Annotated in this window: 99 protein-coding genes, 1 pseudogene and 1 riboswitch (2 of these 101 only partly in view); of the genes and pseudogenes, 53 read left to right on the top strand and 47 right to left on the bottom strand. The window is 73.8% G+C overall.

What is annotated here, in order from left to right; translation table 11 throughout:
• The 3 genes from ACGFI1_RS30630 to ACGFI1_RS30620 all read right to left on the bottom strand — a co-directional run.
• Positions 1-361, bottom strand: the 5' portion of a protein-coding gene (locus ACGFI1_RS30630; RefSeq protein ID WP_392790335.1) for a copper chaperone PCu(A)C. Its footprint begins 101 nt before the window's first position; 361 of the gene's 462 nt are visible here — the first part of the coding sequence; its start codon is at positions 359-361; its stop codon lies off the left edge, out of view.
• Entirely contained in the window at positions 358-1,044 is a 687-nt protein-coding gene (locus tag ACGFI1_RS30625) for an SCO family protein (protein ID WP_392790333.1), read from the bottom strand. The genes ACGFI1_RS30630 and ACGFI1_RS30625 overlap by 4 nt, the downstream gene beginning before the upstream one ends.
• 86 nt (positions 1,045-1,130) lie before the next feature.
• Complete coding sequence (locus tag ACGFI1_RS30620; RefSeq protein ID WP_392790331.1) at positions 1,131-1,769, bottom strand: hypothetical protein; 639 nt, start codon at positions 1,767-1,769, stop codon at positions 1,131-1,133.
• Positions 1,770-1,908: 139 nt separating this feature from the next.
• Here ACGFI1_RS30620 and ACGFI1_RS30615 point away from each other — a divergent pair, with 139 nt between their 5' ends.
• The 3 genes from ACGFI1_RS30615 to ACGFI1_RS30605 all read left to right on the top strand — a co-directional run bounded on the left by ACGFI1_RS30615 (position 1,909) and on the right by ACGFI1_RS30605 (position 5,503).
• Complete coding sequence (locus ACGFI1_RS30615; RefSeq protein WP_392790328.1) at positions 1,909-3,735, top strand: rhamnogalacturonan lyase; 1,827 nt, start codon at positions 1,909-1,911, stop codon at positions 3,733-3,735.
• 337 nt (positions 3,736-4,072) lie between these two features.
• Positions 4,073-4,594 carry a lytic polysaccharide monooxygenase auxiliary activity family 9 protein gene (locus ACGFI1_RS30610; RefSeq protein WP_392738836.1) on the top strand — a complete coding sequence of 174 codons (522 nt, stop codon included), beginning with the start codon at positions 4,073-4,075 and terminating at the stop codon, positions 4,592-4,594.
• A gap of 15 nt (positions 4,595-4,609) precedes the next feature.
• Positions 4,610-5,503, top strand: a complete 894-nt coding sequence (locus ACGFI1_RS30605) for a glycoside hydrolase family 19 protein (protein WP_392790325.1) — start codon at positions 4,610-4,612, stop codon at positions 5,501-5,503.
• Positions 5,504-5,570: 67 nt separating this feature from the next.
• On the opposite strand, the gene ACGFI1_RS30600 is transcribed toward ACGFI1_RS30605, so the two are convergent.
• The 4 genes and pseudogenes from ACGFI1_RS30600 to ACGFI1_RS30585 all read right to left on the bottom strand — a co-directional run bounded on the left by ACGFI1_RS30600 (position 5,571) and on the right by ACGFI1_RS30585 (position 8,227).
• On the bottom strand, positions 5,571-6,095 hold the full coding sequence (locus ACGFI1_RS30600; RefSeq protein WP_392790322.1) for a peptidase dimerization domain-containing protein: 525 nt from the start codon (positions 6,093-6,095) through the stop codon (positions 5,571-5,573).
• 67 nt (positions 6,096-6,162) lie between these two features.
• Positions 6,163-6,837 (bottom strand): annotated as a pseudogene (locus tag ACGFI1_RS30595) (amidohydrolase); the annotation flags it as partial.
• Positions 6,834-7,541: a trimeric intracellular cation channel family protein gene (locus ACGFI1_RS30590; protein WP_392790319.1), complete on the bottom strand. Its 708-nt coding sequence runs from the start codon at positions 7,539-7,541 to the stop codon at positions 6,834-6,836. The pseudogene ACGFI1_RS30595 and the gene ACGFI1_RS30590, both read right to left, overlap by 4 nt.
• A 68-nt stretch (positions 7,542-7,609) precedes the next feature.
• Positions 7,610-8,227: a TetR/AcrR family transcriptional regulator gene (locus ACGFI1_RS30585; RefSeq protein WP_392790316.1), complete on the bottom strand. Its 618-nt coding sequence runs from the start codon at positions 8,225-8,227 to the stop codon at positions 7,610-7,612.
• Between the two features lie 86 nt (positions 8,228-8,313).
• Here ACGFI1_RS30585 and ACGFI1_RS30580 point away from each other — a divergent pair, with 86 nt between their 5' ends.
• Both ACGFI1_RS30580 and ACGFI1_RS30575 read left to right on the top strand, forming a co-directional pair.
• Positions 8,314-9,246 (top strand): oxygenase MpaB family protein, encoded by a 933-nt coding sequence (locus ACGFI1_RS30580; protein WP_392790313.1) that lies wholly within the window; start codon positions 8,314-8,316, stop codon positions 9,244-9,246.
• 51 nt (positions 9,247-9,297) lie between these two features.
• A complete protein-coding gene (locus tag ACGFI1_RS30575; protein ID WP_392790310.1) occupies positions 9,298-10,872 on the top strand; it encodes an AMP-binding protein in 1,575 nt (524 codons plus the stop codon).
• On the opposite strand, the gene ACGFI1_RS30570 is transcribed toward ACGFI1_RS30575, so the two are convergent.
• Positions 10,869-11,249, bottom strand: a complete 381-nt coding sequence (locus ACGFI1_RS30570) for a DUF3592 domain-containing protein (RefSeq protein WP_392790307.1) — start codon at positions 11,247-11,249, stop codon at positions 10,869-10,871. The two genes, ACGFI1_RS30575 and ACGFI1_RS30570, sit on opposite strands and share 4 nt — an antisense overlap.
• 124 nt (positions 11,250-11,373) lie before the next feature.
• Entirely contained in the window at positions 11,374-12,681 is a 1,308-nt protein-coding gene (locus tag ACGFI1_RS30565; RefSeq protein WP_392790305.1) for an FAD-binding oxidoreductase, read from the bottom strand.
• Positions 12,682-12,765: 84 nt separating this feature from the next.
• On the opposite strand from ACGFI1_RS30565, the gene ACGFI1_RS30560 reads away from it, so the two are divergent.
• On the top strand, positions 12,766-16,014 hold the full coding sequence (locus ACGFI1_RS30560) for a BTAD domain-containing putative transcriptional regulator (protein ID WP_392790302.1): 3,249 nt from the start codon (positions 12,766-12,768) through the stop codon (positions 16,012-16,014).
• Positions 16,015-16,021: 7 nt separating this feature from the next.
• Here ACGFI1_RS30560 and ACGFI1_RS30555 read toward each other — a convergent pair whose 3' ends face one another.
• The 10 genes from ACGFI1_RS30555 to ACGFI1_RS30510 all read right to left on the bottom strand — a co-directional run bounded on the left by ACGFI1_RS30555 (position 16,022) and on the right by ACGFI1_RS30510 (position 26,089).
• Positions 16,022-16,936 carry a formylglycine-generating enzyme family protein gene (locus ACGFI1_RS30555; protein WP_449202375.1) on the bottom strand — a complete coding sequence of 305 codons (915 nt, stop codon included), beginning with the start codon at positions 16,934-16,936 and terminating at the stop codon, positions 16,022-16,024.
• Between the two features lie 100 nt (positions 16,937-17,036).
• Positions 17,037-19,424: a family 20 glycosylhydrolase gene (locus ACGFI1_RS30550; protein ID WP_392790299.1), complete on the bottom strand. Its 2,388-nt coding sequence runs from the start codon at positions 19,422-19,424 to the stop codon at positions 17,037-17,039.
• 56 nt (positions 19,425-19,480) lie between these two features.
• Positions 19,481-20,473: an aliphatic sulfonate ABC transporter substrate-binding protein gene (locus tag ACGFI1_RS30545; RefSeq protein WP_392790297.1), complete on the bottom strand. Its 993-nt coding sequence runs from the start codon at positions 20,471-20,473 to the stop codon at positions 19,481-19,483.
• Positions 20,470-21,252 carry an ABC transporter ATP-binding protein gene (locus tag ACGFI1_RS30540; protein ID WP_392790294.1) on the bottom strand — a complete coding sequence of 261 codons (783 nt, stop codon included), beginning with the start codon at positions 21,250-21,252 and terminating at the stop codon, positions 20,470-20,472. Before ACGFI1_RS30540 ends, ACGFI1_RS30545 begins: the two co-directional genes overlap by 4 nt.
• Entirely contained in the window at positions 21,249-22,106 is an 858-nt protein-coding gene (locus tag ACGFI1_RS30535; RefSeq protein ID WP_392790291.1) for an ABC transporter permease, read from the bottom strand. Before ACGFI1_RS30535 ends, ACGFI1_RS30540 begins: the two co-directional genes overlap by 4 nt.
• Positions 22,106-23,575: a sulfatase-like hydrolase/transferase gene (locus tag ACGFI1_RS30530; protein WP_392790288.1), complete on the bottom strand. Its 1,470-nt coding sequence runs from the start codon at positions 23,573-23,575 to the stop codon at positions 22,106-22,108. The genes ACGFI1_RS30535 and ACGFI1_RS30530 overlap by 1 nt, the downstream gene beginning before the upstream one ends.
• Positions 23,576-23,651: 76 nt before the next feature.
• Entirely contained in the window at positions 23,652-24,818 is a 1,167-nt protein-coding gene (locus ACGFI1_RS30525; protein WP_392790285.1) for an ROK family transcriptional regulator, read from the bottom strand.
• 62 nt (positions 24,819-24,880) lie between these two features.
• The gene (locus ACGFI1_RS30520) at positions 24,881-25,321 is read right to left on the bottom strand and encodes an acyl-CoA thioesterase (RefSeq protein ID WP_392790282.1); all 441 of its coding nucleotides are present in this window, start codon (positions 25,319-25,321) and stop codon (positions 24,881-24,883) included.
• The gene (locus ACGFI1_RS30515; RefSeq protein WP_392790280.1) at positions 25,311-25,631 is read right to left on the bottom strand and encodes a hypothetical protein; all 321 of its coding nucleotides are present in this window, start codon (positions 25,629-25,631) and stop codon (positions 25,311-25,313) included. Before ACGFI1_RS30515 ends, ACGFI1_RS30520 begins: the two co-directional genes overlap by 11 nt.
• A gap of 98 nt (positions 25,632-25,729) precedes the next feature.
• Positions 25,730-26,089, bottom strand: coding sequence for a hypothetical protein (locus tag ACGFI1_RS30510; protein ID WP_387074580.1), 360 nt, complete (start codon positions 26,087-26,089; stop codon positions 25,730-25,732).
• A gap of 258 nt (positions 26,090-26,347) precedes the next feature.
• On the opposite strand from ACGFI1_RS30510, the gene ACGFI1_RS30505 reads away from it, so the two are divergent.
• The 3 genes from ACGFI1_RS30505 (at position 26,348) to makA (ending at position 29,896) form a co-directional block, all read left to right on the top strand.
• Positions 26,348-27,463, top strand: coding sequence for a winged helix DNA-binding domain-containing protein (locus ACGFI1_RS30505; RefSeq protein WP_392790276.1), 1,116 nt, complete (start codon positions 26,348-26,350; stop codon positions 27,461-27,463).
• Between the two features lie 241 nt (positions 27,464-27,704).
• Positions 27,705-28,769 (top strand): alpha-pore-forming cytotoxin subunit MakB, encoded by a 1,065-nt coding sequence (gene makB, locus ACGFI1_RS30500; protein ID WP_392790274.1) that lies wholly within the window; start codon positions 27,705-27,707, stop codon positions 28,767-28,769.
• Positions 28,766-29,896 carry an alpha-pore-forming cytotoxin MakA gene (makA, locus tag ACGFI1_RS30495; RefSeq protein ID WP_392790271.1) on the top strand — a complete coding sequence of 377 codons (1,131 nt, stop codon included), beginning with the start codon at positions 28,766-28,768 and terminating at the stop codon, positions 29,894-29,896. The genes makB and makA overlap by 4 nt, the downstream gene beginning before the upstream one ends.
• 43 nt (positions 29,897-29,939) lie before the next feature.
• On the opposite strand, the gene ACGFI1_RS30490 is transcribed toward makA, so the two are convergent.
• A complete protein-coding gene (locus ACGFI1_RS30490) occupies positions 29,940-30,734 on the bottom strand; it encodes a hypothetical protein (protein WP_392790268.1) in 795 nt (264 codons plus the stop codon).
• An 80-nt stretch (positions 30,735-30,814) separates the two neighbouring features.
• Here ACGFI1_RS30490 and ACGFI1_RS30485 point away from each other — a divergent pair, with 80 nt between their 5' ends.
• On the top strand, positions 30,815-31,606 hold the full coding sequence (locus ACGFI1_RS30485; RefSeq protein ID WP_386877089.1) for a crotonase/enoyl-CoA hydratase family protein: 792 nt from the start codon (positions 30,815-30,817) through the stop codon (positions 31,604-31,606).
• On the top strand, positions 31,603-33,168 hold the full coding sequence (locus ACGFI1_RS30480) for a class I adenylate-forming enzyme family protein (RefSeq protein ID WP_392790265.1): 1,566 nt from the start codon (positions 31,603-31,605) through the stop codon (positions 33,166-33,168). Before ACGFI1_RS30485 ends, ACGFI1_RS30480 begins: the two co-directional genes overlap by 4 nt.
• 16 nt (positions 33,169-33,184) lie before the next feature.
• Here the strand turns inward: ACGFI1_RS30480 and ACGFI1_RS30475 are convergent, their stop codons facing one another.
• Positions 33,185-34,264 carry a glycerophosphodiester phosphodiesterase family protein gene (locus ACGFI1_RS30475; protein WP_392790263.1) on the bottom strand — a complete coding sequence of 360 codons (1,080 nt, stop codon included), beginning with the start codon at positions 34,262-34,264 and terminating at the stop codon, positions 33,185-33,187.
• A 271-nt stretch (positions 34,265-34,535) separates the two neighbouring features.
• Here ACGFI1_RS30475 and ACGFI1_RS30470 point away from each other — a divergent pair, with 271 nt between their 5' ends.
• From ACGFI1_RS30470 to ACGFI1_RS30450, 5 genes are all read left to right on the top strand, one after another.
• Positions 34,536-35,519, top strand: a complete 984-nt coding sequence (locus ACGFI1_RS30470) for a VOC family protein (RefSeq protein WP_392790261.1) — start codon at positions 34,536-34,538, stop codon at positions 35,517-35,519.
• A gap of 139 nt (positions 35,520-35,658) precedes the next feature.
• Positions 35,659-36,231, top strand: a complete 573-nt coding sequence (locus ACGFI1_RS30465; protein ID WP_138639245.1) for a TerD family protein — start codon at positions 35,659-35,661, stop codon at positions 36,229-36,231.
• Positions 36,232-36,297: 66 nt separating this feature from the next.
• The gene (locus ACGFI1_RS30460; protein WP_138639246.1) at positions 36,298-37,218 is read left to right on the top strand and encodes a cation diffusion facilitator family transporter; all 921 of its coding nucleotides are present in this window, start codon (positions 36,298-36,300) and stop codon (positions 37,216-37,218) included.
• 2 nt (positions 37,219-37,220) lie between these two features.
• Positions 37,221-37,583 carry a BlaI/MecI/CopY family transcriptional regulator gene (locus ACGFI1_RS30455; protein WP_138639247.1) on the top strand — a complete coding sequence of 121 codons (363 nt, stop codon included), beginning with the start codon at positions 37,221-37,223 and terminating at the stop codon, positions 37,581-37,583.
• Entirely contained in the window at positions 37,580-38,473 is an 894-nt protein-coding gene (locus tag ACGFI1_RS30450) for a M56 family metallopeptidase (RefSeq protein WP_386877097.1), read from the top strand. The genes ACGFI1_RS30455 and ACGFI1_RS30450 overlap by 4 nt, the downstream gene beginning before the upstream one ends.
• Positions 38,474-38,491: 18 nt before the next feature.
• On the opposite strand, the gene ACGFI1_RS30445 is transcribed toward ACGFI1_RS30450, so the two are convergent.
• The 4 genes from ACGFI1_RS30445 to ACGFI1_RS30430 form a co-directional block, all read right to left on the bottom strand.
• The gene (locus ACGFI1_RS30445; protein WP_386877098.1) at positions 38,492-38,947 is read right to left on the bottom strand and encodes a tellurite resistance TerB family protein; all 456 of its coding nucleotides are present in this window, start codon (positions 38,945-38,947) and stop codon (positions 38,492-38,494) included.
• A 66-nt stretch (positions 38,948-39,013) separates the two neighbouring features.
• Positions 39,014-40,198 (bottom strand): sporulation protein, encoded by a 1,185-nt coding sequence (locus ACGFI1_RS30440; RefSeq protein WP_392790258.1) that lies wholly within the window; start codon positions 40,196-40,198, stop codon positions 39,014-39,016.
• A 155-nt stretch (positions 40,199-40,353) separates the two neighbouring features.
• Positions 40,354-41,070 carry a response regulator gene (locus ACGFI1_RS30435; protein ID WP_392790255.1) on the bottom strand — a complete coding sequence of 239 codons (717 nt, stop codon included), beginning with the start codon at positions 41,068-41,070 and terminating at the stop codon, positions 40,354-40,356.
• Positions 41,057-42,271: a sensor histidine kinase gene (locus ACGFI1_RS30430; RefSeq protein ID WP_392790253.1), complete on the bottom strand. Its 1,215-nt coding sequence runs from the start codon at positions 42,269-42,271 to the stop codon at positions 41,057-41,059. Before ACGFI1_RS30430 ends, ACGFI1_RS30435 begins: the two co-directional genes overlap by 14 nt.
• A 144-nt stretch (positions 42,272-42,415) precedes the next feature.
• Here ACGFI1_RS30430 and ACGFI1_RS30425 point away from each other — a divergent pair, with 144 nt between their 5' ends.
• The 4 genes from ACGFI1_RS30425 (at position 42,416) to ACGFI1_RS30410 (ending at position 50,132) form a co-directional block, all read left to right on the top strand.
• Positions 42,416-44,527, top strand: a complete 2,112-nt coding sequence (locus tag ACGFI1_RS30425) for an MMPL family transporter (protein ID WP_392790251.1) — start codon at positions 42,416-42,418, stop codon at positions 44,525-44,527.
• A gap of 26 nt (positions 44,528-44,553) precedes the next feature.
• Positions 44,554-45,465, top strand: a complete 912-nt coding sequence (locus ACGFI1_RS30420) for an NAD(P)-dependent oxidoreductase (protein ID WP_392790248.1) — start codon at positions 44,554-44,556, stop codon at positions 45,463-45,465.
• A gap of 204 nt (positions 45,466-45,669) precedes the next feature.
• Entirely contained in the window at positions 45,670-47,976 is a 2,307-nt protein-coding gene (locus ACGFI1_RS30415; protein ID WP_392790246.1) for an outer membrane protein assembly factor BamB family protein, read from the top strand.
• On the top strand, positions 47,976-50,132 hold the full coding sequence (locus tag ACGFI1_RS30410; RefSeq protein WP_392790244.1) for a protein kinase domain-containing protein: 2,157 nt from the start codon (positions 47,976-47,978) through the stop codon (positions 50,130-50,132). Before ACGFI1_RS30415 ends, ACGFI1_RS30410 begins: the two co-directional genes overlap by 1 nt.
• On the opposite strand, the gene ACGFI1_RS30405 is transcribed toward ACGFI1_RS30410, so the two are convergent.
• On the bottom strand, positions 50,122-50,712 hold the full coding sequence (locus tag ACGFI1_RS30405) for a TIGR03086 family metal-binding protein (protein ID WP_392790241.1): 591 nt from the start codon (positions 50,710-50,712) through the stop codon (positions 50,122-50,124). The two genes, ACGFI1_RS30410 and ACGFI1_RS30405, sit on opposite strands and share 11 nt — an antisense overlap.
• Positions 50,713-50,766: 54 nt before the next feature.
• Here ACGFI1_RS30405 and ACGFI1_RS30400 point away from each other — a divergent pair, with 54 nt between their 5' ends.
• Entirely contained in the window at positions 50,767-51,369 is a 603-nt protein-coding gene (locus ACGFI1_RS30400; RefSeq protein ID WP_392790239.1) for a TetR/AcrR family transcriptional regulator, read from the top strand.
• Positions 51,370-51,580: 211 nt separating this feature from the next.
• Positions 51,581-51,967 carry a hypothetical protein gene (locus ACGFI1_RS30395; protein ID WP_392790236.1) on the top strand — a complete coding sequence of 129 codons (387 nt, stop codon included), beginning with the start codon at positions 51,581-51,583 and terminating at the stop codon, positions 51,965-51,967.
• 79 nt (positions 51,968-52,046) lie between these two features.
• Here ACGFI1_RS30395 and ACGFI1_RS30390 read toward each other — a convergent pair whose 3' ends face one another.
• Entirely contained in the window at positions 52,047-53,504 is a 1,458-nt protein-coding gene (locus ACGFI1_RS30390; RefSeq protein ID WP_392790234.1) for an MFS transporter, read from the bottom strand.
• A 121-nt stretch (positions 53,505-53,625) separates the two neighbouring features.
• On the opposite strand from ACGFI1_RS30390, the gene ACGFI1_RS30385 reads away from it, so the two are divergent.
• From ACGFI1_RS30385 to ACGFI1_RS30365, 5 genes are all read left to right on the top strand, one after another.
• The gene (locus ACGFI1_RS30385) at positions 53,626-54,330 is read left to right on the top strand and encodes a DUF4396 domain-containing protein (RefSeq protein WP_392790231.1); all 705 of its coding nucleotides are present in this window, start codon (positions 53,626-53,628) and stop codon (positions 54,328-54,330) included.
• A 50-nt stretch (positions 54,331-54,380) separates the two neighbouring features.
• Positions 54,381-54,761: a BlaI/MecI/CopY family transcriptional regulator gene (locus ACGFI1_RS30380; RefSeq protein WP_301175591.1), complete on the top strand. Its 381-nt coding sequence runs from the start codon at positions 54,381-54,383 to the stop codon at positions 54,759-54,761.
• Positions 54,762-54,765: 4 nt separating this feature from the next.
• Entirely contained in the window at positions 54,766-56,007 is a 1,242-nt protein-coding gene (locus ACGFI1_RS30375; protein ID WP_392790228.1) for a M56 family metallopeptidase, read from the top strand.
• A 102-nt stretch (positions 56,008-56,109) separates the two neighbouring features.
• A riboswitch (cyclic di-AMP (ydaO/yuaA leader) is annotated at positions 56,110-56,257 on the top strand.
• A gap of 5 nt (positions 56,258-56,262) precedes the next feature.
• Positions 56,263-57,312 carry a C40 family peptidase gene (locus ACGFI1_RS30370; RefSeq protein ID WP_301175593.1) on the top strand — a complete coding sequence of 350 codons (1,050 nt, stop codon included), beginning with the start codon at positions 56,263-56,265 and terminating at the stop codon, positions 57,310-57,312.
• Between the two features lie 351 nt (positions 57,313-57,663).
• Positions 57,664-58,248 carry a TMEM165/GDT1 family protein gene (locus ACGFI1_RS30365; protein WP_386877121.1) on the top strand — a complete coding sequence of 195 codons (585 nt, stop codon included), beginning with the start codon at positions 57,664-57,666 and terminating at the stop codon, positions 58,246-58,248.
• A gap of 504 nt (positions 58,249-58,752) precedes the next feature.
• On the opposite strand, the gene ACGFI1_RS30360 is transcribed toward ACGFI1_RS30365, so the two are convergent.
• On the bottom strand, positions 58,753-59,340 hold the full coding sequence (locus tag ACGFI1_RS30360) for a TetR/AcrR family transcriptional regulator (RefSeq protein ID WP_392790225.1): 588 nt from the start codon (positions 59,338-59,340) through the stop codon (positions 58,753-58,755).
• Positions 59,341-59,488: 148 nt separating this feature from the next.
• Between ACGFI1_RS30360 and ACGFI1_RS30355 the strand changes: the two genes are divergently transcribed.
• The 3 genes from ACGFI1_RS30355 (at position 59,489) to ACGFI1_RS30345 (ending at position 62,317) form a co-directional block, all read left to right on the top strand.
• On the top strand, positions 59,489-60,406 hold the full coding sequence (locus ACGFI1_RS30355; RefSeq protein ID WP_392790223.1) for an aldo/keto reductase: 918 nt from the start codon (positions 59,489-59,491) through the stop codon (positions 60,404-60,406).
• A gap of 8 nt (positions 60,407-60,414) precedes the next feature.
• Positions 60,415-61,428, top strand: coding sequence for an NADPH:quinone reductase (locus tag ACGFI1_RS30350; RefSeq protein WP_392790220.1), 1,014 nt, complete (start codon positions 60,415-60,417; stop codon positions 61,426-61,428).
• 139 nt (positions 61,429-61,567) lie between these two features.
• Positions 61,568-62,317 (top strand): IclR family transcriptional regulator, encoded by a 750-nt coding sequence (locus ACGFI1_RS30345; protein WP_392790217.1) that lies wholly within the window; start codon positions 61,568-61,570, stop codon positions 62,315-62,317.
• On the opposite strand, the gene ACGFI1_RS30340 is transcribed toward ACGFI1_RS30345, so the two are convergent.
• Positions 62,271-62,954 (bottom strand): TetR/AcrR family transcriptional regulator, encoded by a 684-nt coding sequence (locus ACGFI1_RS30340; protein ID WP_392790215.1) that lies wholly within the window; start codon positions 62,952-62,954, stop codon positions 62,271-62,273. The two genes, ACGFI1_RS30345 and ACGFI1_RS30340, sit on opposite strands and share 47 nt — an antisense overlap.
• Before the next feature lie 145 nt (positions 62,955-63,099).
• Between ACGFI1_RS30340 and ACGFI1_RS30335 the strand changes: the two genes are divergently transcribed.
• From ACGFI1_RS30335 to ACGFI1_RS30325, 3 genes are read left to right on the top strand one after another with little or no spacing between them, the layout of a single operon-like run.
• A complete protein-coding gene (locus ACGFI1_RS30335; protein ID WP_392790212.1) occupies positions 63,100-64,653 on the top strand; it encodes a bifunctional 3-(3-hydroxy-phenyl)propionate/3-hydroxycinnamic acid hydroxylase in 1,554 nt (517 codons plus the stop codon).
• A gap of 34 nt (positions 64,654-64,687) precedes the next feature.
• On the top strand, positions 64,688-65,605 hold the full coding sequence (locus ACGFI1_RS30330; RefSeq protein ID WP_392790210.1) for a VOC family protein: 918 nt from the start codon (positions 64,688-64,690) through the stop codon (positions 65,603-65,605).
• Complete coding sequence (locus tag ACGFI1_RS30325; protein WP_392790208.1) at positions 65,605-66,453, top strand: alpha/beta fold hydrolase; 849 nt, start codon at positions 65,605-65,607, stop codon at positions 66,451-66,453. The genes ACGFI1_RS30330 and ACGFI1_RS30325 overlap by 1 nt, the downstream gene beginning before the upstream one ends.
• Positions 66,454-66,464: 11 nt before the next feature.
• Here the strand turns inward: ACGFI1_RS30325 and ACGFI1_RS30320 are convergent, their stop codons facing one another.
• The 3 genes from ACGFI1_RS30320 to ACGFI1_RS30310 are packed head-to-tail and all read right to left on the bottom strand — an operon-like array spanning position 66,465 to position 69,678.
• Positions 66,465-67,955 (bottom strand): pyruvate, phosphate dikinase, encoded by a 1,491-nt coding sequence (locus ACGFI1_RS30320; protein ID WP_392790206.1) that lies wholly within the window; start codon positions 67,953-67,955, stop codon positions 66,465-66,467.
• Positions 67,952-68,569, bottom strand: a complete 618-nt coding sequence (locus tag ACGFI1_RS30315) for a transcriptional regulator (RefSeq protein ID WP_392790204.1) — start codon at positions 68,567-68,569, stop codon at positions 67,952-67,954. The genes ACGFI1_RS30320 and ACGFI1_RS30315 overlap by 4 nt, the downstream gene beginning before the upstream one ends.
• Positions 68,566-69,678 (bottom strand): TetR/AcrR family transcriptional regulator, encoded by a 1,113-nt coding sequence (locus ACGFI1_RS30310; RefSeq protein ID WP_392790202.1) that lies wholly within the window; start codon positions 69,676-69,678, stop codon positions 68,566-68,568. Before ACGFI1_RS30310 ends, ACGFI1_RS30315 begins: the two co-directional genes overlap by 4 nt.
• 106 nt (positions 69,679-69,784) lie before the next feature.
• Here ACGFI1_RS30310 and ACGFI1_RS30305 point away from each other — a divergent pair, with 106 nt between their 5' ends.
• Both ACGFI1_RS30305 and ACGFI1_RS30300 read left to right on the top strand, forming a co-directional pair.
• Positions 69,785-70,759, top strand: a complete 975-nt coding sequence (locus ACGFI1_RS30305) for an ATP-binding cassette domain-containing protein (RefSeq protein WP_392790200.1) — start codon at positions 69,785-69,787, stop codon at positions 70,757-70,759.
• Positions 70,759-71,559 carry an ABC transporter permease gene (locus ACGFI1_RS30300; protein ID WP_392790197.1) on the top strand — a complete coding sequence of 267 codons (801 nt, stop codon included), beginning with the start codon at positions 70,759-70,761 and terminating at the stop codon, positions 71,557-71,559. The genes ACGFI1_RS30305 and ACGFI1_RS30300 overlap by 1 nt, the downstream gene beginning before the upstream one ends.
• Positions 71,560-71,620: 61 nt before the next feature.
• Here ACGFI1_RS30300 and ACGFI1_RS30295 read toward each other — a convergent pair whose 3' ends face one another.
• The 6 genes from ACGFI1_RS30295 to ACGFI1_RS30270 all read right to left on the bottom strand — a co-directional run bounded on the left by ACGFI1_RS30295 (position 71,621) and on the right by ACGFI1_RS30270 (position 80,804).
• Entirely contained in the window at positions 71,621-72,913 is a 1,293-nt protein-coding gene (locus tag ACGFI1_RS30295; protein ID WP_392790195.1) for a sensor histidine kinase, read from the bottom strand.
• Positions 72,914-73,022: 109 nt separating this feature from the next.
• Positions 73,023-73,685 carry a response regulator gene (locus ACGFI1_RS30290; RefSeq protein WP_392790192.1) on the bottom strand — a complete coding sequence of 221 codons (663 nt, stop codon included), beginning with the start codon at positions 73,683-73,685 and terminating at the stop codon, positions 73,023-73,025.
• Positions 73,686-74,101: 416 nt separating this feature from the next.
• Positions 74,102-74,764, bottom strand: coding sequence for a response regulator (locus tag ACGFI1_RS30285; RefSeq protein WP_392790190.1), 663 nt, complete (start codon positions 74,762-74,764; stop codon positions 74,102-74,104).
• Between the two features lie 351 nt (positions 74,765-75,115).
• Positions 75,116-77,935 (bottom strand): helix-turn-helix transcriptional regulator, encoded by a 2,820-nt coding sequence (locus ACGFI1_RS30280; RefSeq protein WP_138641290.1) that lies wholly within the window; start codon positions 77,933-77,935, stop codon positions 75,116-75,118.
• 363 nt (positions 77,936-78,298) lie between these two features.
• Complete coding sequence (locus ACGFI1_RS30275) at positions 78,299-79,330, bottom strand: Gfo/Idh/MocA family protein (protein ID WP_392790188.1); 1,032 nt, start codon at positions 79,328-79,330, stop codon at positions 78,299-78,301.
• Positions 79,331-79,355: 25 nt separating this feature from the next.
• Entirely contained in the window at positions 79,356-80,804 is a 1,449-nt protein-coding gene (locus ACGFI1_RS30270) for an NDP-hexose 2,3-dehydratase family protein (protein WP_392790186.1), read from the bottom strand.
• A gap of 177 nt (positions 80,805-80,981) precedes the next feature.
• Between ACGFI1_RS30270 and ACGFI1_RS30265 the strand changes: the two genes are divergently transcribed.
• Both ACGFI1_RS30265 and ACGFI1_RS30260 read left to right on the top strand, forming a co-directional pair.
• Positions 80,982-81,959, top strand: a complete 978-nt coding sequence (locus ACGFI1_RS30265) for an ATP-binding cassette domain-containing protein (RefSeq protein ID WP_392790184.1) — start codon at positions 80,982-80,984, stop codon at positions 81,957-81,959.
• A complete protein-coding gene (locus ACGFI1_RS30260) occupies positions 81,959-82,810 on the top strand; it encodes an ABC transporter permease (protein WP_386876895.1) in 852 nt (283 codons plus the stop codon). Before ACGFI1_RS30265 ends, ACGFI1_RS30260 begins: the two co-directional genes overlap by 1 nt.
• On the opposite strand, the gene ACGFI1_RS30255 is transcribed toward ACGFI1_RS30260, so the two are convergent.
• The gene (locus ACGFI1_RS30255) at positions 82,789-84,072 is read right to left on the bottom strand and encodes a sensor histidine kinase (protein WP_392790181.1); all 1,284 of its coding nucleotides are present in this window, start codon (positions 84,070-84,072) and stop codon (positions 82,789-82,791) included. The genes ACGFI1_RS30260 and ACGFI1_RS30255 overlap by 22 nt on opposite strands.
• Positions 84,073-84,358: 286 nt before the next feature.
• Here ACGFI1_RS30255 and ACGFI1_RS30250 point away from each other — a divergent pair, with 286 nt between their 5' ends.
• From ACGFI1_RS30250 to ACGFI1_RS30205, 10 genes are all read left to right on the top strand, one after another.
• Complete coding sequence (locus ACGFI1_RS30250; protein WP_138634176.1) at positions 84,359-85,141, top strand: ABC transporter ATP-binding protein; 783 nt, start codon at positions 84,359-84,361, stop codon at positions 85,139-85,141.
• Entirely contained in the window at positions 85,141-87,693 is a 2,553-nt protein-coding gene (locus ACGFI1_RS30245) for an ABC transporter permease (RefSeq protein ID WP_386876892.1), read from the top strand. The genes ACGFI1_RS30250 and ACGFI1_RS30245 overlap by 1 nt, the downstream gene beginning before the upstream one ends.
• A gap of 89 nt (positions 87,694-87,782) precedes the next feature.
• Positions 87,783-88,697 (top strand): ATP-binding cassette domain-containing protein, encoded by a 915-nt coding sequence (locus ACGFI1_RS30240; RefSeq protein ID WP_386876890.1) that lies wholly within the window; start codon positions 87,783-87,785, stop codon positions 88,695-88,697.
• The gene (locus tag ACGFI1_RS30235; RefSeq protein WP_392790177.1) at positions 88,697-89,554 is read left to right on the top strand and encodes an ABC transporter permease; all 858 of its coding nucleotides are present in this window, start codon (positions 88,697-88,699) and stop codon (positions 89,552-89,554) included. The genes ACGFI1_RS30240 and ACGFI1_RS30235 overlap by 1 nt, the downstream gene beginning before the upstream one ends.
• A 79-nt stretch (positions 89,555-89,633) precedes the next feature.
• A complete protein-coding gene (locus tag ACGFI1_RS30230) occupies positions 89,634-90,674 on the top strand; it encodes a ketoacyl-ACP synthase III family protein (protein ID WP_138634188.1) in 1,041 nt (346 codons plus the stop codon).
• 92 nt (positions 90,675-90,766) lie between these two features.
• Positions 90,767-96,058 (top strand): type I polyketide synthase, encoded by a 5,292-nt coding sequence (locus ACGFI1_RS30225; protein ID WP_392790175.1) that lies wholly within the window; start codon positions 90,767-90,769, stop codon positions 96,056-96,058.
• 38 nt (positions 96,059-96,096) lie between these two features.
• Entirely contained in the window at positions 96,097-97,155 is a 1,059-nt protein-coding gene (locus ACGFI1_RS30220; RefSeq protein ID WP_392790173.1) for a ketoacyl-ACP synthase III family protein, read from the top strand.
• 32 nt (positions 97,156-97,187) lie between these two features.
• Positions 97,188-97,454, top strand: a complete 267-nt coding sequence (locus tag ACGFI1_RS30215) for an acyl carrier protein (protein ID WP_392790171.1) — start codon at positions 97,188-97,190, stop codon at positions 97,452-97,454.
• 40 nt (positions 97,455-97,494) lie between these two features.
• Complete coding sequence (locus tag ACGFI1_RS30210) at positions 97,495-97,941, top strand: sugar 3,4-ketoisomerase (RefSeq protein WP_138634200.1); 447 nt, start codon at positions 97,495-97,497, stop codon at positions 97,939-97,941.
• Positions 97,938-99,059, top strand: a complete 1,122-nt coding sequence (locus ACGFI1_RS30205) for a DegT/DnrJ/EryC1/StrS family aminotransferase (RefSeq protein ID WP_392790169.1) — start codon at positions 97,938-97,940, stop codon at positions 99,057-99,059. The genes ACGFI1_RS30210 and ACGFI1_RS30205 overlap by 4 nt, the downstream gene beginning before the upstream one ends.
• An 85-nt stretch (positions 99,060-99,144) precedes the next feature.
• On the opposite strand, the gene rfbB is transcribed toward ACGFI1_RS30205, so the two are convergent.
• The 7 genes from rfbB to ACGFI1_RS30170 are packed head-to-tail and all read right to left on the bottom strand — an operon-like array spanning position 99,145 to position 106,971.
• The gene (gene rfbB / locus ACGFI1_RS30200) at positions 99,145-100,155 is read right to left on the bottom strand and encodes a dTDP-glucose 4,6-dehydratase (protein WP_392790167.1); all 1,011 of its coding nucleotides are present in this window, start codon (positions 100,153-100,155) and stop codon (positions 99,145-99,147) included.
• Positions 100,152-101,219 (bottom strand): glucose-1-phosphate thymidylyltransferase, encoded by a 1,068-nt coding sequence (locus ACGFI1_RS30195; RefSeq protein ID WP_387074453.1) that lies wholly within the window; start codon positions 101,217-101,219, stop codon positions 100,152-100,154. Before ACGFI1_RS30195 ends, rfbB begins: the two co-directional genes overlap by 4 nt.
• A gap of 17 nt (positions 101,220-101,236) precedes the next feature.
• Complete coding sequence (locus tag ACGFI1_RS30190; RefSeq protein ID WP_392790164.1) at positions 101,237-102,463, bottom strand: nucleotide disphospho-sugar-binding domain-containing protein; 1,227 nt, start codon at positions 102,461-102,463, stop codon at positions 101,237-101,239.
• A gap of 14 nt (positions 102,464-102,477) precedes the next feature.
• Entirely contained in the window at positions 102,478-103,692 is a 1,215-nt protein-coding gene (locus ACGFI1_RS30185) for a nucleotide disphospho-sugar-binding domain-containing protein (RefSeq protein ID WP_392790161.1), read from the bottom strand.
• A 12-nt stretch (positions 103,693-103,704) separates the two neighbouring features.
• The gene (locus ACGFI1_RS30180; RefSeq protein WP_392790158.1) at positions 103,705-104,895 is read right to left on the bottom strand and encodes a nucleotide disphospho-sugar-binding domain-containing protein; all 1,191 of its coding nucleotides are present in this window, start codon (positions 104,893-104,895) and stop codon (positions 103,705-103,707) included.
• 23 nt (positions 104,896-104,918) lie between these two features.
• Entirely contained in the window at positions 104,919-106,145 is a 1,227-nt protein-coding gene (locus tag ACGFI1_RS30175) for a nucleotide disphospho-sugar-binding domain-containing protein (RefSeq protein ID WP_392790155.1), read from the bottom strand.
• A 10-nt stretch (positions 106,146-106,155) separates the two neighbouring features.
• Entirely contained in the window at positions 106,156-106,971 is an 816-nt protein-coding gene (locus tag ACGFI1_RS30170) for an NAD-dependent epimerase/dehydratase family protein (RefSeq protein WP_392790152.1), read from the bottom strand.
• A 189-nt stretch (positions 106,972-107,160) separates the two neighbouring features.
• On the opposite strand from ACGFI1_RS30170, the gene ACGFI1_RS30165 reads away from it, so the two are divergent.
• The 3 genes from ACGFI1_RS30165 (at position 107,161) to ACGFI1_RS30155 (ending at position 110,301) form a co-directional block, all read left to right on the top strand.
• A complete protein-coding gene (locus ACGFI1_RS30165; protein WP_392790149.1) occupies positions 107,161-108,444 on the top strand; it encodes a class I SAM-dependent methyltransferase in 1,284 nt (427 codons plus the stop codon).
• On the top strand, positions 108,441-109,199 hold the full coding sequence (locus tag ACGFI1_RS30160) for an SDR family NAD(P)-dependent oxidoreductase (protein WP_392790146.1): 759 nt from the start codon (positions 108,441-108,443) through the stop codon (positions 109,197-109,199). The genes ACGFI1_RS30165 and ACGFI1_RS30160 overlap by 4 nt, the downstream gene beginning before the upstream one ends.
• Positions 109,200-109,338: 139 nt before the next feature.
• Positions 109,339-110,301: an SGNH/GDSL hydrolase family protein gene (locus ACGFI1_RS30155; protein WP_392790144.1), complete on the top strand. Its 963-nt coding sequence runs from the start codon at positions 109,339-109,341 to the stop codon at positions 110,299-110,301.
• Between the two features lie 33 nt (positions 110,302-110,334).
• Here ACGFI1_RS30155 and ACGFI1_RS30150 read toward each other — a convergent pair whose 3' ends face one another.
• Positions 110,335-110,535, bottom strand: a complete 201-nt coding sequence (locus ACGFI1_RS30150) for a DUF6059 family protein (protein WP_138634231.1) — start codon at positions 110,533-110,535, stop codon at positions 110,335-110,337.
• 241 nt (positions 110,536-110,776) lie between these two features.
• Here ACGFI1_RS30150 and ACGFI1_RS30145 point away from each other — a divergent pair, with 241 nt between their 5' ends.
• The 3 genes from ACGFI1_RS30145 to ACGFI1_RS30135 form a co-directional block, all read left to right on the top strand.
• A complete protein-coding gene (locus ACGFI1_RS30145; RefSeq protein WP_138634234.1) occupies positions 110,777-110,998 on the top strand; it encodes a DUF5988 family protein in 222 nt (73 codons plus the stop codon).
• Between the two features lie 112 nt (positions 110,999-111,110).
• The gene (locus tag ACGFI1_RS30140) at positions 111,111-111,911 is read left to right on the top strand and encodes a thioesterase II family protein (RefSeq protein ID WP_392790142.1); all 801 of its coding nucleotides are present in this window, start codon (positions 111,111-111,113) and stop codon (positions 111,909-111,911) included.
• Positions 111,908-112,558, top strand: the 5' portion of a protein-coding gene (locus ACGFI1_RS30135; protein ID WP_387074428.1) for an AfsR/SARP family transcriptional regulator. 126 nt of this gene lie beyond the right edge of the window; the window shows 651 of its 777 coding nt (coding positions 1-651); the start codon lies at positions 111,908-111,910; its stop codon lies off the right edge, out of view. Before ACGFI1_RS30140 ends, ACGFI1_RS30135 begins: the two co-directional genes overlap by 4 nt.

Below are 112,558 nucleotides of genomic sequence, written 5' to 3'. Positions count from 1 at the left end.
CCGGCTTGCGGGTCAGCCCGATGAACATCACGTGGTAGCCGCCGGTGCTCAGCACCAGCCGGCCGCCCGCCGGGACGGTCAGCGGACCGGCCTCGGCCATCGCCCCGTTCGGCTTCGTGGTGTGGACGGTGACGTGCTTCGCGAGGTCGCTGGTGACGCCGGTCAGGGTGTCGTCATCCCGTCCGGTATTGGCGATCGTGAAGTAGCCGGCCGCCATGTCGCTCATCGGCGGCTCCTTCACGTACGCGCCGCTCACCGTGAGGCGCGGGCCGTCCGGGGCCTCCTCGGCGTCCGAGGCGCAGGCGGCGGTTCCGGCGGCGGCGAGGGCGAGGGCCGCGAGCGCGGCGGCCGGGCGCCTCATACCGTCCCCCCGATGAGCTTCGGGAGGTCGGCGGCGTACTGCCGCGTCGTCGTCCCGGACGTGTAGACCAGATGGACCTTGTCGTCGGCGGGCGAGAAGGCCAGCACCTGGGCGCCGTGGGTGACCTCGTAGCTCCCGTCGGCGTTCTTCACCGGCTTCTCTACGGCGATGCCGAGGGCCCGCGCCGCCTGCTGGATCTCGGTGAAGTCGCCGCTCAGCCCGATGAAGCGCGCGTCGAACGCGGCGAGCCAGGAGCGCAGCCGCTTCGGGGTGTCGCGGGCCGGGTCGGTGGTCACGAAGACGACCTGGAGCTTGCGCTGGTCGGCCGCCGGCAGCTCCTTCACCGCGTTGGCGATGTCGGCCAGTGTCGTCGGGCAGACGTCGGGGCAGTGGGTGTAGCCGAAGTACAGCAGCACCGGCCTGCCGGCCGTCGCCTTCACCAGGTCGAACGGGCGGCCCCGGTCGTCGGTCAGCGCCAGGGCGGGCTTCGCCAGCGGTCGGTCGAGCTTGATCGCCGTACCGGACGAGGACGGGGACGCGGTCGTCGCGGCGGCCGGACGGCTTTCGGCCGGGGAACCGCCGCACGCGGACACGGCGAGCGAGAGCGCCGAGACCGCCGCGACCGCGGCGGCCATCCGGACGGGCACGGCCGTCCGGGGGGAGGCGTGCAGAAGGGCACGCATGAAGCCTCCAAGGAGAGGGAGTGAGGAGCGTCGGCGACGCATGGGCGAGCACGCAGCGCCTCCGGGCGCGGCGTATCAGGGTCGGCTCAGGCCATCGCCGGGACGGGCGGCCCGCGCCGGACCACGGCGTGGTCGAGCAGCGGGGTCTCGCCCCGTCCGGTCTCGTCCTCGGTGCGGCGGCGCGCCGTGACGCGCACGTCCAGGGGGCGGAGAAGGGGGAGCCGCGCGAAGAGCGCGGTCAGGAGCGCGGCCAGCGGACCGGCGAGGGTGCCGGCCGTCCGCCGCGAGAGCCGCACCATCCGCCAGGCGGCGCGCTCGCCGCGGTGCAGGACCCAGCCGAGCAGGAACGCGGCGGCCAGGTGCAGGGCGAACATGTCCGGGCCGGGCATCAGCTCCACGCTGCCGCCGTGGTGGCCGGGCATCGCCGGGGCGTTCCGCATCGCCCGCTGCTGGCCCGCGCAGAAGACCGCGTGCAGGACCATCTGCCCGCACAGCAGCATCGCGATGATGGCGGGCCGCGACCGCTCCCGCCCGGCCAGCGGAGCCGCCAGGCAGAGCGTGCCCGCCCAGCCGGCCGCGAGCGTCCACCACGGGAGTCCGGTCCCGGAGGCCGCGGCGTGCGCGGACGCCGACACGGCCGTGCACACGCCGGCGAACGCCGCCGACCTCAGCAGCCGCATGCCGCCGTCGGCGCGCTCCCTGTCGCTCGCGGTGTCCGGACCCATGTACTACGAACCGTAGTACATGGGTGGTGGTTGATGGTGAAAGGGGCGTTGACGGGGCGCGCGGGGCGTCCTTACGTTCGACTGAAAGCGCTTTCTGGCGTGTGGAAAGCCCCCCGCCTCACCCCCCGAGGGAGTCGCCGTGAGAGTCACAGGCCGCCTGCTCCTGCTGCCCGCCGTCCTCGCCGGCGCGGTCGCCGCCGCCGTGCCGGGCGCGGTCGCCACCGCGCCCGCGTCGCTCGCCGCCGCCGCCCGCCAGGCCGAGGACCTCGACCGCGGCCTGATCAGCGTCCGCTCCGGCGACGGCAACTACGTCGGATGGCGGCTGCTCGGCACCGACCCGTCCGCCACCGCGTTCGCCCTGTACCGGGGGTCGTCCCGGATCGCGACCGTCACCGGCTCGACGAACTACTGGGACCAGGGCGCGCCCGCGGACGCCTCGTACACCGTCCGGCCGATCGTGAACGGGAGCGAGGGCGCCGCGTCGGAGGCGTCCTTGCGCTTCGGCGACGGGTACCTGGACGTCCCGATCCAGCGGCCGGGCTCCGACTACAGCGCCAACGACGCGAGCGTGGGCGACCTCGACGGCGACGGGCGCCTGGAGATCGTGCTCAAGTGGGACCCCTCCAACTCCAAGGACAACTCCCAGAGCGGCTACACCAGCGACGTCTACATCGACGCGTACCGGCTGAACGGCACCCGCCTCTGGCGGATCGACCTCGGCCGCAACATCCGCGCCGGCCAGCACTACACCCAGTTCCAGGTGTACGACTACGACGGCGACGGCCGCGCCGAGATCGCCATGAAGACGGCGGACGGCACGGTCGACGGCACCGGCAGGGCCATCGGGAACGCCTCCGCCGACCACCGGAACTCCAGTGGCTACATCCTCAGCGGCCCCGAGTTCCTCACCATGTTCGACGGGCGGACGGGCGCCGCGCTGCAGACCGTCGACTACGTGCCCGCGCGCGGCAACGTCGCGTCCTGGGGCGACTCGTACGGCAACCGCGTCGACCGGTTCCTCGCCGGCACCGCCTACCTGGACGGCACCCGGCCCAGCCTGATCATGGCGCGCGGCTACTACACCCGCACGGTGATCGCCGCCTGGGACTGGCGGGACGGGCATTTCACCCGCCGCTGGACGTTCGACACCAACAGCTCCACCAACACCGGGCGCGGCTACGACGGGCAGGGCTCGCACAGCCTGTCCGTCGGTGACATCGACCAGGACGGCCGCGACGAGATCGTCTACGGCGCGATGGCGGTGGACGACAACGGCTACGGCCTGTGGACGACCCGCACCGGCCACGGCGACGCCCAGCACCTCGGGGACTTCGACCCGGCGCGGCCGGGGCTGGAGTACTTCAAGGTCAGCGAGTCGTCGAGCCAGCCGTCGTCGCTCTACATCGACCCGCACAACGGGCAGGTGCTGTGGCAGACGTCAGCGTGCTGCGACAACGGCCGGGGCGTCGCCGGCGACATCTGGACGGGACGGATCGGTGCCGAGTTCTGGTCGTCCTCGGTGTCCGAGCTGCGCAGCGTCACCGGCAACAACGCGGGGCGCAAGCCGTCGTCCGCCAACTTCCTCGCCTGGTGGGACGCCGACCCGGTGCGCGAGCTGCTGGACGGGACGCACATCGACAAGTACGGGTCGTCCGGCGACGCCCGGCTGCTGACCGGGTCGGGCGTGCACTCCAACAACGGCACCAAGGCCGTCCCGTCGCTGAGCGGCGACATCCTCGGCGACTGGCGCGAGGAGGTCGTCTGGCCGTCCAGTGACGACACCCGGCTCCGGATCTACACGACCCGGGACGTCACCGACCGCAAGATCTACACGCTGCTGCACGACACGCAGTACCGGACCGGCCTGGCCTGGCAGAACACCGCCTACAACCAGCCGCCGCACCCGAGTTTCTTCCTCGGGGACCGCATGTCCGCTCCGGCGCAGCCGCAGATCTACGTGCGCTGACGAGGACGCTCCCCCCTTCACCCGGCCGGCCGTCGGCGCGACGGCCGGCTTCCTCGTGCGCGCGTGAAAAGTGCCGAACCCCGGCTCGTCCGTCGGCAGATCCCGCCAATCTTCGGAACGGCGCCGGTCTGGTTCGGTTTCCTGCCTGGGCTGGTCATGCCGCGCCCGGGGCGGCCGTCCCGACGGAGGGTTGAACGCAGGCGGACGGCGGGTTACCGTGCGCCTAACCAATAGGAAAGTTTCCTATCCGATGGAGTCTCCCATGCCCCGCTCCCCTCCATCGCCGGGTGGCAGCCGCGCGTCCATGACCACCCCGCTCACCCAAGGACCCCCCGCCATGAAGAAGCCAGCACGCAGGTTCGCCGCCGTCGCGGCGGGCCTCGGAGTCGCCCCCCTCGTCGCGGTCGTCCTCCCGGCGACCGCCGCCCTCGCCCACGGCTACGTCTCGGCCCCGATGAGCCGGCAGGCCCAGTGCGCGCAGCGCATCGTCCAGTGCGGCTCGATCCAGTGGGAGCCGCAGAGCGTCGAAGGGCCGAAGGGCCTGCGGAGCTGCAGCGGCGGCAACGCCCGCTTCCGCGAGCTCGACGACGACAGCCTGCCGTGGCGTGCCACGACCGTCGGCAACACGGTGACCTTCACCTGGACGTTCACCGCCCGGCACCGCACCCTCAACTACGAGTACTACGTCGGCGGCCGGCGCGTCGCGGTCGTCGACGGCCACGACCAGCAGCCGCCGTCCAGCGTCTCCCACAGCGTCAACCTCGGCGGCGTCAGCGGGCGGCAGAAGGTGCTCGCGGTCTGGAACATCGCCGACACCGCCAACGCCTTCTACGCCTGCGTCGACGTCCAGGTCCAGTGACGGGGGAGTGACGAGGTGCACCGCTTCCTGACGGCGCTCGCCGCCGTGCTGCTCGCGGCCGGGGTGCTGCCGGCCGTCCTGCCCGCCCCGCCCGCCGCCGCCGCGGACTGCGCGGCGGCCTGGAACGCCTCGCCCGCCTACACCGGCGGGGCGACCGTGTCCTACAACGGGCACAACTGGGCGGCGCGGTGGTGGACGCAGAACGAGACCCCCGGCAGCGCCTACGTCTGGACGGACCAGGGGACGTGCGGCGGCGGCTCCACCGAGCCGCCCGATCCGCCCGACCCCTCCGGCTTCGTGGTCAGCGAGGCCCAGTTCGACCAGATGTTCCCGAGCCGCAACTCCTTCTACACCTACCGCGGCCTGACCGCGGCGATGGCGTCGTTCCCCGCCTTCGCCACCACGGGCGGCGACACGGTGAAGAAGCAGGAGGCGGCGGCCTTCCTGGCCAACGTCAATCACGAGACCGGCGGTCTCGTCCACATCGTCGAGCAGAACACCGGCAACTACCCGCACTACTGCGACGCAAGTCAGCCGTACGGGTGCCCGGCCGGTCAGGCGGCCTACTACGGCCGCGGTCCGATCCAGCTGAGCTGGAACTTCAACTACAAGGCGGCGGGCGACGCCCTCGGCATCGACCTGCTGAACAACCCGTGGCTCGTCGAGCGGGACGCGTCCGTGGCCTGGAAGACCGGTCTCTGGTACTGGATGACCCAGAACGGTCCCGGGACCATGACCGGGCACAGCGCCATGGTCAACGGACGCGGCTTCGGCGAGACGATCCGCAGCATCAACGGCGGCCTGGAATGCGACGGCAGGAACCCGGCGCAGGTCCAGAGCCGAGTGAACGCCTACCAGCGGTTCACGCAGATCCTCGGCGTCCCGGCCGGCGGCAACCTGACCTGCTGACGCCCGCGGACGGACGGACGGCCCGCGCCCGGCACCCCGGGCGCGGGCCGTCCCGTGTCAGCGCATGTCAGTGCGTGTCGAGCCATTCGAGGGCGGCGACGGTGAGGGCGGTGACGCCGGTGTCCAGCGTGGGCTGGATGACGGGGGCGAACTGGGGCGAATGGTTCACGGGCACGTCCCGCTGGACGGTGCCCCGCTCGGCGGCCTCGGCGTAGCGGGCGGGGTCGATGCCGCCGATGCCCCAGTAGGCGAACGGCGCGTCCAGCGCCTTGGGGATCTCGCTGAAGTCCTCGCTGGCCGTCTGCAACTCGATCTCGTGGGAGTCGTCGCCGAAGCGGGCGGCGAACGCCCGCGCGAGGCGTCCGGCCACGTCGGCGTCGTTGACGGTCGGCGGGAAGGTGCCGAAGCGTTCGATGTCCGGCTCGCGCGGCGCGCCGGAGGCCGCGGCCTCGGCGCTGACATGGCGTTTCACCGCGTCGAGGACGTGCCGCCGCGTCGCGTCGTCGTAGGTGCGGATGTTCACGAGCAGCACGGCCGTGTCGGGGATGACGTTCGGGCTCGACCCGGCCTGGACGGCGCCCACGGTCACCACGGCCGGGGTGGTGGGGGTCAGCCTCGCGGGACACGATCGTCTGCAGCCGCAGCACGCACATCGCCGCCATGACGACGGGGTCGACGGTCGCCTGCGGCATGGAGCCGTGGCCGCCGCGCCCGTACAGGGTGATGCGCAGGCTGTCGGCGGCGGACAGGAACGGGCCGGGCCGTACGCCGACGTACCCGGCCGGGTAGGGCAGGACGTGCTGCGCGAACGCCACGTCGGGACGCGGGATCCGGTCGGCCAGGCCGTCTTTCACCATGGCGCTCGCACCGGCGGAGTTCTCCTCGGACGGCTGGAACAGCGGGATGACCGTGCCCCGCCAGGCGTCCCGCGCGTCCGCCATGAGGCGGGCGAAGCCGAGCAGGCAGGTGACGTGGACGTCGTGCCCGCAGGCGTGCATCACGGGCTGGGGCCGCCCGTCGTCGCCGGTGACGGTCGCGGTCGAGGCGTAGGGGAGACCGGTGTCCTCCTTGACCGGGAGGGCGTCCATGTCGGCGCGCAGCAGCACGGTCGGGCCGTCGCCGTTGGCGAGGACGCCCACCACGCCGGTGTCGCCCACGCCGTCGGTGACGTCGTACCCCCACGCTCGGAGCCGCTCGGCCACCCGTCCGGCCGTGCGGTGCTCGGCCAGGCCGAGTTCAGGGTGCGCGTGGAGGTCGGTGTAGAAGTCCTCCAGGTGCGGGCGGGCGTCGTCCAGCCCGGCGAGGACGGTGTCGACGGTGTCGGTGGTCGTCATGGCCTCTCCCCCCTTCGCGTTCCGCGCCGCCTCCTGCGCCGGACCCTGCGCAGCGCGGTGGACTGCTCCAGCGCCAGCCCGCCGGGAAGCTGCCAGCCGCGGCGGTGGGCGATCATGCGGAAGGCCAGCCCCAGCGGGATCCCGACGATGATCCCGATCGTCGGCGCCTTCAGGTAGAAGCAGACGGTGTACATGGCGGCGACGGCCACGGCCACGGTCGCGTAGAGCGCGTTGCCGCCGAGCACGCTCGGCACCCGGCCGCGCAGCAGGTCGCGGACCGCGCCGCCCCCGACGGCGGTGATGGTGCCCAGCAGCACCGCGGGCAACCATCCGAGGCCGGCGGCGAGGGTCTTCTGCGCGCCCGCCACCGCCCAGAAGCTGATGACGGCGGCGTCCAGCGGGGTGAAGAGCCGGTCCCACTGCTCCTCGCTGAGGCTGATCAGGAACGCGAGGAACGCGCCCGCGAACGCGGTCGGCAGGTAGGCGGCGTCCGTCAGGGCCACCGGGGTGCCGTGCTGGAGCAGGGTGTCGCGGATGATGCCGCCGCCGAGCCCGGAGATGGTGCCGACGACGAGGTAGCCGAACAGGTCGAGGCCCTCGGCGCGCGCGACCACGCCGCCCAGCAGCCCGCAGGCGAGCACCCCGGCCAGGTCGAGATAGCGCGTGATGGTGTTGAGCGTCTCCGGAGACAGCCACTCGGCCACGTCCGCCCTCCCGATCTTCGGCCCTCCATCATGGACGTGCCCCGAACGGCGCGGGCCATCGCGCCCGGTCAGCCGCGGATGTAGCCGATGACGAGGTCGGCGAGCTCGTCCACCATCCGCTCGTGCGGGATGGGCGGCCGGTCCAGGACGTACTTGATGGACAGCAGCCCGACGGTCTCGGTGATGATCCACAGCGTCGCGTCGATGTCGAGGTCGGGGCGGAACTCGGCCCGGTTGAGCAGCAGGTAGACGCGGACGAGGTCGGTCAGGCGCCGCTGCAGCGCCGCGAGCTTGTCGAACGGGCCGAGCCGCGGCACCTGCTCGACGATGATGCGCAGCAGGTCGGCGTTCTCCTCGAACAGCCGGATCTGGACGTCCAGCAGCGCCCGCCCGGCGTCCTCCCAGGGCAGGCTCATCGTGGTCTCGATCTCGGCGCCGAGCCGGTCGGCGAGACGGTCGGCGAACCGGTCCAGGACGGCGATGACGATCGCGTCCTTGTTGGGGAAGTACTGGTACAGCGACCCGTTGCTGATTCCGGCGGTCTTGGCGATCCGGTTGGTGGACGCGCCGTCGTAGCCGCGCTCGGACAGAACGCGAGTGGCGGCCTCCAGGATGCGTTCGACGGTGCGGCGCGAACGGTCCTGCGAGGGGATCCTGCGGGGCGACAGCCCAGGTGAGGAGGCCATCGGCCGGTCCTCCCGAAACGCGACTTGTAAGCGACTACTTATTCGCGTTTAGCTTAACCCAGTCGCTTCGTCAGGAGGTAGCGCAGATGACGGTGACCGATGGGACGCCCGCGAGCCCGCCCGCCGACCCGGACGGCGGGGCCGAGAGGGAGCGCCCCGGCGAGCCCGTCCCGTTCGGACCTGGGTCGCTGCTGTGGGAGCAGATGGGGCTCTACACGTCGGCGATCGCGGGCAACAGCGTGTTCATCCTGCAGGTCATGCACCCGGCGATCGGGACCGTCGTCGACCGGCGGTCGAGCTTCCGCACCGACCCGCTCGGCCGCGCGGCGCGCAGCTTCGCCTCGGTGCAGACCTGGGTGTACGGCGGCCGCACCGCCATCGAGGAGGGGCGGCGGCTGCGCGAGATGCACAAGACGCTCAGCGCGGTGGACGAGGACGGGCGGCGCCACCACGCGCTGTCGGCCGAGCCGTGGGCGTGGGTGCACCTCACCGGCTTCTACGCCGCCGTCACCGCGTCCAAGTACTTCGCGCCCGCGCCGATGACCCCCGAGGAGGAGCAGCAGATCTTCGACGAGTTCCTCCAGCTCGGCCGCATCCTGCGGGTGCCGGAGCGGATGCTCCCGGCGAGCATCCCCGAGTACTGGGAGTACTTCGACGACATGGTGGCGAACACCCTCGTCCCGCACAAGGTGGCGTACGAGGTGCTCGCGCAGATGAGCCAGGTGCCGCCGAACGTGCCGCGGCCGCTGCGCCCGGCGGTCGCGCCGCTGAGCGAGGCCGGCGGGCGGCTCGGACGGCTGATCACGATCGGCACCCTTCCGGAGGCGGCGCGCGCGAAGCTCGGCCTGTCCTGGACCGCGTCGGACGAGCGCCGGCTGCGGCTCGCCGCGCGCGTCATCGGGCGGAGCACGCCGCTGCTGCCGGAACGCGTCCGGTACATGCCGATCGCCTACCGCGCCCGGCAGGCCGCCCGCGCCCAGGAGCGCCTGGACCGCGCCCTCGCCCACCGTCCCATGTGAGCGCCCGTCCGATGTGACCGTTCGAAGCAGGCGATCAGGAGGCCGATCACCGTGACCGCACCCGCCCAGGACCCGCTCGCCCAGTTCGCCGCCGCCACCCCGGACAAGACCGCGGTCATCGAGGACGACCGGCGCCTCACCTACGCCGAGTTCAACGCGCTCGTGAACCGGTACGCCAACCTGCTGATCGAGCACGGCGTCCGGGCGGGCACCAAGGTCGTGTGGTGCGGCCGCAACAGCACCGAGGTCGTCGCGCTGATCGCGGCGCTGCGCAAGTGCGGGGCCGTGGGCGTCCCGCTGAACTACCGACTCAGCCCGGAGGAGACGACCTACGTCGTCGAGAACGCCGACGCCGCCCTGGTGGTGTTCGACGGAGAGCAGGCCGGCCAGCTGGAGCAGGCGTCCGGCCGGGTCGCGGGCGTCCGCGCCTGGCTGGCCTGGGGCCGCGCGGGCGGGGACGTGCCGGGGTGGGCGTCCCCGCTCGACGCGCTCGCCGCCGCGAGCCCGGACACCGAGCCGGTGCCGCGCGGCGCCGACCCGGCCGCCGGGACCTCGATGTTCTACACGTCCGGGACGACCGGCAAGCCGAAGGGCGTCGTGCGGGCCGAGCCGGACCCGGCGCTCGTCCTCGGGCTGGTCACCGAGATCGGCTTCCAGCCCGGCGACGTGTACCTCACGACCGGGCCGCTCTACCATTCCGGGCCGATGAGCTTCATGCTGATCGTCCAGCTCATGGGCGGGACGGTGGTCGTGATGCGCGACTTCGACCCGGAGCGATGGCTGGACCTCGTCGAGCGGCACCGGGTGACGGCGACGTTCTCCGCGCCGACCCCGATCCGCCGGGTGGTGGACCTGCCGGCGGAGACGGTCCGCGGCCGCGACCTGTCCTCGCTGCGCCGGATGATCGCCAACGCCGCGCCGTGGCCGTTCGAGCTGAAGCGCCGCTACATCGAGCTGATCGGCGACGGGTCGCTGTTCGAGGTGTACGGCTCCACCGAGCTCGGGGTCGACACGATCCTGCGGCCCGAGGACCAGCTCCGCAAGCCGGGCAGCTGCGGCCGGCCCGCCCCCGGCGTCGAGATCGCGCTCTTCGACGCCGACCGGCGGCCCGTCGAGGAGCCGCACGTCCCCGGCGACCTGTACGTGCGCGGCGCCGCGACCTTCAACGACTACTACAAGGCCGGGGGCAAGTTCCGGGACGCGAGCCACGGCGACTGGCTGACGGTCGGCGACATCGCCTACCGCGACGAGGAGGGCTTCTACTACATCTGCGACCGCCGCGCCGACATGATCATCTCCGGCGGGATGAACATCTACCCGGCGGAGATCGAGGCGGTGCTGACCGCGCATCCCGCGGTGGCGGACGCGGCCGTGTTCGGGATCCCGTCCGACGAGTGGGGCGAGTCGGTGCACGCGGCGATCGTCCTGGCCCCGGGCGCCGAGGTCGCGGACGACGAGGTCGCGGACGACGAGCTGCGCGAGTTCTGCCGGGGGCACCTCGCCGCCTACAAGACGCCGCGCGGCTTCGACCGGATCGCCGAGATCCCCCGCAACCCGTCCGGGAAGACGCTGAAGCGCCGCCTGCGCGACCCGTACTGGGCGTCCCGCGACACCAAGATCGGCTAGGTGGCGGGCTTGCCGCGCAGCCGGTACGCGGCGATGCCGAGGACCGCCGAGCCGGCGGCGAGGGGAAGCGCCACGAGCGGCGCCGACTTGACGTCCTGGTACCGCTGCGCCTCCTCGGGGTCGTCGGGGTCGTAGAGGACCTCGATCTTCGCGCCCTTCTCCACGTCCTCGGCGTGCCGCTCGTCCATGACGGTCAGGATCTTCCGGCCGTCGCGGGTGGTGTACCGGATGCTGAGGAACTTCGGGTACTCGTGCGCGTGGACGGACAGCACCTGCGCGGTCACCTTGTGCTTGCCCCACTGATCCAGGGCGGCGGCGACCGCGCCGCCGCCCCAGGTCACCGCCATCAGCCCCAGCGCCACGGCACCGAACGCCAAGCCCACATGAACGCCGCGCCGGAGCCGCGGCCTCGTCCTCACCACACCGGTTCGACGCGGCGCGGCGATCATGTGTTCCGGATTGGGCGGTGATTGGCGCAATGTGTCCGGTTGTCGCGTCGGGTCAGCCGAGGACGGGGAAGTTGCTGCGGAACGTCCCGCGCGGGTCGCGGGCCCGCTTGAGGGTCCGGAGCCGCTCCAAGGCCGGGGCGGTGAAGGCGGCTGCCGCGCGCTCTCCCGGGGCCAGGAAGGTGAACGGCTTGCGGCCCGTGACGTGCGGGGCGAGCGCGTCCGCGATCTCCCGCTGGCGGTCGCGGACGGCGGCGCCGCCGTCCGCGCCGGGGATGCCGAACATGTAGAGGGCGAACGGCTCGTCCAGGTGCCCGGCGGGCGTGCCGGACGGGCGGGCGAGCGCCCCGCCGAGATGCCGGAGCTGGACGCTGAGGAGCGGGGCGATCGGCCGTTCCAGCAGGGCGGCGGCGACCTCGTCGTCCAGGCCGGTGAGGAGTTCGGCGCGGGACAGGCCGGGGCCGGGGTCGGTGGGCTCGGCGGTGATGGAGCCGAGCGCCGCCGGCGGCAGGACGGCGCGGGTGTCGGCGAGGCGACCGGGGATCTTCTCCAGCGGGCGCAGCAGGGCCTCGGCGTCGCCGCCCGCGCCGAGGAAGGTCGCGTCGACCGCGACCATCGGGTCCGCGCCGGGGAAGTGCAGGAGTTCGTACCAGGCGCTCAGCTCGTCCGGTGCGGTCGCGGTGATGTCGCGGTAGGCGTCCAGGACGGCGGGGGCGTGGGCGCCGGGCCACAGCATCCGGCCGCCGTACAGGTGCGGTGCCGGGTGCAGGTCGAACTCGATCGCGGTGACGATGGCGAAGTCGCCGCCACCGCCGCGCAGGGCCCAGAACAGGTCGGGGTCGTCGTCGGCGGTGACTCGGGCGCGCTCCCCGGCGGCGTCGACGACGTCGAAGGCGCGGACGGAGGCGGCGGCGAAGCCGTGCTTGCGGCCGAACCAGCTGAGGCCGCCGCCGAGGGTGTAGCCGGTGACGGTGACGACCGGGCTGCTGCCGGCCAGGCCGGTGAGGCCGTGCGGGCTCGCCGCCTCCAGGACGCGGCCCCACGGGACGCCCGCGCCGGCGCGGGCGGTCCGGCGGGCGGGGTCGATGTGCAGTTCGTCCAGGCGGGCGGTGCGCAGCAGGATCACCTCGCCGGTGTTGCCGGTGGCGCCGTGGCCGCTCGGCTGGGTCGCGATGGTCAGCCCGGCCCGCCGGGCGTACCGGACCAGCGCGGCGACGTCGTCGGCGCCGGCGGCCTCGACCACCGCCCGGACGGGCTGGTCGACGGCGAGGTTCCAGGCGCGCCGCGCCCGCTCGAACCCGTCCTCGCCCGCCGCCGTCACCGTGCCGGTCACCATGGCCCGCAGTTCGTCCCCGATGCTCATCGTTCGTCCTTCCGTCGGTGTGATGGCTTCACTGTCGCGCCCGGCGGTTGGGATCGGGCTGGGGTCGGATTGAGGTGCCGTAATGTGAGCTTTCGAGTGTTCTGGGGGAGGGCTGTGGGGGCGCTGGAGATCCGGCTGTTCGGCCCGCTCGCCGTGGCCGACGGCGAACGGGGAGTCCTCGACCTGGGGACGCGCAAGCAGCGCGCGCTGGTGGCGATGCTCGCGCTCGAACCCGGCCGGGTGGTGTCGCTGGACCGGCTGATCGACGAGCTGTGGGCCGGGGAGCCGCCCGCCGGAGCGACCCCCACCCTGCGCGCCTACATCGCGCACCTGCGGAAGGTGCTGGAGCCGGACCGGCCGCCGCGCACCCCGCCGCGCGTCCTGCTGACCCGCGAACCGGGCTACCTGCTCGCGGTCCCGCCCGAGCGGGTCGACCTGTGGCGGTTCACCGCCCTGGCGGACGAGGGACGGGCGGCACTGTCGCGCGGCGCCCACCGGGAGGCCGTCGAGATCCTGGACAGGGCCTTCGATTTGTGGCGCGGCGATCCCGTGGGCGAGTTCGCCGACCAGGAGTTCGCCCAGCCCGTCGTGAGTCGGCTGGCGGAGGTGCGCGCCGCCGCGCTGGAGGACCGCTTCGACGCCCGCCTCGCGCTCGGGGAGGCCGCCTCCCTGATCCCCGGGCTGGAGGCGCTCGTCGAGGACGGGCCGTACCGGGAGCGCGCCTGGTCCCTGCTCGTGCTGGCGCTCTACCGGGCCGGGCGGCAGGCCGACGCGCTCGCCGCGCTGCGCCGCGTCCGGACGCGGCTCGCCGACGACCTCGGCCTCACCCCTGGGCCCGAGCTGCGGGAACTGGAGCGGGCCGTGTTCGACCAGGCGCCGGAGTTGCGCCGTCCCGCACCGCCCGCCGTGGAAGCGCACGAGGACTCGCTCGTCGCCCGGTCCGCGCAGTTGGCGCGCGTCGCGGCGGTGCTGGACGAGACGGGACGCGGCCGGGGCGGTGCCGTCCTGATCAGCGGTGAGGCCGGGATCGGCAAGACCCGGCTCGCCCGCGCCGCCGCCGACCTGGCCGGGGCGCGCGGCTTCCGCGTCGCCTGGGGCCGCTGCGTGGACGGCACCGCACCGGCCTTCTGGCCATGGACACAGATCCTCCGCGACGCGGGGGCGGGCGCCGAGACCCTCTCCGCCCCGGAACCCGGCCAGGACCCCGGCGACGCGCTGTTCCGGCTGTACGAGCGGGTCGTGGACGCGCTGACCGGCGGAGAAGCGCCGCTGGCGATCGTCCTGGACGACCTGCACTGGGCGGACGCGTCCTCGCTCCGGCTGCTGCGCTTCGTCGCGGAGTCGGCGGCGCGGCACCGGCTGCTCGTCCTCGTCACGTGCCGTCCGGAACCCGGCGACCATCCCGGTGACCTCCGCGACGCGCTGGCGGTGCTGGCGCGGTCCGGGGAGCGGCTTGAACTGCCCCCGTTCACCGCCGGGGACGTGGCGTCCTACCTGCGCGCCCAGAAGATCACCGAGGAGCCGGGCCTGGTCGCCGCGCTCCACGGCAGGACGGGCGGCAACCCCTTCTACCTGGAGGAAGTCCTGCGGCTGCGCGGCGGCGGGGGCGACCTGGCGGCGGTGCCGGCCGGGGTGGGGATCGTGATCGAGCGGCGCGCCGCCCGGCTGCCGGCGGAGACCCGCGCGATGCTCGGGGCCGCCGCCGTCGCCGGCCGGGACGTCGGCGTCGGGCTGCTGGAGGCCGTGGCGGACGCGACGGCCGCCGAGGTCATGGCGGCGCTGGAGCCGGCCGTCGCGGCGGGGCTGCTGGTCGAGCCGCCGTCCGGGCCCGACTACCGGTTCTCGCACGCCCTCGTCCAGGAGGCGCTCTATGCCGGGCTCGACCGGCTGGAGCGGTCGCGGCTGCACCTGCGCGCCGGGGAGGCGCTGGAACCCGTCCTGCCGGACGCCGAGGCCGCGACCCTGGCGCACCACTTCGTGCAGGCGCGCGCGCTCGGCGGCGCGGACAAGGCCGTGAAGTACGCGTCGCGCGCGGCCGGGCACGCGTCCGGCCAGCTCGCCTACACCGAGGCCGCCGACTTCTGGGCGATGGCACTGCGGGCCCTTCCGCACGGGCGGGACGACGAGCGCGCGCGGCTGCTCACCGAACTCGGGCAGGCGCTCCGCAGCGCCGGGAAGCCGCAGGACGCGCGCCGCGCCTGGGAGCAGGCGATCGACCTCGCCCGCAAGACCGGCGACCGGGACACGCTGATCGCGGCCGTCACGGCGATCGGCGGACCGTCCCTGTGGAACTGGCGCCCCTACGGCGTGGTCGACGCCGCCATGGTCACCGCCATCGAAGACCTCCTGGACGGCCCGCTCCCCGACGCCGCCCGCGCCGAGCTCCTCGGCGCCCTCGCCCTGGAGCTGCACTACGGCCCGCGCAGCGCCGAAGGCGAGCGCCACGCCGCCGCGGCCGTCGGCATCGCCCGCGAGACCGGCGAGGCGCCGCTGCTGGCCCGCGCGATGAACAACTACCTGCTCGCCGCGTTCCGGCCCGGCCGCAACGCCGCGCGCCGCGCGGTGGCCGCCGAGCTGGCGGAGCTGCCCGGCCTGCCCGCGAGCGGCGAGGTGATGGCGCGGGTCTTCCTGATGTCCTGCCTGCTGCGCGACGGCGACCTGCCCGGCTGGGACCGGGAGCTGGCCCGGTGCGAGGCGCTGCTGAGCGCGGCTCCGGGGCCCCAGCTGGAGTCGATGGTCCGCATCGCGCAGACCGCGCGCAGCACCCTCGACGCGCGCTGGGACGACGCCGAGGACCTGCTCGCCCGGTACGGCGACATGCGGTTCGGGTCGACGGTCTGGGGCAGCGCCTTCCGCCGCCTCGTCACGACGTTCACGTGCCGCCGGGCTCAGGGCCGCGCCCCGGAGATCCTGGACGAGCTGGTGACCGCAGCCGCCGAGCCGCACCTCGTCCCGCTGCGGCCCGTCGCCGTCCTCGCGGCCGTGGAGGCGGACCGTCCCGCGCTGGCCCGCGAGCTGATCGGCCGGTGGGGGACGGACGTCCCCGACGACTGGGTGGCCGACTTCCTCCTCCCGGTCTGGGGCCTGGTCGCCGCCCGCCTCGGCACCCCCGACCCCCGCGACCTCTACGAGCGCCTCAGCCCGTACGCCGATCAGTTCGTCGTGGCGGGGATGGGCACGTGCTGCTGGGGCTCGACCCGGCTCGTCCTGGCGGAACTGGCCCGGACCCTCGGCGACGAGGACGCCGCCCGCGCGCACGCCCGCGCGGCCCAGCAGGTGCACCGGCGCCTCGGCCTCACCTACTGGGAGTCCCAGAGCGGCGCGTATCTCTAGAGGTGCGTCAGGCGTCGGCTGCGCAGCGGAAGCCGGTGTTGCCGGTGCTGGAGTCGGGGGTGTTGGCGGTGCGGGCGGCGACGCGGTACCGGTTGCAGTAGGAGTCGTGGCACAGGTACGAGCCGCCGCGCATCGCGCGCGCGTCACCGGACGGGGTGAACGGGTCGGCGCACCATTCCCACACGTTGCCGACGGTGTTGTAGAGCCCGTAGGCGTTCGGCTCGAACGAGTCGACGGCGACGGGTCCGGGACGCCCGTCGTGCTGGTCGGGGAAGGCGCCCCGCCAGATGTTGCACCGGATCTCGCCGTCCGGGTCGAGTTCGTCGCCCCAGGGGTAGGTGGCCTGGTCGAGGCCGCCGCGCGCGGCGTACTCCCATTCGGCCTCGGTCGGCAGGCGCTTCCCGGCCCAGGCCGCGTACGCGGACGCGTCGTTCCAGGAGACGTGGACGACCGGATGCGCCGGGCGGCCGCCGATGTCGCTGTCGGGCCCCTCGGGACGGTTCCACGTGGCGCCTTCGATGGCCCGCCACCATGGCGTCCCGGCCGGTGACGGGGCCGCGTCCGCCGCCTCGGGGCTCAGCAGGCCCTTGAAGACGTAGGACCAGCCGAAGTGCTCGGCCTCCGTCCGGTAGCCGGTGGCGTCGACGAACCGGGCGAACTCGGCGTTGGTGACGGTGTGCGGGTCGATCCGGAACGGGCCGACGTGCACGTCCCGGACGGGCCCCTCCCCGTCGTAGGGGTTGGCTTTGGCGTCCTCGTTGCCCATCCGGAAGGTGCCGCCCGGGAGGGCGATCATCTGCGTGGGCGCCGGGGCGGACGGGCGCGGGACGGCGAGCTGCGGCAGCGCCGCCGCCTCCCGCGCGGCGCCGGGTGAGGCGGCGCGGGAGGCGGCGCAGCAGGCCGGGAGGTCGTTGGGGGTCATGGCTCCAGGTCTGGCGTGGGGGGGGGGGGGGGGGGGGGGGGGGGGGGCGGGGCCCCCGCCCCCCCCCCCCCCCCCCCACTGGTCTAGGAGACGGTCAGGGTCAGGAGACGGTCAGGGTCAGCGGCGCTTCCACGGGCGCCTGGCCGGACGGCGGCCGGATCGTGAGGGTCGCGGTGTAGGTCCCGGGCGCGTCGAACGTCCGGTCGGAGACGGCGGTGAAGGCGGCGTTGCCGCGCATGTCCGGGATGCTGGCGGCGCGGGACGTGGTGAGCGTGACGTCCTCCTCGACGCCGTCGCTCCAGCGGACGGTGCCGGTGAGCGTTCCGGCGGCGGGCGCGGTGACCGTCCAGGCCGCACCGGCCGGCGTGCCCGCCGGGACGGTCCGGTCGGCGCCGAGCGCGGCCGCCGGCCACGGCACGTCGGAGGTCGGGAAGAAGTTGACGCCCTGGAGCGTCAGCCGCCCGCCGACCGCGGCCAGCCGCCCGGTGAAGTCGGTGTAGGTCCGCTTGGCCTGCGGCGTCCAGCCGACCTCGGCGGTGGCGACGAGGCGCGGGTAGCTGTAGTACTGCGCCTGCGGGAGCCGCCGGATGAACTCGCCCCACAGCGCCGACTCGACGCCGAGCACGCTCTCCTCGGAGATGCCGGGGATGTAGGTGCCGGGGTCCCAGCCGTAGTGCCGGTCGAGGCCGCACGGCCCGCCGCACGCCCAGGTGCCGCCCTGCGGCTGCCGGGAGTCCTGCTTCTGCGGGACGTAGGTGTTGCCCGCCGGGGACAGGATGACCTTGGCGCCCCTGGACGTGACCGCGTTGGCGACGGCGTTCCGGTTGCCGTTCCAGAACTGGACGACGGCGTTGCCCTGCGGCAGCGACGTCCCGGCGGTCTCGTTCCAGCCGACGACCGTCTTGCCGAGCGCGTCCACCTGGCCGGTGAAGGCGTCGACCATCGTCGTGTAGTCGGCGTGGCTGGTGCTGTGCGACTCGTCCCCGCCGATGTGCAGGTACGGGCCGGGCGTCAGCTCCGCGATCTGGGTGAGGACCTGCTTCGTGAACTCGTACGTCGCCGGGTTCGCGGCGTCGAAGGACGAGTAGCCGACGTTCGGGGTGCCGTTCGCCGGGACGGTCGTCTCGCCGGGCTTCAGCGCGGGCTTGGACCCGGCGCTGTTGAGCTGCGGGATCGCGTGCAGCGCGGCGTTGGTGTGGCCGGGCATGTCGATCTCGGGCACGACGGTCATGCCGCTCGCCCCCGCGTACCGGACGATCTCGCGGTAGTCGGCCTTCGTGTAGAAGCCGGTCACGCCGAGTTCGGTGCCCATCTGCTGGCCGCCGTCGTTGTACGTCATGGCGGTGCGGCCGGACACGGAGGTCAGCTTCGGATAGTCGATGCCGGACGGGTTCTCCGCCGGGGCGTCGAGCGCGATCCGCCAGCCCTGGTCGTCGCTCAGGTGCAGATGCAGCCGGTTGATCTTGAACTGGGCGGCGGCGTCGATGTACTTCTTGACCTCGTCCACCGGGTAGAAGCTGCGGGCGACGTCGAGCATCATGCCGCGGTGCGCGAACCGCGGGTAGTCGGTGATCTCGACCTGCGGCACCGTCCAGTCCGCGCGGACCTTCGCGGGCGACTCGACCCACTGCGGGAAGAGCTGCCGCAGGGTCTGGACGCCGTTGAGCGCGCCGTTCGCGGTGGACGCCTCGATGGTGACCTTCGCCGGGTTCGCCTTGAGGGCGTAGCCCTCCGGCCGCCCGGACGGCCCGAGCCCGGAGCCGACCCTGACGACGATCTGCCCGCGCCCCTTCCGCGCGGTCACGACCGGCAGCTCGTAGCCGGTGGACGGCCGCAGCACCTTCGCCAGGTAGGTGGCGGGCGCCTGCGCGCCGTCCCCGATCGCGGCGATGGACGCGGCCGGGTCGAGCCGGTAGCCGGGCCCGTCGGCCTCGGCGACGGAGACGGGTTTCGGCACGAGCCCGAGCGACCGCGGGGCGGGACGGTCCCAGATCTGGAACTCCGAGATCGAGTAGCCGTACGACGCCCAGCGCTGGAAGCCCTGCATGCGGACGAACTTCGCGGTCGCCCCGACGTCGATCGTGTCGGTGCGGGGGCAGGTGTCGCGTTGCGACCGGGTCACGGTCGTCCAGGCGACGCCGTCGGCGGACGTCTGGAGCGCGAAGTCGCGGGCGCAGGCGTTCGGCCAGACGAGGGTGACGTGGTCGATCTTCGCGGCGGCGGCCAGCTCGACCTGCACCCAGTTGTCGTCGGCGTACTTCGACGACCACCGGGTGCCGGTGTCGCCGTCGTTGACTTGGGACGCCGCGAACGAGTCCCGGTCGAGCTCGACGCTGGACGCGGTCGCCGTCCCGGCCAGTGCCAGGTTGACGGGGTCGGCGTCCGGCGTCTCGGCCGAGGCGGCGAGCGGGGAAAGGACGGTGAGGGTGAGGGCGGCCGCCGCGGCGGTCGCCAAGGTGCGCTTACGTCGAATGGGGGGACGGGGCATGGGGGTGGTGCCTCCTCATCGGCGGTCCGGCCTGCGCGCGCCGGCCGGGGACCGGGTCACTTCCCGGCGGCGGCGTTCGTGTAGAGGTCGGCGGTGTAGTAGGTCGCGGGGTCGGGGGAGGACGGCAGCTTGCCCATCGCGACGAAGATGTCCGACAGGCCCTTGAACCAGCCGTTCACCGTCCCGTCGCCCGAGTACTTGACCAGCTCGGCGGAGGTGAACGTCTTGGTGACGGCGGACGAGCCCTTGAACTGCGCGGGCGGCACCTTGAGGAACTTCGCGGCGGTCTCCTCCGCCTCGGTGGTGTGCCCGTTCACCCAGTCGTTGGCGTCCTGGAGCACCTTCACGACCTTGCGGGCGGTGGCGGAGTCGTCCTTCACGATCTCGTTGCGGGCGACGAACGAGCTGGGGAACGACATGGCCGGGAAGAAGTCGGCGTTCTTCGACAGCTCGACCAGGTCCGGGGTGCGCTTCTTGATCGTGTCGATCAGCGGGTACCAGATCGCGGCGGCGTCCACCTTGCCGGACGAGAACGCCGTCACCACGGTGCTCGGGTCCATCGGCACGCGCTCGACGTCCTTCGGCGCCATGCCCGCCTTCTTCAGCGCGAGCTGGAGCAGCATGTCGCCGGACGTCCCCTCCGGCACCGCGACCTTCTTGCCGCGCAGCCCCGCGATGTCCTTGATGCCCGACTTCGGGGTGGCGAAGATGCGGTCGGCCTGGCCGAGCATGTTCACCGCGACGATCTTGGCCTTGCCGGACGCGGGGAGCCACGTCGCGCCGGGGCCGATGTAGCCGAAGTCGAGGTCGCCCGCGCCGAGCGCCTGGATCTGCAGCGGGCCGTTGGTGAACACCTTCAGCTCCGGCTTCAGCCCGGCCTTCTTCCACAGGTCGAGCCTGTCGGCGGCGGCGAGCGTCGCCGCGCCGGCGAAGTCGGCGGTGTAGCCGAACTTGACGGTCGTCCCGCCGTCGCCGCCGTCGTCCCCGCCGCACGCGGCGGCGAGCGGCACCAGCAGCAGCGACACGGCCAGCAGTCGCAGTGATCTCATCGAGTGGTCCCTTCGGGGGTCGGGGCGGGGGGCTGGGGCTGGTGGTAGACGGCCTTCCAGACCTCGCGGCGGAGCTCGTCGAACTCCGGCGACAGGCGGATCTCCTCGGTGCGGGGGTAGGGCAGGTCGACGTCGATGACCCGGTGCACGCGGCCGGGGCGGGCGGCCATCACGACCACCCGTCCGGCCAGGTAGACGGCCTCGTCCACGTCGTGGGTGATGAACATGACGGTGCGCCGCTCGCGGGTCCAGGTGTCGAGCAGGCCGTCCTGGAGCTGGACGCGGGTGAGCGCGTCGAGCGCGCCGAACGGCTCGTCCATCAGCAGCACCGACGGGTTCACCGCGTAGGCGCGGGCGATCGCGCAGCGCTGCTTCATCCCGCCCGACAGCGTCTTCGGGAGCGCGTCGGCGAAGTCGGCGAGCCCGACGAGGTCGAGGTAGTGCTCGGCGGTGGCGCGGCGCTCCTTCTTCGCCACCCCGGCGATCTTCAGCCCGAACTCGACGTTCTTGCGGGTGCTCATCCAGGGGAACAGCGCGTACTGCTGGAAGATCACGCCGCGCTCGGGGCCGGGGCCCTTGACCCGCTTGCCGTCCACCTCGACGGTGCCGGCGCCGGGTTCGAGCAGGCCCGCGGCGAGGTTGAGCAGCGTGCTCTTCCCGCAGCCGGACGGCCCGACGACCGTCACGAACTCGCCGTCGGCGATGTCGAGCGAGACGTGGTCGAGCGCGGTGAACGTCTCGAACCGGTGGGTGACGTCCCGGAATGCGATCTTGGTCATCGGCGCTCCTGCCATCCGGTGAGCCGCCGCTCGGCGAGGAGCAGCAGCCGGTCCATCACGAGCCCGACGAGCCCGATCACGATCAGCGAGACGAAGATGGTGGGCAGCTCGTAGTAGAGCTGCGCCTGCTGCATCCGGTAGCCGAGCCCGCCCTGCGCGGCGATCAGCTCGGCCGCCACGACCGTCGCCCAGGACGCGCCGAGCCCGATCCGCATGCCGACGAGGATGAACGGGGTCGAGGCCGGCACCACGACGTCGGTGAACAGCGTCCGGTCGCGGGCGCCGAGCACCCGCGCGGCGTTGATCAGCGTCTTGTCCACCGAGATGACGCCCTGGTAGGTCGACACGACCGACGACAGGAACGACGCCAGGAAGATCACGAAGATCTTCGGGGTCTCGTCGATGCCCATCAGCACGACCGCCAGCGGGATGATCGCCAGCGGCGGGATCATCCGGAAGAACTGCAGCCACGGCTCGAACAGGCCGCGCAGCACCGGGTACCAGCCCATCGCGAACCCGACCGGGATCGCGAGCAGGACGCCCAGCACGAACCCGATCAGCACCCGGCGGAGGCTCGCGACCAGATCGCTGAACAGCGTGCCCTGCTCGATCAGCTCCCCGGCGCGCTGGACGACCGACACCGGGCCGGGGAACCCGTCGATGCCGCTCTTGGACAGCCCGACCCACACGCCGATGCCGAGGACGGCGGACGCGGCGGTCAGCCCGGCGGTGCGCGCCCGCGCCTTGCGGGCCTTCGCCTTCGCGGTCTCCGGCGCCCGCACGGCGGCGGGCGCCTTCGCCTCGGTCTTCTCGACGCCTGTCTTCTCGACGCCTGTCTTCTCCACGGCGGCCATCACGCGACCTCGTCGGCGACGCCGTCGACGTCGGGCGCGCGGCCCGTGCCGATGTCGGCCATGTAGCTCATCCAGGTGTAGGCGGGGTCGCCCCGGCGCACCAGCTCCCGGTACAGCCGGACGGTCATGTCCCGGCGCGCGTCCGCGTAGGCGGGCGCCGTGTAGACGTTCCGCAGCTCGTGCGGGTCCTTCTCCAGGTCGTACAGCTCGTGGACGCTCTCGGGGTTGAACACGAACTTGTACCGGCGGTCCCGGATCATGCGCTGCGAGTACGGGAAGTGGTGGCCGTGGAACTCGGCGACCACCTCGGGGCGCGGGTCGTCCTCGCCGTTGATGAGCGGCAGGACGCTGCGGCCGTCGCACGGCTCGCCGGTGGGCAGCCCGGCGAGGTCGAGGATCGTCGCGTGCAGGTCGATGAGCGTGGCGAACTCGTCGACCGTCCGGACCGGCGCGCCCGGCACCCGGATGATCCCGGGGATCCGGTAGATGTCCTCGTACATCGCCGGGCCCTTGTCGTTCAGCCGGTGCGAGCCGGTGAACTCGCCGTGGTCGGCGGTGAACACGATCGCGGTGTCGTCCCAGAGGCCGTGCTCGCGGAGCCGGTCGAGGATCCGCCCGGCCTGCTCGTCGATCATCGTGACGTAGCCCCAGTAGACGGCGATGAGCTTGCGCCAGGCGTCGGCGTCGAAGTGGTCGGCCGACCAGTACTCGGCGTAGCGGCGCTGGACGTCGGGCTTGCCGTCGAAGGTCTCGGCCATCGACGCGGGCAGCGGGACGTCCGCCGGGTCGTAGAGGTCGTAGTAGGCGTCGGGCAGCAGGTAGGGCAGGTGCGGGCCGTACCAGCTGCACGTCAGGACGAACGGCCTGTCCTCGGCGGCGTACCGGTCGATCAGCTCGATCGTCCGGTCCGCGAGGAACGCCTCGATGGTCGCCTCGGCCGGCTGCTCCAGCCGCCCGGCGATCAGGTGGCCGCGCCCGGAGTCGTTGGGCGCCTTGCCGAAGACCGCGTCGCGGACCTTGAACGGCGGGTGCCCGTTCTCCTTGAGCCACGCCTGGTAGGACGGGTGGTGGAACGGGTTCAGCGCGCCCGGCAGGTGCTCGCCGTCCAGGCCGTAGTACTCGGGCCCGCGCTCGCGCCCGATGTGCCACTTGCCGACGTGGCCGACGCTGTAGCCGGCGTCGAGCAGCGGCCGGACGAAGTTGGGGAAGTCGTCGTCCACCTCGTCCTTGGCGCCGCCGTTGCGCTCGGGGTTGACGAGCAGGCCGTGCCGGAACGGGTGCGTGCCGGTGAACAGGGAGGCGCGGGCCGGGGTGCAGATCGCGGTCGGCGTGTAGAACCGGTCGAACCTGGTGCCCTCGGCCGCCACGCCGTCCAGCGCCGGGGTGCTGACCACGGGGTTGCCGTAGCAGCCCAGCGTGTCGACCCGGTGCTGGTCGGTCATGAGGATCAGGACGTTGCGAGAGGACACGACGCTCCGTTCATTAATTCCCAAGGGTTTACAGAAATGGGCGCTATTTATCGGTGACGGTCTCTGGCCGCTGGTCCTAGGCGTCCGCGGTGGTCGGGTCGGGGGATCGTGGGTCCCGGTCGCGCAGCACGAGGGCGATCGCGCCCATCGCCGACGCGGCGGGTCCGAGGTCGGCCGGGACGATGTCGAGGGTGCGCCGCGTGCCGGGCAGGGCGTACTCGCCGATCGCCGCCCTGATCGGGTCGAGGACGAGGCCGCCGAGCTGGGCGAGGTCGCCGCCCACGACGACGCGTTCGGGATCGAGCTGGGCGACCGTGCCGGCGAGGACGCGGCCGAGCGTCCGGGCCGCCTCCACGACGACCCCGGTCACCGCGGGCGTCCGCGCCTGCGCCGCCTCCAGCAGGTCGTCGGTGCCGGTCAGCCGCACGCCCCGCCCGGCCGCCGCGCGCAGCAGCGCCGGCACGCCGATCAGCTCCTCCAGGCAGCCGCGCCCGCCGCAGTGGCAGCGCGGCCCGGCCGGGTCGACCGTCACGTGCCCGAGCTCGCCGGACGCGCCGTGCGCGCCGCGCAGCAGCCGCCCGCCGGAGATGAAGCCGCCGCCGACGCCGACCGACCACCGCACGTACACGACGTCCTCGGTCGAGCGCGCGGCGCCCCAGGTCTGCTCGGCCAGCGCCGCCAGCCGGGCGTTGTTGTCGGCCTCGACGCGGGTGTCGAACGCCGCCGCCAGCCGCTCCGCCGCCCGCCAGCGCCGGTTGGAGGCGTCCATCACGCCGACCAGCCCGACGCCGACCGCCTCCAGGGCGCGCAGCCCGATGTGCCGGTCCTCGCACACCTTGTGGATGAGCGCGACGGCCAGGTCGGCCTGCTCGCTCTCGCCGGCGTCGGAGGCCGAGTCGTCCACGGCGGTCGCGATGACCTGCCGGGCGACGTTGGCGATCGCGACCCGGATGCGGCGGCGGCCGAGGTCGACGCCGATCAGCAGGCCCGCGTCCGGGTTGAGCGACACCCGAGTCGCGGGGCGCCCGCGCCCGCGCGGCCGGCCGTCGTCCTCGGCCCCGGACTCGATCACCGCGCCGCGCGCCATCAGCTCGGAGATGATCGCGAACAGGGTGGTGCGGGACAGGCCGGTGCGCGCGGTGAGCTGCGTGCGGCTCATCGGCCCCTCGCTGCGCAGCGCCGCGAGCACGACCTCCTCATGGGCCTGCCGGAGCCGCTGCAGCGCGTCCGCCCGTCGTTCCATGTCCGGCAGCATGGACGACGCCGGAGATTAATGTCAATGCTCCGGAAAAATATTTCTGGTGGTCAGCCCGGCGCGGAGGCCGCCCCGAGCAGGGCGGGACGGGCGGCGCGGGACAGCCACGCGTGCGCCGGGTCGGGCAGCAGGCGGCGCGTCCCGAAGTCGATCAGACCGCTGACGTGCTCGACCTCGGCGGCCACTTCGCCGTCCATGCGCCGGAAGACGTGCGCGACGCGGTACGTCTTCCCGGTGCCCCATTTCCACTCGCACGAGACATCGACCTCATCGCCCGCGCGCAGTTCCCTGCGGTAGCGGACGACGGTTTCGAGATTGACGGGCCCGAAGCCGTCTTCGAGCATGGCGTCGACCGAGACGCCGGCGGCCCGCGCGCATTCGAAGCGGGAATGGTCCGCGTACTGGATGTAGACGGCGCCGTTGAGGTGCAGTTGCGGATCGACCTCGTAAACGCGCACCCGGACGCGGACGCTGAACGGCTCAGTGGTCATCGTTCGCCTCCTGCCCGTCCAGCCATTCCAGGGAGCGGACGGTGAGGTAGCGCCGCCCGTCGTCGCGGACCTCCAGCCACTCGCCCCGCACCCAGCCCCCGGCCGCCTGCGGCGAGAAGCCGTGCTTGCGGAACAGCCGGCTGGCCTCGTCCCGGGTGAGGCCCCGGCGCCCCCACTCCGCCATGACGGCGAGGTAGCGCTCCTCCTCGGGACGTTCCGCGACGCCGGACAGGGCGTCCGCCAGTGCGGCGAGACCTCGGCTGACCTGCCGGAGCGCCGCCGCCACCTGATCGAGTGCCGGTGAAGTCATGGCGCAAGCATGGCAATCGCTAGCAATCGCCAAGCGATGAAGGTGGCCCTGCCGCGCCGGGACGCCCGCGATCGGGCCGGTCCCGGCGCGGACGCGGGTCATATCGCCCGGATGAAGGTGCCGCCCTGCTGGAACGCGGCGGACAGGACCTGGCCGACCTCGTCGAGCTTCCTGCGCACCTTGGCGACGCCGATGGCGCCGCCGGACATGCCGGTCGTCGCGGGGCCGAGGTCGACGACCACGGTGCCGTCCTGCTGCTGGACGAGCATCACGCGGTACTTGTAGTGCGTGGCGAACGCGCCGAGGAGCAGCGCCTTCGTGCGGCTGCCCTTCTCGATGATCGCCTGCGCCGGGTCCTCCCAGGTGAAGCGGAAGCCCTCGGCCTGCAGGGCCTGCTCCACGACGGCGCGGACCTGGTCCGGCGTGCCGTTCACCTGGAGTTTGACGGAAGTGGACATGGTTCTCCTTGCATCAGGGGGAGGGCGAGACCCGGCCTGCCGATCACCGGCGACGAGATCGTCCGGCAATGGTGAGCGATTCGGTGATTTCGTCCTTCGAACGTCGTGATGCTCCCAGATTCGCAGGGAACGCGCCCAGCACAATTCGAGAAGAACACCGGGAACCTGTCCGCACACGGCCACGGTGAAGCGGTCAGGAAGTGGCCGCTATCGCTGCCAGAGTGGAAAACGTCCGGTAGGCGGAGAGGGGATGCGGCAGTGACGGTTCTGGACGATCGGGCGCTCAACCGGGCCGCGCTCGCCCGGCAGCTGCTGCTCGACCGCGCGGACGTGCCGGTGCTCGACGCCGTCGCCCGGCTCGGCGGGCTGCAGGCGCAGGAGCCGCAGGAACCGTTCGTCGGGCTCTGGTCGCGGTTGCGCGGGTTCGACCCGGCGGAGCTCTCCGGCCTGCTGACCGGCCGCCGCGCGGTGCGCCTGCCGCTCATGCGCCGCACCATCCACCTCGTCGCCGCGGACGACGCCCTGGCCTGGCGTGCGCGCCACGACGCGATGCTGCGCCAGCGTGTCCTCGGCGTCTACCGCCAGGAGCTCGACGGGGTGGACCTGGAGGAGCTTGCGGCGGCAGGCCGGGCGGTGATGGACGATGGGCGGCCCCGCACCATGGCCGAGCTGGTCGAGGCGGTCGCCGACCGCTGGCCCGCGCCGGGTCGGCGCGCGCTGGGCGAGATGCTGGTCTCGGCCCTCCTGCCGATGGTGCAGACGCCGCCGCGCGGGCTGTGGCGCGCCAAGGGCGGTGTCCGCAACGCGCTGCTCTCGTCCTGGCTCGGACGTGAGATCGACCCGCTGCCGTCGGACGACTCCGACCCGGTCGGGCAGGCGCTTGTGCGGCGGTACCTCGCCGCGTTCGGCCCGGCGACGTCGTCCGACCTGCGGGCCTGGTGCGGTCTCGCCGGGCTGCCCGCCGCCGTCGCCGCGCTGCGGGACGAGCTGGTCGTCTTCCGCGACGAGCGTGGTCGCAAGCTGCTCGACCTCCCCGACGCCCCGCGCCCCGATCCGGACACCCCCGCTCCGGTGCTCTTCCTGCCGGCGTTCGACAACGCGATCCTCGGTTACCAGGACCGGCGCCGCATCATCGACGACGCCCACCGGGGCCTCTCGGTCGCCGGCGAGCGCGTCGTCCTGGTGGACGGCCGTGTCGCCGCGACCTGGACCGTGAGGGCGGACACCGTCACCGTCTCTCCGCTGCGTCCCCTCGCCAAGAGCGACCAGATCGCCGTCGACGAGGAGGCGGACCGCCTCGCGTCCTTCCTCGCGCGCGAGTCCGCCGGAGAGCGGCCCGTATCCCCTCCGCCGCGCGGCCGTCAAGGGTGCTGACGGATTATGTGATTTCGCCACGCGCTTTTACGACCTTCTGTTCGGCTGTGCGTGCGCCGGGTGTCTGCATTTCGCGATAATTCCGGCGGCCGGCAAAGTAATCACCGCTTTGCGAGTGCGTGTCGGAGGATCTGGTTTCGCGGTCGCCGCCCGGTGGGTACCGGTGATACTGGCTCTGGAAAATGCGGCGGGCCGACCGCCGGGACCATTCAGTGAACGCACCGTCCGGAGAGGAGATTCTTTGCTGTGCCCCGACGTCAACAATATCTGCGATGATCTCGCCGAAGCGTATTCGGCAATTGTGCGGGTGGACGCCTTCGCCCATGCCGGCCGGCACGTGTCCATCGGTTATCTGAGCCCGGACCCGGGGTGGGCCCAGCCGGTTCGCGACGAGCTCGGCCTGCTGGGCGGTGCCGGGGGAAAGTGGCAGCTCGACAGGCCGGACATCTGGTCCGGGATCCTGGCGCCGTTCCGGCACTACCGCGCGCTCTTCGCCGGCGCGGCCGAGGCCGCCCCGGGGCTGGGCGGCGACACCGAGAACTGGCTGCGCCTGCTGGACGGACTGCACAGCGCCCTTGCCGGATACCGGACGGCGACCACGATCGCCGAGTACCGGTTCGACGATCACATGAAGACCCTGGCCAACGTGCAGTCCATTCTCCACGGAAGGCTGGAGCCGGTCTGGGAGGAACTGCAGAGGACAGAAGCGGGAATGCTGGCGCTGGCGGCCGAGATCACGCGGCTGCAGGACCGGATCGACCAGTTGCAGGCGAACATCGACTCGATCGCCCTGTGGCAGAACTGGGATTTCACCAAGAGCGCTATGTCGATCAGTTACACGCTCGCATCGGCCGGCGGTGGAATTCCGTTTCTCTCGATCGGCGGAATGCTCTACACCGTCGGCAAGACCGCCTACGACGTGGTCAAGAACGACGCGGAGATCGATGCGGCGATCGCCGCCATCGTGCGCCGGCGCGGCGAGATGGCGCAGGAGGTGCAGGCGGCCGCGATGACCAAGGCCGTCCTGCGGCTCATCTACCACTTCGACGCGGCGGTGGCCCGGATCCGCGCCGGCCTGCCGAAGCTCGACCGGATGTGGGCCGCCGAGGCCGGCAAGGTCGCCCAGGTCGCGACGGCGCTGCGGGCGGGGGCCCGGCCCGGCGAGCTGACCGAGCTGGCCGCCCTGCGTCCCGCGCTGGCCACCTGGGCCCAGCTCGCGGAGTTCACCGACCGGATCGACCGGACCGAGAAGACCGGGAAACCGGTGACGATCAGCACCGAAGCACACACCTTGGAGACGGCATGACCGTGACGACGACGATGGAGCAGCAGGCGGCCGCGATGGACGGTTCCGCCCACCAGAAGGCGAAGCGCACCAACGACAAGACCGCCTCCAGCGTGGCCGCCCTGAGCGCCATCACCGCCAGTTGCCACGCGGTGGTGAACACCCAGCTGACGGTTCCGACGAAGAAACCCACCTGGTTCGATGACCTCAACTCCGAGCTCAACGACGCGAAGGTGTGCGCCAACGTCTGGATCAACGACATCGCCACGAAGCTGACCGGCTCCATTCCGGGGCACGTCATCACCTACGCCACGACCTACCAGGCGCTCAGCAACGAGATGGTGAGCATCCTGTCGCGCTATCCCGATGCCCGCGGCAGCACGGACCCGCACGTCAGGGAGGTCTTCGACCTCCTCAACGGGCTGCGCGGCCAGGTACGGGAGATCATCTCGGAAGTGGACGAGTCGGCGCGGCGCATGAAGGAGTGGGGCGCCGGCCTGCAGGCCGCCCATGACCGGCTGATGTCCGGGACCACGAGCATCCAGCGGGCCGAGGCGGCCCTGCGCACCGACATCGACAACATGAACACCGCGATCCAGGGGTTGAAGGACCAGATCGCGGCGGAGAACAAGCAGATCTGCTACGCCGCCGGAACCATCGGCGTGGGGCTGTTCGTGGGGGTGGTGGGCCTCGCGCTGGCGCCCGTCACGGGCGGCTGGTCCCTCGTCGTGGCGGCGGGCGGCCTGCTGGCGGTCGCGGGCGGGGCCGCCTGGTGGGCGGTCATGCAGTCCAAGATCAACACGCAGTTCGGCAAGATCGCCGCGGACACCCAGCAGAAGGACGACGACCAGCGGCAGATCATCGCGCTGGACGGACTGTCACTGGCGACCCACAGCGCCGGCACGTCGATGGAGGTCGCGGAGCAGACCCTCTCCGACGTCCGCGCGATGTGGGCCACCTTCGACGACGAGCTCACCGGGACGCTCGACAAGCTCGACAAGGCGGACGAGAACCTGGCGGCGATCGTGAACAAGGCGTGGATCCTAGGTGCTCAGGAGGAATGGGCCGAGGCCCTGCAGTTCGCTCGCACGCTCAGCGGGTACCAGCCGCCCCTCGAGCACCAGGTCCTGCACCCCTCGGCGGTCTGAACGGCGGTCGGACGGCCGGCGGCGCGCGCCGCCGGCCGGTCCGTCATCCCCGGGCGTCGAGGTCGAGGAGGCGGGCCCAGACTTTCTGGGCGGTGTCCTGGTAGGTCTTGGTCAGCGCGACCAGCCGCCGGTGGGGGGCCGGGTCGCACAGTTCCTCGGGGAGCAGTGGGTCGTGCAAGATCGTCGCGATCGCGCGGCTGCCGAGCAGCAGGGACTCGCGGGCGAACTCCTCGGGGCTGAGGGTGGTCAGGCGGTCGCGGCTGCGGGTCAGCTCGTCGGCGGTGCGGGTGAGGGCGCCGGTGAGGGCCTCGGTGTCCCAGAGGCCGCGCAGCTCCCGGTCGGTGTCGGGGGCGAGTTCGCCGACCGCGAAGACGACGGCGCCGGGGGCCATGCCGGTGCCGGCGAGCGTCTCGCGCAACCCCGCCACGCCGCCGCGGAGGTTGTCCGGGCGGACGTGCAGCGCGCCGCGCCAGGCGTGGAAGCCGAGGAGCTGCAGGGCGCGGTCGTGGTGGCGCAGGGCGGCGCGGTCGCTGCGCGCGGTGGCGGAGTTCTCGACCGCGGCCCAGCGTCCCGTCCACGGGACGCGGGTGCCGTCGCGGGCCGTCCAGTGCTCGACGTGGGGGTAGGTGCGCAGCCGCTCGGGGCGCGGGAGGTAGACGCCGCGGCCGGTGCGCTCCAGCACGCCCTCCTCGTTCAGCCGCTTCGCCGCCATCCGGACGCTCGGCGCGCTCAGCCCGACGATCTCCCCGGCCCGGCACAGCGCCGCGATCGAGAACCGGGTGCGCGGGCTGGCCGTCACCAGGTCCAGGACGAGCTTGCGGGCGGTCGGCTCGAGCATTTGCAACACCTTCTAGACTGTTCTTGCCAAAATGCGTTATAAGTGGGGCGGTCGTTTCACTGTAGGACCGGGAGGTGGCGATGGCGGACGTGCGCGTCGAGGTGGCGGGCACCACCACCACGATCTGGATGGACCGTCCCGACCGGCGCAACGCCGTCGACGGGCCCATGGCAGCCGAGCTGCGGGAGGCGTTCGCGGCGTTCGAGGCCGACCCGGGCCAGCGCGTCGCGGTGCTCGCCGGCAGCGGCGGGACGTTCTGCGCCGGCGCCGACCTGACCGCGGTGAGCGACCCCGACCGCCACCATGATCTCGATCCCGACGGCGGCGGCAGCGGCCCGATGGGGCCGACGCGGATGGCGCTGAGCAAGCCGCTCATCGCGGCCGTCAGCGGGTACGCGGTGGCGGGCGGGATGGAGCTCGCGCTCCTCGCCGACCTGCGGATCGTCGAGCGCGACGCCGTGTTCGGCGTCTTCTGCCGCCGCTGGGGCGTGCCGCTCATCGACGGCGGCACCGTCCGGCTGCCCCGCATCGTCGGCCTCGGCCGCGCGCTCGACCTGATCATGACCGGCCGCCCCGTCGAGGCGGACGAGGCCCTCGCGATCGGCCTCGCCAACCGGGTCGTCGAACCCGGGGAGGCGGTCGACGCCGCCCGCGAGCTCGCCGACCAGATCGCGGCGTTCCCGTTCGAATGCGTGCTGGCCGACCGCGCCTCGACCTACGCCGGCCTCGACCTGCCCCTCGCCGAGGCGCTGCGCGGCGAGGGCGCCGCCGGCGTCCCCGTCGTGGCGCGCGAGGGCGTGAGCGGCGCCGCCCGCTTCGTCGCCGGCGCCGGCCGGCACGGGCGCTTCGCCGGAGAGGAGACCACCCCGTGAGCCCCACCACCCGTGAACTGATCGTCCGCGGCGCGCGGCAGCACACCGACCGGACCGCCGTCGTGTTCGGCGACCGGGAGCTGACGTTCGGCCAGGTCGACGAGCTGAGCAACCGGCTCGCGCACGCGCTGGCGCGGGAGGGCGCCGGGCACCGCCGGCGCGTCGGCCTGCTGGTGAACAACGGCCTGCTCAGCGTGCCGCTCGACTTCGCCTGCGTGAAGGCCGGGATCAACCGCGTCCCGCTCAACGCGCGGCTGTCGGTGGCCGAGCACGTCACGATGCTCACCGAGACCCGCTGCGAGCTGGTCGTGTTCGGCGCCGACCTGACCGACCGCGCCCGCGACCTGGCCGCCGCCCTGCCGGACGTGCGCTTCCTCGGCCTGGAGACCGCGCTGGACGGCGAGGCGCCGCTCATGGAGCGGGCCGACAGCGCCCCTGCGACCCTGCCCGAGGTCGAGGTGGCCGCCGACGACGTCATCCTCACGCTGTTCACGTCCGGGACGACCGGCACGCTGAAGGCCGCGCAGCACACCCAGGCGTCCTTCGCGGGGATCTGCCGGAACGTGCTGCTCAACCTGTTCCCGGCCACGGCCGACGACGTCATGCTGCACGCGGCGAGCCTCATCCACGCCAGCGGGGTGTTCGTGCTGCCGCTGTGGCTGCGCGGCGGCCGCACCGTCATCCTGCCGGGCTTCGCGCCGGAGCCGTTCCTGGACGCGATCGGCCGCTACGGGGCCACGGCGGTCAACCTGGTGCCGACCATGATCCAGATGCTGGTCGAGCACCCGGCCTTCGCCGCGGCGGACGTCTCCACGCTGCGCCGCGTCATCTACGGCGCCTCGCCGATGCCGCGCCCCGTCATCGAGCGCGCCATGCGCGCGTGGGGCCGGGAGCGGTTCTGGCAGTACTACGGGCAGACCGAGATCCCGCTGTGCATCGCGGTGCTGCGTCCTGAGGACCACACCGGCGACCGGCTCGCCGCCTGCGGGCAGATCGCCGTCGACATCGAGCTGCGGCTGCTGGACGAGGACGGCCGCGAGGCCGCCCCGGGCGAGCCGGGCGAGATCGTGGTGCGCGGGCCGTCCGCCACCGCCGGGTACTTCGACGCCCCGGAGCTGACCGCGCAGACCTTCCGGGACGGCTGGGTGCACACCCGCGACGTCGGCGTCCTCGACGGCGACGGCTTCCTGTTCCTCAAGGACCGGACGTCCGACATGATCATCAGCGGCGGCTACAACGTCTACCCGCGCGAGGTCGAGGACGTCCTGCTGGAGCACCCGGCGGTGCGCGAGGCCGCGGTCGTCGGCACGCCCGACGAGCGGTGGGTGGAGGCGGTCACCGCCGTCGTCGTCCTCGCCGAGGGAGCCGAGCCGGACGACGGGCTCAGCGACCGGCTGGTCGAGCACGTGACCGAGCGGGTCGCCTCCTACAAGAAGCCGCGCAAGATCATCTTCGCGGACGCCATCCCGAAGACCGCCGTCGGCAAGCTCGACCGCAAGACCCTGCGCGCCCGCTTCGCCGCCGGACCGGAGGCCCAGGCCCCCGACCCGGCGGCCCGGTGAGCCGGCGGGCCGGGCGTCAGCGCGGCTGGTACGCCTTGGGCAGCCGCATGCCGCGCTCCGCCATGATCCGGCGGACCCGGTTCGGGTAGTCGGTGATGACGCCGTCCACGCCCATGTCCATGAGCGCCTCGACGGTGGCGGGGTCGTCGCACGTCCACGGGACGACCCTCAGGCCGCGGGCGTGCGCGTCGGCGACCATCTTCGTCGAGACGTAGAAGCGGAAGCCGGGGTCCCCGACCGTGCCGTTCTGCGGGAAGCCGTAGACGGGCGACAGCGCCCGCACGCCGGGGATCGCGGCGGCGGCCCGGACGAAATCGCCGCCGTAGTCGTCGGCGTCGATGCCGCCGAGCCACGGCGACGCGCCGGGCTTGCCCACCTGCAGGAAGTCGTAGTTGGTGAGCGCCACCAGCGGGTAGGACGGCGCGAGCCGGTGCATCGCCTTCAACGCGCCCCAGTCGAACGACTGGATGGTGACCTGCCGCTCGATGCCGGACGCGTGGATCTCCTCGTACACCCGGCGGACGAACAGCTCGCGCGGCGCCGTCTCGTCGGGGGCGCCCGCCTCGACCTTGGTCTCGACGTTCAGCTTCACCTGCTTGGCGCGGTAGCTCTTGACCAGGTTCAGGACGTCCTTGAGCTCCACCATCCGGAAGCCCTTGACCTGCTCCTGCTCCGGGAAGCCGGGGAGCTGCTGGTAGCCGCAGTCCATCGTCTTGACCTGGGCGAGGGTCAGATCCTTGATGTACTTGCCGACGTAGGGGTACAACGGGTCGCCGGGCGTCGCGGGCGCGGTGTCGCGGCACTTCTGCGCGCTGACCCGCCGGTCGTGGGTGACGACGACCTTCTGGTCCTTGGTGATCTGGGTGTCCAGTTCGAGCGTGGTGACGCCCAGGCGCATCGCCTTGCCGAAGCCCTCCAGCGACTCCTCGGTCGTCATGCCGATGCCGCCGCGGTGCGCCTGCAAGTCGAAGTGGGTCTTCTGCGGAAGGACGCCGTGCCCGCCGCCCGGCGATGCGTGCGGGGACGCGTGCGCGGCCGCGGGCCAGGCGAGCACGGACACGACGGCGGTGCCGGCCAGCACATGTCGTAGCGACATAACAACCTCGGTTTCGGAGCGTGTGTTGCCCCGCGAAGCTAGGGCCGGGGCCCGTCCCGCGTCCCGAACCGGGTGTGAGGGGACGGTGAAGCTCTGCGGAACACCCGCTCCGGCGCCGGTGCGCGTCGCGAGCGTTGACAGGGCCCCAACCGCCCTTCTAGGTTCTGAAACAGCATTCCGTGTACCGAAACGAGGGCCAGCCGGCGAGATCAGCGGCTCGGGCACCCGGAGGCAGGCCGCGCGCCCGTCCAGCGACGAGAGAAGAGGCCACGTGAGCACCGACCCCGCGCCGCTCGTCACCGGCATCACCGCCGTGTTGATCGGCGTCACCGACTTCCGTCCCCACCTGGACCTGCTCTGCGGCGAACTGGGCTTCGAGGTGGCCGCTGAAGGCGTCGTCCGGGCGGCGGACGCGGCCCGACTCTGGGGTGCCGAGGCCGGGCGCCGCGACGTCGAGGCCATGATGCTGACCGCCGCTGGAGCGTCCACGGGCCGCATCCACCTGCTGAAGGTCGACGACCCGGTGGCGTCAGCGGCGCACCCCCACACCCTGGACCTCGGCCTGGCCGCCGTCGATATCTACACCAAGGACCTGGCCGCCACCCATGCCCGCCTGACAGCGGCCGGATACCCGTGCGGCACGCCGTCCACGTTCGAGGTGCCGGTGGGCGACATCACGGTGTCCGTCACGGAGGGCTTCTGCTTCGGGCCGGACGGGACCGACCTCGTCTTCGTCCAGCCGGCCAGCGCGCGCGCCACCGCCGCCTGGGACGCCGACCCGGAGCGGCACTACACCGAGGTCTCGTCGGTCGTGTGCCATGCCCCCGACTTCGAGGCCGAACTCGGCTTCTGGGCAGCGCTCGGCATGGCGGCCGGATACGACGTCACCTTCGGCTCGCCCGGGTTTGAGGTGATGGCCGACCTCCCGCCGGGCACGCGGGCGCGGATGGCCTTCGTCGTCGGCGCGGGCGGCGGCACCGCGCGCGTCGAGCTGCTTCAGGTGCCCGACAACCCCGGCGGCGTCGACCGGCGGGCGGTGCAGCGTCCCGGACGCGGGCTCGGTCACACCGGCTGGTCAGCGGTGACCCGCGACCTCGACGCCGCCGTGGGCGCCGCCGAGAGTGCGGGAGGGCGAGTCCAGTGCCGTCCCTTCGCCGCCGCCACGCCCCTGCACGGGGACGCGCGGCTGGCCGTGGTCGACACCCCGAACGGGGTCAGCGTAGAGCTGTGGCAGCCACGGCATTCGTTCCATTAGCGGGAATCTCGTTCCGATCTCTGGGCGGCTGGGGTCTCGAAGGTCAAGACGCGGGCGCGGCGTGCTGCTACACGTGTAGTTTTATGACCGCGCGCCGGGACCGGCGTGCTGCGGATCGGGACGAGGGGAGGCATCGGCCGTGGCGGTGTCGATGGTCAAGGGGCAGCGGATCTCGCTGGAGAAGCCGGGCGGGACGCTGAGCAGGGTCCGGATGGGCCTGGGCTGGGACGCGGTGAAGAAGAAGGGCCTGTTCGGCAAGCAGCGCGAGCAGGACATCGACCTGGACGCCTCGTGCGTGCTGCTCGCCGACGGCGGCGTGGCGGACGTCATCTACTTCGGCAAGCTGGCGAGCGACGACGGGTCCGTCCGGCACACCGGGGACAACCTCACCGGCGCGGGCGACGGCGACGACGAGTCGGTGATCGTGGACCTGTCCCGCGTCCCGGCCCCGGTGACGTCGCTGGTGTTCACGGTCAGCTCGTTCTCCGGGCAGACCTTCGACGAGGTCGAGAACGCCTTCTGCCGGCTCGTCGACGAGACCACCGGCGAGGAGCTGGCGCGGTACACCCTCAGCGGCGGCGGACGCCACACCGCGATGGTCATGGCGAGCGTGTACCGGCAGGACGGCGGGTGGAAGATGAACGCCATCGGCGAACCCGGCCAGGGCCGGACCCTGCAGGACATGCTCCCGGCCATCACTGCCTACGCTTGACCGCACGTCCATCAGGGAAGCCGGCCGGACGGGAACAGGGGAGCACGTGAGCGCCGAGGAAAGCACGTGAGCGCCGAGGGAAGCACGAAGGCGGTCGTCACCGCGCTGGGCGCGAACCTGGGGATCGCGGTCACCAAGTTCGTGGCGTTCGCGCTGACGGGGTCGTCCTCGATGCTGGCCGAGGGGATCCACTCGGTCGCCGACTCCAGCAACCAGGCGCTGCTGCTGATCGGCGGGAAGCGGGCGGAGCGCCGCGCGACCGAGGAGCACCCGTTCGGGTACGGGCGCGAGCGCTACATCTACGCGTTCCTGGTGGCGATCGTGCTGTTCAGCCTGGGCGGGCTGTTCGCGCTGTACGAGGCGTGGCACAAGATCTCCGACCCGCACCCGATCGAGGAATGGCAGTGGGTGCCGATCGTCGTGCTGCTGATCGCGATCGTCCTGGAGGGGACGGCGCTGCGCACGGCGGTCAAGGAGTCCAACCGCAGCCGGGGCCGGGCGAGCTGGGTGCAGTTCGTCCGGCGGTCGAAGTCGCCGGAGCTGCCGGTGATCCTGCTGGAGGACACCGGCGCGCTGGCCGGCCTGGTCTTCGCGCTCGCCGGCGTCAGCCTGACCCTCGCCACCGGCAACGGCGTCTGGGACGGCATCGGCACCGCCGCGATCGGCCTGCTGCTCGCGGCGATCGCGATCGTGCTGGGCACCGAGGTGAAGAGCCTGCTCATCGGCGAGTCCGCGACCGCCGAGCAGGTCCGGGAGATCCGGCGGGCGATCGTGGCGAGCCCCGACGTCCCGCAGCTGATCCACATGCGCACCATGCACCTCGGGCCGGACGAGCTGCTCGTCGCGGCCAAGATCGCCGTGGACCTGCAGGACGACGCCCGCGAGGTCGCCGACGCCATCAACGACGCGGAGGCCCGCATCCGCGCGGCCGTGCCCATCGCCCGGCTCATCTACCTGGAGCCGGACGTGCTGCGGAAGGGAGGCTGAAGATGACGCGCAGGCCGCTCGGGCAGCTGGAGGCGGAGGTGCTCGCCGCGCTGGCCGGGCTCGGCGGCTCGGCCAGCACCGCCGAGCTGGTGGAGCGCCTCGACGGCGAGCCGGCGTACACGACGGTGAACACGATCCTGCACCGGCTCCACGAGAAGCGGCTCGTCTCGCGCACCCGCGCGGGGCGGCACTACCGGTACCGGCTCGCGGTGGACGAGTCGGAGCTGGTCGCCGGGCGCATGCACGACCACCTGCGGCACGCCAGCGACCCGGGCACCGTGCTGAGCCGGTTCGCGCGCTCGCTCAGCGCCGAGGAGGCGCGGAAGCTGCGCGAGGTCCTCGACGGTCCGGACGGCGGCAGGTGAACTGGTTCACCTTCCTGCCGCTGGCCATCATGGTCACGCTGAGCCTCGTGCTCGGACTCGCCGCCCCGTTACGGCTGCACCCGTCCTGGTCGGCGCGGCTGCTCGCGACGACCGGGGCGATGACGGCCGTGGCGGCGCTCGGCACCGGCGTCTTCGTGGCGATCAACTACGCGGCGACGCTGGCCCCGGCCGCCGCCGCGCACGTCCCCGAATGGGCGCTCTTCGGCGACGACAGCCCCGTCCCGCACGCGGTCGGGATCCCCGCGGCGGTGCTGGCCGCCGCCGGGTTCGCGGTCGCGGGCCGGACGGTCGCGGCCTGGTCGCGGGAGCTGCGCGCCGCGCGGCGCGACACGGGCGGGCCGCTGGAGACCGACACCCCGATCGCCGTCGCGGTCCCGGGCCGGCACGGCGGGGTGCTGCTGTCCCGCGGCCTCCTGCGCGACCTGACCGCCGCGGAGCTGCACGTCGTGCTGGAGCACGAGACGTCCCATCTCCGGCACCGCCACCACCGCTACCTGGCGGCCGGCGCGCTCGCCGCGGCGGTGCTGCCGCCCGTCCGGGCGCTGGACGAGGCGCTGCGGCTGGCGGTGGAGCGGTGGGCGGACGAGGACGCCGCCGAGGCGGCGGGCGACCGCGCCCTGGTCGCCCGGACGCTGGCGAAGGTCGCGCTCGCCCAGCCCCCCGCCGCCGGACCGGTCACCGCGTTCGCCGACTCGGGGGTCGTGCAGCGCGTCGAGGCGCTGATGGGCACGCCCCCGGCCAAGAACGCGGTCACCGGCCCGCTGCTGCTCCTCGGCAACGGGGTCTTCACCGGCTCGCTGACGGCCGCGACCCTCCAGCTGGACCACGTGATCGCGCCGGTCCTGCTGTCGCTGCTCGCGTTCCGGTGACGGCGGGCCCCGGCCGGCTCAGAGCTCGAACTCGGCGGGGTCCAGGCCGACGGCGAAGCACGCCTCGCGGACGATCGCCTTCTCCTGGTCGTCGAAGTGGCCGTCCGCGCCGCCGATGACGATGCCGATCTGGATGACGGCGCGCGCCTCGGCGGGCTTCTTCTTGGTCTTGCCGATGTCCTGGAGGACGGAGACCTTCCCGAAGTCGAAGTCGGCCGTCAGCTTGGACACGTAGTCGTTGAAGCGGCGCTGCAGGTCGTCCGCCGGGAAGTTCTGCAGCACCTCGTTGGAGGCGATCAGGGACGCGGTGCGCTGCCGCTCGGACGGGTCGACGCTGCCGTCGGCCGCCGCGACGAGCGCGCACATCGCCATGCTCGCGTCCCGGAACGCTCCGCTCTTGAGTTCGTTCTTCTTACTGAGCAGCTGCGTCTGCATGGTCTGGGTCGACTCCCGCAGCTTGTCCCAGAAGGCCATCGGATCCTCCTCCACTCGCTGTTCGTCTCACCCTGCTGCTACAAGTGTAGTAGCAAGTGCCGCGGGTCAGTCCTCGCCCTCGAAGTCCTCCGATGCGTCCTCGTACGCCTCTTCGTACGCCTCCTCGTAAGCGTCTTCATACGCGTTCTCGTAGGCGTCCTCGACGGCCTGCTCGAACGCGGCCTGCTGGTAGGCGTTCTGCACGGCCTGCTCGCTCATCTGCGCGAAGGCGTCGCCGACCGACGGCTCCTCCTGCTCGTCCTCGTCGTCGCCGAGCATCTGGTCGACGACGGCGCCCGCGACGAGCCCGGCCGCCAGACCGCCCGCCGCGCCCGCGGCGACGCCGCCCCAGCCGGGCCCGCGGCCGTGCTGCTCGCCGTGGTGGTGGGAGTCATGGGCGAAACCGGGGCTGGCGTAGCCGTTCCCGGTGTATCCGTGACCGGCGTATCCGTGGCCGGCGTGCCCGTGGCCGGTGTGCCCGTGGCCGGCGACGGCCCGCAGCCAGTTCTCCAGCTCGTGCTCCCAGGACATGTGCAGGGCGTCCTCGTGGGAGACGTGGTAGCGGCCGAAGACGTCGTCGCCCTCGGTGAACGCGGTGCCGCGCCGGTCGGCCTCCAGGATCACCGCCAGCCCGTGCGGGTCGGCCACGAACGTCAGCTCGACCTCGTTGATCTGCCCGGCGTACTCGGACGGGGCGTAGAACTCGATCTCCTGGTAGAACGGCAGCTCCTGGTGGAGGCCGGCGATGTGCCCCTCCTCCACGTCCGCGCTCTTGAACGTGAAGCCGAGCGTCCCGAACGCGTACAGCACGCGCTGCTGGGACGGGAGCGGCGTCACCGAGATCGGGTCCAGGTCGCCGGCGTCGACCGCCCCGGCGACCTCCAGCTCGGTGCGGACGCCCATGGCCATGCCGTGCAGGTGCTGCCCGTTGACCTCGGTCAGCGGCAGCTCCCACGGCAGCGGCAGCTGGAACGGGACCGACTGGTACTGCCCGGCCCCGATGTGGAGCGGTCCCGCGACCGCGCCCCGGTAGAACTCGCGGGTCCCGGCGCCCTCGTGGTCGCCCTGCTCGTACTCGGCCTGGGTGACCAGGCTCACGATCACCCGGGTGATGTGCGCGTCGTGGTCGCCGCCCTGGATCCGGACCTCGCCGGACAGGTGCTCTCCCGGGCGGGCCTGCGCCGTGCCGAGGACGGTCTCGACCGAAGGTCCCCCCACCCCGAACGCGCCGAGCAACCGCTTGAAGACCATGGGCCCCTCTCTTCCGCTGTGATCGCCGAGCGGCCGGCGGCCCGGCTGCTACTACATTTGTAGCAGCAGACGGCGAGAACTCACCAGAAGACAGGACTTCCCGTAACTCTCTATCAGCCTTGCCGCGCGGTTAGATCGCGCGCCCTCGCGATGGCCTACGGCTCCGGTGACAACGTGCGCGGCTCCGTTGCCCCTCCGGCGACGGAGGCGCGGTGCGCGAGGGCCGCGGCCTGCCCCCGGCTGCGGTAGCCGGTCTTGGTGAGCAGCCGGCTGACGTGCGACTTCACGGTGTGCTCCGACAGGACGAGCCGCTCGGCGATCTCCGCGTTGCTCAGGCCGTCGCCGATGAGGGCCAGGACGTCCCGCTCGCGCGGCGTCAGCGCCTCGACGCGGGCCAGGTCTGCGGGGGCGGGCCGGGCCGCGCGGCGGTGGGCCAGGTAGCCGTCGATGACGCGGCGCGCGACGCCGGGGCTGAGCGCGGCGTCGCCGGACGCGGCGGCGCGGACGGCGGCGAGCAGCTCCTCGTAGGAGGAGCTCTTGAGCAGGAACCCGGCGGCGCCGGTCGCGAGCGCCTCGTCGATGTACTCGTCCAGGTCGAAGGTGGTGAGCATCAGCACGCGGGTGCGGCCGAGCAGCCCCTGCCGGGCGAGCCGGTCGAGGACCCACAGGCCGTCGCGGCCGGGCATGCGCACGTCCAGCAGCAGCACGTCGGGGCCGGTGCCGGTCGCGAGGCGCAGCGCGGCGTCGCCGTCCCCGGCGGTGCCGACGACCTCGATGTCCCGCTGGGTCTCGATGATGGCGCGGAGCCCGTCGCGTACGACGCGCTCGTCATCGGCGATCGCGACCGTGATGCGGCGGTCAGCGGACGGCATCGCGGGCTCCGACCGGGATCGTGGCCGCGACCCGGAAGCCGCCGCCGGGCGTGGCGCCCGCGTCGAGCGCGCCGCCGAGCGCGGCGAGGCGCTCTTCGAGGCCGTGCAGGCCGATGCGCGCGCCGGGTGCCGCCGTGACATCCCCTTCGGGTGCTCCGCTGTCGATCTCGATGCTTATGTCGTGCTCGCAGGCGTCGACCCGGACCGCGACCTCGGCACCGGGCGCGTGGCGGCGGGCGTTCGCGAGCCCCTCCTGGACGACGCGGTATCCGGTGAGCTGGACGGTCCTGGGCAGCTCCTCCATGTCGCCGGTGACGGTGAGGCTCGTCGGATTCCCGGCGGTGCGGGCGGCGTCCACGAGCGCGGGCAGCCCGGCGAGGGTGGGCGCGGGCGCGCGGGGCGTGGCGGTGGTGCCAGGCGCGGCGGTGGTGCCCCCGTCGCGGAGCACCTGGAGGAGTTCGCGCATCTCGCTGGTGGCCTGGCGTCCGGCGGCGGCCATCGCGTCGACGCGCTCGCGCGCCCAGGGCGGCAGCTCACCCGACCGGGCCCGGACGGTCTCGGCGTGCACGACCAGGAGCGTCAGCGAATGCGCGACCACGTCGTGCATGTCGCGGGCGATGCGCACGCGCTCGGCGGCGGCCGCCCGTTCGGCGAGCAGGTGCTGCTCGCGGCGGGCGTCGGCGGCGCGCCGCTCCGCGGCGGCCAGCATGCCCCGGTGGCCGCGCGCGGCCACGCCCAGCGCCCACGCGACCGGGAGCGCGGCGACGTAGGCGAGCACGTCGGAGCCGCCGCGCCAGCCCTCGGGCGCGGTGAGGTGGTTGGCGGCGAGGCCCCCGGCGACGAGGGCGGCGCCGAGCAGCAGCGCCGCCCCCGACCGGCGCGGAGCGCTGTACGCCCCCGCCGCGTACAGCGCGAACGCCACCGGCAGGACGGTCAGCCCGCTCGGCTTCACCTCGGCGGCCGCGGCGGCGACCTGCACCGCCGCGAGGACGGCCAGCAGCACCCCGAACGCGGTGAGCGGCCGGTGCCGCCGCAGCGCGAGGCAGCCGAGCGCGACGGCGCCGTAGCCGGCCAGCGCCGTCCACGCCGCCGCCGAGGTGTCGGTCGTCGCCTGGTCGATCAGCGCCGGGGCGACCGCGGCCGCCGCGAGCGCCGCCTCGGCCGCGGCCATCCGCAGCGCCGGCGTGCCCATGCTGGTCATCGCCTTGATCCTAGGAAGCGGCCGGAGGCGGCGGCATCACTCGAAAGAGCGAACCGGGCGCTGGCTCTCCGGCCCTACCGCGCCGGCCGGGTGCACTCGTTCCGGCGATGCGGCGGCCCGGCCGCGGCGGCTGGACTGGACGCCATGTCGCAGACCGAACCCGAGAACCCGCCCCGCGCCGCCCGTCCCGCCCCGCCCCCGGCCACCCGCCTCGGCCGGACGATCAGAGCCGCGAAATGGCCGGTCCTGCTCGCCTGGATCGCGCTCGCGATCGTGGCGACGGCGTTCGCGTCCCGGCTGGGCGATGTGCAGCGCGACGACTCCGCCGCCTACCTGCCCGGCGGGTTCGAGTCGAGCGAAGTGGCCCGGCTGACCGAGCCCGACCCCGCGCACCCGGACGCCGAGACCGCCGTCGTCGTCTTCCACCGCGCGTCCGGCGGGGCGCTGACCGCCGCCGACCGCACGGCGATCGCGGACGCCCGCGAGGAGGCCGCCGCGCTCGGCGTACCGGGCGTGCAAACACCGGGACCGGTGCAGACGTCACCGGACGGCTCGGCGGCGCTGTTCACCATCGGCATCCAGCCGCGCCAGGCCGATGACGACACCGTCGCAACGGCTGTGGAGCGGCTGCGCACCGCGATGCCCGACCCGGACTCCGCCGGGCTGCGCGCCCTGGTGACGGGCGAGGCCGGGCTCGACGTGGACAACGACGGCGGCGACGTGGACGGCCCGCTGCTGCTGACCAGCATGGCGATCGTCGCCGTCCTCCTGCTGCTGACCTACCGCAGCCCCGTCCTGTGGCTGGTGCCGCTGTTCGCCGCCGGGCTGGCGGTGATGGTGGCCCGTGGCGGCGCCTACGGCCTGGCGCGGGCCGGGCTGGCGGTCACCGACCTGTCGTCCGCCATCCTCATCGTGCTGGTATTCGGCGCCGCGACCGACTACGCGCTGCTGCTGCTCGACCGGTACCGCGAGGAACTGGCCCGGCACGCCGACCGGCACGAGGCGCTCGCCGAGGCGCTGCGCCGCACCGCGCCGGCCATCGTCGCGAGCGCCGCGACCGTCACCGCCGGGCTGCTGTGCCTGCTGGTCGCCGACCTCGCCGGGCTGCGCGGGCTCGGGCCCGTCGCCGCGTCCGGGATCGCGGTGGCGCTCGCGGCGATGCTGACCCTGCTGCCCGCCCTGCTCGCCTGCGCCGGACGGTGGGTGCTGTGGCCGCGCGTCCCGTCCCCCGGGCGGGACCACGGCGCCGGGCGGCACCGGCTGTGGGGCGCCGTCGCGGGACTCGTCGGGCGCCGCCCCCGGCTCGTGGCCGTCCTCGTCACCGGTGCGCTCGGCTCCGCCGCCCTCGGGCTGACCGGCCTGCACGTCAGCGCCGACCCCGTCGACAAGGTGCCGCCGCACAGCGAGTCGGTCACCGGCCGTCAGGTGCTCGCGGACCACTTCCCGGACGGCGCGTCCGACCCGCTCACCGTCGTACTGCCCGCCGGAGCCGCAGCCGCGACCGTGGCCGCCGCCGAACGGGCCGCCGCTTCGACGGACGGCGTCGCCAAGGTCGAGCAGGCGCCTCCGCTCGCCGGCCGGGGCACGCTGCGCGTCGAACTCGCCGTCCCGCCCTACGGCGACGGCGCCGCCGACGTCATCGACCGCCTTCGCGACCGGCTCGGCGACGCGGCGCCCGGGTCCCTCGTCGGCGGGATGCCCGCGGTGCAGGCCGACTACCGGGACGCCGCGCTCGGCGACACCGCGCGGATCGTCCCGCTCGTGCTGCTGGCGATCACCGTGATCCTCGGGCTGCTGCTCCGGTCGGTCGTCGCGCCGCTGGTGCTGCTCGCGACCGTCGTGCTGTCCTTCGCCGCCGCGCTCGGCGTCTCCGCGCTGCTGTTCACGCACGCGCCGGGCCACGGGGGCGTCGCCGCCGACCTGTTCGTCTACATCTTCGTGTTCCTCGTCGCGCTCGGCGTCGACTACAACATCTTCCTGATGGAGCGCGTCCGCGAGGAGCGCCGCCGCGCCGCGACGGCGGAGGCGGTCCGCCGGGGCCTCACCGCGACCGGCGGCGTGATCTCCGCCGCCGGGCTCGTCCTGGCGGGCACGTTCCTGGCCCTCACCCAGATCCCGGACGTGACGGTCGCCGAGGTCGGGCTCGCCGTCGCGATCGGCGTCCTGATCGACACCCTCCTCGTCCGGTCGCTCCAGGTGCCCGCCCTGGTCACCTGGCTCGGCGACCGGACGTGGTGGCCCGGCGGACGTTCCTGACCTGCGCCGGCGGGTACCGGGTCGGCATGGCAGCACCGAAGGTCGGCTGGATCGGCACCGGCCGCATGGGCACGGCGATGGCCGGGCGGCTCGCCCGCGCCGGAACCGACGTCACCGCCTGGAACCGCACCCTCGCCAAGGCGGAGCCGCTCCGGGCGGACGGCGCGGCGGTGGCCGCGTCGATCGCCGACCTGCGCGGGAAGGACGTCGTCTTCACGATGGTGTCGTCGTCCGACGCCCTGGAGGACGTGCTGCTCGGCGCGGACGGGCTGCTCGCCGGCGACCGCGTCCCCCGCGCCGTCGTCGACTCCTCCACCGTCTCGCCGGAGTCGTCGGCCCGCGTCCGCGCGGCCTGCGCGGAGCGGGGCGCCGGGTTCCTCGCCGCGCCGGTCAGCGGGAACGCCGGGGTCGCCGCCGCCGGCGGGCTGAGCCTGGTCGTGTCCGGGCCGCGCGACGCCTACGACCTCGCCGCGCCGCTGCTGGAGCGGATCGGCAGGTCGGTGACCTACGTCGGCGACGGCGACTCCGCGCGGCTGGTCAAGATCGCGCACAACCTGATGCTGGGGATCGTGACGCAGGCGATGGCCGAGATCACGGTGCTGGCGCAGAAGGGCGGCGTCTCCCGGCGCGCGTTCCTGGAGTTCCTCAACGGCAGCGTCCTCGGCTCGGAGTTCACCCGCTACAAGTCGCCCGCGTTCGTGAACCTCGACTACACGCCGACGTTCACGCCCGTCCTGCTGCGCAAGGACTTCGACCTCGGGCTCGACGAGGCCCGCCGCCTCGGCGTCCCCGTGCCCGTCACGGCGCTCACGGCACAGCTCGTCCAGGCCAGCGTGGGGACGGGCCGGGTGGACGAGGACTTCGCGATCCTGCTCGACCTCCAGGCCGCGGCCTCCGGCCTGGAACTGGAACCGGAGGACACCGGCCCCGACGACTGACGGCCGGTGCCGGTTCCCTACGGCGGGCGCGGGTCCGCGAACCGCGTCCGGAGACGAGCGAACTCTCTGTCGAACAGTAGCGTCTATCTGTAGGCGAGCCGTCCGATCCCCCCGCCGACGATGGAGAACCGCGACTATGATCATGCGCCTGACGCCGGGCACGGCCGTGCCGGATCCCGGCACCGCGGCCGGGGAGGGAGCCGAGTGAGCGGTGTCGCGCCGGTACGGGCGGGCGACCCGGAGCGGCTCGGGCGGTACCGGATCACCGGACGGCTCGGCGGCGGCGGGATGGGCACGGTGTTCCTCGCCCTGTCGCCGGGCGGCCGCGCGGTCGCGGTGAAGGCGGTGCGGGCCGGGCTGGCGGAGGACCCGGGGTTCCGGCGCCGGTTCGTCCGGGAGGTCGACGCGGCCCGCCAGGTGAGCGGCTTCTTCACCGCCGCCGTGGTCGACGCCGACCCCGAGGGGACGCCGCCGTGGCTGGCCACCGAATACGTGCCCGGGGTCTCCCTGGAGGCGGCGGTGGCCGCGCACGGCGCCTGGCCGGAGAGCACGGTGCTCGCCCTGGGCGCCGCGCTCGCGGAGGCCCTGGAGAGCGTCCACGAGGCGGGCGTGGTGCACCGCGACCTCAAACCGTCGAACGTGCTGCTGGCGGCGGACGGCCCGCGCGTCATCGACTTCGGCATCGCGCGGGCCGCCGAGGCCACCGAGCTCACCGAGACCGGCATGGTCATCGGCACGCCCGGCTTCATCGCCCCCGAACAACTCGTCGCCGATGAGGTCACCGCCGCCGGCGACGTCTTCGCCCTCGGCGCCGTGCTGGTGTTCGCGGCGACCGGCACCGGCCCGTTCGGGGCCGGGCACGCGCACGCCCTGAACTACCGGGTCGTCCACGAGGAACCGGACCTGACGAGTGTGCCGCCCGCGCTCGCGGCCGTCGCCGCCCGCTGCCTGGCCAGGGACCCCGCCGGGCGTCCCACCGTCCCCGACCTGGTCGGCGAGCTGAGCCGCCTGGCGGGCACCGGGCACGCCGCCGGCTTCTTCACCGAGGCCGGCTGGCTGCCCGCCCCGGTCGCGGCGGACGTCCTCCGCGCCCGCTCCGCGCCACTCCTGCCCCCGCCCGGCACGCCCGCCCCACCGGGTGTTTCCGTTCCGCCCGGCGTGCCCGTCCCGCCGGGTGGTGCTGGTGCGCCTGGCGGTGTCGTTCCGCCCGGCGGCTCCGTTCCGCCCGGTAGCTCTGCCCAGCCGGGGGCGCCCGTTCCGCCCGATGCGCCCGTGCCGCCTGGTGGCGTTGTCTCGCCTGGCGGCGTCGTTCCGCCCGGTGGATTCGTTACGCCGGGTGGCCCCGTCCCGCCGGGTGGGGCTGTTTCGCCTGTTTCGGTGGGGCGGACGTGGGCGCTCACCCGCGGGCGGCGCCGAATCCTGGCCGCGGTGGCCGCTGCGGTGGCGGTCGGGGTCGTCGTCGCGGCGGTCGTTCTCGCGGTGCGTCTGTCCGGTGACGACGGCGAGGCCGAGGCGTCCGGGCAACCGAAGCGCAAGGAGCTGTGGACCTTCCCGCTGGAGGAGGGCATGCACCTGGCGCAGGTGATCGGCGGCACGGCGTACATCGACGACCAGAAGGGCGGTCTGTACGCCCTGAACACCGAGAACGGCCGGGTGCGCTGGAAGTACACGCATTCCCTGGGCGTGGGCGTCCCGACGGGCCCGCTGTTCCTGGGCGCCACCGATTCGATCGTGTACTACGGCGCCGGCGACTACACCTACGCCCGGGACGCAGCGAGCGGCGCGGAACTGTGGAAGTGGAAGGACAACGGCATCCATCCGTCGATCGAGGTGGTCGGGGAGAAGATGTACGGGTCCGACGTCCGGCTGATCGCGCGCGACGCCCGCACCGGGCGGGAGCTGTGGCGGAACCGCTACGAGGGCTTCTCGAAGAAGGGGCCGGCCGTCTCCGGGGGAGTCGTCTTCGCCGTGATCAGTGACGGCACCCTGCGCGCGGTGGACGCGGAGACCGGTGCGAACCTCTGGCGCCTCAAGGTCGGGGACGAGATCGAATCGTCCCCCATCGCCGCGAACGGAACCGTCTACTACGGCGTCCGGGACGGTTCACTGCACGCGGTGAACGCCGCGACGGGCCGGTACGCGTGGAAGCAGGGCTTCGAGGGCGCCTCCTGGGATCCAGCCATCGCCGGCGGGGCCGGCACCCCGATCGTCGAGGACGGCGTCGTCTACTTCGAGAACGACGGCTACGTCTGCGCCTTCGACGCCGCCACCGGCAAGCCGCTGTGGCGGCACAAGCCGGGCGTGGACGAGGCCGATCTGGTGTCGGTCCAGGACGGGAAGGTGCTGTTCGACGACGGCAGCGACGAGGGCGCCGGCAACCTCTACGCCCTCGACGCCCGCAACGGCACCCGCCTGTGGCAGGAGCACGTGGGCGGGAGCCCGGGCCTCATCGACGGCCGGCTCTATGTCGAGGAAGACGACGTTCTGCGCGTGCTCTCGGGCACCGTCTGATGGAGAGGGCAAGCGGAGTGGAGGCGTACGCGCCGCTGGAGGCGGGCGACCCGGAGCAGCTCGGGCCGTACCGGCTCGCCGGGCGGCTCGGCGGCGGCGGGATGGGCCAGGTGTTCCTGGCGTCGTCGCCGGGCGGGCGCGCGGTCGCGGTGAAGGTGGTGCGGGCGGGGCTGGCGGAGGACGCGGGGTTCCGGCGCCGGTTCGTCCGGGAGGTCGAGGCGGCCCGCCGGGTGAGCGGCCCCTTCACCGCCGCCGTGGTCGACGCCGACCCGGACGGGACGCCGCCGTGGCTGGCCACCGAGTACGTGCCCGGGCTGTCGCTGAAGGCCGCGGTCGACGCGCACGGTGCGCTGCCGGACGGGACGGTCCGGTCCCTGGGCGCGGCGCTCGCGGAGGCGCTGGAGAGCGTGCACGCCGCCGGGGTGGTGCACCGCGACCTCAAGCCGTCGAACGTGCTGCTGGCCGCGGACGGTCCGCGCCTGATCGACTTCGGGATCGCGCTGGCGTCCGAGGGCACCCGGCTGACGGTGACGGGGGCGATGGTCGGCACGCCGGGCTTCATGTCCCCGGAGCAGTTGCGGGGCGGCGAGGTCGGCCCGGCGAGCGACGTGTTCTCCCTTGGCGCCGTCCTGGCGTATGCGGCGACAGGGGCCGGGCCGTTCGGCGGCGGCTCCGTCCACGCGTTGAACTACCGGGTCGTCCACGCGGCCCCCGACCTCACCGGGGTGCCGCCCGGCTTGGCGGACGTCGTGGCCCGCTGCCTGGACAAGGACCCCGCCCGGCGTCCCACTGTCCCCGCTCTGGTCGAGGAACTGGGCCGGGCGTCGCGCGCATGGCCGCCCGGTGGAGCAGGCTGGCTGCCCGAACCGCTGACGACCGAGATCACCCGCACGGTCCCCGCGCCGCCTCCCGCGCCCACCGCCGTCGTGACGGCGCCGTACCAGGGCCCGCCTCCAGGTCCCCCGTCCCGGCGGCTGCTCACGCGGGGACGTTTCCTGACTGGCCTCGCAGCCGTCAGCGTCCTCGTCACCGTCGCCACCACGCTGTTCCTCACCGGCGGGGAGCCGGACGCCGACCGGGGCGGCCGCACCGATCGCGCCGCCGAGCCCAGCCCGCCGGTCCTGAAGCAGATGTGGTCCTACAGCGGTGAGCCGGCCTGGCCGCCGGTGCTCAAGGACGGGACGCTGTACTTCGGCGACGGCGACGGAGTCATCCACGCCGTGGACGCCCGCACCGGCAAGGCCCGGTGGACGTACGACCGGGCCTACGGCGGCGGCAACTCCCTGTTCCTCGCCGGGAACAGGATCTACCTCAGCGCCTACGCCGACTCCTCACGCGACAGCGACAGCGGCCGCGTGTTCGCCCTGGACGCCGCCTCCGGCCGCCGGCTGTGGGAACGCCCCGACCAGTCGCTGCTGCTCGGCGAAGCGCTGTCCGGCCGGCACATGTACTTCTTCCACCGGACGTCCGACGAGAAGAAGTCGTTGGTGTACGCGCTGGACACCGGCACCGGCAAGATGGCGTGGAGCCACGAAGCCGGGGTCTTGTGGAAGATGACCGCCCACGAGAACGTCGTCTATTACGTCGCGAGCACCTACGAAGAGCCGGCTCCGCAACTCCACGCGCTGAACGCCGATACGGGCAAGCGCCTGTGGAAGGCTCCCTTCGCGGACGAACTTCACGGCCGCCCGGAGTCGCTCATCGTGATCGGCGGCGTCCTGTACGGGCTCGGTGAGGACGGCACCGTCTCGGCGCGCGACCCCGGTAACGGTGCGCTCCTGTGGAACACCCCCACGGGCCTCGGCGACTTCTCGGATTCGTGGCGCCCCGTGGTCTCCGACGGGGTCGTCTACATCAGCGGCAACGCGGACACTCAGGGCAACGATGGGCAGGCGGTCGCGTTCAACGCGAAGACCGGCGCGGTGTTGTGGCGCCGTGAGCTTCCTCAGGTGAGCTCGTCACCCACTCTCTTGTCCGGGACGGTCTACGTCGGCACGAAGACCGGCGAACTGCACCTCCTGAAGGCCGGTGACGGCGCCTCCCTGGGCAAGGTCAAGCTGGCGGACGACCGCGACCCCAACGCGGTGGTATCGGATGGAGTGGTCTACTTCGGCGCCGGTGACGGCCACCTGCGCGCGGCCACCATCACCCGCTGACCCCGTCCGGCGGCGTCCAGTCCGGGTCGCGGCCAAGGAGGGCTGCGAGGTTGTCGATCGCAGGACGGGTCGGGTCTTCGGCCAGCGGGGGGCTGTAGACGCCGCCGGGTCCGTTGAGGGGGCTGCTCGGAGCGGTGTTGGCCCGCGCCAGCGGCAGTGCCACCTCGGCCAGGCGGGACGGCACGGCGGGCGTGGTCCGCAATGCGCGCGCCAGGTCCCAGCGGTGGACCAGCATGTCGACGGTGTGGACGCCGAGCACCATTTCGGTCGGCGTCGGGCCGCGCTGCGGCAGGTCCACGGTCTCACCGGCCCGCTCCAGCACGGAGAGGCAGCGGGCGGCGATGCGGGCGAAGTCGTCGCGCGGGTCCGCGCTCGCTTCGACGGGCGGCAGCGCCGTCCGGGCGATGGCCTCGTGCCGCTCGTTCATGTGGCGGAGCAGGTCGGCGACCGTCCACCCGTCGCAGGGCGTCGGGTCGCCCATCGCGGAGTCGGGAACAAGGGCGACATCGTGGCCCAGGAGGGCGAGCGCGGTGGCGTCGAGTTGGAGCAGATCGGTCATGCCGGGCGGGCCTCTCGTCATTTGGCGAACGGTCGTACGCCAAAATAGCGTACGACCGTTCGCTAGTCTTGGGGTATGTCTCCTCGACGCTCGGCGGCCGAAGCGGCCCGGACCCGCGACCGGATCGTGCGGGCCGCGATGCGGGACGCCTCCCAGGTGGGGTTGGAGGGGCTGACCCTCGGCACACTCGCGCAGCGGCTCGGCATGAGCAAGGCGGGGCTGGTCGGCCCGTTCGGCTCCCGCGACGGCCTGCAGATGGCCGCGCTCGACCAGGCCGGCGAGGTGTTCCGCGCGGCGGTCGTCGCCCCCCTGGCGGAGCTGCCGCCCGGTCCGGAGCGGCTGGGCCGGCTGATCGACGGCTGGGTCGGCTACCTGGCCGAATGCCCGTTCCCCGGCGGCTGCTTCCTCACCGCCGCCTCGGCCGAACTGGACGGGCGGCCGGGACCGCTGCGCGACCGGCTGCGCGAGATCGTCGCGTCCCAGCGCCGGGCGCTGACGGCGGAGGTCGCCGCCGCCCAGGCCGGGCTGCCCGGCCCGCACCGTCCCGCCGAGGAGGTCGCCACGGTGATCGCCGGCCTGGCCATGGCCGCCAACCAGGAGATCCAGCTGCTGGAGGACGCCTCGGCGCCGGCCCGCGCCCGCACCGCCATGCGCCACGCGGCCGGCCTGAGCACGTGAGCTCCTCCGGGCGGCTCCGCCCCGTTGTTGGTGTTGCGTTCGCCGTGCGTTCCTTGCGCGCCGGGCCTCGCGCCCCCGCGCCACGACCAAGATCGAACTTGGCGTGACGGCCCGGCGAACAATGGCGAAGGCCCCTTCCACCGGCGGATCCGCCGACCGAAGATCAACACCGAGCGGCGCGATCATCTCGCGCCCGGGTGGAAGGGGCACGATGAAGACACTGATGAAGACGGCCGTGGTGGGCCTCGGCATCGCGGCGGCGAGCATCGCGGTCGCGCAGCCGGCGCTGGCCAACTCCTTCGGGCCGGTCTCGGTCGGCGACGGCACCGTCTCCTACAACGACGGCGGCGACCAGTTCTGCGCCCAGGCGTACAACACCGACGGCGCGCGCTGGGTGCAGGTGACGCTCGTCCCCATCAGCCGGTCGGGCCCCAGCCCGTCCTGGAAGGACTACAACAACTACTACGGCAACTCGGGCAGCACCTGCCGCAGCCTCGCCACCGCGTACGAGGACACCTACTACCGCGCCGACATCAAGACCTACTGGGGCGAGCGGGGGACGACCGTGACGCGCTCGTCCCGCTACTTCTACAGCTGACCGTCCGGCATGAGGACGACGGCACGTTCCCCGCACCGGGTGCGGTGAACGTGCCGTCGCGCGTTTCGCGCAGGCCATGTCAGCGGCCGGCGGTCTTCTCGCCCTCCGCCTGCGGCGCGGCCGCGGCCGCGGCGTCCGGACGGGGGGTCCGGAGGGTGACGGCGGCGAGTCCCGCGCCGGCGAGCGCGATGAGCGCCGCGCCGGTGAAGGCGGCGGAGAACCCGTCGGTCAGCGCGGGCAGGTCCCCGAGCCGGTCCGCGCCGGAGGCGGCGGCGATGGCCGTCATGGCCGCCAGGCCGAGCGCCGAGCCGACCTGGTAGCCGGTGTTGACGATGCCGGACGCGAGCCCGCCCTCCTCCGGACGGGCCGCCGACAGCGCGGTGCCGAGCGAGGGGATGAACGCCAGCGACATCCCGAGCGCGGCGACCAGCGAGGCCGGCAGCACGTCCACCCAGTAGTCGCCGTCCGGGCGGATCAGCGACAGCCAGCCCATCCCGGCGGCCAGCACCAGCAGCCCGGTGACGATGGCGCCCTTGGCGCCGAGGCGCCCCATGATCCGCGGCGCCAGGACGATCATCCCGAGCATGATCAGCGCGGTCATGGGCACGAGCGCCGCGCCCGACGGGAAGGCGCTGTAGCCGAGCACCTGCTGCAGGTACAGGTTCAGGAAGAACCACATCGGGATCCACGCGCCGCCGAGCAGCAGCTGCGCGAGGTTGGCGGCGGCCAGGTTCGGCGCGCGGAAGATCGACAGCGGCATCAGCGGGGCACGGCGGTACGCCTGCAGCGCGAGGAACACTCCGAGCAGCACCAGCCCGGCGGCCAGCACGGCCCAGGTCTCGAACGCGTTCCAGCCGACCTCGGGCGCGCGGACGACGCCGAAGACGAGGCCGCCCAGCCCCGCGGTGACGGTCAGCGCGCCGAGCACGTCCACCCTGCCGCGGGCGCCGCCCCCGCCGCCGGGCATCAGCGCGGGCGCGGCGGCCAGCGCGATCAGGGCGATGGGGATGTTGATGTAGAAGACCCAGGGCCAGGACAGGTACTCGGTGACGACGCCGCCGAGGAACACGCCCGCGGTGCCGCCGGCCGGTGCCGCCGCCCCGTACAGGGACAGCGCCTTGGTCAGCTCGCGCGGCTCGGAGCCGAACAGCATCATCAGCAGCGTCAGCGCGGCGGGCGCGATGAGCGCGGCGCCGACGCCCTGGACGGCGCGTCCGGCCAGCTCCACGCCGACGTTCCCGGCGGCGCCCGCCATGGCGGACCCGGCGAGCAGGACGACCCACCCGGTGGAGAACAGCCGGCGGGCGCCGAACAGGTCCGACAGCCGGCCGCCGAGCAGCAGCAGGCCGCCGAACGCGACGACGTAGGCGTTGAACACCCAGGACAGGTTCTCCTGCGAGAACCCGAGATCCGCCTGGATGCGGGGCAGCGCCACCCCGATGATCGACGTGTCCATGATCACCATGAACTGAGCGGTCGCGATCAGCGCCAGCGCCCACCAGCGGCGCGCGGCGGGCGGTGCGGAACGTCCGGACATGACTCCTCCTTCTACCCCTAGGGGGTATATCTCCAGCGGTCGCTTACCCTAGGGGGGTATAGTTCCCCGCGCAACCCCCGGCGCCCCGCGCTGATTCCCGAAACCTGAAGGAGCCCCCGAAATGACCGCCCAAGACCGCGAAGGCCCCGCCCCCCACACCCCGCACACCGCCCACCCGCCCGGTGGGGCGTCCCACACGCCTGGGCAAGCCGGTCATGCCCACCACGCGAGCGGCAACGGCGGGCAGACGTCCCACACCGGAGAGCACGGCGGACAAGCGCAGGCGAGCAAGCAGGCCGCGGGTGCACACCACGCGGCGGGACATGGCGGGCCCAGCGAGCACGGCGGTCATGCGGGCGGTCATGCGGACGGGCATGGGGGCGCCGGGTCGGTGTCGTGGGGGATGGCGGCTCAGGCGACGCTGCACTGCCTGACCGGCTGCGCCATCGGCGAGGTGCTCGGCATGGTGATCGGGACGGCGCTGGGGTGGTCGAACGTGGCCACGATCGTCCTGGCGGTCTTCCTCGCGTTCGTCTTCGGGTACGCCCTGACCATGCGCGGCGTCCTCAAGGCGGGGCTGACGCTGCGCGCCGCGTTCGGCGTGGCGCTGGCCGCCGACACCGTCTCGATCGCGGTCATGGAAGTGCTGGACAACGCGGCCATGGTGGCGATCCCGGGAGCGATGGACGCCGGCCTGGCGGACCCCCTGTTCTGGGGTGCGCTCGCCATAGCGTTCCTGCTCGCCTTCATCGTCACCACGCCGGTGAACCGGTGGATGATCGGCCGAGGCAAGGGCCACGCCGTCGTGCACCAGTACCACCACTGACCCGGCGCACCGGTGCTCCGGCACAATGTGGGCAGGACGGAGGTGAGCGCGTGGCCGGACTGGGCGGGTCGCTCGAACGCTCCATCATGGACGTCCTCTGGGCGGCACCCGAACCACTGCGGGTGCGAGAACTCCTCGCGAAGCTCAACGAAGACTCCGACAAGGCGCTCGCCTACAACACCGTCCAGACCGTGGCCGAACGCCTCGCACAGAAGGGGCTCCTACAACGCACCCAGGACGGGACGGCCTTCCGCTATGGCCCGACCAGGGCGCGTGAGGAGTACGCCGTCGAACTGATGCTGGACGCGCTGACCGACGCCCCCGACCACGGCGCGATCCTCGCCCGCTTCGCCGAGAGCGTCCCCGCCGAGGACGCCCGCCACCTGCTGGACGCCCTGCGCCGCCGGACGTCCGACGGCGACGAGGCGTGACGCCGTGATCGTCCTGGTCGGCGCGCTCGTCGCCTCGGCGGTCCTGCTGGGGTGCCTGGCCGGGCCGGTCCTCGATCGGATCCGGGCCGGCGCCCTCGGCCCACGGACGGCGGTCGCCTGCTGGACGGCCGCGCTCGCGGGCACCGTCATCGCCAGCGCCGGAGTCGTCGCGGTCGCGCTGATCTCGCCCCCGGGGCCCGGACACGGACTGCTGACGCTGCTGCGCGACTGCCTGCCCCACCACGAGACCCAGGCGATGATCGCGGCGGCCGTGGCGAGCCTGGTCCTACTGGCGGCGTGCGGGACGAGGCTGGCCCGCGGGGTGCCGCGCCTGGTCCGGGCCCTGCGGCACCGCCGCCGCCACTGGGAGATGCTGCGCCTCGTCGCCCGCCAGCACACCCGGCACGCGGACGTCCTCGTACTCGACCACCCGGTGCCCGTGGCCTACTCCCTGTCCGCGCGCCGCCGCGCGATCGTGGTCAGCACGGGAGCCCAGGACGCACTGAGCGCCGCCGAACTCGGAGCCGTCCTCGCACACGAGCGAGCCCACCTCCGGCAACGCCACCATGCACTGCTGCTCGTCCTGGACTTGGCGCACGCCCTCCTCCCCTGGCTACCAACCGTCCGCCGAGCCAAAGCACGGCTACCGCTACTACTCGAAATGGCAGCGGACGACACAGCAGCGCACACCCACGGCCCCCGAACCCTCGTCAAAGCCCTACACACACTCGCCTCACCACCAGGCACCCCCAACCCGCCCGGTTCACTAGCAGCAACAGGCTCACAACCCTCATCCGAAGTGACCGGCGCCCCTTACACAGCCGAACTCCACGACATTGGCGGAGTGGTCGCCGCGCCCGGCCGGCTCGACGTGACCGGCCCGCTCGCCGCGCCCGGCCGGCTCGACGTGACCGGCTCGCTCGACGTGACCGGCTCGCTCGACGCGACTGGCTCGCTCGCCGCGACCGGGTCGCGTGAAGCGGGCGGCATGCCATGCGGGCCTGGAACCCGTGACGTTTGCGGTGTGGTTGTCGAGACCGGCTCGTTCGGCGCGTGTGGAGAGTTGGGGGCGGTCGGGGCGGGGATGGACGCGTTGGCGGCGCGGGTGCGGCGGCTGGAGGCCGGTGAGCAGGTGAAGCCGCGTGGGGCGTTCCGGGTGGTGGCGCCGGTGTTCGTGGCGGCGGCGGTCGCGGTGCCTCTCGCGGGCGCGGCTCTCGCGATCGGTCGGCTGGCCCTGCTCTGCTGATGCGTCTGGGACGTTTGCCGTAATCCGCGGCTTGAGTGGCGAATGAGGCGGCTATCTCCTACGCTGCGTAGGAGCCACCGTGACGAGCCCCCGCCGGGGGCGGCGATGGCGACGCCGAATCCCGTGGCCCATCGGCCCGGGAACCGGGGACCCGATCTCCACCGGGGTGAATCCGCTCCCTTCGCGGGGCGGTAGGGCGACTCTGGCCCGAACCCGTCAGCTGACCCGGTAGGCGGCACAGAGGAGGACGACCGCATGCAGCGACGCGCTGCCGTCATCGGCACGCCGAAACGCCGCACCCGCACCCCCCGAACCGTCACGGCATGGGCGATATCGGCCGCCGTGGCCGCGGCGCTCCTCGCACCGGCGCCCGCCTCCGCCGAGCCCGAGCCGTCCCGCCGGGAGCTGACCGCGCAGCAGAAGAAGCTCGCGGACGACGCCGAGAAGCTCAGCGAGCAGTACAACGGCCTGCGCGAGCGGCTGAAGCAGGCCCAGCGCGCCGCCAAGGTGGCCGAGGGCAACGCCGCCCGCCAGAAGAAGGCGCTGGACGACGCCCGCGCCAGGATCGTCAAGCTCGCAGCGGACAGCTACAAGAACGGCCCAGCGGACCCTGCCGTCGCCTTCGCCTCCGCCAAGGACCCGCAGAGCGTCCTTGACCGGTCGGCCACGCTCAACTACTTCGCCCGCCAGGACGGCGACCGCGTCGCCCACCTGCTCCAGACCATGCAGGCCGCCGAGCGCTCCCGCAAATCGGCCGAAGCGCGCGCGAAGCAGGTGCGCGAACTCACCGACGAGGCCAAGAAGAAGCGCAAGGAGCTCCAGGCCAGGCTCAAGAAGGTCGAAGCCAAGCTGGGCGTCGGCACGCCCATCCGAGGCAACGGCGGGCCCATCCCCAACGTGGACCCCGGCGGCGCCTCGGCCAAGGCCATGACCGCCGTTCGAGCCGCCCTGAGCCAGCTCGGCGTGCCCTACTCCTGGGGCGGCGGCACCGCGTCCGGCCCGTCCTACGGCACCGCGCAGGGCGCCAACATCAAGGGCTTCGACTGCTCCGGCCTGACCCTGTACGCCTACGCCCAGGTCGGGATCAACCTCCCGCACTACACCGGCGCCCAGTACAACGCGGGCACGCACGTGTCCATGTCACAGCTCAGGCCCGGCGACCTGGTGTTCTTCCACGCCGACCTGCACCACATGGGGCTTTACATCGGCAACGGCAAGATGGTCCACGCTCCGCAGACCGGCGACGTGGTCAAGATCAGCCCGCTCGCCGGACGGCCCTTCGCCGGCGGCGTCCGCGTCGCCTGACACGCTTCCCCCGACCGGCGTTCCCGTCACCCGTTCCCGGGTGACGGGGACGCTTCCATTCAGGGACGGCTCCTTTGCCGCGCCGGTCTAATGCCTTGCCGGATGTGTTGGCTACACTGGGGCCCGGCGAAGGGGAGTAGTCCTGTAATACCGCTGGTCGACACGCTGGACATCCTTGGACGTCCCGGCCATCGGGCCCCGCGAAGGGGTGGACGAGACCTTCGGCCACGGCATGACGTGGCCCGTACGACCGTGCGGGCCGTCCGATCGTGCCGGGCCGAGTGGTCCTCCCGTCGCCCGCCAGGGTGCCGGCCGAAGTCCGCGGCCCGGCCCCGTAAGAAGGCACCGCCCATGACCCTGGACCCGCTCGCGATTCTCACCGCGTTCGGCTTGATCTTCCTCGCCGAGCTGCCCGACAAGACGATGTTCGCCTCACTGGCCATGGGCACGCGCATGCGTCCGCTCTACGTGTGGTTCGGCACGTCCACGGCGTTCATCGTGCACGTCGCGATCGCCGTGGGGGCCGGCAGCCTGCTCAGCCTGCTGCCGGGCATGGCCGTCAAGCTCGTGTCGGCCGCCCTGTTCGCCTTCGGCGCCATCGTGCTGATGCGCGGCGGAGGGGACGACGACGAGGACGACAAGGCCGGCCAGAGGGTCACCCGGTTCTGGCCGTCCTACGTGGCCGCCTTCACGGCCGTGTTCATCAGCGAGTGGGGCGACCTGACCCAGATCACCACCGCCAACCTGGCCGCCACCAACGGATGGCTGCCGACGGCGATCGGCTCCGCCGCCGCCCTCATGTCGGTCTCGGCCCTGGCCCTCCTGGCGGGCCGCTTCATCGCCAACAGGGTCCCGCTGAAGACCGTCCAGCGCATCGGCGGCCTGTGCATGGCCGGCCTCGCCATCTGGACCCTCATAGAAGCCTTCACCATGTAACCCACCCCTCGGCCGACCCACCCTCGGCCGACCCACCCTCGGCCGACCCACCCCTCGGCCGACCCACCCCTCGGCCGACCCACCCTCGGCCGACCCACCCCTCGGCCGACCCACCCTCGGCCGACCCACCCTCGGCCGACCCACCCCTCGGCCGACCCACCCTCGGCCGACCCACCCCTCGGCCGACCCACCCTCGGCCAACCCACCCTCGGCCAACCCATCCCCGGCCAACCTCCCGGCCGACCGATCCCCGGCCAACCCCCCGGGCCAACCCCCCCGGGCCAACCCCACCGGCCGACCGACCCCCGGCCAACCGACCCCCGAGGCGCCCCTGGACCCCTCGCACGCGCCCGGGGGGCAAGTGAGCACCAACGATGGCGAACTGCCCGAAACGCCCCCGGACCCCTCGCAAGCGCCCCACAGGCAGAAAGCACTCACCGGCCTCGGGTTTCGCCGATCTACCTCTTCCGAGGGAACCAGCCGTTTCGCGGGTCGGTGCGGGGGTTAGCGGGTTTGGAGGCCGTTGAGGATGAGTGAGATGACGGCTTCGGACTCCGCTTCGGTCTCGGGGGAGTGCCACTCTGCGGCGTGGATCGGGTCGTGGAAGCGCGTGGTCGCATCGAGGACGGCGCGCGCGATCCCGTCTGGGTCGCCGGGTGTGAAGGTGCCGTCGGTGATGCCGTCGGCGATGATGGCGCGGATCTCGGCGAGCAGGAAGTCGACATGGGCGGACGAGACTGCGCTGTGATCCGCTGCCAGCACCCGGAAGGTGGCGAAGAGTTCCGGGTCCTCGCGGGCCTTCGTCCACTTCGTGGTGAACATGGTGGTGAGCAGGAGGTGCAGCCGGTCGGGCGGGGCCAGGCCCGAGGCCCGGACCGTCGCGGTGAGCTGGTCGCGCGCCCGGTCGAGCCAGCGCCGGATCACGGCCTCGCGCAGCGCCGCCTTGGACGGGAAGTGGCGGTACACGCTGCCGTGGCTCACCCCTAGGAGCCGCGCGACATCGAGCACGGTCGTCTTCTCCGGACCGTGGCGGCGCAGCACCTCTTCGGTGGCTGACACGATCGTCTCCGCGTCGAGCGGGCCTGCGCGCATCAGATCTCCCCGTCCCTCTACGGGCGCGAACGTACGGCAACGGACTGACGGATGTCAAAGTCTGTCAGCCTGTCAGCCTGTCGGCCGCCTACGTAGTTCGGATGACAGATATTGACATCTGTCATTTGATGTTCGTACGGTGCAGGGCATGGAGACACCTGATGAACGTGAGGCCAGCCCGGCGACCGCTTCGTTCGCGGGACGCACCGTGTCCCGCGTCGGCTACGGCGCGGCCCAGCTCGAGCGCCTGCGCGACCGTCCCGGCGACGCCGTCGCGCTGCTGCGCCGCGCGGTCGAGCTGGGCGTGGACCATGTGGACACCGCCGAGTTCTACGGCTTCGGCTTCGCCAACGCCGTGATCCGCGAAGCCCTGCGGCCCGAGGACGGCGTGCTCGTCGTCACCAAGGTCGGCGCCGAGCCCGACCCGGCAGGACGCCTGCCGCTCCGAATCGCGCAGCGGCCCGAACAACTGCGGGCCGGCGTTGAGCAGAATCTGCGCGGCCTCGGCGTCGAGCAGCTCCCCGTCGTCAACCTCCGCCGCCTCGACACCGGCCCCGGGCTGCGTCCCACCGGGGATCAGGTGGTCGACCTCGACGATCAGCTCGCGGTCATGATCGCCCTCCGCGACGAGGGCAAGATCGGAGCGATCGGCCTGAGCAGCGTCAGCCTCGCCAACCTGCGCCGCGCCCTCCCGGCCGGCATCGTCTGCGTGCAGAACGCCTACAGCGTCGTTTCCCGTGACGACGAGGCCATGCTGGCTCTCTGCACGTCCGAGGGCATCGCCTGGGTGCCGTTCTTCCCGCTCGGCGGGGCCTTTCCCGGCCTGCCCAAGGTCACCGATGAGCCGGCCGTCCACGCCGCGGCCGAGTCGCTCGGCGTCACGCCCTCCCAGGTCGGCCTCGCCTGGCTGCTGCACCACGCCCCCAACGTGCTGCTCATCCCAGGCACGGCCGACCCCGCCCACCTGGTGGCCAACATGGCGGTCCGTGAGATCGCCTTCGATCGGGCCACCCGCGCCGCCCTCGACGCCGTCGAGTCCCGCTCCAGCGAAGTCCCGATCGGCTAGGACGGACCATGAAGGCGATCATCTACCGCGCCAACGGCGGCCCCGGCGTCCTCCAACTCGTCGACCGCGATGTGCCCGAGCCTGGCCCTGGCGAGGTCCGTGTCCGGGTCGCCGTCTCCGGGGTCAACCCGGCCGACTGGCAGGCCCGTTCCGGCGCGCCCCTGAAGTTCCCGGAGGTCACGCCCCATCTGGACGGAGCCGGCGTGATCGACGCTGTCGGCGCCGGGGTCGACCGGAGCCGGATCGGGCAGCGGGTCTGGCTGTTCATGGCCGCCGCCGGACGGCCCACCGGAACCGCCGCCGAGTTCACCGTCGTGCCCGCAGAGCAGGCCGTCCCCCTGCCGGACGAGGTCAGTTTCGACGTCGGCGCGGCCCTTGGCGTCCCCGCGCTCACAGCGCACCGCGCGCTCACCATGGCCGAGGACGGCCCGCGCCGCCTGCGACCCGGCGCGCTCAGCGGCCGCGTGGTGCTCGCCGCCGGCGGCGCCGGGGCGGTCGGGCACGCGGTGATCCAGCTCGCCCGCTGGGCGGGCGCCACCGTGATCAGCACGGTCAGCGGCCCGGAGAAAGCCCGCCTCGCCACCGCCGCCGGTGCCCACCACGTGGTCAACTACCGCGAAGGCGATCCGGCCGCCGCGATCCGCGAGATCGCTCCGGACGGCGTCGACATCGTCGCCGAGGTCGCGCTCGGCGCCAACCTCGCACTGGACTTGGCCGTCCTGCGCACGCGCGGCACGATCTCGACCTATGCCAACGACGGGGGCAAGCCGGTGCACCTCGACGTGGCGCAGAACATGGTGCTGAACACGCGTTTCCAATTTCTGGTGCTCTACACGGCCGGCCCGGAAGCGCGCGCCGCAGCCGCCGAAGACATCGCCGCCGCCGTCCGCGACAACGCCCTCCCGGTAGGCGAGCAGCACGGCCTGCCGCTGCTCCGCTTCCCCCTCGCCCACACCCCCGACGCCCACCGAACCCTAGAAAACGGCACCACCGGCAAGATCCTGGTAGACGTCCCCAAGTAATGCCCGCAGTGTTGACGCGCATCGCGTGTTAGAGGGTGGTGGCGTCGGGGGTTGAGGTGGGGGTGAGCAGGGGGTTTGGGGTCGTAGCATGGCGGTTGATTTGGGAGTTTGTGCCGGTTCGTGGGTGTGGGAGGGGGCCGTGGACAAGCCGCTGAAGACCCCGCCTCCTTATGCCGTGGCGAGTGTGGACAACGCGTTGCGGATCGCGACGATGCTTCAGTTGGAAGGGGCCATGACCGTCACCGAGGTGGCGGGGCGGCTCGGGGTCGCCGTGTCCACGGCGCATCGGCTGCTGGCGATGCTCGTCTACCGGGACTTCGCCGTGCAGGACGCGGACAGGTCCTACCGCGTCGGGCCCGTGCTGGAGCTGGCGGCGCACTCCCCGTCGGCCGCGTCGCGGTTGCGGGCCGCCGGGCTGCCGCATCTGCGGAAGCTGGTCGACGTGCTCGACGAGTCGGCCAACCTGACCGTGCGCACGGGACGGACGGCGCGGTTCATCGCGAGTGTCGAGTCGTCACAGGCGCTGCGGGTCGGCTCGCGGGAGGGCATGGTCTTCCCCGCGCATCGAACCACCGGCGGCCTTTTGCTGCTGGCCGAGCTGCGGCCGGACGAGCTGGCGGCCCTCTACGCCGGGGAGCGGGACGGCGACCGGCCCGATGCGGCGGAGCTGGAGCGGGTGCGGCGCAATGGCTTCGCGCTCAACAACGGGCGTTCGGAGCGCGGGCTGGTCGCGGTCGGCGTGCCGGTGCGGGGTCCGGAGGGGGTGGCCGTCGCGGGGCTCTCGGTCTCCATGCCGAGCATCCGCTACGGCAAGGAGGACCTGCCGCGGCTGGTGGCGACGCTCAAGGGTGCGGCGTCGGCTCTTGAGCAGGGGATGTCGGCCGGCTGAGCCGCAGGGCGGCGACGCGTGCCTCGCCCAGGGCGGCCATGGCCTCGGCGAGGAGGGTCATCTGGGCGGGGATGGCGCGGGCCGGGTCGGCCTGTGAGGCGACGAAGGCGCCGTCGAACCCGGCGATGCCGAAGTAGTCCAGGTCGTCCGCGACGGCCTGGGCGATGTCGGGGCCCTCGGCGGCGAAGGACGCGGCGATCATCGTGTTCATGTGGGCGCGGCCGTCGCGCCGCACCCGCTCGATGATGGCCTCCACCTCGGCCTCGGCGGCCTCGGCGCTCATGATCAGGATCAGGTGCAGGCGGAGGAAGTCGGCGCGGGCCGCGAAGACCTCGCCGGTGCGCAGGAGGTACCAGGTCAGCCGCTCGCGGGCGGTGCCGCCCTCGGGGCCGCCCGCCTGCGCCTCGCGCATCGCCGAGAAGAAGTCGTAGGCGCCGCGCGCCATGACCGCCGACAGCAGCCCGGCCTTCGACTGGAAGTGGTGGTAGACCGCGCTCTTCGGGAGGCCGGTCTCCCGGCTCAGCACCGAGAGCGAGGTGGCGGCGTAGCCGCGCTCCGCCATGATCCGGGAGGCGGCGTCCAGGATCTCCTCCCGGGACCTGCGGCCACGACTGTTGCCGTTCTTCTCGTCCGCCACGGGTTGAAGCATAGATGCGCCCGGCGACTGTCCGGTTTGTCCTGTTCTGCACTGCGGAAAAGTTTGGCCGTCCGGCCGTCCCCATGTGAAGGTGGTCACGATCGTACCGAACGATCGGTACAAAACCGCGCCTCTCGGAGCCCGCATGACCCAGCATTTCGACGCCGATGTCGCGATCGTCGGATACGGCCCCACCGGTGTGACCGCCGCGCTCACCCTGGCGAAGCACGGAGCTTCCGTCATCGCGTTGGAGCGGGACCGCGACATCTACCCGCGCGCCCGCGCCGTGACCGTCAACGACTGGACGATGCGGATCTTCCAGGGGCTCGGCATCGACGAGCGGATCACCCGGGTGGTCGAGCCGCAGCGGGCGCTGCGCTGGGTGACCTACGACGGCACGGAGATCATGCGGGTCGAGCACCCGCCGTCGGTGCTGGGCGCGACGCCGCGCTTCTACAACATCTACCAGCCGCTCATGGAGACCGAGCTCCGCGCCTGCGCGGACGAGCACGGCGAGCTGATCGACGTCCGGTACGGCGTCGAGGTGACCGGGCTGGAGCAGGACGACGACGGCGTCACCGTGACGGCGACGGACGCCGCGACGGGGGAGACGCGCACCGTGCGCGCCCGCTACGCGATCGCCGCCGACGGCGGCAGCAGCGCGTGCCGGGACATGATCGGCTGCCGGCTGCTCGGCGACACCCTCGACGTGCAGTGGATCGTCATCGACTGCCGGGTCAAGCGCTGGTGGCCCGACCGCGACTTCCTCACGTTCTGGTCGGACAAAGAACGTCCGGTCGTCGACATCGCGCTCTCCGCCGGCAACCACCGCTGGGAGATCCCGCTCAAACCGCACGAGACCGAAGCGGACTTCGCGTCCGAGGACGACGTCTGGCCGCTGCTCAAGGCGATGGGCGTCAGCACCGAGGACGTGTCGATCCACCAGTGGGCCTTCTACCGCCACCACACGCGGATGGCCGAGACCTGGCGGGCGGGACGGGTCTTCCTCGCCGGGGACGCCGCCCACCTCATGCCGCCGTGGGCCGGCGCCGGGATGCAGACCGGCATGCGGGACGCCCACAACCTGGGCTGGAAGCTCGCCCGCGTCCTCAAGGGCGAGCTCGGTGAGGGCTGGCTGGACACCTACGAGGCCGAGCGCCGCCCGAACGCCGCCTTCTACACGGGGCTGGCCGTCCAGCTCGGCCGGGTCATCAAGCAGGAGGCGACCCCGGCGGAGATCGAGGAGATGAACCGGGTCCCGGAGAACACGGTCACCCCGTTCGAGCCGCCGCTGATCGCGCCGCCCGTCCTCGACGCGGGCTGGCTCCGCGGCCCCGTCGGCGACGCGAGCATCGTCGGCCGTATGATCCCGCAGCCGATCACCGGCGACACCACCGGACGGATGGCGCGCCTCGACGACCTGCTCGGCGACGGCTTCGTCCTGCTCGGCGCGGACACCGACCCGGCCGCGCTGCTCACGCCCGAGGAGAAGGCGGAGTGGGACGCGCTCGGCGCCCGCTACCTGGCGATCCGTCCCAAGACCGCCTACACGCAGGGGCCGGACGAGCTGGTCGACCTCTACGAGGTGCTGCTGCCCTGGCTGGCCCGGTACGGCGTGCGCGCCGTGGCGGTGCGCCCGGACAGGTTCGTCGCCGCCGCCGACGTCTCCGGCCTCGCCGCCCCCGCCCTGGCCGACTGATCGACCGACCGCCGACAACAAGGAGCTGATCCTCATGACGGGAGTCAAGGAGCTGGCGTACGTCGTCTACGAGGCGAGCAGCCTCGGCGACTGGGAGCATTTCGCCGTCGAGCTGCTGGGCATGCAGCTCGCGGACAAGACCGCCGACGCCGTCGCCTTCCGGACCGACGAGAAGGTCCACCGCTGGCTCGTCCAGCAGGGCCCCGCCGACGACCTGGCGGCCAGCGGCTACGAGGTCGAGAACGACGCGGCGCTCGACGAGATCGCCGCCCGGCTGGCGGCCGCGGGAGTCGAGGTCGAGGAGGGCGGTGCCGCGCTCGCCGCGTCCCGCAAGGTCGACCGCATCCTGGTGACCGCCGACCCGATGGGCAACCGCGTCGAGCTCGTCACCGGGTTCGCCGACGCCGCCACTCCGTTCCGCTCGGACGTGCTGCTCGGCGGGTTCGTCACCGGCGACGGCGGCGCGGGCCACCAGGTGCTGCTGTCCAAGGGCGTCGCGCGCGAGACCTACCTGGCGTTCTACGAGGGCCTCCTCGGCTTCCGCATCTCCGACACCATCGTGGAGGAGCTCGCGCCGGGCGTCGTCGCCGACCTGATCTTCCTGCGCTGCAACCCGCGCCACCACTCCGTGGCGTTCGGGGACATGCCGCACCCGAAGCGGACGCACCACTTCATGGTCGAGGTCACCGACATCCGCGACGTCGGCACCGCCTACGACCGCTGCATGGACGCCGGGCAGCCCTTCGAGATGACGCTGGGCATGCACCCGAACGACCACATGTTCAGCTTCTACGTCCAGACGCCGTCCGGCTTCAGCGTGGAGTACGGCTGGGGCGGCCTGCTCGTCGACGACGAGACCTGGCAGGTCAAGACGCTGGACCGGCTGCACAGCTGGGGCCACCGCCCGCCGGAGGTCGTCGCCGGCCTGCTCTCCGGAAAGGACGCGCACTGATGCCGCTCACCCAGGCCGACACGGCCCGCACCGTCCAGACCAAGGACTGGAAGCTGCGCTACTACGAGGCGGGCGCCGGGCACCCGGTCGTCCTGCTGCACGGCAGCGGCCCCGGCGCCACGGGCTGGAGCAACTTCTCCGGCAACATCGAGGCGCTGGCCGAGCACTTCCACGTGTACGCGGTGGACATGCCCGGCTGGGGCGACTCGGACGCCGCGACCGTCGACCGCCTCGACCACGTCGAGGCCGCGGTCCAGTTCCTGGACGCGCTCGGCATCGCGAAGGCCGCGTTCGTCGGCAACTCGATGGGCGGGCAGACCTCGCTCCGGCTCGCCACCGAGCACCCGGACCGGATCACCCACCTGGTCACCATGGGACCGCCGGTGGGACGCGCGCCCGGGCTGTTCGCGCCCGGCGGCGGCCCGTCCGAGGGGCTGAAGGTCCTCATCGAGACCTACCGGGAGCCGACCCCGGAGAACATGCGCCGGCTCGTCGAGATCATGTGCTTCGACAAGGCCGCGTTCGCCACGCCGGAACTGTGCCAGGCCCGCTCGGACGCGGCGCTCGCCCGTCCCGAGCACCTGCGCAACTACGTCGACGGCCTGCCGAAGGGCGCGCCGCTGCCGGTGTGGGTCAAGCCGGAACTGCTGCCCGGCATCACGGTCCCCACGCTCCTCATCCACGGCCGGGACGATCGCGTGGTGCCGTTCGAGAACTCCCTGTACCTGCTGGCGAACATTCCGGACAGCCGTCTCGTCCTGATCAACCGCTGCGGGCACTGGGCGATGATCGAGCACGCCGACGAGTTCAACCGCGTCGTCACGGACTTCCTGCGCAACACCCCGTAGGACGCGGAGCCTCATAGCCGGGCGTGGGCTGCGCTTAGGCGTTCCTGGTCGGAGCGTAGCGTGCGGTCGCCGGAGACCTCGTCCGCCCAGGCGAGCAGGCGGTGTAGATGGACGTCGGCGGTTCCGGTGGTGATGCGGGGGATCCCGAGGGTGATCTCGCCGCCGGTGCCGTCGATGGTGATGAGCGTGCCTGAAGGGACGACACGTTCGCCAATGCGGACGTGGTCTGCTGCCGTGTCGACGGTGAGGCCGGCCGCGTCCACGACCGCGGGCTTGCCCATGGCTCGGGCGACGACGGCGGCGTGGCTGGTGGGCCCGCCGCGGCTCGTGGCCACCCCGGCGGCTGCGGCCAGGCCGTGCACGTCGAGCGGCGAGGTGACCGGACGGACGAGGATCACCGGCCCGTCGGCGGCCATGCGAGCGGCCTGATCGGCGGTCACCGCGATGCGACCTGACACGACGCCGGGGCATGCGCCTCGGCCGCGGGTGAGAAGGTCGATTCCGTCACCGGTGTCGATGCGCGGCGTCCGGGCGTCTTGCAGGTGTCGGAGGGAGATCCGGCGGAGGGCCGTGCGACGGTCGATGAGTCGGTCGTCGGCGAGGTCCACGGCGGTGCGGACGGCGGCGCGGCCGGTGAGGCCGCCGGGACGCGCCTGGAGGAACCACAGGTCGCCCGCCTCGAACGTGAACTCGACGTGGCAGGCGTCGCGGTAATGCCGTTCGAGGCGGTGCAAGGCGGCGACGAGCCGCTTCCACACCGCCGGTTCGCGGTCGGCGAGGTCGGATAGGGCCCGGGTGGTGGAGCGGCCGGAGACCACGTCGTCGCCCTGCCGTCCGAACAGGACGTCACCGAATGGGGCCTTGGCGCCGGTGTTCGGGTCGCGGCTGAAGGCGACCCCGCTCCCGCTGTGCTCGTCGCGGTTGCCGAACACCATCGCCTGCACGATCACGGCTGTTCCGAGGTCGTGCGGGATGCCGTTCAGCTCGCGGTAGGTGGTGGCGCGTGGGCTGTGCCAGGACGCGAACACCGCCCGCACCGCAGCGTGCAACTGGCCCATCGCGTCGTCGGGGACGGACGCGGTCGGGAAGCCGTCGAGGAAGCGGCGGCGGGTCTCGTGTGCGAAGTCAGGGTCGCCGGACTCGGCGGCCAGCGCGGTGGTCGCCTCGGCGGCGAGGCCGAGGTTGAGCACGGTGTCCATCATGCCGGGCATCGACACGGCGGCGCCCGACCGGACCGCCACCGCCAGCGGCCGCTCGCCGCCGGACCCGAAGCGCCGTCCGGTGGCGTCCTCCAGCGCGCGGACGGCGGTGGCGAGTTCGGCGTCCAGGCCGTCCGGGAAGCGCCCGTCGCGGAGGTAGGCGCGGCAGGCGGGGGTGCCGATGACGAACCCCGGCGGCACGGGCAGGCCGAGGCGGCGCAGCACGACGAGGCCATGGCCCTTACCGCCGAGGACGTCCGCGGGCTCCCCGGTACCGGGGGTGAGCGGATGGATCCAGGTCATCGGGCGGCGGTCCACGCGCGGGGGATGCCGAGGGTGGTGAGCAGGTCCTCGTGGAGCTGGAACCACACGGTGTGGTATGAGGTCATGCTGTCGGCCAGGTGCTCCAGCGCGCCGGCGCGGGCGCGGTCGAGCGCGGCGCTGAGCCGGGCCCGGTACCGCCCGAAGCGGGGGAGCGCGGCGGCCAGGTCCGCGATGACGGCCTCGGCGCGCCGGTCGAGGTCGGCGAACCTGTCCAGGACGCGGGCGTCGTAGGACGGGTCGGAGTGGTCGTTCGGCGCCGCCACGCCGTCCACGGTGCGCAGCTGCCAGGCCGAGCACAGGTCCAGCAGTTCCGGGTTCAGGACCATGAACTTCTCGTACGCGGCGGTCAGCGCGTCCCGCGTGCCGTCGCCGTCGAGTTCGCGGGCGGTGCGCCGGGCGTCCTCGTCGCGGCCGGCCTCGGTGAGCCCCCATGCCCCGGACGTCCGCGTCACCAGCCCCGCCGCGGCGAGGTCGATCAGGTGGGACTCCGCGTCGAGGTCGGGAAGGCCGGCGGCGTCGGCGACGCGGGGCAGCTCGGCGTGTCCGATGCAGCGGAGGACGTGCAGCACGGCCGATTCGGCGGGCCCCGTCATGCCTCGTCCATTCCGGTGCGCCGCTCGGTGAGGGACGGGGCGGTCGCCACGGCGTACGCGGCGCCCCTCCCGGTGGCCCGCGCGATGATCGTCCCGTCCTGGACGCGCACGGCGGCCTCGGTGTCTGCCGCCATCCCCGCGCCGACGGCGGTCGCGAGTGCGGCCCCGTCGTCGAGGACGAGCCGCAGCGGCAGACCGGCATCCGGCCCGAACGCCCGCCGCAGGCACCCGGCGAGGTCGGTGATCCGCAGCCGGACGAGCGCCCCGATCTCGGCCGGGTCGTCCGTCACCACCGCCACGGTGACGGCTTCTCCCGGCCGGGCCGCGCGCACGGCTTCCTCCGCCGCGCCGAGGCGGCCCGTCCCGAGGACCACGATGACCCCGTCGTCGCCGAAGCCCACGGCCTGGTCGGTGAGGGCGTCCGTCAGCTCGCCGGGCGGCGTCCAGGGGTCGCGGCACAGGCTCGGCGCGGCGACGTACGGGAGGTGCGGCGGGTCCCAGGCGTCGTCCGCCGCATGGTCGGCGAGCTGGCGGCAGGCGCGGGCCACGTCGAACGGGTCGCCGAAGCCGGGCGCCGTCTCGGCGAGATGCCCCGCCCCGTGCAGCAGCGTCAGGACCAGCTCCGCCAGCCGCACCCGCCGGCCGGGACGCGGTGCCCGGCACGACTCCAGGGCGAGCGCCACCAGCAGACCGTCCAGCCTGGCGAGCCCTGCCATGGCGGCGCGGCCCGGATCGTCCTCGAACACTCCGGTCAGCGACCGCGACCGCACCTTTCCGGCGTCGGGCGTGTCGCCCGCGAGCGGCAGCCGTTCGAGCCAGGCGCGCGCGAAGGCTTCAGCCCCGTCCGGCAGGTCGAGCGGCTTGGCCGAGCCCGCCGGTGACGCACCGGACGCGGCCTCGCGCTCGACGGAATCGAGCAGCACCGCCAGGTACAGCGACCGCTTGCTCGGAAAGTTCGAGTACACGGCGCCGCGCGTCAGCTCGGCGCGGGCGGCGATGCGGTCGACCTTGGCGGCGGCGAAGCCGTGCTCGGTGAACTCCGCCACCGCCGCCGCGAGCACGGCGGCGCGCGTCCGGGCCTGCTGCTGCGCCCGGGTCAGCCGGACCATCGGGCCCCCTTTGCGTTCCTCACGGCGATCAGCATACTCTCGCCATCCAAATGTTGGGAACATCTGAATGTTCGCTGTACTTCACTCCGCAGACGAAGGGACCGCCGTGACCGACCACGGCCTGGAGGCGTCCGGCCTCACCAAGCGCTTCGGTCGCACCACCGCACTCGACGGCGTCGACCTCGCCCTCCCCCGAGGGCGGATACTCGGCCTGCTGGGGCCCAATGGCGCAGGGAAGACGACGCTGATCCGCGTCCTCGCCACCCTGCTCAGGCCGGACGGCGGGACCGCCCGCGTCGCCGGGTACGACGTGGCGCGGCAGCCGGGGCGGGTGCGCCGGCGCATCGCGCTGTCCGGCCAGCACACGAGCGTCGACGAGGAGCTCGGCGGCCGGGCGAACCTCGTCATGATCGGCCGGCTGCTCGACCTGACCCGCCGCGACGCCGTCCGCCGGGCCGACGAGCTCCTTCACCGGTTCGGCCTCACCGAGGCCGCCGACCGGCGCGTCGCCGCCTACTCCGGCGGCATGCGCCGCCGCCTCGACCTCGCGGCGAGCCTGGTGGGCCGCCCCGAGGTCGTGTTCCTGGACGAGCCCTCGGTCGGCCTCGACCCCGGCAAGCGCGGGGAACTGTGGCAGATGATCCAGGGCCTCGGCGCCGACGGGGTCACGATCCTGCTGACCACCCAGTACCTGGAGGAGGCGGACGCCCTCGCCGACGCGGTCGCCGTCATCGACCGCGGGCGGGTCATCGCCGCCGGGACGCCGGAGGAACTCAAGCAGCGGGTCGGCGGCCACACCGTCAGCCTGCGGGTCGCCGACCCCGGCGACGCGGAGCGCGCCGCCGCCGTCCTCGCCGCCGTCGCCGACCGGCCCGCGCTGCGCGCGGGCCGGCACGAACTCTCCGTCCCGGTGTCCGGGGACGACGACTTCTTCGAGATCGTCGCCCGGCTGCGCGGTGAGGCCGTCGACGTCAGCGAACTCTCGCTGCGCCTGCCCAGCCTGGACGAGGCGTTCCTCGCCCTGACCATCGCGCAGGACGCAGACCCCGCCGAAACCGTCCGCTCCGAGCCGAGGCCCTGATGATGACCACCACCGCCCCCGACCCGCGTGCGGCCTGGTCGCCGCGCTGGCTCCGGCACAGCCTCGTCCTCGCCGGCCGCAGCCTGGCCAAGACGTCCCGCAACCCGGTCACCCTCGTCAACGGCGTGGTCACGCCCGCGCTGTTCCTGGTCCTCTTCCTCTACCTCTTCGGCGGGGAGGTGGCCGGGTCGACCGGCGCCTACCTGCAGTACCTGTTCCCCGGCATCCTCGTCATGGGCGCCGGGCTGACCGGGCTCATCTCGACCGGCGCGAGCATCAACGCCGACCTCAAGAACGGCGTCACCGACCGCTTCCGCAGCCTGCCCATCAGCCGCCTGGCGCCCCTGCTCGGCTCCGTGCTCGCCGATATCGTCCGCTGCCTGGTCGCGGTCGCCCTGCTGTTCGTCCTCGGGACGGTCCTCGGCTTCCGCGCCGGGGGCGGCGTCCCCTCCGCGCTCGCCGCCGTCGGCCTCGCCGTCCTGTTCGGGTTCTGCGTCAGCTGGGTCACCGTGCTCATCGGCGTCCTCGTGAGGAGCACGGAGGCGGTCATGGCCTTCAGCTTCCTGACCTTCCTGCCGCTCCAGCTCGGCACCAGCCTCGCCGCCCGCACCGCCACCCTCCCCGGATGGCTGCGGGCCTGGGTGGACGTCAACCCGGTGACCGCCACCATGGACGCTTGCCGCGCCCTGCTCAACGGAACCCCCGCCGGCGGCGCCGTCACCACCACGCTGATCTGGTGTGCTGTGATCTTCCTGCTCTTCTGCCCGCCTTCGGTGGCGGTCTACGGGCGCCGCGAATGACCGGCGCGGCGGGGTCTAGGCGGGTTTTCATGCTGCGGCTGCTCGAAGGCGAGCCCTAGTCTCAGCGGGGTGTGGGTGCCGGGTCGTTGGTGGGGATGTAGGCGGGCAGCGACACCTCGACCGCGAACCCGCCGCCCGGCTCCCCGCCCGACGCGAAGGCACCGCCGATCAGCTCCACGCGCTGCCGCAGGCCCTCCAGCCCGGTGCCGGAGCCGCTGTTCACCAGGTCGGCGTCGGGCGGCGCCGTGGGCGGGGAGTTGCGGACCCGCAACCGCACGCCGTCGGCCCGGTACCGGACCTCCACCCGCGCCTGTGCGCCCGGCGCGTGCTTGCGCACGTTGGTCAGCGCCTCCTGGACGATCCGGTAGGCGGTGCGGCCGACCACCGGGGAGGCGAGCGGCGCGTCCCCGACCTCGACCAGCTCCGTCGCGACCCCCACCGAGTTCGACTCGCTGATCAGCGCGGACAGGTCCGGCAGCGGCGCGTGGTCGTCGTCATCGGCGTCGTCGCCGTCCATGGCGCGGCGCAGCAGCCCGATGACGTCCCGCAGCTCCTCCAGGGCCTGGCAGCCGGTGGCGCGCAGCTCCTCCGCGGCCTGGCGGGTGGCCTCGTCGGGGGCGTGCACGCGCAGCACGCCCGCCTGGAGCACCATGAGCGTCACCCGGTGCGCGACCACGTCGTGCATCTCGGCGGCCAGCCGGGCCCGCTCCTCGGCGCGGGCCTGCTCGGCGAGCAGGAACTGCTCGTGCTCGGCGCGCTCGGCCCGCTCCTGCAGCCCCTGCACGACGCGCCGCCGCTGCTGGACGTACATGCCGAGCAGGGCGCCGGCGATGACCGCGAACAGGCTGCGCGAGATCATCACGCCGCCGGTGCCGGTGTCCTGGCCCGCGATCTCGTGCAGCGACGCGCGCGGCAGCACCTCGGGGGTGAGCGAGACGAGCACGACCAGCGCGACCACCGGCGGCCAGCGCGTCCACGCCGGGCGGCCGGACGCGGGGAAGGCCATCACCGCGTAGGCGGCGAACGGCGCGGCCGGTGTCCACCAGAGGATCCGCCCGGCGTCGATGCGGCCGCCGGTGTGCAGCAGGGTGCCCGGCGCGGCGTACTCGACGGCCAGCAGCGCGCCCGCCAGGGCGGCGCTGATCCAGGCGACGGTGACGGGCGCCCGCCGCCGGACGGCCAGGGACAGGGCGGCCAGCACCAGCACGCCGGCCGTCGCGCCGCCGAACGGGCGCAGGACCGACTGGCCGTCCAGGGCCGCGCTCAGGGACGCGCCGACCGCCGTCAGCACCACCAGGACGTCGAGCGTCACGTCGCGGGCGAGGCCGGACCGAAGTCGCGGGAGGCTTCGCACACGACCACGGTACGGAACGGGCGAGCGCGTCGGCTGCCTACGAAAGTCGTGCGTGCGTGAGACCTGTGTCAGTTGCCGCCTCGGTTGCCGGTCGCCGCGTCGGCGTCCGTCAGGACGTGCCCAGCCCGGCCTCGTAGGCCAGCAGCCCGGCCTGGGTGCGGTTGTCGCAGCCCAGCTTGACCAGCATGCGCGAGACGTAGCCCTTCACCGTGGACTCGGTGAGGTGCAGCCGCCGCGCGATCTGGGCGTTCGACATGCCCTCGCCCAGGCAGGCGAGCACCTGCAGTTCGCGCTCGGTGAGCTGCTCGAACCGGGCCGTCCGCCGGGCGCGGTCCGACTCGCGGTCGGCGGCCCCCGCCAGCAGCCGCTGCGCGGCCACCGGCGACAGGACGGTGTGCCCGTCGGCGGCGACGCGCACGAGGTTCACCAAGTCGCCGGGCGGCGTCGACTTCAGCAGGAAGCCCGCGGCGCCGACGCGCAGGGCCTTGATCACGTACTCGTCGGCGTCGAAGGTCGTCAGCGCGACCGTGACGGGCGGCTCTCGGAACTCGGCGAGCCGGCGGATGGCGGTCAGCCCGTCCACGCCCGGCATCCGCAGGTCCATGAGGACCACGTCCGGACGGTGCCGGACGACGGTCTCGACCGCGGCGGCGCCGTCGTAGGCCTCGTCCACCACCTCGATGTCGTCGGCGGCGTTGAGGATCGTGCGCAGGTGCGCGCACACCATCGGCTCGTCGTCCACCACGACGACCCTGATCGTGCTAGCGCCCATGCCACCGGCTCTCCGCATCCGGGAATCGGGTCGTCCCCCCGCGGCCGCGCGCACGGCGCGGACCGGCCGCCCGGAAGACCGACGAAGCTCGCGTGATCACACCCGACAACAGTACGCACCCTGGCACCCGGGGTGAACCCGCCTCAACCCCCACCGGGGGGAGACCGCACGAAGGTAGCAGGCGCGCCGTTTCAAACGCTACTTCCGTCATCACCCCGCGCCGCCGGCGGCGGCTCGGAACGGCACCGGAACCCGCGCGCCGACGAATTCGCCCCATCGCATTGCCGGGCACCGTGGAAATCCGCAGCGCGCGACCTGCGACGCCACGGAAACCGGAAAAACGCAGGCGCGGTGCACGAATTATCCGAGGGGCGGGCACCGCGCGGCGGAATGGTCGCCGGAACTGTCGTACCGCGTCAGTTGTTCAGCAGGCCGGCCTCATAGGCGAGCAATCCGGCCTGGGTGCGGTTCGCGCAGTCGAGCTTCACCAGCAGCCGGGAGACGTATCCCTTCACCGTTCCCTCGGTGAGGTGCAGGCGCCGGGCGATCTGGACGTTGGACATGCCGTGGCCGAGGCATTTCAGCACCTCGGTCTCCCGCTCGGTCAGCCGGCCGATCAGCCGGGCCCGGCCGTGCTCGGCGCGCCGCCGCGCGTCGGCCGACAGCAGCAGCTGGCGGGCCACCGGCTGGGACATCACGGTGTGGCCGTCGGCGGCCACCCGCACCAGGCCGACCAGGTCCTCCGGCGGGGTGGACTTCAGCAGGAAGCCCGAGGCGCCCGCGCCCAGCGCGCGCAGCACGTGGTCGTCGGCGTCGAAGGTCGTCAGCGCGACGATCGCGGGCCGGTCGGCCGAGGCCGCGATGCGCTCGATCGCGGCCAGCCCGTCCACGCCCGGCATCCGCAGGTCCATCAGGATGACGTCGGGCCGCAGCCGCAGCGCCGCCTCCACCGCCTCGGCCCCGTCGTGGGCCTCGCCGACGACGTCGATGTCGCCGGTGGCGCCGAGAATGGTCCGCAGGTGGGCGCACACCATGGGCTCGTCGTCCACCAGCAGCACCTTGATCGGTTCATCGTCCACAGTGTCAGGCCCCCTTCGCCGACGCCCCCACGACGATCCGGAAACCGGAACGGAACTCCGCCGACAGAATACTCGCTGACGCGCCGGTGGCGAGGCCCGCAACGGACGCGGGCCGGGCGCCGGGAAAGTCGTCGAGTGTTCAACTTCCCGGGCCCGGAAACCCGGCCCGAAAGCCCGCCTCGGAAATCCGCCCGGAAACCGGGCGGGGAGAATTTTCCGGGCGGCCGTGGCGCGAATTCCCGCCGGTCCGCGCGATATAGGAAAAGCTTTCACCTTTGGCGGGGCCGCGCCCCCGCCGGTCCGCGCCGGCCGGCGGACTCCGGTCAGCGGCCTCCGGTCAGCAGCCTCCGGTCAGCAGCCGGAGCCGGTCGTGAGCCGGTCCCCGTGGCACGGCAGCTCCAGCGGGAGGTCCGCGCGGCGCCGCACGTTGAGCTTGCGGTAGACGCGGGTCAGGTGCTGCTCGACGGTGCTGACGGTGATGAACAGCTTGCCGGCGATCTGCCGGTTGGTGTGCCCCTGGGAGGCCAGCGCCGCGACCCGCAGCTCCGCGTCGCTGAGCTTGCCGATCAGGCCGGCGGTGGGCGCCTCCGCGCCGCCGGACGCGCGGGCCGCCCCGGTGATCTCCTGCGGCAGGATGCCCTTCGGCAGGTCCATCCCGGCGCGGTCGGCGAGCCGGTAGGCGGTGCGGGCCTCCGCGCGGGCCTGCGTCTCGTCCCCGAGCATGAACAGCGCCCGCCCGAGCTCGGCGCGGGCCTGGGCCAGCTCGAACCCGCCGTCCTGCTCCAGCAGGATGTCGATGGCCTCGCGCAGCAGCGCCGGCCGCTCGCGCAGGTCGCTCACCGCGGCGAGCAGCCGCAGCGACCGGGCCCGGGTGCTGGACCGGGCGTGGCCGAGCCGGGCCAGCTCCTCCTCGACCAGGTCGCGCGCCCGCGTGTGCTCGCCGAGCATGAGGTAGGCCTCGGCGAGGTCGGTGCGCCACGGGACGAGGGCGGGCAGGTCCAGGTCCCACTTGCGCATCAGGTCGCCGCACGCCCAGAAGTCGTCGAGCGCGGCGCGCGGCCGGGCCACCGCCATGTGGTAGCGGCCCCGCGCCGCCAGGTGGTACAGCCCGCCGATCGTCGCGAACGCGGCGCTCGGCACCGGCGTGTTGAGATGCTCCAGTGCCTCGTCGTACCTGCCGAGTGCGGTCGCGACGAGCACCATGTTGGCGATCGGCGCGCCGACGGCCACCCCCCAGCTCTCCGGCGACATCAGGGTCAGCGCGGCGCGGGCCGGTTCCTCGGCCTCGGCCGGCTTGCCCTGCCGGAGCAGGATGTTGGCGCGCACCGCGGCGAACAGCGCCTGCCAGGCGGGGGCGCCACGGTCGGCGGCCTGCCGGTGCAGCGCGTCGCACCAGTGGGCCGCCTCGGTGAGGCGGTCGGCGTAGACGAGGGCGCTGAGCGAGACCAGGATCATCGACATCGAGTCGGAGCCGAGCCGCGCGCCCTGCAGCACCTGCTCCGCCCGGCTGAGGGTGTCGTCGCCCTCGGCCTGCGCCATCATCCGGTCGAGGAGCAGCGCCAGCCGGTGCCAGCGGGTCCGGCTGATCGGCCCGGTGCCGGGCTCCACCGGCTCCGGCCGCGGCCGGCCCCACAGCTCGGGGCGGGCGAAGCCGAGCCAGAGCCGGGTCAGCTCGCGCTCCCGCAGGGCCGCCGCGTCCGGGAGCTGGCTCTCGTCGGGCGCGGTCCGGTCGAGGTGGTCGAGGATCTCCAGCGCCATGTCGTCGCGGCCCTGCCAGAGCAGGAACCCGGTCAGCGCGGACGCGTCGTGCCGGTCCAGCAGCCCGGCCTGCGCGGCCGCGACCAGCTCCGGCAGGTGCCGGGACGCGGCCAGCGGGTTCGCCTGCCACCTGGCCTTGAGCAGCGCCATCGCGACCGCCGCCCGCTCCCTCGGGTCGGCGCACGACTTCACGGCCAGCGTCAGGCAGCGGACGGCGGTCTCCACCTCGCCCGACGCGAGCGCCTGGTCGGCGGCCTCCCGCAGCACGGCGACCGTCCACGGGCGGTCGGCCCGTCCGGCGGCGACCAGATGCCGGGCGAGCGGCATCGCCGCCGCCCCGTGGGCGTGCAGCACGGTGGCGGCCAGATCGTGCAGATTGGCGCGTTCCGATGTCGGAACGGCGTCGAGCACCGCGGCGCGGACGGCCGGGTGGCGGTACCGGCCGTCCGCCAGGAGGCCGACCGCGGTCAGCCCGTCGAGCACCCGGGTCGTCAGCTCCACGGTGAGGGAGAGCATCTCGGCGAGGACGGCGGGGGAGGCGAGGTCGTCCAGCACGGCGAGCGCCGGCGCGACCCGCAGCGCCTCGGGCTCGCACCGGTACAGGCAGCTCGACACCGCCTGGCCGAAGGCGATGCCCGGCACCGGGTCGCGGCCCGCGCCGGCGGCGCGCAGGTCCTCGATCAGGGCGCCCGCCAGCAGCGGGCTGCCGCCGCTCATCCGGTGGTGGCGGGGGGCCGCCTCGCGCGCGTCGGCCGTGCCCAGCTCGGCGGCCAGCAGCTCGGCCACCCCCGCGACCGAGAGCGGCCCGAGCCGGAGCTGCCGGCAGCGGGGCTGGCGGAGCAGCTCGGCGCGGAACCGGGCGTACTCCGGCTGGAATGCCGGCCGTTCCGCCAGCACGAGCAGAACACGATTCGGCCGCAGCCGCCGGGCCAGGTAGAGCAGGAACTGCAGGGACAGCGGGTCGCTGTAATGGACGTCGTCGACGGCGACCACAAGCGGACTCTGCTCGGATAGCTCGAACAGCGTCTTGCACATTTCGTGCAGGATATGTATGGTCGCGCCCGCGGTGGCGGAGTCCGGCGCGGCAAATGTCAGCGCGCCGGCGTCGAGTAATTCACTGATCTGCTCGGTATTGCTGCCCGGCAATTGCGCGGCGGTCAGGACCTGGACCGCCACGCCCAGCGGGAGCGCCTGTTCCGCGGGTGCGGCCGTGGCCGCCAGTACGACGCCCCCCGCGCCCGTGACATGGTCCGAGAACCCCTGCAGCAGAGCGGACTTGCCGCTGGTGGCGGAGCCGCCGACGAGGACGATTCCACCCCTCCCCGCCGCGCATTCGCGGTGCAGCCGCTCCAGGCAGGAGATCTCTTCGGTGCGTTCGACCAGCTTCTTGGGCCACACCCCGTTCCACACCATCCTTCCCCGTCATTCGTCGTCCTTGAGAGCACTGATGTCGCACGGCGGCCGGCGCGTGTGATGGGCGGGGTTATGATCAGCTTGCCATAGCGCCCGCCCGGCTGACCATGCGCGATCTGTTGGCGCAGTTGATCAGAGCGTGACCGATACAGGGTTGACCTTGCCTGTTCCGGGTATCGGTTAAATGCTCATTAACAACTACTCTCACCTGCGCTTATCACCAACTCTGATACGCCTTATGACTTTCGTTGGTATACGCCGGGCGGCCCGCTGTGAAAGAATTCCCGATCTTCGCTGCGGAGGCCGGGCACGGCGGAGCCCGGCGCCAGGTCGGACGCCGGGCTCCGGGTGGCGGGCCGGGGGTCAGCGGACGCCGGCGGGCACCGGTCCGTCCACGTCGACCACGTGTGCGCGCTCGCGGATCTCGTCGAGCAGCGCCGCGCGCCGCAGCAGCGCGTCGAGGCTCCGCCGGAGCCGGTGCTCCCCGTCCCCGGAGGCGCCGAGAGCGCGCACCGACCCGGCGAACGCCCGCAGGGCCGCCGCGAACTGGTCGTCGGCGGGCAGCGTGATCTCCTCGACGTGGTCCTGCCGCTCGACGCGCGCCACGGTGCGCAGCGTCGGCGGGGTGGTGAAGGCCCGTTCGAGGGTGAGCCGGCCGTGCGCCCCCCAGATCGACTGGGCCGAGCGGTAACCGGTCTCGAAGCTGAACATCAGCTCGGCGGGCACGCCGTCCGCCGAGCACAGCAGGGCGTTGCCGCCGACGTCCACGCCGAGGTCGCCGGCCATGCGCAGCATCGAGCCGAGCACGCTCAGCTCGTCACCGAGGAGCAGCTGCGCCGCCCGCACCACGTACGAGCCGAGGTCCAGCAGCGCCCCGCCGCCCAGTTCGGCGTCGTAGCGGATGTCGCCCGGCGGCCGGGGCGGGATCCCGAACACGGCGCGCAGCCCGCGCGGCTCACCGACGGCCCCCTCGTCGATCAGCCTCCGGACGGCGCGGTGCTGCGCGTGGTGCACGAAGGTGAAGTTCTCGCCCACCCACAGCCCGCGCCCGCCCGCCAGCGCCGCGAGGTCCGCGGCCTCGGCCGCACTGGTGACGGCCGGTTTCTCCAGGAGCACGTGCTTGCCGGCCTCCAGCGCCCGGCGGCCCCACAGGTGGTGCAGGCCGGACGGCAGCGGGACGTAGACCGCGTCGACGTCGGTCCGGGCGAGCAACTCCTCGTAGCCCGCCAGCGCGTCGCCGCCGAACCGCGCGGCGAACCGCTCCGCCTTGGCCCGGTCGCGGCCGGCGCAGGCCACGAGCACGACGTCCGGCACCCGCTCCATCGCCGGCAGGGCGTTGCGCCAGGCGATGTCGGCGCAGCCCAGCAGCCCCATGCGCAGCGGCGGTGGCCGCATCGTTCGTCCCCTTCCTCTCGGGCCGTCACCACAGGCTGTGCACGCACGCCAGCAGGCTGCGCGCCTCGATGTCCAAGTAGTGGCCGTGCTGCACCAGCTCCATGAGCTGCCGCACCGTCAGCCAGCGGTAGTTCTCGGGGACGCGGGCCGGGAAGCCGTCACCCGCCTCCACCACCCGGTAGCGGGTCTGGGCGTGGTAGAAGCGCCCGCCCTCCTCCGACAGCAGCGTGTCGAAGCGCACCCGCGCCGGGTCGGCGGTCATCGCCGCCGCGCCGAAGGGCAGCGCGGCGGCGGCCGCGGCCGGGTCGGCGCACGGCGGCACGTACACGGTCGGCGCCAGCTCCACCAGATCGCGGAGGCCGGGCTGCGGCCGGGCCTGGACCAGCAGGTGCAGGACGCCGCCGAACGAGCGGGCGACGAAGGCCGCCGCCGCGTGCCCGCGCGGCGCGAGCAGCGGCTGCGACCAGGTCGCGACCTCCCGGTTCCCGGCGCGCACGCGGGTCGCCAGGATCCGGAAGCCGCCCCGGCCGTCGTCGGCGATCTCGTCCGCGGAGCGCGCCCAGCCGGCGACGCCGTTCAGCGGGACGAGGTCCACCCGCCAGTGGCACGCCGCCTTCATCTCCGTGAACCAGCTCAGCACCTCGCGCCGGGAGTGCAGCGCGCCCGACCCGCCGGCCGCGTAGGAGCGCAGCAGCGCACCGGTGAACGCCTCGTCCGGGCCGGCCCGGTGCGCCGCGAGGTGGTCGCCGGGGCGCGGGGCGGTGAACGGTATCGACGCGAGGACGGTCCGCGCGTCCATGCTCACCAGGTTGTCGTGCGCCAGCAGGGCGCGCAGCTCGCCGATGGTCACCCAGTGGAAGTCGTCGTGGTCGGGCACGTCCCCGAGCGCCTGCACCACCATGTTGCGGTTGCGCTTGCCGAGGAACCACGCGCCCTGCTCGGACTGCAGCACGTCCACCAGCACCCGGGAGCCGCGCCGCGGCGCGAGGAAGTACTCCAGGTACCGGGTCCGCGCGCCGCGGTGCACCCGGCTGTAGTTGCTGCGGGTCGCCTGGACGGTCGGCGAGAGCTGCACCGCGTTGACGTTGCCCGGCTCCATCTTCGCCTGCATGAGGAAATGCAGGACGCCGTCGAATTCCTTGGCCAGGATCCCGAGAATGCCGATCTCCGGCTGGTGCAGGATCGGCTGCGACCAGAGCTCGGCCCCGCCCTCGCTCACCCGCAGCCCCTCGACCGTGAAGAATCTGCCGCTCGCGTGCCGCAGATTTCCGGTGTCCGAGGCGAAATGCCAGCTGTCCATTTCGCGGAACGGGATCCGGGTGACCTCGAAGCGGCCGTCCCGGTGCCGCCCGTCCCACCACTTGCGGAACGCCGAGGACGGTCCCGCCTGGTGGTCGATGGAGGCCGACCGGGTGAACTTCGCGGCTCCGTCCAGCGTGTGATCGTCTTCCGAGGGCGCGATCGCAGGGCTCACCGGGTGCCTCCGTCCAGGTCTCGGCGGCCAGTTCATACGGGTCCGCTGAAGCGGCGACAATGCGCCGCCAAAGTCGGTGACAAAGGCGTTGTAAATGACTTTCCCAGTATTGCGCGGTGGAATTCCGATCATTTACGCTGCGGGCGTTATCTGCCGATGTCCGACTGCGGAGGGTGCATGGACGACGCGATGATCGCGGCCGAGGGGCTGCGCAAGCGGTTCGGCGAGACCTGGGCGCTGGCCGGCCTGGACCTGCGCGTCGCGCCGGGCACCGTCTGCGGGCTGCTCGGACCGAACGGCGCGGGCAAGACCACCGCGGTGCGGGTGCTGTCCACGCTGTGCGCGCCGGACGCCGGACGGGCCAGGATCGCCGGGTTCGACGCCGTGAAGGAGCCGGCGCAGGTGCGCGCCCGGATCGGGGTCGCCCGCCAGTACGCCGCGCTCGACGAGGCGCTCACCGGGCGCGACAACCTGCGCCTGTTCGGCCGGCTCTACCACCTGTCCCGGCGCGAGGCCCGGCGGCGGGCCGACGAACTGCTGGACCGGTTCCGGCTGGCGCACGCCGCCGACCGGCAGGTGCGCACCTACTCCGGGGGCATGCGCCGCCGGCTCGACCTGATCACCAGCCTGATCATCGCGCCGAAGGTGCTGTTCCTGGACGAGCCGACGACCGGGCTCGACCCGCTCAGCCGGGGCGAGATCTGGGACACGGTCCGCACCCTCGTCGCCGAGGGCACCACGGTGCTGCTCACCACCCAGTACCTGGAGGAGGCGGACCAGCTCGCCGACGACATCGCGGTGGTGGACCGGGGCCGGATCGTCGCGTCCGGCCCGCCCGACGCGCTGAAGGGCATCATCGGCGACCGGGTGGACGTCACGCTGGCCCGTCCCGCCCCGGTGGAGCGGGCGGCGGCGCTGCTCGCGGCCGAGATCGGCGACGGGCCCGCCGAGCTGCGCGAGGACGGCTTCAGCCTGCCGGTCCCGACCGGCGCGGCGACCCTGGTCGACGTCGTGCGGCGGCTGGACGCCGGGGGGATCGCGGCGGTGGACGTCGCGCTGCGCCGTCCCACCCTGGACGAGGTGTTCCTGCACCTGACCGCGCGGGGCGGCCCCGATCCCGAACGGGCCGGCGACCAGGTGCGGGAGGCGGTGTGATGGCGACCCGGGGAGGTGCCGCCGCGACGGTCCCCGTCGTCCCGACGACGGCGGCGGCGCGGCTGCGCTGGGCCGTGGCCGACGGGCTGACCCTCGTCGGCCGCCCGCTGACCCAGCTTCGCCGGCAGCCGCAGGTGCTGGTCGCCGCGCTGATGTTCCCGGTGATCATGGTGCTGCTGTTCGGCTACGTACTGGGCAGCGCCGTCGAGGTGCCCGGCGGCGGCGACTACCGCGAGTACCTGATGCCGGGCCTGTTCGTGATGATGTCGTTCACCAGCGTCTCCACCGTCGCGACCGACGCGGCCGTGGACGCCCAGCGCGGCATCCTGGACCGGATCCGCTCGATGCCGGTGTCGCGGGTCGCGGTGCCGCTGGGGCAGTCCGGGGCCGACATGCTCATCGGCACGATCGGCCTGCTGCTGATGATGGCCTGCGGCGTGGTGGTCGGCTGGCAGCCGCACGCGGGCGCGGCGAACGCCGCCGCCGCGGTCGGGCTGACGCTGCTGCTGCGGTACGCGATGACGTGGGTGGGCCTGTTCATCGGGCTGGCCGCGGGCTCGGAGGAGATGGCCGGGCGGCTCGCCCCGTTCTTCTTCCCGGTCGCGCTGATCTCGACCGCGTTCGTGCCCACCGGCGACATGCCGGGCTGGCTGCGCACCATCGCCGAATGGAACCCGGTCAGCGCCGGGGTGGTGGCGGGGCGGGAGCTGTTCGGCAGCCCGGGTGCCCGGCTGGCGGACCCGGCGCTGCCGCTGCAACATCCGGTTATCGCCACCGTGGCGTGGTCGGTGGCGCTGCTGGCGGTCTTCGTGCCGCTGACGGTGCGCAGCTACCGGGTGAAGGAGACCTGAGCGTCGTCGCCGGCCGCGTCCGGGCCGGTCGGCAGGGTCGCCTCCACGCGGAAGCCGCCGCCGTCCGCCGGCCCGGCGGCGAACGATCCGCCGACCATCTCGACCCGCTGCCGCAGGCCGCGCAGCCCCATCCCGGAGCCGGCGGCGGCGAGCACCCCGTCCTCGCCGGTGGGGGCGGTGTTGGCCACGGTCACCGAAACCGTGCCGGGGTCGCGGCGCAGCCGCACCTCGACCCGCGCGCCCGGGGCGTGCTTGCGCACGTTGGTGAGGGCCTCCTGGACGACGCGGTGGACGGTGCGGCCGACCGCGGGCGGGGCGAGCGGCGGGCCGCCCTCCTCCGCCAGCGCGACCGGCACCCCCACCGACTCCGACTCGGCGATCAGCCGGGACAGGTCGATCCGCTCGGCCGGCCCCGGGCCGTCGCGGGGCGGGGCGATCGGTTCGCCGCCGCGCCGCAGCAGGCCCACCACGTCCCGCAGCTCCTCCAGCGCGGCGCAGCCGGTGGAGCGGATCTGCTCGACGGCGGCGCGCGACTCCTCGTCCGGCAGGGTGACCCGCAGGGCGCCGGCCTGCAGCACCATGAGGCTGACCTGGTGGGTCACCACGTCGTGCATCTCGGCGGCGAGGCGCGCCCGCTCCTCCGCGCGCGCCTGCTCGGCCAGCAGGTGGCGTTCCCGCTCCGCGCGCTCGGCGCGTTCGACCAGCGTGTGCACCATGCGGCGGCGCGCCCCCGCATACAGCCCGAGCAGCGCGCCGACCGCGAGGAAGGCCATGCTGCGGAAGACCACCGCGTCGGTGGAGCCGGGGCCGCCCTGCTCCGGCCCGGGGATCGCCCAGCCCATCAGCGCCGCGCCCACGGCCATCACCGCCGGCGGCGCCCAGGCGGCACGGGCGCTCTTCACGAAGGCGAGCGCGGCGTACGCGGCGAAGGGCGCGGCGGGCGTCCAGGCGAGCAGTTCGGTGTAGTCGGCGTCCCCGCCGTGCCGGAAGAAGGTGCCGGGGACGACCAGCTCCGCCGCCGGGACCAGCACCGCCGCGACGGCCACCGCCCAGGTGGCGGCGAGCGGCGCGCGGCGGCGCCAGAACAGCGCCGGCGCCAGCCCGGGGACGAGCAGGTAGGTGAGGCCGCCGGCCGGCTTCAGCGGAGCGTCCGGCGTCGTGGTGACGGCGAGGCCGAGCAGCAGGACGGCCAGTACCACGGCGAGGTCGGTGAGGACGGCACCCCGGGGGGTGCTCCAGGGGCGCCGCAGCACAGGCTTCACGTACTCAAATGTAAGCGCTCCCGGCCCGCCGCCGGGTGTGCCCGCGGCGGTGCGGGGCCCTACGAAAGTGGCTTCCCGCGTCCGGCGGCCTGCACCTTCGTACGCCGCGCTCCGTACCTTGCCCGCTGTCGGCGGCCCCCACCGAGCGGCTGGAATCGAGACGAGGCCGGAGCACCGGGCGGCCGGCCCCGCGAAGCCACGTGACCACGCGAGTCCACGTGACCACGCAAGTCCACGCGACCCCGCAAGTCCCGTGACGAGGAACCTCCTGATGAAGGAAACGGATATGAGCAGCAGCGCAACCGCGAGTACCGAGCCGCGCGTCGCCGCGGCCGCCGCGCGGGCCGAGCACGTCACCAAGACCTACGTGACCGGCGCGGCCACCGTCACCGCGCTCGACGACGTCAGCGTGGAGATCCCCCGGGCCCGGTTCACCGCGGTCATGGGGCCGTCCGGGTCCGGCAAGTCCACGCTCATGCACTGCATGGCCGGGCTGGACCGGGTCAGCGGCGGCGAGGTCTACATCGGCGACGCGGCCCTGTCCGGCCTGAACGACAAGCGCCTCACCGCGCTGCGCCGGGACAAGATCGGCTTCGTCTTCCAGGCGTTCAACCTCGTCCCGACGCTGACGGCGCTGGAGAACATCACGCTCCCGATGGACATCGCGGGGCGCAAGCCCGACCGGGCCTGGGTCGACAAGATCATCGACACGGTGGGGCTGCGGCCCCGGCTCGGCCACCGGCCGGCCGAGCTGTCCGGAGGCCAGCAGCAGCGGGTCGCCTGCGCCCGCGCGCTGGCCTCCCGCCCGGAGATCGTCTTCGCGGACGAGCCGACCGGCAACCTCGACTCCCGCTCCAGCGGCGAGGTGCTGGCGTTCCTGCGGGACTCGGTGCGCGACCTGGAGCAGACCATCGTGATGGTCACCCACGACCCGGCCGCCGCGGGCTACGCCGACGAGGTGCTGTTCCTGTCCGACGGGAAGATCGTCGACCGGATGGCCGAGCCGACCGCCGAGCGCGTCCTGGAGCGCATGAAGGGCTTCGAGCTGCCGGGGGGCGAGCGGTCGTGATGGCACGCCTGGCCCTGCGGGGCCTGCTCGCGCACAAGCTGCGGCTGGGGCTCACCGCGCTCGCGGTCATCCTCAGCGTCGGCTTCGTGTCCGGCACGATGATCCTGTCGGCCACCCTGGACAAGTCGATCGGCAGCGCCTTCTCCGACCTCGGCCGGGGCACCGACGCGGTCGTGCGCACCCAGCGCGCGGTCAGCACCGAGCTCGGCACCGACGCGCCCGACCGGCCCGTGCCCGCGTCGCTGCTGGCGACGATCCGGTCCGCGCCCGGCGTCGCGAAGGTGCACGGCGAGGTCACCGGCTTCGCGGGCGTCGTCGACAAGAAGGGCAAGATCTACGGGTCGCCGCCGCAGACCGGCCGGGACTGGAACGCCGACCCGGACCTGTCGCCGATGCGGCTGAAGTCCGGGACGGGGCCGCGCGCCGCCGACGAGATCGCCCTCGACCAGAACACCGCGGACGCGACCGGCTACAAGGCCGGCGACCGGGTCCAGGTGGTGCTGGCGTCCGGCGTGCGGACCTTCACCGTCTCCGGGATCTTCCAGTACGGCTCGTCGGACGCGCTCAGTGCCCTGGTCGTGACCGCGTTCCAGCCGCAGGCCGCCGAGAGGCTGCTGATGGAGCACCCCGGCACCTACCGGCAGATCTCCGTGCACGCCGCGCCGGGGGTGTCGCAGACCGAGCTGCGCGACGCGATCGCGCGGGTGCTGCCGTCCGGCTACGAGGCCGTCACCGGCACGAAGGCGATCGACGAGCAGACCGCGTCCGTCAAGGACGTGCTGAAGATGCTGCGGACGTTCGTGCTGGTCTTCGCGTTCGTCGCCGTGTTCGTCGGCTCGTTCATCATCTTCAACACGTTCTCGATGCTGGTGTCGCAGCGGACCCGGGAGCTGGCGCTGCTGCGCGCGATCGGGGCGTCCCGCCGCCAGGTCACGCTGATGGTGATGGGCGAGGCGCTCGGCGTCGGGTTCCTCGGCTCGACGATCGGCCTGCTCGCCGGCGGCGGGCTCGGCCTCGGGCTGATCGCGCTGTTCGGCGCGCTGGACTTCGGCGTCCCCGCCGGCGACCTGACCCTGCCGCCCATGGCGGTGCTGTGGTCGTACGCGGTGGGCATGCTGGTCACGCTCGTCGGCGCCTACCTGCCCGCGTCGCGGGCGGCGCGGATCCCGCCGGTCGCGGCGATGCGCGACGACGCGGTGGCCGCGAGCGGCCGGTCGCTGCGGCTGCGCGCGATCGCCGGGACGATCGAGGCGGTCGCCGGCGCGGTCGTGATGGCGATCGGGTTCGGCGGGTCCGGCGACGCGGCGCTGGTCATCGCGGGCGGCGGCGCCGCCGCGCTGTTCATCGGCATCACCACGCTCAGCCCGATCGTCAGCCGCCCCGCGACGCGGCTGCTCGGCTGGCCGTTCGCCCGGATCGCCGGCGTCACCGGCCGGATGAGCCGGGAGAACGCGCAGCGCAACCCGCGCCGCACCGCCGCCACCGCGTCCGCGCTGATGATCGGGCTGACCCTGGTCAGCGGCGTGTCGGTGATCTCCGCGTCGATGGTCGCCTCGACCGACCGGCAGGTGGACGAGGGCCTCACCGCCGACTACCGGATCGACGCTCCGAGCTCGCTCACCCCGCTCAGCACCGAGGTGCGGGACGCAGTGGCGAAGACGCCCGGCGTGCGGGACGCGATCGGCGTCGCCACCGCCCCGTTCAAGCTGGACGGCAAGGCGAGCCGCGCCACCGCCGGCGACGCCGCCGGGCTGGTGCGGCTGTACCGGCTGCGCATCGAGGCGGGCTCGTCCTCGCTCGGGCCCGACCAGCTCCTCGTCAACCGCAAGACGGCCGACGACAGGGGCTGGAAGGTCGGGTCCGCCGTGCCCGGCCAGTACCAGGACGGCACCCGCGCCACCTTCCGGATCGCCGGGATCTACGCCGACGTCAAGTCGGTGCTGGAGACCGCGCCCACGATCATCCTCGGCGCGGGCAGCTACGCCGAGCACTACTCGGACGCGCAGATCGACCAGATCGACATCATCAAGGCGCCCGGGACGGACGCGGCGGCGGTCGAGCGCGCGCTGCGCGGCACCCTGGACCGCTGGCCCAACCTGGACCTGAAGAACCGGGAGCAGATCAAGGAGCAGTACACCGCGAGCATCGACCTGCTGCTGCGCGTGGTCCTGGTGCTGCTCGCGCTGTCGATCGTCATCGCCGCGCTCGGCATCGTGAACACGCTGGCGCTGTCGGTGGTGGAGCGGACCCGCGAGATCGGGCTGCTGCGCGCGATCGGCATGCAGCGCGGGCAGGTGCGCCGGATGATCCGGTTCGAGGCCGTGGTCATCTCCACCTTCGGCGCGCTGCTCGGCCTCGCGGTGGGCGTCGTGATCGCGGTGAGCATCCAGAACGCGGCGGCCGACGAGGGGATGGACGTCCTGTCGGTGCCGGTCGGGCAGCTGGCGCTGTACGTGCTGGCCTCGGCCCTCATCGGGGTCGTCGCGGCGGTCTGGCCCGCCCGGCGCGCCTCGACGATGGACGTCCTGCGGGCCATCGGCTCGACCGAGTAGCCCCCGCCGCCGTCCGGGCGCGCCCGCCCGCGCCCGGACGGCGGGGGACGACCCGATCCGACCCACCGACCCCGCGGAGTGAACGCACCATGATCGAGGTCAAAGGTCTGACCAAGCGCTTCGACGAGACCGTCGCGGTCGACGATCTGACCTTCACCGTCAAACCGGGCCTGGTCACCGGGTTCCTCGGGCCCAACGGCGCGGGCAAGACGACGACGATGCGGGTCATCCTCGGCCTGCACGCCGCCACCCGCGGGACGGCCACGATCGGCGGCCGCCGGTACGCCGACCTGCCCGCGCCGATGCGGGAGGTGGGGGCGCTGCTGGACGCGCACGCGGTGCACGACAGCCGCCGCGCCGAGGACCATCTGCTGTGCCTCGCGCTGAGCAACGGGATCCCGCGCTGGCGGGTCCCGGAGGTGCTGCAGCTCGTCGGCCTGGACCGGGTGGCGCACCGCCGGGTGCGCACGTTCTCGCTCGGCATGTACCAGCGGCTCGGCATCGCCGCGGCGCTGCTCGGCGACCCCGCCTGCCTGATCTTCGACGAGCCGATCAACGGGCTGGACCCCGAGGGCATCATGTGGGTCCGCACGCTGGCCCGGCGGCTGGCCGACGAGGGCCGCACCGTGCTGATCTCCAGCCATCTGATGAGCGAGATCGCGCTCACCGCCGACCACTTGGTCATCATCGGCCGCGGCCGGCTGCTCGCCGACTCCGGGGTGAACGAGCTGATGGGCCGCACCACCCGGCCGAAGGTGCTGGTGCGCACCGCGCAGGCCGGCACGTTCGCCCGGCGGCTGGCCGCGCGCGGCGCCGAGGTGCGCCGGGAGCCGGACGGCGGGCTGCTCGTCACCGGCCTCGACAGCACCGAGATCTACCGGCTGGCCGCGGCGGACGGCGCCGTGCTGGCCGAGCTGACCCCGCACCGGGCCTCCCTGGAGCAGATCTTCATGGAGCTGACCCGCGACAGCGTCCAGTTCAACGTCACGGAAGGGGCCGCCTGATGCCGTTCACGGGCCGACCGACGCCGTTCACGGACCGACCGGCGGCCGCGCCGGAACCCGCCGCGGCCCTGGTGCCGGTGGACGGGCGGGCGACGTTCGCCGACGCCGTCCGCTCCGAGTGGACCAAGCTGCGCACGCTCCGGTCGTCGCTGTACTCCGTCGTCGCCACCATCGTCGTCGGGGTCGGCATGGCGTTCCTGTTCACCAGCGGGACCGCCGAGGGGTACGCGGACATGACCGCCGCCGAGCGCGCGGAGTGGGACCCGACGCTGACGAGCCTGATGGGCGCGACGCTGTTCGCCCAGCTCACCGTCGGCGCGCTCGGCGTGCTCAGCACCAGCGGGGAGTTCGCCACCGGAATGATCAGCACCAGCCTGACCGCGGTGCCGCGCAGGCTGCGGGTGCTGGCCGCGAAGGCCCTCGTCATCACCGTCGTCGGGCTGGCGGTCGGGGAGCTGGTCAGCGTCGGCGGCTTCCTGCTGGGCCAGCAGGTGCTCGTCGGGATGGACGTCCCGCACGCCTCCCTCACCGACCACGAGTCGCTGCGTGCGGTCGTCGGGGCGGGCCTGTACCTCGCCCTGGTCGGGCTGCTGGGCGCCGCGCTGGGCGTGCTGATCCGGTCGACGGCGGGCGCCATCGTGGTGCTGGTCGTGGCCGCCATCATCGTCCCGTACCTGCTCGGCCCGCTGCTGCCGCCGCTGGTCCGCGGGCTCTGGCCGATCATGGCCGGGATGATGGTCATGTCGACCACCACCGAGACCGGGATCCCGGCGTTCACGCTGCTCGGCATCATGATCGCCGGTGTCGGCGCGACCGCGGCGGTGGCGTGCGCGGTGTTCCGCCGCCGCGACATCTGACCGGTTCAGATCGCGCTTAGCCCCCCTTAAGCGCGGCGGTGGACAGTGATCGCAGCTTTGAGCAATCAAGGAGGCGGTCGTGCGCACACCCGACGTTCACCTCAAGGGACTGGGGGTGTACCTCCCGCCGGCGGCCGGCGTCGAGCAGGCCGTCCGGGAGGGCCGCTACTCCGCCGAGGAGGCCGAGCTCCACGAGCTCGCCGGCGCCGCCGTCGCCGGGGACGTCCCGGCTCCGGAGATGGCGCTGCGGGCGGCGCAGCAGGCGTTCAAGCGCTGCGGGCACCGCCCCGAGGAGCTGGACCTGCTGCTGTACGCCGACTCCTGGCACCAGGGCCCGGACGGCTGGCAGCCGCAGTACTACCTGCAGCGGCACCTGGTCGGCGGCCGGCCGCTGGCGGTGGAGGTCCGGCACGGCTGCAACGGGGTGTTCAGCGCGCTGGAGCTCGCCGCGTCCTACCTGCGCTCGCCCGGCCGGCGCGACGCGCTGGTGGTGGCCGCCGACAACTTCGGCACCCCGATGATCGACCGCTGGCGGTTCGGCCCCGGCTACATCGCCGGGGACGCGGCGAGCGCGGTCCTGCTCAGCACCGAGCCCGGCTTCGCCCGGCTGCTGTCGGTGTGCACCACCGCCGTCGCGGAGGCCGAGGAGGTCCACCGCAGCGGCGAGCCGCTCTTCCCGCCCGGCCCGACGGCGGGCCGGCCGCTCGACTTCAGCGGCCGGACGGCCGACTTCAACCGGCGGGCCATGGCGGACGGGGCCGGCACCACCGTGTGGGTGACCGTCCACCAGCGGATGGTCGAGCTGGTGGACCGGACGCTCGCCGAGGCGGGCCTGGAGATCGGCGACATCGCGCGGGCCGCCTTCATGAACTACTCCCGCGAGATCGTCGAGCAGCGCGGGATGCTCGCGCTGGGGCTGCCGATGTCCAAGTCGACCTGGGAGTTCGGGCGGACCGTCGGCCATCTGGCCGCCAGCGACCAGCTCGTCTCGCTCGACCACCTGCTCACCGCCGGGGAGCTGCGCCCCGGCGACCACATGCTGCTCGTCGGGGTCGGCCCCGGGGTCACCCTGTCGAGCGCGATCGTCCAGATCCTCAGCACGCCGCCCTGGCTGCGGTGAGCGCCGCGGTGAACCCGGCCGGACCGGACGGGCGCGTCCCGGCGGACGGCGGCCGCGTGCGACACGACCCGAGAGTGGATGGGGGCCCATCGATGGTGCAGGACAGCGGGGCCGGGCGGGCGCGGCCGGCCGGCGCGGAGCCGGGCGCGGAGCCCGTCGCGGTGATCGGCGTCGGCTGCCGGTTCGCCGGGGACGCCGACTCGCCGGAGGCGTACTGGTCGCTGCTGCGGGACGGCCGCGACGGCATCGGGGAGGTCCCGCGCGAGCGGTGGCGCGAGTACGAGCGGTTCGGCCCGGACTTCGCCGCGGCGCTGCGCCGCGCCACCCCGTGGGGCGGCTTCCTCTCCGGCGTCGAGTCGTTCGACGCCGAGTTCTTCGGGCTGACCCCGCGCGAGGCCGAGCTGATGGACCCGCAGCAGCGGATCCTGCTGGAGACCGCCTGGGAGGCGCTGGAGCACGCCGGCGTCCCGCCCCGCGACCTGGCCGGCTCCGACGCCGGGGTGTTCGTCGGGGTGGGGTCGGACGACTACGGCCGCCGGCTGCTGGAGGACCTGCCGCGGATCGAGGCGTGGACCGGCATCGGCGCCGCGATGTGCGCGGTCGCCAACCGCATCTCCTACGCGCTGGACCTGCGCGGCCCGAGCCTCGCGGTCGACACCGCCTGCTCGGCGTCGCTGGTGGCGCTGCACCTGGCGTGCCAGAGCGTCCGGACGGGGGAGAGCCCGCTCGCGCTCGCGGCGGGCGTCAACGTGATCGTGTCGCCGGGGCTGACGCTGACCCTGGACGCGGCGGGCGCGATGGCCGCCGACGGCCGCTGCAAGTCGTTCGACGCGTCCGCCGACGGCTACGGGCGCGGCGAGGGCTGCGGCGTGCTGGTGCTCAAGCGGCTCGCCGACGCCGAGCGGGACGGCGACCGGGTGCTCGCGGTCGTGCGCGGCGGCGCCGTGAACCAGGACGGCCGCACCAACGGGATCATGGCGCCCAGCGGCGCGGCGCAGCGGCACGTGCTCGACCGGGCCTGCCGCAGCGCCGGGGTGGACCCGGCGACGGTCGGCTACGTCGAGGCGCACGGCACCGGGACGCGGCTCGGCGACCCGCTGGAGGCGTCCGCGCTCAGCGCCGTCTACGGGGCGGGCCGCCCGGCGGGCGAGCCCTGCCTGATCGGGTCGGTGAAGGCCAACATCGGGCACCTCGAAGCGGGCGCGGGCGTCGCGTCCGTCATCAAGGCGGTGCTCGTCCTCGCCAACGAGGAGATCCCGCCGAGCCTGAACTTCACCACCGGGAACCCCGCGATCGACTGGGCCGGGGGCGGGCTGAAGGTGGTCACCGAACCCACGCCGTGGCCGCGCGGCGAGACCCCGCGGCGGGTCGGGGTGTCCGGCTTCGGATACGGCGGGACGATCGCGCACGTCCTGCTGGAGGAGGCCCCGGCGCGGCCGGACGCGCCGCGTCCCGCCGACGGGGACGGGGAGCCGCGGCTCTACCCGGTGTCGGCCGCGTCCGGCGCCGCGCTCCGGCAGCACGCGGGCGAGCTGGCCGACTGGCTGGCGGGGCCCGGGGAGGGCGCGCCGCTCGCGTCCGTCGGGCACACGCTGGCGCTGCGCCGCTCGCATTTGCCGCACCGGGCCGGGGTCGTCGCCGCGGACCGGGACGTGCTGGTCGCCGGGCTCCGGCTGCTGGCGGACGGCGCCGAAGGCCCCGGCGTGACCACCGGCACCGTCCCGGCGGAGGCCGGGGCCGGCCTGGTGTGGGTCTTCTCCGGGCACGGTTCCCAGTGGGCCGGCATGGGCCGCGGGCTGCTGGCCGCCGAACCGGTGTTCGCCGAGGTGATCGACGCGCTGGAGCCGGTCTTCCGGGAGGAGATCGGCTTCTCGCCGCGCGAGGTGCTGCTGGCCGATCCACTGACCGACGTCGCCCGGATCCAGACGATGATCTTCGCGGTGCAGCTCGGGCTGGCCGCCGTGTGGCGGTCCCGGGGCGCGGCCCCGGCCGCGGTGATCGGCCACTCGGTCGGGGAGATCGCCGCCGCCGTCACCGCGGGCGCGCTGACCCGGGAGGCGGGCGCGCGGCTGATCTGCCGCCGGTCGCGGCTGCTGGGCCGTGTCGCGGGCCGGGGCGCGATGGCCATGGCGGCGCTGCCGTTCGCCGAGGTCGAGGAGCGGTTCGGCGACCGCGCCGACCTGGTGGCCGCGATCCAGTCGTCGCCGCTGTCCACCGTTGTCGCGGGGGACGCCGCCGCCGTCGAGGAGCTGGTGGAGCGGTGGCGGGACGAGGGCGTCCAGGTGCGCCGCGTCTCCTCCGACGTCGCCTTCCACAGCCCGCACATGGACCCGCTGCTGGACGAGCTGGCCGCCGCCGGGGCCGGCCTGGCGCCGGTCCCGCCCGCCGTCCCGATGTACTCGACCGCCCTGCCCGACCCGCGGGCGATGCCCGCCCCGGACGGCTCCTACTGGGCGGCGAACCTGCGCAACCCGGTGCGGCTCGCGGCGGCCGTCGAGGCCGCCGCCGAGGACGGCTACCGCGCGTTCCTGGAGGTCTCCGCGCACCCGGTGGTGGCCCACTCGATCGGGGAGACCCTCGGCGAGCTGGGGCTCGGTGACGCGTTCGTCGGCTCGACGCTGCGCCGCGACCGGTCCGAGCCCGCGCAGCTGCTCGACGCGGCCGCCGCGCTGCACTGCCACGGGCTGCCGCTGGACTGGCGGACGCTGGCGCCCGGCGGCGACCTGGTCACCCCGCCCGGCGTCGCCTGGCAGCGGCGGCGGCACTGGCGGGACGCGCCGTCCGGCGGCGCGGGCGAGGGGCTCGGCCACGACGTGGACGCGCACGCGCTGCTCGGGTCGCCGGTCCCGGTCGCCGGCCGGGCGCTGCGGCTGTGGCGGACCGTCCTGGACGACGACTGCCGCCCCTACCCGGGCAGCCACACCATCAACGGGGTCGAGATCGTGCCCGCGGCGGTGCTGATCAACACCTTCCTCGGCGCCGCGGCCGACCGGGACGGCCCGCCGCCCACGCTGGCCGACGTGGCGCTCCGGCTGCCGCTGACCACCGACCGCCGCGAGGTTCAGGTGCTGCTGGAGGACGGCGCCGCCCGCCTGGCCTCCCGCGCGACGGCCGACGACTCGGCGGATCGGTCGTGGCTAACCCACTGCACCGCCGCCGTGGCGTCCGGCCCCGCCGACCCGCTGCCGCCGGCGCTCGCCGACACCGCGGCCCCCGGCGAGGCGGTGGACACCGGGTTCGTCCAGCGGCGCCTGGCGTCGGTGGGCGTCCCGACGATGGCGTTCGACTGGACCGTCCGTGAGCTGTACCGGGGCGAGGGGCGGCTGCGCGCGGTCGTCACGGCCGGGCATCCGGCGCGCGGCGCCGCGACCTGGGGGCCGCTGCTGGACGCGGCGCTGTCGATCGCGCCCGCCGCCTACCCGGGGGAGGCCGTGCTCCGCATGGTCGCCCACGTCGGAGAGGTGCACCTCGCGAGCGAGCCGCCGGAGGACGCGGTCGTCGAGGTCGTCGTGGACCCGTCCCGGGACGACTCCGTGGACGTGCTGATCGCCGACCCGGACGGCCGGGTCCTGGCCCGGCTCGCCGGTCTTCGCTACGCGACGATGGACCGCGACCCCGGCACGGCCGCCGCGCATCCGGCACGGCTGGTGCACGAGCTGGCCTGGCGGCCGTTCACCCCGTCCGGCGACGGCGCCGAGCGGGACGTCGTCATCGTGGGCCCGGATCCACAGGCTGTGGACGCTCTGCGCGACACCCTTCACGCGGCCGGGGCGACCTGCACGGCAGTGTCCGGCCCGGAGGCGCTCGCGAGGTTCGCCACCGAGGCCGGGCCGTCCACGGACGTCCTGCTCGTCCCGCCGCCCGCGACATCGGGACGGCCCGTCACCGAGGCCGCCCTCGACGCGGCATGGCTGCTGACGCAGGCCGTCCAGCGGCTGTCCGCGCTCGATCCCGCCGCCGCGCCGCGCCTGTGGTGCCTGACGGCGGGCGTCAGGGAGAGCCGGGCGGAGGACGCCCTCGGCCACGCGCCGCTGTGGGGCCTCGGCCGGATCGTCTCCGGCGAGCACCCCGAGCTGTGGGGCGGCACGATCGACCTCCCGGCGGACGGATCGGTGCCCGACGCCGCCGCGCTGCTGGCCGTCCTGCGGGCCGCGCCCGGGGACGACGTCATCGCGCTGCGCCAGGACGAGACCACCGTCGCGCGCCTCGCCCGCCCCGACGACGCGCCCCCGGAGGGCGAACCGGTGCGCTGCCACCCCGACGGCACCTACCTCGTCACCGGCGGCCTCGGCGTCCTCGGCCTGGAGGTCGCCCGGTGGCTGGCCGAGCGCGGCGCGCGCCGCATCGTGCTGGCCGGCCGCCGCCCCCTCCCGGCCCGCTCGGACTGGGACGCCCCCGCCGACGCCGAGACCCGCCGCCGGATCGAGGGCGTCCGGGCGCTGGAGGGCCTCGGCGTCACCGTTGCCACCGTGGCGCTGGACATCGCCGACCCCGCCGGGGCCGCGCGGGCGCTCGACCCCGACGTGCTCGGCCTCCCGCCGATCCGCGGCGTCGTGCACGCCGCCGGCGCCCTCGACAACCGGATGATCCCCGGCGTGGACGAGGCGTCGCTGCGCACCGTGCTGCGTCCCAAGGTCGACGGGGCCTGGACGCTGCACCGGCTGTTCCCGCCCGGCAGCCTGGACTTCCTGGCGCTGTTCTCGTCCTGCGGCCACCTGCTCGGCCTGCCCGGCCAGGCCGGCTACGCCGCCGCCAACGCCTTCCTCGACGCGTTCGCCGCGCACCGCCGCGCCGCCGGGGGCCGCGACACCGTGAGCCTCGGCTGGACGTCCTGGCGCGGCAAGGGCATGGCCGTCAACGAGGTCGTGGACATGGAGTTGCAGGCCCGCGGCGTCACCGACGTCACCGCGCCGGAGGCGTTCGCCGCCTGGGACCTGGCCGCCGCGCACGGCGGCGCGTACTACGCGGTGCTCGGCGTCGCCCCGGCCGAACCGGGCACGCGGCGCCCGCCGCTGCTCGCCGAGGTCGCCGCCGCGGCGGACGCCGCCGCCCGGGACCGGGCCGCCGCGCCGGGCGGGACGTCCGACACCGACGGCCTGGCCGGCCTGCCGCCGGACGAGCTGCGCGCGCGCCTGCTGGAGGTCGTCGGCGCCCAGATCGCGACCGAGATGCGGCTGTCCGCCGAGCACCTGGACCCCCGCCGCTCCCTGGCCGAGCAGGGCCTGGACTCGGTGATGACGCTGGTGATCCGGCGGCGGCTGGAGAAGCGGTTCGGGCACGGTCTGCCCGCCACGCTGCTGTGGCACCGGCCCACCGTCACCGCGATCGCCGAACATCTGGCCGGGCTGCTCTCCGGCGAGGCCGAGCCGATGGTCGGCGCCTGACACGGGCCCGACGCAACCGGAAGCGAGGAACCGAGGTCATGCGCACCCAGGACGCGTACGTCAGGAGCGTCGGCGTCTACCTGCCGGAGACCGTCGACATCAAATGGGCCGTCGCCCAGGGCCTGCACCCGGAGGAGGGGGCGGAGGCGCACGGCTTCACCGGCGTCGCCGTGGCCGGGGAGGTCCCGGCCCCCGAGATGGCGCTACGCGCGGCGCGGACGGCGTTCGAGCGCTGCGGCCAGCGCCCCGGCGAGGTGGACCTGCTGCTCTACACCGACACCTGGCACCAGGGGCCGGACGGCTGGCAGCCGCAGTACTACCTGCAGCGGCACCTCGTCGGCGGCGGTGCCCTCGCCGTCGAGACCCGGCACGGGTGCAACGGGGTGTTCAGCGCGCTGGAGCTGGGCGCCGCCTACCTGAGCGCCGACCCCGCGCGCCGCACCGCGCTGGTCGTCAGCACCGACAACTACGGCACCCCGCTGGTGAACCGGTGGAACGCCGGTCCCGGCTTCGTCATGGGCGACGCGGCGAGCGCGCTCGTCCTCGGCCGCGCGCCGGGCTTCGCGCAGCTGCTGTCGGTCAACTCCATCACCGTCCCCGAGGGCGAGGAGCTGCACCGCAGCGGCGAGCCGCTGTTCCCGCCCGGCGCCACCACCGGCCAGTCCATGGACTTCCACCGGCGCACCGAGTCGTTCCTCGCCGGGGCGCTCGCCAAGGCGCGGGCCCGGACGGAGGGCGGCCCGTCCCTGTGGGTGACCGTGCACCAGAAGCTGCTGGAGAGCGTCGAGCGGTCCCTCGACGAGGCGGGCATCGAACTCGCCGACCTCGCCCGCGTGGCGTTCATGAACAACGACCGGGAGACGGTCGAGCAGCGCTGCATGGGCGCGCTCGGGCTGCCGCTGTCGATGTCCACCTGGGAGTTCGGCCGCACCGTCGGGCACCTCGGCGCCAGCGACCAGCTCGTCTCCCTCGACCACCTGCTGACGACCGGCGAGCTCGGGCCCGGCGACCACGTGCTGCTGGCCGGCATGGCGCCCGGCGTCACGCTCTCCAGCGCCGTCATCAAGATCCTCGCCACCCCGCCGTGGCTGACCTGACCGGCGCCGCCGGCGCCCGACGAGGAGGACGCATGACCGAGGAAGAGGTCCGCGCCGAGCTGCTCGGCTTCGTCCGGGAGAACTTCGGGTCCGCCGCGGACGGCGTGGAGATCGCGGCGGACACCCCGCTGCTGGAGTCGGGGATCCTCGACTCGCTCCGCACCGCCGTCCTGCTCAACCACCTGCGCGACGGGCTGCGGACGCCGCTGCCCGCGCGCTTCATCGAGGCGCGCTACCTCAAGGACGTCGCCACCATCGCCGCACTGGTGTGCGAGCTCGCGGCCGCCGACTCGCGCTAGCCGTCGCGGGGCCCGCCCGTCGCCGGAAGGGATCAAGGTAATGCAGCAAGCAGGGGCCGGTGAGACCGTCGTCGGCCGGGTCGCGCCGTGCCGCATCGTCAAGGTGCCCGACTTCGTCGACGACCGCGGCGGGCTCGCCTCCGTCGAGGCCGGCGAGACCATCGGGTTCGCCATCGAGCGCGTCTACTACCTGTACGGCATGCCGACCGGCACGGTGCGCGGCGCGCACGCCCACCGCGAGCTCGAACAGCTCCTGCTGGCGCTGCACGGCGAGTTCGACATCACCGTGGACGACGGCCGCCGCCGGACGCGCTTCCACCTGGACGACCCGACCCGCGGCCTCTACATCGGGCCGATGATCTGGCGGAACCTGGAGAACTTCTCGCCGGGCGCGGTCGGGCTCGTCCTCGCCTCCTCGCACTACGACGAGGCGGACTACTACCGCAGGTACGACGAGTTCCTGCGCGACGCGGAGAGGCTGGGATGAGGGTTCCCTTTCTGGACCTGCGGGCCGTCCACGACGAGCTCGGCGCCGAACTCGACGCGGCGGTGCACCGGGTCGTGTCCTCGGGCTGGTACCTGCTCGGTGAGGAACTGGCCGCGTTCGAGGCGGAGTTCGCCGCCTACTGCGGGGCCGCGCACTGCGTCGCCGTCGGGTCCGGCATCGACGCGATCACGCTGGCGCTGCGCGCGCACGGGGTCGGGCCGGGCGACGAGGTGATCGTCCCGTCCAACACGTTCATCGCGACGCTGCTGGCGGTGACGGCGGCGGGCGCGCGCCCGGTGCCGGTCGAGCCGGACGAGCGGACCTGCAACCTCGACCCCGCCCGGATCGAGGCGGCGGTGAGCCGCCGGACCAGGGCGGTGCTGCCCGTGCACCTGTACGGGCAGCCCGCCGACATGCGGGCCATCGCGGAGGTCGCCGACCGGCACGGACTGCTCGTGGTGGAGGACGCCGCGCAGGCCCACGGCGCCCGCCACCGCGGCGAACCGGTCGGGTCCGGGCCGTACGCCGCCACGTTCAGCTTCTACCCCGGCAAGAACCTCGGCGCGCTCGGGGACGGCGGCGCGGTGGTCACCTCCGACGCCGCGCTGGCCGACCGGATCCGGCTGCTGCGCAACTACGGCAGCGCCGTGAAGTACCACCACGAGATCAAGGGGACCAACTCCCGGCTCGACGAGATCCAGGCGGCGGTGCTGCGGGTGAAGCTCGCCCGGTTGGACGCGTGGAACGCCCGCCGCGCCGAGGTCGCCCGCCGCTACCTCGCCGGGCTGGCCGGGGTGCCGGGGCTCGCGCTCCCGGTCGTCGAGCCGTGGGCGGGCACGTCGTGGCACCTGTTCGTGGTCCGGACCGAGCACCGGGACGCGCTCCGCGAGCGGCTGGCGGCGGCCGGGGTGGAGACGATCATCCACTACCCGGTCCCGGCGCACCTGTCGCCGGCGTACGCCGACCTCGGGTACGCGGCGGGCTCCTTCCCGATCGCCGAGCGGCTGGCGGAGCAGGTGCTGAGCCTGCCGATGGGCCCGCACCTGCCGGACGCGGCGGTGGACACCGTCATCGCCGCCGTCCGCGAGGCGATGGCGCCCGCGACCGCCGCCCGCTGAGCCCCCGCTAAGAAAGAGACCCCGCAAGACAGGCCCCGTCCCCTCGCAAGGGGGCGGGGCCTGTCGCTCGTGCCCGGTCCGCCGTTCAGGTGAGGCGGGCGATGGGCCGCGGCCGTGCCGCGCCCGCAGCGCCGTCCGCGCCGGGCTCCCACCACCAGCGGTTGTCGCGGTACCAGTCCACGACGGCGGCCAGCCCGTCCGCGAAGGGCACCTCCGGCGCGAAGCCCAGCTCGGTGCGGATCTTGCCGTCGTCCAGGGAGTAGCGCTCGTCGTGCGCCTTGCGGTCGGCGACCCGGCGCACCCGGTCCCAGCCCGCGCCGCACAGGTCGAGCAGCCGCCCGGTCAGCTCCAGGTTGCTCAGCTCCGTGCCGCCGCCGATGTTGTAGATCTCCCCCGCCCGCCCCCGGGTGAGGACGAGGTGGACGGCCCGGCAGTGGTCGGCCACGTGCAGCCACTCGCGGACGTTGTGCCCGTCCCCGTAGAGCGGCACCGACCCGCCGTCCAGCAGGGTGGTGACGAACAGCGGGATGACCTTCTCCGTGTACTGGTAGGGGCCGTAGTTGTTGCAGCACCGGGTCACCGAGACCGCGAGGTCGTGGGTGCGCCAGTAGGCCCGCGCGAACAGGTCGCCGGCGGCCTTGGACGCCGAGTAGGGGGAGTTCGGGGCGAGGAGGTGGTCCTCGGTCCACGACCCGGTCTCGATCGACCCGTACACCTCGTCGGTGGAGACGTGCACGAACCGCTCGACGCCGCCGCGGCGGCACGCCTCCAGCAGCGTCTGGGTGCCGACGACGTTGGTCATGACGAACGGCGCCGCGTCGGCCACGGAGCGGTCGACGTGCGACTCCGCCGCGAAGTGCACGACCGCGTCGTGCCCCGGCAGCAGGTCCGCGAGCAGGGACGCGTCGCAGATGTCGCCCTTCACGAAGGCCAGCCGGGGGCCGTCGGGCGGCAGGTTCCGGCGGTCGCCCGCGTAGGTGAGGCTGTCCAGGACGGTGACCCGCCAGCCGTCCGTGCCCGGGTACCGCCCGCCGAGCAGGTCGCGGACGTAGGCCGATCCGATGAAGCCGGCTCCGCCGGTGACGAGGATCCTCACGCGGGCACCTCCAGTCGGCTGTCGTCGCCCACGATAAGCCGGTGCACGCGCAGCTCGTGGCGGGCGAGGCTGACCGCGGCCTCCCGGCCGATCAGCGAGCCCTTCACCGTGCGCAGGCCGTGCACCGAGGAGCGGTCGAGCAGGATGGAGTCCTCCACGCCCGCGTTCTCGACCAGGCAGCCGGACCCGACGGCGGTGTAGGGGCCGATGTAGCTGTTGACGATCGCGGTTCCGCCGCCGATGATCGCCGGGCCGTCGATCCGGGACGCGATCACGGTGGCGCCGGCCTCGACCACCACCGAGGCGCCGATCTGGGTGAGCGGGTCCAGCCGGCCGCGCACGCCCGGCCGCAGCTTCTCCAGCAGCGCCCGGTTGCAGTCGAGCAGGTCGGAGACGTTCCCGGTGTCCTTCCAGTACCCGGAGCACACGTGCCCGCGCACGTTCAGGTCGCGCTCCACCAGCCACTGCACGGCGTCGGTGATCTCCAGCTCGTTGCGCCAGCTCGGCGCGATCGCGCGGACCGCCTCGTGGATGGCCGGGGTGAAGAAGTACGCGCCGGTCACCGCGAGGTTGCTGCGCGGCTCGGACGGCTTCTCCTGGAGCCCGAGCACCCGGCCGTCCGCGGCGATCTCCGCCACGCCGTACTCGGTGGGGTCGGCGACCTTCACCAGGACGAGCTGCGCGTCCGGGGACTCGTCCCGGAACTGCGCGACCGGCGCGCCGAGCCCGTCGGCGAACACGTTGTCGCCGAGGTACATGAGGAAGTCGTCGTCGCCGAGGAAGTCCCGCGCGATCAGCACGCAGTGCGCGAGGCCGCGCGGCTCGTCCTGCGGGATGTAGGTGACCCGGACCCCGAGCGACGCGCCGTCGCCGATCGCGGCGGGGATGGCGGTGTGCCCGGCGTTGTGGATGACGCCGATCTCGGTGATGCCCGCGTCCCGCAGCGACTCCAGCCCGTGCAGCAGCACGGGCTTGTTCGCGACGGGGACGAGCTGCTTGGGGGTGCTGTGGCTGAACGGGCGGAGCCGGGACCCGGTGCCGCCCGCGAGTACGAGTGCCTTCATGGTGTGCCCTTTCCTCGTCATGCCGGCGCCGGCGTCCGTGCGGTCTCCGGCCGGATCAGTTCCTCGATGGAGCGGACGGCAGCGGCCGGGGTCGGCTGCGCGCGGATCTCCGCGCGCAGCCCGGCGGCGGCGGTCCGCGCGGCCTCGCCGGACAGCAGTGCGGCGACCGCCGCCCGGACGTTCTCGACGGCCGCCGGGCCCGCGGTCAGGCCGGCCGCGGGCAGGACGGTCCCGGCCCCGGTGGCGGCCAGCCTGTCGGCGTTCAGCACCTGGTCCGGGTGCTGCGGGGCGATCGCCTGCGGGACGCCCAGCGCGGCGGCGGTGAGCATCGCGCCCGCGCCGCCCTGGTGGACGATCGCGTCGCAGGTCCCGAGGAACAGGTGCAGCGGGACCTGCTCGACCACGCGCACGCCGTCCGGGACGTCCCGCAGCAGGCGCCGGTCGGCGGCGCTGAGCGCCGCGACGACCTCGACGTCGAGGGAGGCCAGGGCGCGCAGGACGCTCGGCACCAGGAAGCCGTCCTCGCCGTGCAGCGTCGTCGTGGTGGTGCCCCACGTGACGCACACCCGAGGACGGTCGGCGGGGTTGCGCAGCCAGTCGGGCGCGACGCCGGGGCCGTTGTAGGGGACGTACCGGATCGGCAGCCGGTTCGGCATGCCCGGGACCTGCACCGATTCGGGGCAGGGGTCGAGGTGGCGCAGCGCGAAGTCCGCGCGCGGCTCCACCCCGTACCGGTCGTAGATCTCCAGCAGCCGAGGCGGCCACCCGGCCCGCGGGTCGCCGTCGGCCGGCGCGCCGCTCCCGGGGTATCCGAGGTGCCGGGTGAGGTCGGGGCCGAACAGGTGGCGCAGCAGCGGGACGTCCAGCCGCCCGGCCACCACCGGCGCCATCGAGGCCAGCGGGTCGGCCACCACCAGGTCGGGCCGCCACGCCTCGGCGAAGGCGACCAGGTCGGCGGCCAGCGCCGCGGCGGCGCTGGCGAACTCGTCGAGCCGCGCCTCGTTGCGCCGCGCGGCCTCGGCGGCGGGCAGCGCCCCGAGCCGGACGCCGCGCGCGTTGGCGGCGACCGAGTCGAAGCCGCCGCCCGCCGGGACGGCGATCATGCCGGACCGGGCGACGGCGTCGAGGACGGGCGCCTCGCCCGCCACCCGCACCTCGTGCCCGGCGGCCCGGAACGCCCAGGCCGTCTGCACCTGGTGGAAGTAGTGGGTCGGTACCGATAACGGGATGAACAGCACCCGCATGGTTCTGCCTCCTTTCAGTACGGCCGTTCCGGCGGGTCCTCCACCAGCCGTTCGAGCCGCGCCGCGACCTGCGCGGGGGACGGCTGGGACCGGACGTCGACGCGCAGGGCGGCGGCACGCGCGCGCGTCTCGTCCTCGAACAGCACGGCCGCCATCGCCGCCTTGACCTCCTCGGGCTCGGCGGCGCGGGGCGGCAGCGCGATGCCGACGCCCGCGCCGGCGATCTGCTCGGCGTTGAGCGCCTGGTCGGTGCTCTGCGCCGACACGACCTGCGGGACGCCGAGCGCGGCGGCGGTGAGCATGGCCCCGCCGCCGCCGTGGTGGAAGATCGCGTCGCAGGTCGGCAGCAGCAGGTGCAGCGGGAGCTGCTCGGCCACCCGCACGCCGGGCGGCGGCTCGCCGAGCCGCGCCCGGTCGGCGGCGCTGAGCGCGGCGACGACCTCCACGTCGAGCGCGGCCAGCGCGGCGAGGATGCCCGGCGCCTCGAAGCCGGCCTCGCCGCGCAGCGACGCGTTGACCGTCCCCCAGGTCAGGCACACCCGGGGGCGCCCGCCGGGGCGGCGCAGCCACGCGGGTTCCTCGCCGGGGCCGTTGTAGGGCACGTACCGCATCGGGAGCCGGTTCGGCACGCCGGGGAGCTGCAGCGCGCCGGGGCAGGAGTCGACGGTGCGGACGGCGAAGTCGGCGCGCGGCTCGACGCCGTGGGCGTCGAACAGCCGGACCAGCGGGGCGGGCCACGCCTCGCGGACGTCGCCGTCGACCGGGGCGCCGCCGCCGGGGAAGCCGAGCCGCCGCGTGAGGTCGGGCCCGAACAGGTTCCGCACCAGCGGGACGCCCAGCGGCTCGCTCACCAGCGGCGCGAAGGTCGCCATCGGGTCGGCCACCACCAGGTCGGGCCGCCACCGCCGGGCGAACCCGACGAGGTCGCCGGTCAGCTCCGCGACCGCCCCGGCGTAGCGCTCCAGGCCCTCCCGGTTGCGCCGGCGGAACTCGCCGGGCGCCATCCGCTCCACCGGCTGGTCCCGGGTCACGGCGGACATCTCGGTGATCAGGTCGTAGTCGCCGCCCACCGGGACGGCGGTCAGGCCCGACCGCAGGACCGCGTCGGCGACCTGCGGCTGCCCGGTGGCGATCCGGACCTCGTGCCCGGCCGCCCGCAGCGCCCAGGCCAGCGGCACCTGGTGCAGGTAGTGGCTCGCCATCAGGAAGGGGACGAACAGGACGCGCATGGTCGCCTCCCGTCAGCCGGCGAGCTCGTCGAGGGACGCCGCGACCTCGGCGGGCGAGGGCTGCTCGTGGATCTCCGCTCGCAGCTTGTCCGCCGCCGCGCGCGGGCCGTCCGAGCCGAGCAGCGCGGACAGCGCGGTCACGGCGTCGGCGGCGGTGCAGGTCTCCGGCAGCAGCGCCGCCGCGCCCGCGCCGGCGAGCGCGCGCGCCATCGGGTAGTCCTCCGGCTCGGGATGCAGCAGCTGCGGCACGCCCGCGTACAGCGAGGCCAGGACGGTGCCGGCGCCGCCGTGGTGCAGGATCGCGGAGCAGGTCGGCAGCAGCAGGTGCAGCGGCAGCTGCGCCACCACCCGCACTCCGGCGGGCGGCTCGCCGAGCAGCTCGCGGTCCCGTTCCCGCACGGTGACGACGACCTCGGCGTCCAGCTCGGCGAGCGCGTCGAGCAGGTCCCGGTCGAGCAGGCCGCCGCCGTCCCGGACGCCGGTCACGACCGTGCCCGTCGTCACCGCGATCCGCCGCCGGTCCGCCGGGCGGCGCAGCCACTCGGGGACGGTGCCGGCGCCGTTGTACGGCACCGCGCGCACCGGGATCCGGTCGGTCACCTCGGGCGCCTGGAGGCTGCCCGGGAACGGGTCCACGTGGTGCGCCGCGTAGCGGGCCCGCGGCTCGACGCCGTGCCGCTCGAACAGCTCCCGCAGGTGCGGCGGCCAGATCTCCGGCGGCACCCCGGCGCCGGGCGCGCCGAACCCCCACAGGTGGTGCAGCAGCGGCGCGCCCACCGGCTCGGACGCCAGCGGCGCCGCCAGCGCCAGCGGGTCGGACACCACCAGGTCGGGCCGCCACCAGGCGGCGAACGCGGCCAGGTCGTCCGCCACGTCCCGCGCGGTGTCGATGAGCACGCCGAACCGCTCGATGTTCACCCAGGTGAGGTCGTCCGGCGAGAGGCCGGTCTCCTCCCCGGCGTCGATGCCGCGCGGCATCCGGCCGATCCGCTCCTCGATCCGGCGCTGGGACGCGGTCGCGTTGGCGGCGAAGTCGTACCCGCCGCCGACCGGGACCGCGATCATGCCGGAGCCGGTGACGGCGCCCGCGGTCGCCGGCTGGACGGCGACCCGGACCTCGTGCCCGGCCGCGCGGAACGCCCAGGCGAGCGGGACCATGTGGAAGTAGTGGGTGGGGGCGAGCGGGGTGAACAGGACGCGCATGGTGTCTCTCGCTTCCGGTGGGGTCAGCAGATCGGTTCCCGCAGGGCCGCGACGACCTCGGCGGGCGAGGGCAGCGCGCGGATCTCGGCGCGCAGCCGGTCCGCGGCGGCGCGGTGCCCGTCCGCCGCCAGGACGGACGCGGCGGCGGCGGCGATGTCGTCGACTCCGGCGCGGTCCGCGCGCAGCGCGACGCCCGCCCCGGTGCCCGCCATCCGCTCCGCCTCGAAGGTGTTGTCGGGCACCTGGGTCACGGCGACCTGCGGGACCGCGTGCCAGGCGGCGGTCATCACGTTGCCCGCCCCGCCGTGGTGGACGATCGCGGCGCAGCCGGGCAGCAGCAGGTCGAGCGGCATGTCGGTGACCACGCGGGCGTTGCCCGGCAGGTCGCCGAGCCGGCCGCCCGCGCCGCTGCGCACCGCGATGAGGATCTCCACGTCGAACCCGTCCAGCGCGGAAAGGATGCGCTGGACGAGGGTCTGTGTCGAGCCCGGGACCGTCTTCTCGCTGAGCGTGCCGAGCGTGACGCACACCCGCCTCCGCTCGGGCGGCCTGGTCAGCCAGCCGGGCAGGACGCCGCTGTCGTTGTAGGGGACGTAGCGCATCGGGACGCGGCGCGGGATGCCGGGCACCTGCATGCTGTCCGGGCACGGGTCGACCGTCCGGGCCGTGTAGTCCTCGCGGATCTCGACCCCGAACCGGTCGAACAGGGCGCGCACCACGTCCGGCCAGTCCGCCACCGGCATGTTGCGGCCGGGATAGGGGACCTGCGATCCGGTCCACGGCCCGTACAGGCAGCGGACGAGCGGCGCCCCGACGGTCTCGGCGACCAGCGGCGCGGTGAGCGCGGCATGGTCGGCGACGACCAGGTCGGGCGTCCAGTGCCGGGCGAGGTCGAGCAGTTCGGCGGCCATGGCCTCGGCCGCCCGCACGTGCGGCAGGTACCGGGCCTCGTCCACCTCGCGCAGCACCTCGGGCGGCAGCGTCGCGGCGACCCGCCGGGCCTCCTCGATGCTCGCCGGAAGTCGGCCCAGGTGCCGGCGCACCACCTCCATCAGGTCGGTGGCGTGGCCGCCGAAGTCGTAGGAGCCGCCGACCTCGACGGCGGCCATCCCCGACCGCGCCACCACCCCGGCGACGGACGGCTGGGCGGCCACCCGCACGTCGTGCCCGGCCGCGCGGAACGCCCACGCCAGCACCACCTGCGGGAAGTAGTGGGTGGCCCCGGCCAGCGGGACGAACAGGACGCGCATGGTGGACCTCTCAAGCCGGGGGACGGGTGGCGGCGAGGCCCTCGGCGGGCCCCGGGGGCGGCGGCGCGGCGGCCCGCAGGAGGGTGCCGATGTGCCGGTCGATGACGGTGCGGTGGTAGTCGGGCCCGAAGCCCATGCGTCCCGCGGCGGGGACCAGCCGCAGCAGCTTGGCGGTGCTGACCGCCTGCACCGACGCCGCGTCCACCCAGCGCCGGCGGGCCGGGGCGGCCGCCTCGCGGTGCCGCAGGTGGTGCTCCAGGCGGTCGACGATGTCCTCGATGGCGGCGGCGTGCCCGGAGGCGACGTTGACGGTCTCCCCGGCGACGCCCGCGCGCAGCAGCGCGTCGATGATCGCCACGGCGTCCGCGACGTCGATGAGGTCGCGGCGGGAGCCGCGGTACACCGTGACCTCGCCCGCGCGGAGCGCGCCGAGCAGCCCGATCAGCAGCTGCCCGGTCTGGTGCGGCCCGACGGCGTGCGCCATCCGGAGGACGAGGTGCCGCACGCCCGACTCCCGCACCGCGTCCTCCAGCCCGAGCTTGTGCCGGCCGAACGGCTCGGGGGCGGGCGGCACGGCGTCCTCCCGCCCCGGTACGCCGTCGCCGCCGTAGAGGCTCGCCGAGGCGGTGGAGAGGAAGACCAGCGTCCGGCCCCGCCGCGCGCAGTCCGCCAGGGTCCGGTGCACCAGCCGGGCTTCGCGGCGGTACTCCGCCTCCGCCGCCGTCCTGGTCCGGGCCACGCCGGCGGCCAGCACGGTCACTCCGGGGTGCGCCGACGCGATCGGCTGCAGGTTCCGCGCGAAAAAGCCGCGCCCGATGATCTCCATGGGCCTGGGGAGCTCGTTTCCGGTTCGGCGCTCTGGACGGGGCAGAGCCTGGCGAGCCGTACTGAAGGCCGCTTAAAGCGCCCCGCCGAACTGCGGCTTTAGGAGCGCGCAGCCGGCAGCAAACCGGCGCCGCATACGGTTCCGGCACGCCGAACAAGCGGCGGCCGAAGACACTGGAGAGGTCCGGAGATGAGTGCGAGCGACAGTGCGCGGCGGGTCACCGAGTGCCGGGTGTGCGGAGGGTCCGACTGGCAGGAGGTCGTCTCCTTCGGCCCGGTGCCCCTGGCCAACGGCTACCTCGACCCGGCGGACTCCTACGACGGCGAGCCGCGGTTCCCGCTCGACGTGATCTCCTGCCGGTCGTGCCGGCTGATGACGCTGACGCACGTCGTGGACCCGGAGGTGCTGTACCGCGACTACTCCTACGTCACGTCCACGTCCGACACGATGGGGCGGCACATGCGGTTCGTCGCCGAGCTGTGCCGGGAGCGCTGGGAGATGCCCGCCGGCGCGTTCGTGGTGGAGGTCGGCAGCAACACCGGCGACCAGCTCATGATCTTCCAGGACGCCGGGATGCGGACGCTCGGCGTGGACCCGGCGCGCAGCCTCGCCGAGGTCGCCGCCGGGCGCGGCGTCGAGACGCTGCCGGAGTTCTTCTCCGCGGACACCGCCGCGGACATCGCCGACCGGTACGGCGAGGCGCGGCTGATCCTCGGGCGGCACGTGTTCGCGCACATCGACGACGTGGCGGGCATCGCGGCCGGGGTGCGGCGGCTGCTGGAGCCGGCGGGCGTGTTCGCCATCGAGGTGCCGTACGCGCTCGACATGCTGGAGCGCACCGAGTTCGACACCATCTACCACGAGCACCTCTCGTACTACGCGGTCGGGACGCTGGCGACGCTGTTCGAGCGGCACGGCCTGCGCGTGATCGACATCGAGCGGATCTCGGTGCACGGCGGCTCGATCCTGGTGTTCGCCGGCCACGCCGACGGCCCGTGGCAGCCGCGTCCCGCGGTCAAGGAGCTGATCGCGCTGGAGGAGCGGCAGGGGCTGCACGACGACGCCGCCTACCGCGCCTTCGCCGCCCGGACCGAGGGCGTCGTGGAGTCGCTGACCGCGCTGGTGCGGGGGCTGCGGCTCGGCGGCGGCCGGATCGCCGGGTACGGGGCGCCCGCCAAGGGCAACACGCTGCTCTCGGTCTGCGGGCTCGGCCCCGGCGACCTGGAGTACTGCATCGACACCACGGACCTGAAGCAGGGCAAGGTGCTGCCCGGCAGCCACATCCCGGTGCGTCCGCCGGAGTACGCCGAGGAGCACCCGCCGACCCACTTCCTCCTGCTGGCCTGGAACTACGCCGAGGAGATCCTGCGCAAGGAGCGGGCCTTCCTGGAGAAGGGCGGCAAGTTCATCGTGATGCACCCGGTGCCGTCGATCGTCTCCGCGGACTCGCTGCCCGCGGCCGTCCGCACGTGAGCCGCGCTCTGCCGGGGGAGGCGCTGGCGGGACGGACGGTCGTGGTGACCGGCGGCGGTACCGGCATCGGCCGGGCCGCCGCCCGGATGTTCGCCGCCGAGGGCGCCGACGTCCTGGTGGTGGGCCGCACCGAGGCGCGGTTGAAGGAGACCGCCGAGGGCCGGACGGGGATCCGGGTGCTGGCCGCCGACGTCGCCGCGCCGGACGCGCCCGCCGAGATCGTCGCGGCGGCGGTGCGCGACTCCGGCCGCCTCGACGTGCTGGTGAACAACGCGGCGATCACCCGGCCCGCGCCGCTCGGCGAGATCGACCGCGGCCTGGCCGAGGCGCAGCTCGCCACCAACCTGCTCGGCCCGCTGATGCTGACGCAGCGGGCCGTCCCGCACATGCCGCGCGGCGGCGCGGTCGTCAACGTCACGTCCAATCCGCCGATGCGCGGCTGGCCGGCCAACTCCGTCTACGGCGCGACCAAGGTCGCGCTGGACTTCCTCACCCACACCTGGGCGCGCGAGCTCGCCGCCGCGGGGATCAGGGTGGCGTCGGTGGCGCCGGGCCCGACCGACACGCCGGTGCTGCTGCACGCGGGCTTCTCCGAGGAGCAGATCGAGCGGCGGCGGAGCGGCAACACCATCCCGCTCGGGCGGCTCGGCACCCCGGAGGAGATCGCCTGGTGGATCGTCAACGCCGCCCGCCCGGAGGCCGCCTTCCTCACCGGGGCCGTGATCCGGGTGGACGGCGGCACGAGCATCTGCTGACCCGCCGCGTACGACGAAAGTCCCGCCGGGCCCCACTTTCGGTGCTGCGCGCGCCCCTCCTTGGCGGCTTCCCCGGGCCCGGCCGCGCGGGTGGACTTGAGGCGGCGGACCGGAGGCCACCCAGAAGGAGCGATCCCCCGTGCCAAGCAGGAGACCGGGAACGATCGGCTCGGCGCTGGCGGTGCTGGCCGCCGTTGTGGCGGCGGCCGTCGCACTGGACACGCTGCCCGAGGCCGGCAGGCCCTCGACGAAGACCGTCGCCCCCGAGTCCGTCGCCACGTCCGGCGCCTACGTCGCGCTGGGCGACTCCTACTCGGCGGGGGTCGGCCTCGCGATCGCCGAGGCGGACGCGGTGCCCGACGACGGGTGCCACCGCAGCAGCGCCGCGTTCTACCACACGGTGGCGAAGTCCTTCCGGTTCCCCGGCGGCACGTCGCTGTGGGCCTGCTCCGGCGCGACCGTCCCCGACCTGCTCCACGGCAAGGACGGCCGGCCGCCCCAGGTCGGCCGTGTCGGCGCCGGGACGAGCCTCGTGACGGTCAGCGTCGGCGGCAACGACGTGGGCTTCACCAAGGTCCTGACGCGGTGCATGGTCGAACCCCTGATGGGCGGCTGCCGGCACCAGGGCGGGCAGATCGCCGACCGGCTCGCCACGCTGCGCCGGACCCTCCCGACGCTGCTGTCCGCCGTCACCGCGCGGGCGCCCTCCGCCCGCGTGCTGGTGGTCGGGTACCCGCGGATGTTCGCCCCGTCCCCGAAGGACGACGTGGCGACGATGGGCCGCGACGACCAGCGGTGGCTGAACGAGCGCGGCGGCGAGCTGGACGCCGTGCTGCGGCGGAGCGCCGCCGACGCCGACCGCGCCCTGCGGGCGGCCGGGCGGAAGGGGAGCGTCGAGTACGTGGACGCCTTCGACGCGTTCGCCGGCCACGAGCTCGGCACGCCCCGCCCCTACGTCAACGGGCTGAAGTTCAAGCTGCTGGACATGGCCGCCGAGCTGCGCAGCTTCCACCCGAACGCGGCCGGGTACCGGCGCCTGGCCGACCTGGTGATCCGGCAGGTCCGGACCGGCCCCGGCAGGCCGTTCAAGCGCGCCCGCTGACCGGCCGGGCCGGTCAGCCGGGCCGGCCGGGCGTCACCGCAGGCCGAGGTCGTCCCAGAGCAGCCGCTCGACGTCGGTCGGGGCGTCGCCGCACGCCCGCTCGGGGTGCCAGCCGGGCGGCCCGAACGGCTCGGGCGGCCCGCCGGGACGCCGCGGGGAGGGGATCGGGTAGCCCATCGCCATGCCGCAGCAGTAGCCGATCTCGAGCATGGCGGCGGCGAGCACGGACCTCATCCGGGGCCGGGTGCGTCGTCGTTCGCGGGACACCTGCCGGTCTCCTCTCGGGCGGAACGGATCCCCTATTGCGCACCGCCGCGCTGAATTCTCGCCAAAGCCGCGCCAATCGGGGTCCGGGATACGGGTCCGGCTAGGGGGGCCGCGCCGCGATAGGGGCCGGGTTACGGGTTTTTGGCGGGGCCCCGCTCATTCACCATTGATATCTGGATCCGCCGTCTTGTCGAGGAAGGAAACTGAGATGCCCGAGCAGGAGAACGCCATGGACGTGGTGCTGATCGGCGGCCCGGCCGACATTCCGGCCGACGCCCGGATCCGCCGGGCCGCGCCCCGCGACCGCAAGATCAAGATCATGCGGCGCGGCGGCTACGAGCATTTCGAGCTGGTGGAGCAGGCCGCCGCCGGACCGGACCCGAAACCGGCGGTCTTCCATTGGACGATGCGTACAAAAATCGCCGAGTAGGGCTAGGGGCGGGCGGTCCGCCGAATAGGGGAGAGCTAGGGGTATTTGCCGCGGCCGACCGATTCCTATGCTCGGTCGAGAAAGGCCGATGGGCACGATGAAAGGGCTCCCGATGTCTGCAGCCGAGACCGTGGACGACCGCTGGATACGGCGGTTCCACCCGTGCTCGGACAGCGGCGCCCGGCTGGTGTGCTTTCCGCACGCGGGCGGGTCCGCGTCGTACTACTACCCCTTCTCGCAAACCCTGGCGCCCGGGATCGAGGTGCTGACGGTGCAGTACCCCGGGCGGCAGGACCGCCGGCACGAGCCGCCGCTGACCGACGTCCGGCGGATCGCCGCCGGCGCCGCCGCGGCGCTGGAGCCGTGGCTCGGCGGCGGCTCCACCGGCCCGGTCGCGTTCTTCGGCCACAGCATGGGCGCCGTCGTCGCCTACGAGACGGCGCTGCTGCTGCGGGACCGGACGGGCTGGGAGCCGGCGCGGCTGTTCGCGTCGGGGCGGCGCGCGCCGTCCCGTCCCCGCGGCGGCGACGTGCACACCCGCGACGACGCCGGGCTCGTCGCCGAGCTGCGCCGGGTCGGCGGCACCGACGAGCGGTTCCTGGGCGACCGGGAGCTGCTGGCCGCGATCCTGCCGGTGACGCGGGCCGACTACCGGGCGATCGAGACCTACGTCTGGTCGCCGGTCCCGCCGCTCGGCTGCCCGGTCACCGCGCTGACCGGGGACGCCGACCCGCAGACCACCGCCGAGGAGGCGGTGGCCTGGCGGGAGCACACCACCGGCCCGTTCGAGCTGCGGGTCTTCCCCGGCGGCCACTTCTATCTGGATGCCCAGCGCGCCGCCGTCGTCGGCGCCGTCCGCGCCGCCCTGCCGGACGGGCGGCCGACCCGGTCTGTGGAGGAGAACGCTTCATGAGGTACGAACTGCTCGGCCCGCTGCGCGTCGTGGACGCCGACGGCGCCGTGTCCGCGATCAGCGCCCGCAAGATCGAGGCGGTGCTGGCCGCCCTGCTCATCCGGTCCGACCAGATCGTCGGGCTGGACCAGCTGATCGGCGAGATCTGGGGGGACCGGCCGCCGCGCCGGGCGACCGCGGGCCTGCACGTCTACATCTCCCAGATCCGCAAGTTCCTGCACCGCCCGGACCGCGAGGGGAGCCCGGTGGTGACCCATCCGCCGGGGTACGTGCTGCGCGTCGGCTCCGACGAGCTCGACTTCCACGCGTTCCTGCGGCTGATGAACCAGGGCCGCTCGCACGCCCGCGACCGGCGGCACCCGCAGGCGGCGGAGTGCTTCGAGCAGGCGCTCGGGCTGTGGCGTGGACCGGTCCTCGGCGGGCTGCTCAGCGGCCCCATCGTGGACGGCTTCGTGACGTGGATGAGCGACGCCCGCATGGAGTGCCTGGAGATGCTGAACGACGCCCAGCTCGAACTCGGGCGGCACCGGGAGCTCGTCGGCCGGCTCTACTCGCTGATCACCGAGCACCCGCTGCGGGAGGCGTTCTACCGGCAGCTCATGCTCGCGCTCTACCGCTCGGAGTGCCAGGCCGAGGCCCTCAAGGTC

The organism is Actinomadura geliboluensis, from assembly GCF_043197915.1.
In the GTDB taxonomy this organism is placed as follows: Bacteria; Actinomycetota; Actinomycetes; order Streptosporangiales; family Streptosporangiaceae; genus Spirillospora; species Spirillospora geliboluensis.
This window is presented reverse-complemented; position numbering and strand designations above follow the sequence as displayed.

Coding starts and splice junctions, on each gene's coding strand:
- ACGFI1_RS30625 (WP_392790333.1), bottom strand. CDS start 1,044: ATGCGTGCCCTTCTGCACGCCTCCCCCCGGACGGCCGTGCCCGTCCGG.
- ACGFI1_RS30620 (WP_392790331.1), bottom strand. CDS start 1,769: ATGGGTCCGGACACCGCGAGCGACAGGGAGCGCGCCGACGGCGGCATG.
- ACGFI1_RS30610 (WP_392738836.1), top strand. CDS start 4,073: ATGAAGAAGCCAGCACGCAGGTTCGCCGCCGTCGCGGCGGGCCTCGGA.
- ACGFI1_RS30585 (WP_392790316.1), bottom strand. CDS start 8,227: ATGGCCTCCTCACCTGGGCTGTCGCCCCGCAGGATCCCCTCGCAGGAC.
- ACGFI1_RS30580 (WP_392790313.1), top strand. CDS start 8,314: ATGACGGTGACCGATGGGACGCCCGCGAGCCCGCCCGCCGACCCGGAC.
- ACGFI1_RS30565 (WP_392790305.1), bottom strand. CDS start 12,681: ATGAGCATCGGGGACGAACTGCGGGCCATGGTGACCGGCACGGTGACG.
- ACGFI1_RS30555 (WP_449202375.1), bottom strand. CDS start 16,936: ATGACCCCCAACGACCTCCCGGCCTGCTGCGCCGCCTCCCGCGCCGCC.
- ACGFI1_RS30550 (WP_392790299.1), bottom strand. CDS start 19,424: ATGCCCCGTCCCCCCATTCGACGTAAGCGCACCTTGGCGACCGCCGCG.
- ACGFI1_RS30545 (WP_392790297.1), bottom strand. CDS start 20,473: ATGAGATCACTGCGACTGCTGGCCGTGTCGCTGCTGCTGGTGCCGCTC.
- ACGFI1_RS30540 (WP_392790294.1), bottom strand. CDS start 21,252: ATGACCAAGATCGCATTCCGGGACGTCACCCACCGGTTCGAGACGTTC.
- ACGFI1_RS30535 (WP_392790291.1), bottom strand. CDS start 22,106: ATGGCCGCCGTGGAGAAGACAGGCGTCGAGAAGACAGGCGTCGAGAAG.
- ACGFI1_RS30525 (WP_392790285.1), bottom strand. CDS start 24,818: ATGGAACGACGGGCGGACGCGCTGCAGCGGCTCCGGCAGGCCCATGAG.
- ACGFI1_RS30520 (WP_392790282.1), bottom strand. CDS start 25,321: ATGACCACTGAGCCGTTCAGCGTCCGCGTCCGGGTGCGCGTTTACGAG.
- ACGFI1_RS30515 (WP_392790280.1), bottom strand. CDS start 25,631: ATGACTTCACCGGCACTCGATCAGGTGGCGGCGGCGCTCCGGCAGGTC.
- ACGFI1_RS30510 (WP_387074580.1), bottom strand. CDS start 26,089: ATGTCCACTTCCGTCAAACTCCAGGTGAACGGCACGCCGGACCAGGTC.
- makA (WP_392790271.1), top strand. CDS start 28,766: ATGACCGTGACGACGACGATGGAGCAGCAGGCGGCCGCGATGGACGGT.
- ACGFI1_RS30490 (WP_392790268.1), bottom strand. CDS start 30,734: ATGCTCGAGCCGACCGCCCGCAAGCTCGTCCTGGACCTGGTGACGGCC.
- ACGFI1_RS30485 (WP_386877089.1), top strand. CDS start 30,815: ATGGCGGACGTGCGCGTCGAGGTGGCGGGCACCACCACCACGATCTGG.
- ACGFI1_RS30475 (WP_392790263.1), bottom strand. CDS start 34,264: ATGTCGCTACGACATGTGCTGGCCGGCACCGCCGTCGTGTCCGTGCTC.
- ACGFI1_RS30455 (WP_138639247.1), top strand. CDS start 37,221: ATGACGCGCAGGCCGCTCGGGCAGCTGGAGGCGGAGGTGCTCGCCGCG.
- ACGFI1_RS30445 (WP_386877098.1), bottom strand. CDS start 38,947: ATGGCCTTCTGGGACAAGCTGCGGGAGTCGACCCAGACCATGCAGACG.
- ACGFI1_RS30440 (WP_392790258.1), bottom strand. CDS start 40,198: ATGGTCTTCAAGCGGTTGCTCGGCGCGTTCGGGGTGGGGGGACCTTCG.
- ACGFI1_RS30435 (WP_392790255.1), bottom strand. CDS start 41,070: ATGCCGTCCGCTGACCGCCGCATCACGGTCGCGATCGCCGATGACGAG.
- ACGFI1_RS30430 (WP_392790253.1), bottom strand. CDS start 42,271: ATGACCAGCATGGGCACGCCGGCGCTGCGGATGGCCGCGGCCGAGGCG.
- ACGFI1_RS30425 (WP_392790251.1), top strand. CDS start 42,416: ATGTCGCAGACCGAACCCGAGAACCCGCCCCGCGCCGCCCGTCCCGCC.
- ACGFI1_RS30420 (WP_392790248.1), top strand. CDS start 44,554: ATGGCAGCACCGAAGGTCGGCTGGATCGGCACCGGCCGCATGGGCACG.
- ACGFI1_RS30410 (WP_392790244.1), top strand. CDS start 47,976: ATGGAGAGGGCAAGCGGAGTGGAGGCGTACGCGCCGCTGGAGGCGGGC.
- ACGFI1_RS30405 (WP_392790241.1), bottom strand. CDS start 50,712: ATGACGAGAGGCCCGCCCGGCATGACCGATCTGCTCCAACTCGACGCC.
- ACGFI1_RS30400 (WP_392790239.1), top strand. CDS start 50,767: ATGTCTCCTCGACGCTCGGCGGCCGAAGCGGCCCGGACCCGCGACCGG.
- ACGFI1_RS30395 (WP_392790236.1), top strand. CDS start 51,581: ATGAAGACACTGATGAAGACGGCCGTGGTGGGCCTCGGCATCGCGGCG.
- ACGFI1_RS30390 (WP_392790234.1), bottom strand. CDS start 53,504: ATGTCCGGACGTTCCGCACCGCCCGCCGCGCGCCGCTGGTGGGCGCTG.
- ACGFI1_RS30385 (WP_392790231.1), top strand. CDS start 53,626: ATGACCGCCCAAGACCGCGAAGGCCCCGCCCCCCACACCCCGCACACC.
- ACGFI1_RS30370 (WP_301175593.1), top strand. CDS start 56,263: ATGCAGCGACGCGCTGCCGTCATCGGCACGCCGAAACGCCGCACCCGC.
- ACGFI1_RS30365 (WP_386877121.1), top strand. CDS start 57,664: ATGACCCTGGACCCGCTCGCGATTCTCACCGCGTTCGGCTTGATCTTC.
- ACGFI1_RS30360 (WP_392790225.1), bottom strand. CDS start 59,340: ATGCGCGCAGGCCCGCTCGACGCGGAGACGATCGTGTCAGCCACCGAA.
- ACGFI1_RS30355 (WP_392790223.1), top strand. CDS start 59,489: ATGGAGACACCTGATGAACGTGAGGCCAGCCCGGCGACCGCTTCGTTC.
- ACGFI1_RS30350 (WP_392790220.1), top strand. CDS start 60,415: ATGAAGGCGATCATCTACCGCGCCAACGGCGGCCCCGGCGTCCTCCAA.
- ACGFI1_RS30335 (WP_392790212.1), top strand. CDS start 63,100: ATGACCCAGCATTTCGACGCCGATGTCGCGATCGTCGGATACGGCCCC.
- ACGFI1_RS30330 (WP_392790210.1), top strand. CDS start 64,688: ATGACGGGAGTCAAGGAGCTGGCGTACGTCGTCTACGAGGCGAGCAGC.
- ACGFI1_RS30325 (WP_392790208.1), top strand. CDS start 65,605: ATGCCGCTCACCCAGGCCGACACGGCCCGCACCGTCCAGACCAAGGAC.
- ACGFI1_RS30320 (WP_392790206.1), bottom strand. CDS start 67,955: ATGACCTGGATCCATCCGCTCACCCCCGGTACCGGGGAGCCCGCGGAC.
- ACGFI1_RS30315 (WP_392790204.1), bottom strand. CDS start 68,569: ATGACGGGGCCCGCCGAATCGGCCGTGCTGCACGTCCTCCGCTGCATC.
- ACGFI1_RS30310 (WP_392790202.1), bottom strand. CDS start 69,678: ATGGTCCGGCTGACCCGGGCGCAGCAGCAGGCCCGGACGCGCGCCGCC.
- ACGFI1_RS30300 (WP_392790197.1), top strand. CDS start 70,759: ATGATGACCACCACCGCCCCCGACCCGCGTGCGGCCTGGTCGCCGCGC.
- ACGFI1_RS30290 (WP_392790192.1), bottom strand. CDS start 73,685: ATGGGCGCTAGCACGATCAGGGTCGTCGTGGTGGACGACGAGCCGATG.
- ACGFI1_RS30280 (WP_138641290.1), bottom strand. CDS start 77,935: ATGGTGTGGAACGGGGTGTGGCCCAAGAAGCTGGTCGAACGCACCGAA.
- ACGFI1_RS30275 (WP_392790188.1), bottom strand. CDS start 79,330: ATGCGGCCACCGCCGCTGCGCATGGGGCTGCTGGGCTGCGCCGACATC.
- ACGFI1_RS30265 (WP_392790184.1), top strand. CDS start 80,982: ATGGACGACGCGATGATCGCGGCCGAGGGGCTGCGCAAGCGGTTCGGC.
- ACGFI1_RS30260 (WP_386876895.1), top strand. CDS start 81,959: ATGGCGACCCGGGGAGGTGCCGCCGCGACGGTCCCCGTCGTCCCGACG.
- ACGFI1_RS30250 (WP_138634176.1), top strand. CDS start 84,359: ATGAGCAGCAGCGCAACCGCGAGTACCGAGCCGCGCGTCGCCGCGGCC.
- ACGFI1_RS30245 (WP_386876892.1), top strand. CDS start 85,141: ATGGCACGCCTGGCCCTGCGGGGCCTGCTCGCGCACAAGCTGCGGCTG.
- ACGFI1_RS30240 (WP_386876890.1), top strand. CDS start 87,783: ATGATCGAGGTCAAAGGTCTGACCAAGCGCTTCGACGAGACCGTCGCG.
- ACGFI1_RS30235 (WP_392790177.1), top strand. CDS start 88,697: ATGCCGTTCACGGGCCGACCGACGCCGTTCACGGACCGACCGGCGGCC.
- ACGFI1_RS30225 (WP_392790175.1), top strand. CDS start 90,767: ATGGTGCAGGACAGCGGGGCCGGGCGGGCGCGGCCGGCCGGCGCGGAG.
- ACGFI1_RS30220 (WP_392790173.1), top strand. CDS start 96,097: ATGCGCACCCAGGACGCGTACGTCAGGAGCGTCGGCGTCTACCTGCCG.
- ACGFI1_RS30215 (WP_392790171.1), top strand. CDS start 97,188: ATGACCGAGGAAGAGGTCCGCGCCGAGCTGCTCGGCTTCGTCCGGGAG.
- ACGFI1_RS30210 (WP_138634200.1), top strand. CDS start 97,495: ATGCAGCAAGCAGGGGCCGGTGAGACCGTCGTCGGCCGGGTCGCGCCG.
- ACGFI1_RS30205 (WP_392790169.1), top strand. CDS start 97,938: ATGAGGGTTCCCTTTCTGGACCTGCGGGCCGTCCACGACGAGCTCGGC.
- ACGFI1_RS30195 (WP_387074453.1), bottom strand. CDS start 101,219: ATGAAGGCACTCGTACTCGCGGGCGGCACCGGGTCCCGGCTCCGCCCG.
- ACGFI1_RS30190 (WP_392790164.1), bottom strand. CDS start 102,463: ATGCGGGTGCTGTTCATCCCGTTATCGGTACCGACCCACTACTTCCAC.
- ACGFI1_RS30185 (WP_392790161.1), bottom strand. CDS start 103,692: ATGCGCGTCCTGTTCGTCCCCTTCCTGATGGCGAGCCACTACCTGCAC.
- ACGFI1_RS30180 (WP_392790158.1), bottom strand. CDS start 104,895: ATGCGCGTCCTGTTCACCCCGCTCGCCCCCACCCACTACTTCCACATG.
- ACGFI1_RS30175 (WP_392790155.1), bottom strand. CDS start 106,145: ATGCGCGTCCTGTTCGTCCCGCTGGCCGGGGCCACCCACTACTTCCCG.
- ACGFI1_RS30170 (WP_392790152.1), bottom strand. CDS start 106,971: ATGGAGATCATCGGGCGCGGCTTTTTCGCGCGGAACCTGCAGCCGATC.
- ACGFI1_RS30165 (WP_392790149.1), top strand. CDS start 107,161: ATGAGTGCGAGCGACAGTGCGCGGCGGGTCACCGAGTGCCGGGTGTGC.
- ACGFI1_RS30150 (WP_138634231.1), bottom strand. CDS start 110,535: ATGAGGTCCGTGCTCGCCGCCGCCATGCTCGAGATCGGCTACTGCTGC.
- ACGFI1_RS30145 (WP_138634234.1), top strand. CDS start 110,777: ATGCCCGAGCAGGAGAACGCCATGGACGTGGTGCTGATCGGCGGCCCG.
- ACGFI1_RS30140 (WP_392790142.1), top strand. CDS start 111,111: ATGTCTGCAGCCGAGACCGTGGACGACCGCTGGATACGGCGGTTCCAC.